This is a genomic window from Chitinophaga sp. W2I13 (genome assembly GCF_050434005.1).
Taxonomy (GTDB): Bacteria; Bacteroidota; Bacteroidia; order Chitinophagales; family Chitinophagaceae; genus Chitinophaga.
On sequence record NZ_JBNPWD010000001.1, the window covers coordinates 2,997,570 to 3,112,912 of the forward strand.

The following is a 115,343-nucleotide window of genomic DNA, read 5'->3' on the forward strand; positions in this document are numbered from 1 at the left end:
ATTGTGAATACTTTAAAGTTAACCGTTATGTCATCCACCGAATTTAATAACTTATTACTCGGAAATGCCGATTTCCTGCGGCCATATGCTGTAACATTGACTAAAGACTCTGAATCCGCAAAAGATCTTTACCAGGAAACCTTATTCAGAGCACTGTCTAATCGTGATAAATATCTCGCCGGCACTAACATCCGCGCCTGGCTATATACGATCATGAGAAATATCTTCATTAATAACTATCGTCGCGGTAACCGCCAATACCGGTTGCTGGATAATGCAGTAGGAGATTACCTGTTGAGCCACCAGCCTTCTGCCATCGGAAACTTTGCAGAATCAGACCTGCGGGTGAAAGACGTGCAGATGGCAGTGTATAATCTGCCGGTTATTTTTAAGCAACCATTCCTGTTGTATTTTGAAGGCTATAAGTATTATGAAATTGCAGCTATACTCAATGAACCATTGGGTACGGTAAAAAGCCGTATCCACTTTGCCCGGAAAATGCTGAAGACGCGTATCACAAGGCATTAGCCGCTCGTTAATCTTACAATAGTATCATCAGACTCTGGATAACAGAAGTCTGCAAACCCTCAGTGTGACCATTGAAGACGCTGCTAATACCTCGTAGCAGGTGTTGTTGTTTGTGTGTTTTATTGTCTGCTCCGGCAGATAACCGGTTATTGCTGTATACCTGTTTGTGAACTTCTGTTATCCCCATTTTTCCTCCGATTGTCATCCCGCTGCTTCTAATCCCCTCTATAAGCACAAATCTTTGTTAAATAACCATTTATTATCGGGGGAAATATATAAAAACCGGTTTAAAAGCCGTTTATTAGCGTAGACTTTTCAATTTTTTTCCGGTTTCTCTACAACTAAACTGTACGCCCGGCAACAACAATGCTTATTTTTTTATGCCTAAAGTAACTTTCAACAACAAGAATGCCTTATTCTTTCCAGCACTCAAATCCGCTGTAGAGGACTATTTTAAATCAAACAACATTCAGAAAACAGGTAACTGGAAACTATATATAAAAACCGCTGTCCTTATTCCGGTGGCGGTGGGGCTGTACCTTTCGGTATTATTTATATCGATGCCGGCCATGCTCTCGGTAACTTTATGCGCTTTGCTGGGGTTTGTACTGGCAAGTATCGGGTTTAATGTAATGCATGACGCATGTCATGGCAGTTATTCTACCAACAGCAAAGTAAACGATACCCTTGGTCTTACCCTTAACGCATTGGGCGGCAACGCTTTCATCTGGAAACAGAAACACAATATCATTCACCATACTTACACCAACGTAGACGGCCTGGATGACGATATCGCCAAAAGCCCGCTCATGAGACAGTGCAGCTCCCAGAAATGGGTGCCCATGCACCGGATCCAGCACATTTACGTAGTACTGGTATACGCTATCTCTTCTTTCGCATGGGTATTTATCATGGATTTTGTGAAATACCTGAGCCGGAAAGTATATACTACCCCGCTGCAACCCATGAAATTAACCGATCACATGGTGTTCTGGGGAAGCAAGGTATTATACCTGGCGTTTTATATCGCTTTACCCATCGTATTGGTAGGCTGGCAGGCCTGGGCCATCGGCTTCGCCGTAATGCACGTGGTAATGGGCTTCACCCTCGCCATCGTATTCCAACTGGCTCACGTAGTAGAAGAAACCGAATTTGAAGCAGTAGGCGAGGATGCCAAACTGATCGAAAACGAATGGGCTATTCACCAGATCAAAACCACCGCCAACTTCGCACCGGGGCATAAAGTCATTTCCTGGTTTGTAGGTGGTCTGAATTACCAGGTAGAACATCACCTGTTCCCAAGGATCAGCCATGTGCATTACCCGGCCCTCAGCAAGATTGTGGCCGCCAAATGCGCAGAACATAACCTTACTTACAATTCCATCCCTACTATGCAGGGAGCAATAGTATCGCACTTCCGCTTCATGAAAGCGCTCGGAGCGAAACCATAGCGCGGATTTTGTCTTTCCCGCTGATTACGCTGATTATACTGATTTTTACTTTCTGATTTTTTTTGATTAATATAATTAAGGGAGATAAAAGCGAATTATCCGCTTCTATCTCCCTTAATCCTTTATAAAATCCAAAAGATAAAATCAAACTAATCAGTATAATCAGCGTAATCAGCGAGAAAGACAAAATACGCATCACCGGAGGCGATTCTATTCTCCGCCTTTTTCGTACTTTTACACCCTTCAGAAATACTATATCTTTTCTACATATAAAATATAAACAGCAGTCGTGATGAAGGCAAATTATTTAGACGAGCTTAACGAACAACAGCGGGAAGCAGTAATACATATCAACGGCCCTTTGATGATTGTAGCGGGCGCCGGTTCGGGAAAAACGAAGGTGCTCACCACCCGTATCGCACACCTGATGCGGAATGGCGTGGATGCGTTTAATATTTTATCCCTCACCTTTACCAATAAGGCTGCCCGGGAAATGAAGGAACGTGTGGAAAAGATCCTCGGCGGCAGCGAAGCCCGTAACCTTTACATCGGTACCTTCCACTCCGTATTTGCCCGCCTCCTGCGTGCAGAAGCACACCGGCTCGGCTATCCCAACGACTTTACCATCTACGATACCGACGACGCCAAAAGCGTTATCAAAACCATTATCAACGAGCTGAATCTCGATGATAAACACTATAAGCCCAACTTCGTTTATAACCGCATCTCAGCTGCCAAAAACAGCCTCATGGGACCGGACGAATACCAGTTGGATAACCTGGTACAACAGGAAGATATGCGCGCCAACAGGCCGCTGATCGGCAAAATTTACGACATGTACGCCAAACGCACGTTTAAAAACGGCGCAATGGACTTCGACGACCTGTTGTTTAAAATGTATATCCTCCTCAAAACATTCCCGGAAGTACTGCATAAATACCAGCACAAGTTCAAATACATCATGATCGATGAGTACCAGGATACCAACCCTGCCCAGTACGAAATCATCAAATTACTCGGCGCTGTTAATGAAAATATTTGCGTAGTGGGAGATGATGCCCAGAGTATCTATTCCTTCCGCGGCGCTACCATCGAAAATATCCTCCAGTTTGAAAAGGATTATGATGATGTGAAAGTGGTAAAACTGGAACAAAACTACCGCAGTACCAAGTCCATCCTCAATGTAGCCAATGAAGTAATTGCACATAACAAAGGACAGATAGAAAAAAACCTCTGGACAGATAACACCGAAGGCGATACCATCAAACTGGTACGCACCATGACCGACAACGAAGAAGGTAAATTTGTTGCGGATACTATTTCGGAACAGAAACTGCGGAATCATTATGATAACCGCGACTTCGTTATCCTGTACCGCACCAACGCCCAGAGCCGCTCCTTTGAAGAAAGCCTTCGCCGTAAAGCCATTCCATACCGCATCTTTGGGGGCCTGTCTTTCTACCAGCGTAAGGAAATCAAAGACTACGTGGCTTACCTGCGCATTACCATGAATACCCGCGATGAAGAAAGCCTGAAAAGGATCATCAATTACCCCGTTCGCGGTATTGGTAAAACCACCATCGAAAAAACCATTGTGCTCAGCAATGAACACAATATCACCATGTGGGAAGTACTGGAAAGGGCCAGGGAGTTCGGCTTTAAAGGCGGTACCGTAGAAGCCATAGAAGCATTTGTGATCATGATCAAAAGCTTCCAGGCAATGCTCACCTCGCACAACGCCTATGATGTGGCTGTTGCGGTGGGTAAATCTACCAACATTGTAAAAGAACTGTTTAACGATAAAACTACGGAGGGGCTTGCCCGTTATGAAAACGTGCAGGAACTCTTAAACTCCATCAAAGAGTTTACAGAAACCCCCGATGAAGAAGGAGAACTGCTTGATAAAAGCATGGGTTCTTATCTTCAGCAAATCACCCTCCTCACAGATGCCGACCAGGGCAGCGATGAAAACAGCGATGTGGTGAAACTGATGACCATCCACGCCGCAAAAGGACTGGAATTCCCGGTGGTATTCACCGTGGGGCTGGAAGAAACATTGTTCCCCAGTGGCATGTCTATCAACACCCGGGAAGAACTGGAAGAGGAAAGAAGACTGTTTTATGTAGCCATTACCCGCGCAAAGGCACGCTTATGGCTCACATACGCCAACAGCCGTTACCGCTTTGGTAACCTGGTGCAGAATGAACCGAGCCGGTTCCTTGAAGAAATGCCGGAGAAATTCATTGACCGCAGCTATGCCGGCGGAGGCAGCGTACGCAACGCTTTCGGCAGTGGCAGCACCTCCGGATGGAGCAACAGCAATAATATGTTCGACCGGAAAAAGGCGCCGTCGCAACCGTCGCAGCCGGTGGCACAGAAGCCCGCTGCCAAACCCACCTTTTCTCCCGCCACTACCCACGTACCTTCCGCTGATTTTGCCCCGGACGATCCGGCCGGCATGGAGCCCGGCATGCAGGTAGAGCATCAGAAATTTGGATTTGGTATCATCGCAGCAATGGAAGGAGCGCCTAACAACAGGATTGCTACCATCAACTTCCCTAAAGGCGGCGGTGAAAAGAAAATTATGCTGAACTACGCCAAGCTGAGAATAGTAAGATAACGGACATGAAAACCGCGATGTTAAAACTCCGGCAGTTTTGTGCCTACCAGGAACGGAGCCACCAGGAAACAAAATACAAATGCCTGGAGCTGGGCCTGAGGGGAGAGGAAGTAGACGAAGCCATTGCTGAGCTCATCGCTGAAAATTTTCTCAACGAGGAAAGGTTTGCCAAAGCCTACGCCGGCGGCAAATTCCGGATCAAGCAATGGGGGCGCAAAAAAATTATGATGGAGCTGAAGCAGAAACAGGTATCTGCCTACTGCATCAAAAAAGGAATGGAGGAAATTGATGACGATGATTACATCGCAGTACTCCACAAGCTGGCAGAGAAAAAATACCAGTCGCTTAAAGGAGAAACAGCCATGAAGCGCAGGTATAAGGCCATGCAATATCTTCTTCAAAGAGGTTTTGAACCAGACCTCATCAACGAAGCACTTGAACAAATTGCAAAGAACGAGGCTTAAGCGGGCAATAATTTGAAAAGTTTCTAACCCGTCAGGCCGTAATTTTGTGATCACAATAACCGATAATGTCAGATCTGATAGTAACACTCATACAAGCCCAATTGCATTGGGAAGACAAGGAAGCCAACCTGCGTATGTTTGATGAGAAAATCAACAGCATAAAGGAGAGGACCGAAGTGGTATTTTTACCCGAAATGTTCAGCACCGGCTTCAGTATGCAGTCAGCGCAGCTGGCTGAAACAATGGATGGAACCGCGGTACAGTGGATGAAGAAGAAGGCGGCGGAGAAGAATATCATCATCACCGGCAGCCTGATTATCGAGGAAAACGGAGAGTATCTGAACCGCCTGGTCTGGATGCTGCCCAATGGCACTTACGGCACTTATGATAAGCGCCACCTGTTTGGTTATGCAGGTGAACACGAACACTACACGCCCGGAGATAAGCGCCTTATTGCGCAGGTGAAGGGCTGGAAAATAAATCTGAACATCTGTTTTGATATGCGTTTCCCGGTATGGTCGCGCAATACCATCCAGCCGGATACTAACGAACCAGCTTACGATCTGCTGGTGTATGTAGCCAACTGGCCGGAAAGACGTAAAACTGCCTGGACTACCCTGTTGCAGGCCCGCGCTATTGAAAACCAGGCTTTTGCCATCGGTGTAAACCGGGTAGGCAACGACGGCAACAATATTTATCACAGCGGGGAAACCAGTTTGATTGATCCAATGGGAGAAATCATTTACCGCAAATCGCACGATGAAGACATATTTACGTATACCCTTAAACGTGAGCGGCTGGAAGAAGTGAGGAAGAACATTCCTTTCCTGAAAGATGCCGACGCATTTACTATTCTCCCAAAAGGATAATAGCAACGTTCTAACTAAAGATATTTTTATATGTTGTTACAGGCAGTCCATCACATCGCGGTTATTTGTGCAGATTACTCCCGGAGTAAAACATTTTATACCGATGTGCTGGGCCTGCAGGTAATACGCGAAGTATACCGGGAAGAACGGGATTCCTGGAAGCTGGACCTGGCACTGGGCAACCAGTACATTATTGAGCTGTTTTCTTTCCCGGACCCGCCGCCACGGCCAAGCCACCCGGAGGCATGCGGGCTTCGCCACCTCGCTTTCGCAGTGGCCGACATCGAAGCCGCCGTTGCACAACTGCAGCAGAAAGGCGTGACTACCGAACCACTACGCATTGATCCGCATACCCAACAACGATTCACCTTTTTTGCAGACCCCGACGGTTTGCCTTTAGAGTTATACGAAGTCATTTAACACCCGTAAAATTTTATTGCTATGTCTGTTGCCTACATCAATGCCCGGATCTTTACCGGGGAAGAGATATTGGATGATCATGCAGTGATTACACAAGGAGGGAAAATTACCAGCATTGTTCCTGCTTCAGAATGGAAAACAACCGGCAGCGAAACAGACCTGAAAGGAGGCCTGCTGGCTCCGGCTTTTATAGATCTGCAGATCTACGGAGGCAACAGCCACGTGTTTTCCATGTATCCTTCGGTTACCTCCCTGGCGGCCACTGTGGCTTACAGCAAAGGTGGCGGCGCCGCCTGGATCATGCCCACCGTGGCAACCATCAGCCCCGAAATTATGCTGGAGGCCATGAATGCAGTGAAGGCGTATTGGGAGCAGGGCGGGCAAGGCGTGCTGGGACTGCACCTGGAAGGGCCTTTTATCAACCCGAAGAAAAAAGGCGCGCACCTCGAACAATATATTCATTCCCCTACCCAGGAAGATATTAACTGGATCCTGGAAAACGGCCGTGATGTGGTGAAGATCATGACCCTGGCGCCGGAATGCTGTGATCCCGAACTGGTAAGGCAGCTGGAGGCAGCCGGTATCGTGATATTTGCCGGGCATAGTAACGCTACTTACGTGCAGGCCTATACGTCGTTTGACAGCGGTATTCATCATGCTACGCATCTTTTTAATGCCATGTCGCCGCTGGAAAGCCGTGCTCCCGGCCTGGTGGGCGCCATTTATGATCACCCGCAGGTATCCGCCAGCATCGTCGCAGACGGTGTGCATGTGGACTTTGCCTCCATCAGGATCAGCAAAAAGATCATGAAAGAACGCCTGTTCCTGATTACAGATGCAGTGGAGGAGAATAAAGAAGGCGGGTATGTATATATTAAGGAGACGGATCGCTATGTAAGCGCCTCGGGTGTTTTGTCCGGCTCACGGCTCACCATGACCAAAGCTGTCCGCAATTGTGTGGAACAGGTGGGCATTCCGCTGGAGGAAGCTTTACGCATGGCATCACTGTATCCGGCCCGCGCAATTGGCCGTGAACAAGCATTGGGCCGTATTGCGGTAGGCTATGACGCGGCATTGGTAGCCATCGACTCTAACTGGGAAACTACAGTATACTGTTAATAGCCCTATCTTCGCAGGATTAATAATACTGTATATCCGCATGAGCGCACTAACTCGCTTTCTGAAAAAAGACCGGTATAAAAATTTGTTCCTGCTCTCCTGGCTGGTACTGGGCCTGTTACAGGCCTGCTTTTCTGAGCTGTGGGATGATGAAGCCTATTACTGGGTGTATTCACGCCACATGGACTGGGGCTACTTTGATCATCCGCCTATGATTGCGCTGCTGATCAAAATCGGGTACGGGATCTTTCATAATGAACTGGGAGTGAGGCTGCTCATTGTTGTGGTAAACACACTCACCCTCTGGATTACCGCCAAACTGATTGCTTCAAAAGACAATAAACTCTTTTACCTGCTCATCGGATCTATGGGCGCCATGCAGATCGGCGGCATACTGGCAGTGCCGGATGTTCCCCTGATCTTTTTTGCCGCAGTATTTTTCTGGGTATACCGCAATTTTGTAAATGAGCAAACCTGGAGAAACACCCTGCTGCTGGGCATTTCCATGACACTGATGTTTTACAGTAAATACCACGGCATCCTGCTGGTGTTCTTCACTGTTTTATCCAACGTAAACCTGTTAAAAGTATTCAAGTTTTATGTGGCCTGCGTGCTCACCACGGTGTTGTTCCTGCCGCATATTTACTGGCAATATACCCACGGTTTCCCTTCGCTGCAATATCACCTGGTAGACAGGAACGCATCTTCCTATGATATTAGTTACTCGCTCGATTATCTCGGCGGGCAACTCTTATTATTCGGTCCTTTACTGGGCTGGCTTATACTGTATTATGCCTTCCGCAGCCCCATCACCAACTCCTTCGAACGCGCCCTGAAATTTTGCGTGATCGGCGTATTGTCCTTTTTCCTGCTCAGCACCTTCAAAGGCAGGGTGGAAGCCAACTGGACGGTGATGCTCTTTACCCCGGTAGTAATACTAGCGCATCAGGCCATTGTACGGAAAGGCTGGTCGCAGAAATGGTTGTTGTATACTTTGCCGGTTACGTTGCTGCTGGTACTCGTGGTGCGGGTATACATGGTCTGGGATTTTATGCCGGGAGTGGAGATAAGACCTGAAATCCATCATAACAAGGAATGGACGGCACAGGTAGCCGCCCGCGCACAAGGTAGACCAGTGGTTTTTGTGAACAGCTACCAGCGCCCGTCGAAGTACATGTTTTATACCGGGCAGCTTTCCTACAGCCTAAACAGCCGCTATGCCCGCAGGAGCCAGTATAATTTCTGGGACACTGAAACACAACTATGGGGTAAGCCCGTAATGGTGGTATCTGATCCCGGCACAGGAATCCCTATCACAGATAGCCTTAAAACTATTCATGGCACCTGGGACTACTACATTCAATCTGATTATTATTCTTACTCACTGATACAGTTGAAACCCGCACTAAAAAGTATCCGGGCAAAACGTGGGGAACATGTAAATGTGATCCTGCAACCTACCAATGGCTACCACCAGCCCATCCGGCTCGACAGGACCAACGAACCGGTACTGGGCTACGGGTTCATGGCCAAAGACGAATCCCTGCCACCGGTGAAATCCTCCATGACCCTGGAACGGGCTGTGCTGCGCCGCCTCATCAACCTGGAAGTGGTGATGCCCGATAAACCGGGCAAATACCAGCTGAAGTTCTCCGTGTTTGCCGGCGACATGCCGCCCACACACAACAGCCCGGTGATACCCGTGATTGTTGAGAAGTAATGCAGCGGAGGGACCGCCTTCGGCGGTTGTAAATTGTCTTGGAGCAGGATTACGCTGATTTTACTGATTAACTTGATTTGATCACTTTTGATTTTAATAGATTAAGGGAGATATAAGCGGATATATTCGCTCGTATCTCCCTTAATTATTTCTAAAATCTAATAAAATCCAAAGAATAAAAATCAAGCTAATCAGTAAAATCAGCGTAATCCTGCTCCAAGACAATTTACAACCGCCGAAGGCGGTCCCTCCGCTTACTGCTGGAACGCGTTCCAGCCCTGTGCCACCAGTTTGTACTTGTTGCCTCCTTTGGTGAGGATGTGCGCTCCTTCGGTGATATCGGTCATGTAGCCGATCACACTGATCTGCTCATTGAGTACAATTTTGTCGTAGTCTGCTTGCTTCATGGTAAAGAGCAGTTCGTAATCTTCGCCACCACTTAGCGCGCAGGCAGTGGGGTCCAGGCCAAATTTCATGGCTATTTCCTTGCTTTCCTGGGCGATAGGGATCTTTTCTTCATACACGATAACGCCAAGGTTACTCTGTTTGGCGATATGCAGTATTTCAGAGCTGAGACCATCGCTTACATCCATCATGGAAGAAGGCTTAATGTCTTCCTGCTGCAGGAATTCGATAATATCCTTACGGGCTTCCGGCTTCAGCTGGCGGCCAATGATGTAGGTCTGGTCTTCCAGGTCGGGCTTTACTTCCGGGCTTTCCAGGTATATCTTCTTCTCTCTTTCCAGGAGTGTAAGACCGAGGTAGGCCGCGCCAAGGTCGCCGGTAACGCAGAGCAGGTCGCCCTTTTCTGCGGTCGACCGTTTTACGAACTGGTCGGGGGTTACTTCGCCGATGGCGGTAACGCTGATAATAAAACCTTTTTGGGAGTTGCTGGTATCGCCGCCAACCAGGTCTACGCCGTATTTTTCGCAGGCAGCATACACGCCTTCGTAGAATTCATTGAGCGCTTCCAGGGAGAAACGGTTGGAGAAAGCAATGCTCACCGTGATCTGCGTAGGCGTGGCGTTCATCGCGTAGATGTCCGACAGGTTCACTACTACCGATTTATACCCGAGATGTTTCAGTGGCGTATACATCAGGTCGAAGTGAATGCCTTCCACCAGCATATCGGTGCTGATTACCGTTTGTTTGCCGAAGTGATCGATCACGGCGGCATCATCGCCCACACCTAATACGGTGCTGGCGTTTTGTATTTCTATGTTCCTGGTGAGATACTCGATTAATCCGAATTCTCCCAGGTCCTGTATTTCAGTTCTTTCCTGTTCCATCTTCCCAATACTTATTTACCGTTAACAAGATCTTGTAATGCGCTATGGATATGACCGTTGGTGGCCAGTATTTCTTTCTGATAGGGGGAGTAACGGTTGCCTGAAAAGTCTGTTACCTTTCCACCCGCTTCTTCTACAATGAGATAGCCGGCGGCAGAATCCCATGCCTGGAGATGGTGTTCATAAAATCCATCAAAGCGGCCGCAGGCCACCCAGCAGAGATCTATGGCTGCAGACCCCAGCCTGCGAACAGGAATGCCCTCCTTAATAACGCGCTCAAGTACCTGTAAGGGATTGTTGGCACTATCCTGCCATTGATAGGCAAAACCTGTTACCAGGCAGGAGGTTGACACATCGGCTTTGGTAGAAACCTGGATCGGTTTACCATTCAGCGTAGCTCCCTGCCCTTTTTCTGCCAGGAAAAACTCGTTCATAAAAGGGTTGTATACCGCTCCCAGTATCATTTCCCCGTCTTTTTCCACGCCTATGGATACACAACAAATGGGAATACCATTGGCGTAGTTAACGGTACCGTCGATCGGGTCAATGATCCATTTCACGGAAGAATCCGTCTTCATCTCGCCCACTTCTTCACTCAGGATAAAATGATCAGGATAAGTTTCCCTGATAATATTGATGATAGCGGTTTCAGACTTTTTATCCACTTCTGTTACCAGGTCGTTAACCGTACTTTTACTGCTCACCTCGAAAGGACCGTTGAAATATTGTTGCAGTATTTTTCCGCTGGCTTCAGTAGCTTTGAGTAAAGTTGTTTTTAACATGCCGCAAAGGTAATTACGAATTACGAATTATGAATTGCGAATTATAACCTACATGTTTTGGATATTTTATATGTATAGATGACTTAATGATACTACATAATCTGTAATTCCGAATTATCAGTCAACTTATATTCAATATTCCACTTATTTTTGTAGTTCAATTAAAGAGAGGGAAAGTTAATGGCCATCATAGGTAATCTTATTTCCAGGTCACTACGCATCAGGAAGAAGTTCACATTTAAATTAGGAACACCGCGCCAATACCAGCTGCAGGTGCTGCATCGTTTGCTGGAAAAGGCCAAGGATACAGAGTTTGGCCGCCACTACCAATTTCAGGAAGTATTGGATAGCGCTAATTTTATTAGTCATTACCGCGATAAAGTCCCCGTGCATAACTACACTAAAATGCATGCGGAGTGGTGGTACCGCTGCCTGGAAGGTGAAGCAAACGTGAGCTGGCCTGAGAAGATCAAGTACTTTGCGCTGAGTTCAGGTACTTCGGAATCTGCGAGCAAACATATACCTGTTACCAAAGCCATGCTGAGAACGGTGAAGAAAGTGGGGGTGAAGCAGCTGTATTCCATGGCTAACTTTAACATCCCGCCACGCTCTTTTGAAAAAGGCATCCTGATGCTGGGCGGCACTACCTCGTTGTATGAAAAAGGCGACTATTATGAAGGTGATATGAGCGGCATTCAAGCCAAAAATATCCCGAAATGGTTCCGCCGTTTTTATAAGCCGGGAGGCAAAATATCCCGCAAACCCAACTGGGAGCAGCGTATCAAGTTAATCGTGCGCAAAGCGAAGGAGTGGGATGTAGGTACTGTTTGCGGTGTACCTGCCTGGGTACAGATCGTACTGGAAGAAATCATCAAATATCACGGCGTTAAAAATATTCATGAAATATGGCCCAACCTGGCGGTATATATTCACGGCGGGGTATCTTTTGAGCCGTACCGCGATAGCTTCCAGAAGCTGCTCGGAAAGCCCATTGCGTTCATTGAAACCTATATGGCTTCTGAAGGTTCTTTTGGCTTCCAGGCCCGTCCGGGTACAAAGGGCATTAAGCTGGTCCTGAATGCAGGGATCTTCTATGAATTCATTCCTTTTAATGAAGAAAACTTTGATGCAGAAGGAGAAGTAAAACCGAATCCTAAATCTTACATGATCCACGAGGTGGTGGAAGATGTGGAATATGCGGTGATGTTGTCGACCTGTGCAGGAGCCTGGCGTTACCTGATCGGCGATGTGGTGAAATTTACTTCAGTAAAAGAACATGAAATAGTGATTGTTGGCCGTACCAAACAGTTCCTCAGCCTCTGCGGGGAGCACATGAGTATCGACAACATGAACAAGGCGATAGATAATGTGCAGAAGAAACTGGGTATTAACGTCCGTGAGTTTACGGTAGCGGGGTTCCCTTATCAGAACCTGTTTGCACACCGCTGGTATGTGGGCACGGATACACCTGGTGTGGATGCGGAAAAAGTGCGCGAAATCATCGATCAAACCCTCGCGGAGGTAAATGATGATTATGCCGTAGAACGCTCTGCAGCACTGAAGGAAGTATTTGTAGAGATATTACCGAATGATGCGTTTATAGATTACCTCCGTTGCAAAGGCAAGGAAGGCGCCATGAATAAATTTCCCCGTGTAATGAAAGGAGAGAAACTGAAAGACTGGGAGAAATTTCTTGCGGGAAAAACCGTTAAGAGTTAAGTTGCACCTGTGACACGGAAATTATACGCATGATAGCATCAATTGTAGCGGGACTGGGACTGGGATTATTTCTTTCTTTATCAGTAGGCCCGGTAATATTCGCAATTATAAAATACAGCATCAATAACGGCTTTAAGGCAGGGATCAGTTTCGCACTGGGCGTGTCTTTCAGCGATATTATTTTTGTGTTGACAGGTAACCTGACTACCTCTTTTATCAGTGGCCTGGAAGAATATAAAAGGTCGATAGGTATTGTAGGAGGAGCGTTACTGATATGCATGGGAGTATACGGACTGTTGTTTAAAAAAGTAAAGATCAGTACGGGAGAAGAAAAACCGGAAATGTTCCGCACCCATGACTATCTTAAAATATGGCTTGCGGGTTTTTTGATGAATACCCTCAATCCCGGTGTTATTATCTTCTGGTTAGGGGTTTGTGTGGCGAACAGCGCCACCACAGCTGGTCACCGGATTATTATGTATACAGTTTGCCTAAGCCTGGTGTTATCGGCGGATATCCTGAAGGTATTTGTATCTGATAAGATCCGTCACAAATTAACGCTTGCCAATGTAGAGTGGCTGAACCGTATTGCCGGTGCCAGCATGATCATTTTTGGCGTGGTGTTGCTTTATAAAGTATTGTTCGACGTAGGCGCCATGGGACATTAAAAATAGTTGGATATAAAAAAGCCTTCCGTCATACACGGAAGGCTTTTTCTTTTATTGGAGGTGTTTATTATCCTTTGATAGTCCAGGTTTCGCTGCCAGCCAGCAATTTATCCAGGTCGCCGGGGCCTTTTTTAGCCAGCGCTTCTGTTAACTGGAAGCCCATGATATCTTCATAAGTAGGGCGGAAAGCCTCGTAGAAGAGGCCGAACGGACGGGGTAAATGCCCTTCAATACGTACATCATCAAACATACGGGTGAGCAGCTGTGCCTTGTAGAAATCATTTTCATCATGGATCCACAGGTCGCTTTCTGCATACTCACTGCCCAGTTCCACTACTACCGGTCTTAAACCATCGAGGCGGATTCCTTTGTTTTTGGTGGCGCCAAATACCAGCGGTTTACCGTGCTCCACAAAAATGGTTTCATCGGCTTTGCTGCTTTTTTCGGTAAAAGCTTCAAAGGCGCCATCATTGAAGATGTTACAGTTCTGGTATATTTCCAGGAAGGAAGCGCCTTTATGTGCATGGCTGCGTTTCAGCATTTCCTGCAGGTGTTTCGGGTCGCGGTCCATACTGCGGGCAATAAAAGTAGCATCAGCGCCCAGGGCCAGGGCCATTGGGTTAAACGGATGGTCAATACTACCCATTGGGGTAGATTTGGTCACTTTATTTTCTTCTGAAGTAGGAGAGTACTGTCCTTTTGTTAAACCGTAGATCTGGTTGTTGAACAACATGATGTTCACATCAAAGTTACGGCGCAGCAGGTGAATAGTATGGTTACCGCCAATGGATAAGCCATCGCCGTCGCCTGTTACGATCCACACGCTCAGCTCCGGGCGGGCTGCTTTCAAACCGGACGCAATCGCCGTAGCACGGCCGTGGATAGAGTGCATACCATAGGTATTCATATAGTATGGAAAGCGCGAAGAACAACCGATACCGGAAACGATCACAATGTTTTCGCGGGGCACGCCCAGCGTAGGCATAATAGTTTGTACCTGCTTAAGTATAGAGTAGTCGCCGCAGCCAGGACACCAGCGGACTTCCTGGTCCGTTGTAAAGTCTTTTGACGTAAGTGGCGCCTGCGGGGCTATAGTTGCTGTTGACATTAGTATGAGTTAAAATAATATATTATAGAGTCCGTAAAGTTACGATAGATAGCTGTAATTCTCAGCTCACTGTGCCTGTAATTCTTCCCAAAATTCTGCCGCCCGGCGGGTATGCGGGATCACAATCGTGCCACCTACTATATTGGCTACCGCAAAAATTTCATACATTTCTTCGGTGGTAACGCCCTGCTGAAACGATTTCTCCAGGTGATATTTGATACAATCGTCGCAACGGAGTACCATTGAAGCCACCAGTCCAAGCATTTCCTTCGTTTTGGTGCTCAGCGCCCCCTCTGCATAGGTATTGGTGTCCAGGTTGAAAAGCCTGTTAATCACTTTGTTCTGCTTTCCAAGTATTACCTCGTTCATCTTAGCCCGGTAGTCGTTAAACTCCTGAATCGCATTGGCCATATAACTGCTGTTTATGTGTTTTGTTTATCGTTTCACCCAATAAAGCTATGAAAGGATTTACAAATATAGATTAATCTACTGGTTAAGTAGACTATTTGGCCTATAACCTATATTTATGGATCATAACCAAAAGTTATTGCATCAAAAACATCCGTTAAATTAGTCTATTGATATAATAGACTATTTGTATATTGAGCAGATAAACCCTCTTTTTCAACAAGATCTGGATCGAAATTATGACAACAACCAACTTCTCCCTGCTCATAGCACTGCTATTGTGCACAGGCGGGGCAGCACGGGCGCAGGATAAAAAGCTCACCGGGTATGCCGGGAACGCCGCCGCCCAGCAGCTGGAACTGGAAAGCCGCTTCGATAAGCAGTTAAGCAGCAGTCACATTGGTGAAACTATCAAAGCACTCTCTTCCCAACCACATCACATTGGCTCCGCCCGCGGCAAAGCAGTAGCGGAAGACATCCTGCAACGCTTCAAAAGTTACGGCTGGGACGCGGAAATAGTGACCTACCAGGTACTTTTTCCCACTCCCAAAGAACGCCTCGTGGAACTTACAGGTCCTACCACCTATAAAGCACTGCTGAAAGAACCTGCCCTGAAGGAAGACGCTACCTCCGGCCAGGAAGGCCAGTTGCCTACTTATAACGCCTGGAGCGCCGATGGCGACGTGGAAGGGGAACTGGTATACGTGAATTACGGTCTCCCGGAAGATTACGAGTACCTCGACCGGGCAGGCATCAACGTAAAAGGTAAAATTGTAATCGCCAAATACGGCCGCTCCTGGCGCGGCAGCAAGCCGAAAGTAGCACAGGAACACGGCGCCGCCGGTTGCATCATCTACTCCGATCCGAAAGATGATGGCTACTACAGCGGCGATGTATACCCTAAAGGAGCGTTCAAAAATGAGTATGGCGTACAGCGCGGCTCCGTGATGGATATCGTCATCTATCCCGGCGACCCGCTTACCCCTAACACCGGCGCTACCGCCAATGCCCAACGGCTCGATCGCCTGCAGGCGCCCAATCTCCTGAAAATACCGGTATTGCCCATCAGCTACCACGATGCCACGCCACTGCTGCAGGCCCTGGAAGGTCCCGTAGCACCGGACGAATGGAAGGGCGCACTACCGTTTACTTATCATATCGGTAGCGGCAAAGCGAGGGTACACCTGAAGCTGTCGTTCGACTGGCAGATACGCCCCTGCTATAACGTGATCGCCAAACTGAAAGGCAGTGAGCAACCCGACCAATGGGTGATCCGCGGCAATCACCACGATGCGTGGGTGAACGGCGCCGCCGATCCCATCAGCGGACTGGCAGCCCTCCTGGAAGAAGCCAAAGCCATCGGCGCGCTGCATAAGCAAGGCTACCAGCCAAAACGCACACTGGTGTACTGCGCCTGGGATGGTGAAGAACCCGGCTTACTCGGTTCTACCGAATGGGTGGAAGATCACGCTGCCGAATTGAAAGAAAAAGCAGTGGTGTATATCAACTCAGATAACAATGGCCGCGGATTCCTCAATGCCAGCGGTTCCCATGCCCTGGAAACCCTCGTGAATGAAGTAGCCCGTGATATTACCGACCCGCAAACGCAGGTCAGCATCCTTGCCCGTAAACAGGCGGCAGAGGTATTGAAGGCAACTACTCCCAAGCTGAAAAAGGAAAAGCTGGCCAAACAAGGCATCGCTATCGGGGCTATGGGTTCCGGTTCCGATTACTCTTCCTTCCTTCAGCACCTGGGCGTGCCCTCTCTTGATTTTGGTTTTGGGGGAGAAGATGCAGGCGGTGAATACCACTCCATCTACGATTCCTACGACGATTATACCCGGTTTAAAGACCCCGGATTTAATTACGGCGTAGCACTTTCTCAAACTGCCGGTCATACCGCTTTGCGTGTAGCCAACACCGTTACACTGCCATTCGATTACCGCAAACTCTATGAAACAGTAAACGGTTATGTGAATGAGTTAACGGAGCTCACCAGCAGCCTGCGCGAGTCTACTGCCATCGACAATCAACTGATCCGCGATCGTAAATACCAGCTCACCACAGATACCGCCAAACATTTGTCGCCTCCACTTCCCAAAACAGAAGTGCCGTATCTCGACTTTTCTCCATTGCAGAACGCCCTCACCGGTTTAGACACCGTTACCGCATCGCTCGCCACCAGGAAACTCTCCTCCACAGCCAACAAAGCGCTGTACCAGGGCGAGCAACAACTGCTGAACGATGCCGGCCTGCCGGCCCGCAACTGGTATAAACATACCCTGTATGCTCCCGGATTTTATACCGGCTATGGCGTTAAAACCATTCCCGGCGTAAGAGAAGCCATCGAGCAACGCCGCTGGAAGGAAGCCCAGGAACAGATAACGGTGGCGGCAGCTGCCATCAACCGGCTGTCTGCTTACTTAGGGAACATTCATTAGTATGGGCCGCCTTTGGCGGCGGAAATTGTCTTGGAGCACTGATTACGCTGATTATACTGATTAGCTTGATTTTTATTCTTTGGATTTTATTAAGATTTTAGAAAAGATGAAGGGAGATACGAGCGAATATATCCGCTTATATCTCCCTTAATCTATTAAAATCAAAAATGATCAAATCAAGCTAATCAGTATAATCAGCGTAATCAGTGCTCCAAGACAATTTCCACCGCCGAAGGCGGTCCTCCACTCACCGCGTCTTCACCGCCTCGCGAAGGTAATCCTTCACGCCTTCCACGATGCCGGTTACCAGTTCCCGCTGAAACGCGGGGTCCAGCACCTTTTCTTCGTCGCCGGGATTGCTTAGGAAAAGTGTTTCCACCAGTGCGTCAGGGAATTCGGTGGGGTTGTTGAGGATGAAGTTGAAGCCGGAGTTATTGCCGAAATCGTAAAGGCCGGTTTGCAGCAAACGTTCATGGATGGCTGCATTGAGCGGTTCGCAGAAAGGCTGTTTGTAATAGGTGGCGGTGCCGTATACATCTACAGGATTGCCGGAAGCATTGAGGTGGATACTCAGCAGCAGATCAGGATCGGCCCTGCGGAAAAAAGACAAACGGTCTTCGTTGGCAACAAATTTCTCGGTTGTGCGCGACATGATCACTGTAGCGCCTTCTTTTTCCAGCAACGCTTTCAGTTGCAGCGAAAGTACCAGGGTCATGTTTTTTTCCACGGCGCCGGTAAGACCGGTAGCGCCCGGGTTACTGCCGCCATGGCCCGGGTCCAGGCCAATCACCATATTTTTCAGCGATAAGTTTTGTGGTACACGTTTAACCTTCACCGTTATACGGTTATTGTCGTAGTACACCTGGTAGCCCCATGGCGCATGTTGCAGGGAAATTACCATGCGGCATACATCGGGCGATGGCTGCCCCCAGGCTACAGACGTGATTTCTTTGGTGTTTTGCAGCAGGGAGTTCAATCCTTTCTCTGCATAGGCGCCATGTATGTCGATGATGATCTTTTTGGAAGAAACCAGTTGCGTGGAAGTGTATGGCATTTTATCCGACAAGGCCACCGACACGTAATCATATTTTTCATCTCCCCATATTTTGGCATCGTCTGCAATGCTTACGGGAAGCTCTTCCTGTGGAATGTCGGTGTCTACCAGCGGCTCCGGAATAAAGGCGGTGGTGCGGGACGACAGCCTTACTTTGTAATAGTCGCCCTGTCTGCCTACAATATGTAAAAGCACATCTTTATCCAGGTAACCGATTTTATCGGGGCCCAGCCGGTCGCCATGCGGACTGGCAGTGAGGTAGGTCATATTATCGATCGTGCGGCCGGTGAATGGTATTTCATTGTGCATCATGCTGTAGCGGTAGGTGCTGCCGAGGATAGCGGTTTCGCCGCTTTGTTTGCGGAGGCGTACCATAATTTTTCCATTCAGCAGGGAGTCGCGTGGTTGTATAATATAGCTGCCGCTGTAAAAGCCAGGTACGCCACCTGTTTGCGAAACAGGCATTTCCTTCAGTGGTACATCATTGAACCAGCTGGCGCTTTGACCGGGATAACCTTTCATCTTTATCCGCAGCGTGTCGCCTTCCGAGAGTTGAACATTCCCCGAGGGGGATATTTCCATATAATCTATCCGGAAAACAGTAGTAGCAACCGGCGCTGGCGGTTGGTTATAGTAGTAGGTGATGTTCTTCGTGTATGTTTCTCCGTTAGGTGTGGTAGCGGTAACGGAAAAGGAATTCCTGCCGGTGGTCAGTTCATATTTTGCAGCAAAAGTGCCGGTGTTATAAACGTGTATAGTATCGTTATTGATCCTTACCGTACAGCCGGTACAGGTGCGGCCGGCGATAAATTGCCGGGAGGTGTTCACATTATTCTGATCCCTTGAAGGCTGACTGATACGCAGTGTTGCCTGACTGATTGCAAAAAAGGGGACACAAATAGTAATAAGAAACGTAGAAAAAAACTTTGCTGTTAGCGTCATACCCTGTCATCAATATCTTTGAAAGATGGTAAAGATAAGCAGGTGAGGGGAATAGGAAAAAAAGCATTTAGAAAAAATGCAGCGGGATAGTGTACCTGCTGTATTTTTTCTAAATGCCAGGCGCTGGTTGTTACCAGCTGTATTTATTATCTGCAATCAGTTTGTCCGCAATTCTTCTGCGGGCATCTTTAGCATTAAATGGTTCTGCTTTGGTAAAGCGTTTGAGGCCTAACAGCATCATACGTTGTTCATCGCCTTCTGCAAAGGCATTGATGGCGTCTTTCCCGGATTTATTGATACGGTCGGCCGCATCATAAATGAAGGTGCGTACAATATCTGCCTGCAGGGAAGCGGCGCTTTCACCTTTGTTGTTGGTGAGTTTAATTAAGCGCAGCAGGGCGCTTTCAGCCACAAAGGTTTCAATGGCCATATCGGCAATATCCATCAGGATTTCCTGTTCGTTTTCCAGCTTCACCATCAGCTTCTGCGCGGCAGCGCCGGCAGCCATCAAGATGGCTTTTTTGAAGTTAACGATCATTTTCCTTTCCTTGCTGAAGGCACTTTCATCATCGTTGCCGAAGTCGGGAATGCTCATCAGCTCCTTCATTACATTCATGGCCGGTGTCATCAGGTCCAGTTTACCTTTCAGGGCACGTTTCAGTGTCATGTCCAGTGTCAGCAACCGGTTGATTTCATTGGTACCTTCAAAGATGCGGTTGATGCGGGAATCGCGGTAAGCTTTTGAAATGATGTATTCATCGCTGAAGCCGTTGCCACCGTGAATTTGTACACCTTCATCCACTACATAGTCCAGTACTTCGGAGCCATTTACTTTCAGGATGGCACATTCCACGGCATATTCTTCCGCGGCGCCCAGTAAGGCTTCGTTGAAAGGCTTGCCTTCTGCCAGCAGTTCTCTTTCCTTGTCATCGATCAGCTGAGCTGTACGGAACAGGGCTGATTCCGATGTCCAGGTGCGGATAGCCATTTCCGCCAGTTTATGTTTGATGGCGCCAAAGTTGGCGATTGGTTGTTTAAACTGTGTGCGGGTATTGGCGTATTGTACGGAGGTATTGATACATTTTTTGGAGGCGCCCAGTGCAGCCGCACAAAGTTTCAAGCGACCTATGTTCAGGATGTTGAAGGCAATGAGGTGGCCTTTGCCAATTACGCCGAGTACATTTTCTGCCGGTACTTTGGCGTCCTGGAAATAGATCTGGCGGGTAGAGGATCCTTTGATTCCCATTTTGTGTTCTTCCGCACCCAGTGTAAATCCGGGTGTGCCTTTGTCCACAATAAAAGCGGTGAATTTATCCCCGTCAATTTTTGCAAATACAGTAAACACATCAGCGAAACCGGAGTTGGTGATCCAGCTTTTTTGCCCGTTTAAGATATAGTACTTACCATCGTCGGTTAATTTGGCGGTGGTTTTAGCGCCCAGTGCATCGGAGCCGGAATCAGGCTCTGTAAGGGCATAAGCGCCTTTCATTTCACCGGTAGCCAGTTTGGGTATATATTTTTGTTTTTGTTCTGCGGTACCAAAATAAAGGATAGGTAAAGAGCCAATGCCCGTATGGGCGGCCATGGCAACGGAGAAAGAGTGACCTGCACCCAGTCCCTCGTTGATGATCGTTGCTGTCACAAAATCTTTACCTAAACCACCATACTCCTCCGGGAAGGAAGCGCCCAGCAGTCCCTGCTCGCCCGCTTTTTCCAGCAATGAGGGCATCAATCCTTCTTCCAGCTTATCTATCCGCTCTACTATCGGTGTTATTTCCTTACTGATGAACTGATCTGCCATGTCTTTAATCATCAGCTGCTCTTCCGAAAAATCTTCGGGAGTAAACACTTCCTCAGGAGCACTCTCCTTAACCAGGAACTCTGCGCCTTTTAACGCAGTCTTATTTTCAACTGTTGCGTCCATGTTACTGTATTTTTGGTAGTTCTGTAATTTACTGAAAAAAGCATTAGGCAAAACCGGTCACCGGGGGGCTAAACTGATTTCCCTGCTACCTGCCATATTAACTTACTGAATGTAAGTTAAATGCGGCACTCCTGTTGAGAGGCCGCTATTTTTAACAAAAAATAAATAGGACTGCCGGAGTAGATTACCTGGTCCTGGTTGAAGATATGCTCCCTTATCCCCAGGTCACCGCCTCCCCAATAATCATATCCATCGTCATTAGGCATTTATTCTGTATCATTGTTGCCCTTTATGCCTGATTTTTATCTGTCATATTTGAAAAGCCGGTTTCATGGCACCGTAGAAGGTGCCGGGGAGGAACTATTGATCTGTTTACACGGGTTTGGCGAAAGTGCGGCTCATTTTCAGCCGTTAACCGCCACATTGGGCGATACTTTCACTTTAGTGGCGCTGGACATGCCCCTGCACGGAGGTACCCAATGGGAGGAAAACCGGGTGCTGGAGAAAGACGACCTGGTAGCGCTGGTGGAACTGATACTACAGCAGCACGGGAAGGAGCGTTTTTCCCTGCTGGGCTACAGCATGGGCGGACGCCTGTCGCTTTGCCTCGTGGAAAAGATGGCCAGCCGGATAAACCACCTGGTCATCGCCGCCGGGGATGGCCTGAGAAATAACCCCTGGCATATGTTTGTAACCCAAACCACTGCCGGAAACAGGCTGTTTAAATATAATACTTACCACCCAAGGCTGTTTTTTACGTTATTGCATACCTGGAGAAGACTAGGACTGCTGAACCAGAGCGTATACAAATTTGCGCTGCACCGTATGAATGAAACGGAGAAAAGGGAACTGGTATACAACGTATGGACCAATTTACGCCGGATGATGCCGGATAAAAAGCGGTGTAAACAATTATTAGGCAGATATAACGTTTTAACACTCCTGATATTCGGGAAATACGACCGTGTAATTCCACCTGTGCTGGGTACCCGCTTTGCAGATGGGTCTTTTCCCTGCAAAATACTGGTAATGGAAAAAGGCCACCAGTTGATTTCCGCCCAACTGGGGCTTATCATCAAAACAAACCTTTAACCCGGATGTATCTTTTTGTAATTATATTATTGGTGCTGGCTTTAGGATATGGTATACTGATGTTATGGTATAGCCTGGGCTGGAAGCGCCTGAAGAGTTTTTCACCGGCAGCGCCATCGGTTGGTCATACTGCGGTTACCGTGATCATTCCTGCCAGGAATGAAGCCGCCAATTTGCCCGCCTTGCTGGAGGCATTGAAGAAGCAAACGTACAACCCGGCCTTACTGGAAGTGATTGTAATAGATGATTTTTCTACAGATGAAACAGCCGCAGTGGTGCGCAATTTCGCAGCAGCAAATATTCACCTGCTGGAGTTAAAGCAGTATCTCAATGAAGAGGAGCGGCTGAATTCTTTCAAGAAGAAAGCAATAGAAATTGCTATTTCAAAAGCTGCGGGCGACCTTATTGTAACCACAGACGCTGATTGCGTAATGGGGCCGCGCTGGATTGAAACGCTGGTGCAGTTTTACGAACATCATCAACCTAAATTTATAGCCGCACCAGTCAGCTTCTATAAAGAACATAATTTTTTTAAGCGGTTACAGTCGCTCGATTTCATGACCATGCAGGGCATTACCGGCGCTGCAGCCCAACTGGCCTCCGGTACCATGTGTAACGGTGCTAACCTGGCCTATGAAAAAAAGGCCTTCCTGGAAGTGGGCGGTTTTAATGGCATCGATAATATCGCCTCCGGCGACGATATGCTGCTGATGTACAAAATTTACAGCGCATACCCGGATAAGGTCAGCTACCTGAAATGTGAAGAAGCCGTAGTGCGTACACTCGCGGTAGATACGCTCAGGGACTTTATGAACCAGCGGATCCGGTGGTCATCGAAAGCAGATAAGTATGAAGATAAACGACTGACCTGGGTATTACTGCTGGTTTACCTGTTCAATGCCGGCTTGCTGGCGCTGGCGGTAATGGCCTTGTTCCTGCCGGTATGGTGGCCCTGGTTCCTCATCATTTTACTGTTTAAAATAACCCTGGAACTTTATTTCCTGCTTCCTGTAGCCAGGTTTTTTAATAAAACAGAACTCTTGCTATGGTTTATTCCGGGACAGATATTTCATATTCCTTATATTGTTGTTGCCGGGTGGCTTGGGAAGTTTGGCAGTTATCAGTGGAAAGGCCGGCAGGTAAATTAAATCCTGGTTCTTTTGTCAGATATGCAGCCTTATTGGAAAAAGTTATACCGGAATAAAGGTGCGGTGGCCGGTTTGCTGGTGATTGCCGTGGCGGTGTTTATCAGCATAACCGCTTATTTTATTGCGCCGGATCATACACCCAACGCCAACAGGATGGTGCTGGAAATAGAGGGGCAGCATCCCGGCTTCCGCATCAATATGCTGGCCATGCGGAAAGAACAGCCCATCCAAAAGGTGTCTGTTTTTCACCGGTTGTTATACGGCCAGGAGTCTGATGTAAACTGGATCCCTGTCCGGTCGTGGCAATTCAGGGACAGCGTGCTGGTGGTACAACGGTACGTGGATGAATCTACCAGCAGGGAGGAAACCTACTCCCTGGAGCAGGTGTGGTACGGCCATCCGCCGGACCGCCCGATGTCATCGAAATCGTTACATGAAAAGATATTGGCAGAACGGATTTTCTCCCGCACTTACTGGCTGGGCACCGACAAATTTGGCAGGGATATCCTGAGCCGGCTGCTGATTGGCACCCGCGTGAGCTTAGGTGTGGGTTGTATTGCCGTAGTTATTTCGCTGAGCATCGGCGTATTGCTGGGCGCCATAGCGGGTTTCTTCAAGGGCCGGACGGATGATTTGGTGATGTGGCTGGTAAACGTGGTATGGTCCATGCCTACGCTGCTGTTGGTGTTTGCGCTTACCCTGGCGCTGGGCAAGGGATTCTGGCAGGTGTTTATTGCCGTGGGGCTCACGATGTGGGTGGGCGTTGCCCGCATTATCCGTGGGCAGGTACTGGGCATCCGGGAGCTGGAATATGTGGAAGCCGCGAGGGCGCTGGGCTACGGGCATGTGCGGATTATAGTAAAACATATTTTGCCCAATATCATGGGACCGGTGATGGTAGTAGCCGCCGGCAATTTTGCCACCGCTATTGTGGTGGAGGCGGGACTCAGCTTCCTGGGCGTGGGGGTACAACCGCCGCAGCCGTCGTGGGGACTGATGATCAAAGAAAACTACAACTTCATCATCACCCATAATCCTTTACTGGCGTTGGCGCCCGGAGTGGCCATCATGCTACTGGTACTGGCTTTCAACCTGTTAGGTAACGGATTACGGGATGCGCTGGATGTAAGAAGTAAAATTTGATTTGCATATTTAAAAAAAGCTAATTTCATGCTCCTATATAACTGGAAATATGTTATTGAAAACCTTTCTCCCTGCCTTCTTAGCTATTGCATTGCTTACTTTTTCTTCCTGTAAAAAGAAGAAGAAAGATAATCCTGCACCCAGTACGCAGGAAGAAACACTGGCTTTCGCGCTGCCTGAAGTACAGGTGGGAAAATATAATATGGCGCAGGACAGCACCTATGCCCTGAAGGTGAACATCACCAGCAAGTTGCCTGATAAAGGCGTGAAAGTTACGCTGAACGTAGCCACAGAAACGGGGCTTATTCCGCTGCCCCAGGACGATATAGCAGATATTAAAGCAAGCCCCTTTACCATTACGCTCCGTCACCTGAAGCCGTTGAAAACATACGAGGTAACTGTCAGGCTGGCGTCCCTTGGCAATACCGGCAATGTAACTCCTCCGCAGGTATTTTTCCTTACCAATAAGTCCGGAGAATAGCCGGGTCATTAAAATCCGGCAGTCCCGAATCTAAAATTGTGTAGGTTTGCAAGCTCGCAGACAAAGGAATCGTTTATGCAAATTGCTGTTAATGCCGCTTGTTTACGACAGGACATGCCTGCCGATACCGGGAATGTGGCAACGGAGATAATACTGGCGATGTGCCGGCAGCAGCCAGGCCATCAGTTCACATTTTTTTTTGACGGAAAGGTACCCGCCGGCCTGAAAGTACCGGCCAATGTGACCAATGTGGTGTTGCCCCTGAAAGGCAATAAACCCTGGCATTTGTACTGGTGGCAGGAGTGGCAGCTGGTACGGGCCATGAAGCCTTTCCGCCCGGACCTGTTCCTGGGGCTGGATGGCACGCTGCCGTTGCGTAGCAAAATTCCTGCGGGACTGTTGCTGAGAGACCTTTCGTTTTTGCGCAATGCCGGCCTGCAGCCAGGTGTGCAACAGCGGTCGCTTAAAAATAACATTACGAAATACCTCGACCGGGCGCGGCGTATAGCCGTGCTGTCTGATGCCGCACAGGAAGAATTGCTGCGTTATGCACCGGGCGTAAAAGATAAGCTGATCCGCCTGGAAACCGGTATCAGTGAGCAGTACAAACCCCTGGAGTGGGAGCAGCGCGAAACGGTGAAGCGGGCTTTTTCCGGTGGGGCGGAGTATTTCCTGGTAACAGGCAGTATGCATCCCCGGAACAATATTATACCGGTGCTGAAAGCTTTTTCAGCATTGAAGAAGCGGCAGCGGAGCAATATCAAGCTGGTGCTGGCTGGGAGTGTAACCCCGGCGGGAGCGGATATTGCCACGGCCCTGCAGAGCTACAAGTTCCGGCAGGATGTGGTGTGTATAGAAGATGCCGATGAAGATACCCTTGCCCGGCTCACCGGGGGCGCTTATGCCCTCGTATATCCGTCGAGGTTGGAAGGGCTTGCATTGCCGGTATACGCGGCGCAGCGGTGTGAGGTGCCGGTGATTGCGCTGGACAGCGCTGCTGCCAGGGAGGCAGGTGGAGACGCGGTATTATATGCTGATCCGGCGAGTTTGGACGATTTATCAGAAAAAATGAGTCTTTTATATAAAGATGAACAATTAAGATCCCGTTTGCTGGCCAAGATCCCTGCGGCAAAGCCTTTCAGCAGCTGGGAGCATGCTGCGGAGCAGCTGTGGAGTCATCTCACCGGGACGGGTTTTTCCAAAATCAGCAAATGATGGCTATTTTTGCGCTTTAATTGAAAATCATGAGTAAAGTATCTACCATAAAGATCCAGGTTGGACTGGATGATCAAAAGGTGCCCGAGTCGATAGAGTGGAGCGCTACAGATAACAAGGAAGAAAGAATGATTAAGGCCAAGGGCATGATCGTATCTTTCTGGGATCCGGCTGAAAAGGTGGCGCTGCGCATCGACCTGTGGACAAAGGACATGATGGTGGATGAAATGGCGGACTTCTTTTTCCAGACCATGATGACCATGGCTGACACTTACGGAAGAGCCACTCCTTATAAAGACCAGGCAGACGACATGCGCGCTTTTGCAAAGGATTTCTTTAAGAAATTCCAGGACAGGCAGGCTGCCGAAGAAGCAGGAAAATAATCCATTAAACCTAACCATATGTCATTAGAACTAAATATCAACGCAGAAATCAAAGCTGCGATGCTGGGTAAAAAGGAAGCTGACCTGCGTGCGCTGCGTGCTATCAAAGCGGCTATCCTGGTGGCCAAAACAGCAGAAGGCGCCAGCGGAGAGCTCACAGAAGCGGATGAGTCCAAATTGTTGCAGAAGCTCGCCAAGCAAAGAAAGGATTCCCTTGAAATTTTCCGCGCCCAGAACCGTGAAGACCTTGCCGTGAAAGAAGAAGAGGAACTGGTGGTGATTGAACGCTTCCTGCCTAAACAAATGGATGAAGCAGAATTACGTACAGCCATTACTGATATCATCGCTTCCACCGGCGCCAGCTCACCCGCTGATATGGGTAAAGTAATGGGCGTTGCCACCAAACAACTGGCCGGTAAAGCTGATGGGAAGGGCAATTTCCGCCCTGGTGAAAGAATTGCTTACTAAATAGTGCTGTCTGGTATTTAACCGGCTGATAAGCGGAAACCGGGCAGATAACATCTCCCGGAAACAAAAAAAATCAGCGAGTTAAATACCGGATTCCCTATATTTCAACCATGCCTATAGACATTATTTTTGCTATCATCATGGTTTTTGCCATCTACCGGGGATACACCCGGGGTCTGATAGTAGCCTTATTTTCTTTGGTAGCCGCCATATTGGGATTAGCGGCAGCCCTGAAATTAACAGCCATTACTGCATTATATGTACAGGAACACTGGGATATGCATTCCCGCTGGGTGCCTGTAATCTGTTTCGTGTGCCTTTTCCTGGGAGTAATATTGCTCGTGAGGTTGGGAGCAGGAGCTTTGCAGAAGTTGGTGGAGCTGGTAATGTTGGGCTGGCTGAATAAACTGGGCGGAATACTGTTGTATAGCGTTATATTTATAATAATTTACAGTGTAGTGCTGTGGATGGCTAACCAGGTATACTGGCTGAGTCCTGAAACAAAGCTGCAATCTGTGGTATATCCTTATATAGAGAATATTGGCCCGTGGGTATTGGATCATATGGGAAGTGTGATCCCGGTTTTTAAGAATATGTTCACCGAGTTACAGTCTTTTTTTGAGCAGGCAGCCCGGCATATTCAACCTGGATAACTCGTTCCAAAGATTATTTAGATTAATAAAAAGAATTATTTTAGCGTAAAATTGACTTTCAAGATTTGGCAATGGATTACGAAATCAAAACACAGGGTAAGTTTAATTTTATAGAAGAAGGAGAAGGAGAACCACTGGTATTATTGCATGGACTTTTTGGTGCTTTGAGCAATTTCTCGCACATGATCGAATATTTCCGGCAGTATAACAAGGTTGTGATCCCGATGTTACCCCTGTACGATTTAAACATCCTGGAAACATCGGTAGGCGGTTTGGCCAAATATGTGCACAAGTTTATTGAAGCCAGGGGGTACAAAAATGTACACCTGCTGGGCAATTCGCTCGGAGGTCACGTAGCCATCGTATACCTGTTAAAACACCCTGAAGCACCCGTAAAATCCCTGATCCTAACCGGCAGCTCCGGCTTGTTTGAGAATGGAATGGGCGAAACCTATCCTAAACGCGGCGACTATGAATACATCCGCAAAAAAGCAGAACTTACTTTCTATGATCCGAAAATAGCTACCAAAGAACTGGTAGATGAAATGTTTGAGATAGTGAACAACCGCCTGAAAGTGATCAAGATCATTACGCTGGCAAAATCAGCCATCCGCCACAACCTGGGAGATGAACTGAAAGATATCCAGCAACCAACCTTACTGATCTGGGGCCAGAACGATACCGTTACTCCTCCTATGGTGGGCGAAGAATTTAAAAAGCTGATACCTAATTCTGAACTGCAGTTTATTGATAAATGCGGACACGCTCCCATGATGGAGGTGCCGGAAGAATTCAACAAAATTCTGCACGCTTTCCTGGAGAAACTGAAGTTTCAACCTGCCACTTAAACCGGCACTTTACCGGCAGCCCGACGACTGTACCAACCGGTGCAGCGATTTCGCGTACATGTAATTTCTTTTTCTGTTGGCATATTCTTTACTATTATTGTATCAGAATACGCTAACATGATCGCCAGAGAACTCATATCTTCAGTACCTGTTCTGCATCCCTCGGATTCAGGAACAAAGGCACTGCGCCTGATGAACGAATATCATCTCACGCAGCTCCCGATGGTAGTAGATAGCAAATACCTGGCCCTGGTGGAAGAAGACGATATCATGGATCTCGAAGATCCGGATGTACCCCTGGAATCTATGGAGTACAGCAGTACCCGCCCGGCTGTCATGGAATACGCTCATCTATTCGAAGCACTCAAACTTTTTTACGACTTTAAATTGTCTGCCCTCCCGGTAGTAACAAAGGAAAATGAATACCTCGGTATCATTACCAAAGATAACCTGCTGGCAGCTTTAGCAAGATATAACGGGGTAAAGGAACCCGGCGGTATCATCGCGTTTGAAGTAGACCCGCGCGATTACGCCCTCAGCGAAATTGCCCGTATCGCTGAATCAAATGATGTTACGCTCCTGAGCGTAAACACCATCACCAACCCCGTTACCGGTAAACTCGAGGTGGTACTCAAAACAAACCGGCAGGAACTGCAAGGTCTGGTAGCTACTTTCGAACGCTTCAATTATGTAATCAAATACATCTTTGCGGAAGAACCGGAAGAAGAGCTGCTGAAGAAAAACTACGACCTGCTGATGAATTATATCGGCATGTAAGCGGATTTTGTCTTTACTCAGGATTACGCTGATTATATTGATTTAAAGGATTTGAACCTTTTTGATTTTTCTGATTTTATCACTCAAAATCAAAAAAACAAAAGGTGAATTGCTTTTATCTTTTAAAATCAAAAAAATCAAAAAGGTTCAAATCCTTTAAATCAATATAATCAGCGTAATCCTGAGTAAAGACAAAATCCGCGCTATTGTCAACTTTTAAAATGTTTTAGGGACCTACATGCTGAGATGCTGTTACTACCTGCTGGCCTTAGTCTGCCTGTTTGGAATGGTGATACCGGAAAATGCGGAAGGACAGTCGGCGCCTGCAACGGATACCAACTACCTGGTAGTGCGCAACATCCTGGTTTCCGGTAACAAGAAAACCCGGACCTCCATCATTCTCCGGGAAATAAGCACTGTACCCGGAGATACCATCTATCTCCGCGATCTCTCCAATACCCTGGAAGAAAGACGAAAACAATTACTCAATACCTCCCTCTTTCTCAACGTTACCGCCAATGTGAAAAACTGGACCGGTAACGAAGCCGACGTGGTATTTGAAGTATGGGAACGCTGGTACACCTTCGCTTATCCCATTTTCAAGCTGGCAGACCGTAACTTTAACCAGTGGTGGGTGGAAAAGAACCATAGCCTTAGCCGTATCAACCTCGGTGTAAGCGGTACCCAGGAAAACCTCACCGGCCGCAATGATGCGCTGAACGCCGCGCTGCAGTTCGGCTATACCCAGCGATTCGCATTACAGTATAATATACCGTATATCGATAAACGTTTCCGTCACGGCCTGGGTATCATCGCTTCCTATAACCGTAACCGTGAGGTGAACGACAGCACCAGCAATAATAAACAGCAGTTTTTCCGGAAAGACGATTTTCTGCGCCAGGTATATATGATCGGGCTTAACTACAGCTACCGTAAGGCCATTAACACCCGGCACCAGGTATTTGTAAATTATAATTATGAAAAAGTGGCGGATTCGGTGGCTATCATCAACCCCAACTACCTGGGGAAAGGCCGCACCAATGTACGTTACATAGATATCACCTACCGTCTCACTTATATTAAGGCAGATAGCTGGGTATATCCTCTCAAAGGATTCCGGTTACTGGCAGAAGTTGGCAAAAAGGGGATAGGTCCTCTCAATGATGTGGATGATGTTCACTTCCGGCTTAACATGGCCAAATACTGGCAGCTACGGCCCAAAACCTATGCTGCATTAGGTATCCGCAGCGCGGCCAAGCTCTCCAATGAACAGCCATATATCAATCAGCAGGCGCTGGGTTACCGGGATGATTACCTGCGCGGACTGGAATATTACGTGATAGATGGCACCAGCTTCGCCATCCTGAAATCAACCCTCCGGCAGGAACTCCTTTCCTTTAAAGTAAAGTTGCCTATTGTTCCAAAGAAATTTAATACCGTTCCGGTGCGCATCTTCGCCAAAGCCTTTGGCGACGCCGGTTACGCCTACAATAAATTCCCCGGCAACAGCTTCCTGAATAACCGTTTCCTGTATACCGGCGGCATAGGACTGGACATCGTTTCCTTCTATGATACCTGCCTCAGGATTGAATACAGCTTTAACCAGTTAGGGCAAAAAGGACTATTTTTACACACGAGCGTGGATATGTAGCACTTCAGAGCCGATCGTTAAAAGCTTAAAAATTATGCAGGTAGCACTTTATAGCAGGGGATTTATTACAGAAGATATTTCAAACATCCGCTTATTGCTGGAGGAATTAAAGCGGGCAGAGATAGAGGCCATCATCTATGAACCTTTTTTTCATACGCTGCAGCAACACATTCCTTTCGATAACGTACCAACGCTGTTTTCCTGTGCGGAAGATCTGCCGGGAAAAATCGACTTCCTGGTAAGTCTTGGTGGAGACGGTACCCTGCTGGATACCGTTTGTTATGTGCGTGATACCAACATCCCGGTAATAGGGATCAATTTTGGCCGCCTCGGGTTCCTGGCCAGCATCGGTAAAAACGAGATTCATGCACTGGTGGAGGCGCTGCTGAACCGCACCTACGTGGTAGACCAGCGGTCGCTGCTTCACCTGGATGCCAACATCCCCTTATTTGGTGATGTTCCATACGCACTCAACGAATTCACCATCCATAAGAAGGATACTTCCGCGATGGTGAAAATACATACTTACCTGAACGGCGAATTCCTGAACACTTACTGGGCCGATGGATTAATTGTAGCCACCCCCACCGGCTCCACCGGTTATTCCCTGAGCTGCGGCGGTCCCATTGTGTTCCCTGACGCCGGCAACTTCGTGATTACGCCTGTGGCGCCGCATAACCTGAACGTACGGCCCATCATTGTGCCCAACAATAATATCATTTCCTTTGAAGTGGAAGGCCGCAGCGACCAGTTCCTTTGTACCCTCGACAGCCGTATGGAAACCATCGATAACCGGGTGCAGCTGGCTATTAAGAAAGAGGAGTTCAAGCTGAGCCTGCTTCGGCTGGACGACAGCAATTTCCTGCATACGCTCCGGAATAAATTGCTCTGGGGAATTGACGCCCGGAATACGATTAAAATATAGAAATGTAAAATATATTGTTACATTTACAAATACATTCCATGCTGATTGTAATAGAAATTATGCCCCGTGAGGAAAGCAAACGCCAAATAAGTAAGCATAATCATCAGCCATACATTAAATAAATCCGGCATTTTAGCGTTTAAGTAGAACTGATTTATGCTGAAACCTTTTCTATATTCCAAATACATCGTTTTTATATGGCTGGTATCGGCCGGTTGTTTGTTCGCGGAACGTGCTTCGGCGCAAAATGAGCTGGAATATGTAGGAGAGTTGGGTTTTTCTGTGGGAGGCGCGCAGTATTTCGGGGATCTGAACACCCGGGGAGCATTAAATACCCTGAAGCCTGCAGTTGGCATTTACTACCGTAAATATATGAACGACTACGTGGGCCTCCGCGCCCATGGCCGGTTTATGCAACTCGGCTATTCGGATACCTACAATAAAAATGAATTCCAGAACCGCCGGAACCTCAGCTTCAATACTAATTTATGGGAGTTGTCCCTCCAGGGGGACTTTAATTTTTTCCGGTTTGAACCGGGCAGCTTATATGAGCGTTTTTCCCCCTATCTGACTGGTGGCGCCAGTATTTTTTATTACAATCCATATGCTTACCTTAACGGCGTCAAATATTTTTTACAACCCCTGGGTACGGAAGGGCAGGGTACCGCCCTTTATCCGGAGCGCAAGCCCTATAGCCTGGTTTCTTATGCCTGGTTGATCGGGGGAGGTTTTAAATATAATATTTCCAAAAAAGTAAATGTGGGCCTGGAAGCGCTATACCGGTTCACTCAAACGGATTACCTGGATGATGTAAGCACTACATATGCCGGCCCTGCCGCATTCCCGGCGCTTCCTGACGGTCAGCCTACGGTGGCGGCCCAGTTGCAGGACAGGTCGGCGGTGAAAGGCAGTCCTATCGGGGTGATAGGGAGGCAAAGAGGAAACAGCAGGGATAAGGATCAGTTCGTAACAATCGAATTAACCATTAGTATTCTTTTCACTTCTTACAATTGTAAATTTTAATTTACAATAAAAAATACTTTCTGCGGGTGGGCTTTCCGTACCTGCCAACCGCCCCGATAAGCCTCCCAATTTGCTAAAATCCCCACTGGTATTGAATTCGCTGTTAAAACTACGTTAAAACACCTTCTTAGGCTTTGCCAAAAAAGTCATTACTCTATTTTTGTATCTTTGCACCCTTTTAGTAAATCTGTTATAATCTGTTATAATACGCCTGACACAAATGAGCTTGAAGGAAAAATTGGACTTACAACGGTTGCCGCGCCATATAGCCATTATTATGGACGGGAACGGCCGTTGGGCAAAGGAGCGGGGACAAGACAGGCTGTACGGGCACCACGAAGGGGTAGAAAGTGTGCGTAATATAGTGACGACCTGTGCAGAACTGGGAATAGGTTATCTGACCCTATACGCGTTTTCTACTGAAAACTGGGACCGCCCGGTTTATGAAGTTAATGGCATTATGGAACTACTCGTAAACACTATCCGCATGGAAGTGAATACGTTATCGAAAAATAATATCCGGCTGAGCGTAATAGGTGACATGGGAATGTTACCTCCCCAATGCCAGCGGGAAATGGAGGAGGCCATTGCCCTCACCAGCCAAAATACCGGCCTCAATCTCATTATGGCTCTTAGCTACAGTGCAAGGTGGGAAATCGTGAATGCAGCCAGGAAAATAGCCCTGGATGTGAAAAGTGGAGCCCTGGACCCGGTAGCTGTGACGCCAGAGGTATGGGAAAAATATCTCTGTACCGCCGGCCTGCCGGACCCTGAATTAATGATTCGTACCAGTGGAGAATGCAGGATCAGTAACTTCCTACTATATCAACTGGCCTATGCGGAACTGTATTTTACAGATACCCGCTGGCCGGACTTCCGCAATGAACATCTTTACCAAGCCATCTTAAATTACCAAACCAGAGAACGGCGCTTTGGCAAAACAAGCGAACAAATTCAGCAGAATGAAGAAATTATTTCCTAAGGGCCTTCTGGCTATAGCATTATGTTGCAGTGCAGGCATTCGTGTATCCGCTCAGCAAAAAGATACCGTGCCTCCTACGCAGCCCCCTGCTAATCCGCCGGCCGTTTCTCCTATCAACACAGGTATTCCGCAACAGTATGAAATTGCCGATATCACCGTTGCCGGTACCCAATACCTGGATAAATCACTGCTGCTGTCGCTTTCCGGCCTCACTGTGGGCGATAAGGTTACTTATCCCGGCGGTGACCAGTTTACAAAAGCAATCCAGAGTCTCTGGTCACAAAGACTGTTTGCCGACGTAACCATTTATGTAACCAAGATAGAAGATAATAAAATCTGGCTGGAAATAGGATTAACGGAAATGCCCCGCATGTCCTCCTTCGTTTTCAGGGGAATCAAAAAAACAGAAGCAGACGATATTACCACCAAAGCCGGTTTACGTAAAGGAAATGTGATCACACAGGCCCTGAAACAAAACGTAATCGGGGTAGTACATAAATTTTATGCAGATAAAGGATTCGGAAATGCTACCGTTAAAATCGAGGAAAGAGGGGATACCGGCCAGGTAAACTCCAAACACCTGATCTTTAATGTTACCAAAGGGGAGTAAGGTACGTATCCAGGATATCAACATCGTAGGTAATGAAAGTATAGCCGACTCCAAGATCAAGAAGAAGATGAAAGGAACCAAAGAGCGTTCCCGCTTCACGCTTCACCCGGATCTGGAACAGGTGTACGTGGATTCCCTGGCCCAACCGGATGATTTCTGGCAAACCTATGGCTTCCTGCAACCCACCCGCGCATTTGAGAAACTAGACCCTTATTTCCGCTTTAAACTGTTCAGCTCTGCTAAATTCAACGAAAACAAATACTTCGAGGATAAAGGTAAAGTGATCGGGCTCTATAACTCCAAAGGTTATCGTGATGCGGTGATTGTAAGAGATACCACCTATAAAACCCACTCACAGAATCTGAATGTGGATATGCAGATCTCTGAGGGTAAAAAATATTATTTCGGGGATATTACCTGGAAAGGAAATACCCGTTATTCCGACTCCGTACTGACCCGTATTCTCGGTATCAAAAAAGGAGATATCTATAACCTGGAACTGCTGGAAAAAAGAATCGGTAAACAAATGTCACAGGAAGGGGGCGATATCAGCGGCTACTACATGGACTATGGCTACCTCTTCTTCCAGATTGACCCGGTGGAAGTTGGTATCCGCGGCGATACTATCGATTACGAAATCCGTTTACGTGAGGGACCGCAGGCAACCATCAAGGAAGTACGTATAGCCGGTAACGAAAAAACCAATGAACACGTTATCCGCCGTGAACTGCGCACGATCCCGGGTGAAAAATTCAGCCGCCAGGATCTGATCCGTTCTAACCGTGAAATCGCCAACCTCGGCTTCTTCAACCCGGAAAAGATCGGCATGAACCCGGTGCCGAACGTACAGGATGGTACCGTGGATATTGATTATACCGTGGAAGAAAAAGCCAATGACCAGCTGGAACTGTCGGCAGGTTGGGGTGGTTATATCGGTTTAACCGGTACCCTCGGCGTTACCTTCAACAACTTCTCCCTGCGTAATATCTTCAAAAAAGAAACCTGGGATCCATTGCCAAGTGGCGACGGACAGAAATTGTCTGTACGTGTATCTTCCAATGGTAAAGCTTACCGTTCCTATAACTTCTCCTTCACGGAGCCGTGGCTGGGAGGTAAAAAAAGGAACCAGTTTTCTGTAAGTCTTTACAGCAGTTACCAGAACCCATACGCATACAACGATTATTATAAGCTGCCGGGTGATACCACTACTTCTACAAATGGTCACTTTAAAGTGTTGGGAGCCTCTGTATCACTGGGTAAACAGCTGAAATGGCCGGATGACTATTTCACCCTGATCTATTCCGTGAACTATCAGCAGTATAAGCTGAAGAACTACAACTACTTTGGTATTCCCGGATTTGAAAGCGGTACGTCCAATAACGTTAACATCAAGCTGACGTTGTCGCGTTCTTCTGTGGATCAGCAGATCTTCCCGCGCAGTGGTTCCAACTTCATGGTATCTGCGCAGTATACGCCGCCATACTCCCTGTTTAATCCCGACAAGGATTACTCCAAAGAGCCGGCTTCTGAACAGTTTAAATTTATTGAGTACCAGAAATACCGCTTTAACGCAGAATGGTACGTGCCTTTGAGCCGTCCGATGGGTAGCGATAACAAAACATTTGTATTGAAGGTAGCCGCGAAATTTGGTTATATCGGCCGTTACAACAACCGTACAACCCTGTCGCCTTTCGGCAGGTTTGAAATGGGGGGTGATGGTTTGAGTAACTTCGCGATCTACGACCGTGATATCATCTCCCAGAGAGGTTACCCGGTGTATTATACTTCCGATCCGAGCATCAATCCTGAAAACGGTCAGCCTGCCAACTATTCCGGCTTCACCGTATTTAATAAGTACGTGATGGAACTGCGGTATCCGTTCAGTTTGAATCCCAGCTCCACCATCTTTGGTTTGGCGTTCCTGGAAGCAGCTAACGGTTATAAAGACCTGAATGAATACAACCCGTTCAGATTACGCCGTTCTGCCGGTATCGGTATGCGTTTCTACCTGCCGATGTTTGGATTGCTTGGATTTGACTATGGTATCGGGTTTGACCGTCTCCAGCCAGGGGGTGGTTTGAAAGACGCTGCTAAGTTTACATTTATGCTCGGCTTCGAACCAGAATAATGTGGAAAATAATTATATATTGCAAGTTTAACCGTCATTTGGTTTTGCGAAAAATTATTGTAGCATGAAAAAATTATTTATTACAGCCGCCATTGTGCTGGCTATGGGCGGTGCAGCAAGTGCACAGCGCTATTGCGTGATAGATACAAAATATATCCTGGAAAGCATTCCGGAATACAAGGAGTCACAGAAAAAGCTGGATGCAGTTGCAGAGCAATGGCAGAAGGAAATTGACGCTAAGTTCCAGGAAGTGGATAAGATGTATAAGTCTTACCAGGCAGAACAGGTAATGCTCACCGAGGAATTGAAACGTAAGCGGGAAGATGAAATCGTAGCCCGGGAAAAAGAGGCAAAGGATTTGCAGAAGAAGCGTTTCGGTTACGAAGGTGATCTTTTCAAAAAAAGGGAAGAACTGGTAAAGCCCATTCAGGATAAGATCTATAATGCAGTGCAGAAGCTTTCTGCCGGCAGGATGTATGATTTTGTACTGGATAAGGCTGCAGGCGCCACCGTTATATTTTCTGATCCAAAGCTGGATAAAAGCGAAGAAATCCTGAAATCTTTGGGAGTCAAGAAATAAACCCGTACCTATTTTTTAACTATAAGTATTTAAATTTTTTTAAACACAGACAACATCATGAAGAAGTACGTAATTATTGCTTTTGTGGCGGTTACCGGTTTGTTCAGCGTGAATGCAATGGCACAATCCAAAGTAGCGCATATCAATGCACAGGCACTGGTAGCAAGCATGCCAGAAGCTAAAAAGGCAGAAACTGATCTGCAAACTTTTGCACAAGGACTGGAAGGTGATGGTAAAGCACTGGTAGATGAGTATACGAAGAAAATGAAGGAATTCGATGATAAAGCGGCCACTATGACCGACAACATGAAAGAAATCAAAGGCCGTGAAATCCAGGACGCACAGAAACGTATCCAGGACTACCGTGAAGGCGCTGAACAGAAAGTACAGGCTAAACAACAGGAGCTGCTGAAACCCATCTACGATAAAGCCCGTAAGGCAATTGAAGATGTAGCAAAGGAAAAAGGTTACAACTACGTAATCGACAGCTCTGCCGGTATGCTGCTGGTTTCTCCTGCTGCAGACGATATCCTGACTGCTGTAAAGACTAAACTGGGAGTTAAATAGTTAATAAGTTTAATACTTAAAGGTGGAATGTGGTGAAAACTGCATTCCACCTTTACATTTAAGAATTCGTATTTTAATTTTACTTTTCAAATATTTTCTGCTACCTTTGCCTTCCGTTTTAAAAACCACAATCCTTTAACACGGGAGTTTTAGTATAGTACAGGTAAAAACAAAAAAAAGAAATGAAACGTACTTTTCAACCGCATAACAGACGCAGAAAGAGCGTTCACGGCTTCAGAAAGAGAATGGAAACTGCTAATGGCCGTAAGGTATTGGCTTCCCGTAGAGCAAAAGGTCGTAAGAAGCTGACTGTTTCTGACGAGCGTAAGCTGAAATAATTATAGTAGCTAAATACTATTTGCCATAAAAACTTATTCTTTTACAAAGGAAGAAAGGTTAAAAAGCAGAAAACTTATTGAAACGCTTTTTCGTGAAGGAAAAGCGTTTTCTGTTTTTCCCTACCGGGTTGTTTACATGCCGTTGAAAGAACCGGGTAAATACCCCGTGCAGGTAGGCTTTAGCGCCGCTACCCGCCGGTTTCCCCATGCGGTGGACCGTAACCGCATCAAACGCCTGGGCCGGGAGGCCTGGCGTCTGCAAAAGCAGGAACTCTACGACCATCTCCGGTCCGAATCAAGGCAGATCGCCGTTTTCCTCATCTACACCGACAAAAAAATCGCCGGTTTTTCTACCCTGAAAGACAAAATTTCGGTAATTTTAAAGAAGCTGCAAACCAGTATTTAGCACTCAATGGTTAGCTTTTAGCTGATTGCAGCAAACCCGGCATTCAACATGCTGTTAAATGCTCTGCTTATTTTTTACTGCTAAAAGCTGCTTATGAATCGTGTTGTGCGCTGGCTTAGTTTTCCTTTTATCTTCCTGATAAAAATTTATCAATGGTTTATCTCGCCCCTCCTGGGCAGTAAATGCCGTTATACCCCCACCTGCTCACAATACGGGCTGGAAGCATTTAAAAAATATGGCCCTTTCAAAGGTGGCTATCTCACCATAAAGCGTATCTTGTCGTGTCACCCCTGGGGCGGACACGGATATGATCCGGTGCCATAAATAGTCACCACCGGTTGCCAACTAATATCTTTCATCTTATACACTCGTTGCATGCGTGCGTTTTTTAATAAAAGAAGGAAACTGACAGCAGCCCTGCTCCTGGTTATTACTACAGCAGGGATCTTCGCTTTCAATGAAAACGATAAATATTTCCAGATTGCCAAAAACCTGGACATATTCGCCGCTTTCTACCGGGAACTGAATACGTATTACGTAGATGACCTTCCTCCTGAAAAGGTGATGCGAAAAGGCATTGAAGCCATGCTGGAGGAAACCGATCCTTTTACTGATTTCGTTTCCGAAGAAAACCTGGACGATCTTAAATTCATGGCTACCGGCAAATACGGCGGGGTAGGCGCCTCCATCAATACCAGCGGCGAATGGACCGCCATCACCGATGTATATGAAGGCAGCCCGATGGACAGGGCCGGCGTGAAACCAGGCGATATCATCGTGAGCATGGATGGCAAGTCCAGTAAAAATGTAGCCCAGGAAGAAATCAGCAGACAGCTTAAAGGCGCTGCCGGTACCCCGTTGGATATGGTGTTCCGCAACCCGGTAACCGGCGTGGAAACTCCGAAAAAAATCATCCGCGAAGAAATTAATGTAAAAGCGGTGAGCTATGCCGGCATCCTGAAAAATGATATCGGCTATATCAAAATGACCCAGTTCACAGAGAACAGCGGCGCCATGGTACGCACGGCAGTACAACAACTGAAACAAACCAACCCCGCGCTGAAAGGATTGATCCTCGACCTGCGCGGCAACCCCGGCGGATTATTGGATGAAGCCGTTGTAGTTGCCAACATTTTTGTAGATAAAAATAAACTCATCGTCAGCACCAAAGGAAAAGTAAAGAACTGGGACCGCAACTACGAAACATCCGAACAGCCGGTAGACCTGCATCTCCCGTTAACCGTGCTCACCAACCACTCCTCCGCTTCTGCTGCTGAAATAGTGGCCGGCAGCATACAGGATCTCGACCGAGGCCTGGTGATAGGACAACGCTCCTACGGCAAAGGCCTGGTGCAAACCACCCGCCAGCTGCCTTATAATACCAAACTGAAAGTAACCACCGCTAAATATTATACGCCAAGTGGCCGCTGTATCCAGGCCATCGACTACTCCCACCGTAACGACGACGGCAGCGTGGATTATGTACCGGATTCCCTGCGTAAATCATTTACCACCACAGGCGGCCGTGCCGTAAAAGATGGCGGCGGTATTGAACCCGATGCAAAGGTCGATCCCACCTATATCAGCCAGGTGGCCATTACCCTTATCCGTAAACAATTTATTTTCGACTACGCTACCAATTATTACTACAGCCATCCTAAAATAGCCGCTGCAGGCTCTTTTGCACTGTCTGAAAGCGACTTCGAAGATTTTGAGCGCTATCTCGATAACAAAGATTACAGCTACAAAACACGCAGTGAAGAAGCCCTGGATTCTTTCAAAAGCACCGCAAGAAAAGAAAAGTACTATGATGCGATCGCTAAAGAACTGGAAACGCTTGAAACGAAAATGAAGCACGATAAAAAGCAGGATCTGCTGAAAAATAAAACAGAAATAAAACGGTTACTGGAAGAAGAAATCGTGAACCGTTATTATTTGCAGAGAGGCCGTATTATCAGGTCGCTCGAGTGGGATAATGATGTAAATGCCGCCATCGATTTATTACATAGCCCATCAAAATATAAGCAGCTGCTTACCGCAGCGAAGTAACCGCTTTTAGCCCTGGTAATAATGAAGCCTGCAAATAAGCCCCGGTTGTCACCGGAGTTTGTTTGCAGGCTTCATTATTCCTCCTTTTCCAATTCTCATATAAATTATGAATTCCGGTAGAATAATTATATTTTGAGAGTCCAGTGAATAATAAACTTATATCATTTCTCAATCTAAAAGGGTTATCATGCCAGTAAATTCCAATGAAGACTCTCGCCGGAGTTTCATCAGTAAATTTGCCAAAGGAGTAGTAGGAGCATCGCTGCTGCCAAGTATCCTGACCGCAGCTGATAAGCAAAGAAACATTCAGTCACTTTCCCGCCTGAAAGAAAAATACAGTGCAAACGACCAGATACAGATAGCGCTGATAGGCGCGGGTGGTATGGGAACAGCAGATGCCAATACGGCAATCACCGTGCCCGGTGTAAAGCTGATAGCCGCCTGTGATTTGTATGATGGCCGTTTGGCAGATGCAAAAAACAAATGGGGGAATGATATTTACACTACCCGCAGTTACCAGGAAATCCTGGAGAGAAAAGACATTGATGCCGTGATCATCGCTGTGCCGGATTTCTGGCATAAAGATATTTCCGTGGCAGCCATGAATAAAGGCAAATCCGTGTATTGCGAAAAACCAATGGTACATGATATCAGCGAAGGACCCGCAGTAGTGGAAGCCCAGCAACGCAACGGAAAAGTAGTATACCAGGTAGGTAGCCAGGGTATGAGTTCCCTGGGTAATGAAAAAGCCAGGCAGCTCCTGAAAGATGGCGCTATCGGTAAACTTAATTATGCCGAAGGCTTCTGGGCACGTATGTCGCCCACCGGCGCATGGCAATACCCTATTCCTGCGGATGCCTCCACTAAAACAGTTGATTGGACCACTTACCTCAAAAACGCGCCCAAGCGCGATTTTGACCCATTGCGTTTCTTCCGCTGGCGTAATTATAAAGATTATGGCACCGGCGTTTCCGGCGACCTGTTCGTTCACCTGTTTTCCAGTCTGCACCTGGTAACCGGTTCACTCGGTCCCAATAAAGTAATGGCCACCGGCGGATTACGTTACTGGAAAGATGGCAGGGAAGTACCCGATATTATGCTGGGCATGTTTGATTATCCTGAAACCGAAATACACCCTGCGTTTAACCTGTCGCTCCGCGTGAACTTCGTGGATGGTACCGGTGGCACCAACTACCTGCGCATGGTGGGCAGTGAGGGCTCTATGACCGTAGAATGGGATAAGGTAACGCTGTTCCGCAATAATGTACAGGTAGATGAAAACGATCCGCTGGCTGCTGCCAATGCTGCTGCATCCAATAACGGAAAATCGTATGCCTATCACCGTGCGAACATGCTGGATCCTGAAAAGATGATCTATGAGGCAGAGAAAGGATACAAAGGAGCGCACTTCGATCACTTCTACAACCTGTTTAACGCCATGCGTACCAACGGTAAAGTAGCGGAAGATCCTACATTCGGTTTCCGTGCAGCGGCGCCGGCGCTGTTGTGCAACGAAAGCTATTTCGATAATAAGATCATCCACTGGGATCCTAAGAATCTGAAAGTAGTGAACAAGTAATTAAACACGTGTACATATGAAGCACCTTTTGGTTCCTGCGTTGTCCGTGATAACTATTGTGGTGGCGTCTTGCGGAGGTAATACGGTAAATAACGAGAACAAGAATGCCATTGCGGTGGCGGATTCTCTTGTAAGCACTGCGCTTGCAGATTCTACGGGAGCTGTGTTAAGTGAAGCGGAAAAGGCAGCAGGCTGGCAACTGTTATTTAACGGCCATACAATGGAGGGCTGGCGGACTTACAAAAATAAACCGGCCGACTCCTGGGTAGCGGAGAAAGGGATCCTGCATTGCCTGGGTAATAAAACAGACAAGTCTGATAAACGGGGGAACCTGATCACAGATAAGCAGTTTGAGAATTTTGAGCTGACGGCCGACTGGAAGCTGTCGCCGCAAGGCAACAGCGGCATCATGTATATGGTATCGGAAGAATTTGAAACGCCTCAGTTGAGTGGGCCGGAATACCAGATCATTGATGATAAAAATTTCCCGGAGAAGCTGGAGCCCTGGCAGAAAACAGGCGCCAATTATGCCATGAATCCTCCTTTGGCAGATGCTGCGAATCCCATCGGCGAATGGAACACTACCAAGATCATTGTAAACAAGGGTCATGTAGAGCATTGGCTGAATGGAAAGAAAACGGCCGATTACGAACTGTGGACGCCTGAATGGAAGAAGCACAAGGAGGACGGCAAATGGAAGGATGCCAAAGGCTACGGGATGTCTAAAAAAGGCCATATTGCATTGCAGGACCATGGCAGTGAAATATGGTTCAAAAATTTAAAGATCAGAGAACTATAAACAATTGGTCAAGCATATAAAAAATCCCGTCAAGGTTTACCTGACGGGATTTTTTTATGCAGTTCCATGAACTGGTGATAGCTTATACAGCTGCTTCGTAGCGTTTGCTGATGGCGTTCCAGTCTACCACATTCCAGAATGCTTTCAGGTATTCCGGACGGCGGTTCTGGTATTTCAGGTAGTAAGCATGTTCCCATACGTCTACACCGAGGATAGGTGTGCCTTTTACTTCAGCAACATCCATCAGTGGATTGTCCTGGTTAGGCGTGGAAGAAACTTCCAGTTTACCATCTTTTACGGTTAACCATGCCCAACCGGAGCCGAAGCGGGTAGCGCCGGCGGTGTTGAATTTTTCCTGGAAGGCTTCAAAAGAACCAAAAGTGCTGTTGATAGCATCTGCCAGTTTACCGGTTGGAGCGCCGCCGGCATTTGGTGCCAGGCTGGTCCAGAAGAAACTGTGATTCCAGTGACCACCGCCATTGTTTCTTACAGCCGGGCTGATTTTACCGGCATTAGCTACCAGTTCTTCCAGCGATTTGTTCTCGTTTTCTGTGCCTGCTACCGCTTTGTTCAGATTGTCTACATAAGCCTGGTGGTGCTTACCATGATGAATTTCCATTGTCAGTTTATCGAAATTCGGCTCTAACGCGTCTGGTGCGTAGGGTAAGCTCGGAAGTGTAAATGCCATAACTCAAAGTTTTATGGGTTTTAAAATATGATTTCTTGATAGTCGCCAAATTTACTGCCAATCCGTTAAAATTTAGACATTTAATTATTAAGTTAATGAGATAACCGGTTTAGTGATCAACGGGCAACCTTGTTAATTAGGTGAAATCAATCAACGCCAGGGCTTGGTCATATGGAAAATTATTTTATATTTACGGATACTCGGTTTAACAGAACATAACGTCAGGCATATTTTTTCAGCTGCGCCTGGCAGTTGGTTACCTATTGTTTGTTTAAAACTTATAGTATGCAGACAGGCTCGGACTCGGGGCTACATTTTTCCCTCAATGCCTTACAGAAGGAAAATGAGCATTTAAAAAATCGTATCCATTGGTTGGAGAGCGTTTTACATCATGTACCCGCCATGATTTACAGTTACGATAACAATAATAAATCTGTGACGTGGTGCAACGACCGTCTCGCAGAAACCGTTGGTTTTTCTGCTGATGAGATGACGGGTATGGGCATTGAATTTTTCCGGCACATCATGCATCCTGACGACTTTAAGCTGGCTGCGGTAGCGCAGCAATCGTTTATTAATAACAAGGCACAATTTGGCGGATTGGCCCGCATCCGTAAAAAAGGAGAAATTGATTACCGGTGGTTGCTTGGGCTGGAAGTGCCGTTTACGCACGATAAAAACGGAAGGGTGGTGGAAATTATCTGTGCCTTCCTGGATCTTACCAATGCTGTTGATACCAATGCCCAACTGTCTGAAGCGCTGGCTGCTATTATGCGCCGGCAAAATGAAACCCTTTTCAACAAACTGACCCCGCGGGAGAAAGATGTGTTGGGGATGGCCGTAAAAGGACTGAACAACAAGGAAATAGCCCAATCGTTGAACCTTAGCCGTTATACAGTGGAAACCCACCGGAAAAATATCCGGCTGAAACTGAAAGTACGTAACACCTCAGAATTGGTGGCCATTGCCCGTAAGATAGGATTTGAATAAAAATACCCAACATTGGGTATTTGCTCGTTTTTCAAACTCGACTAATTTAGTGGATTAAATATTACGTGTGTTTTTTAAACATCCGGGATGATTACTATCTGAAACACCCCTATAACTACTATGATAACCGAGGAAAGAGCATTTGACATCTTACAACTGGAGGAATCTGCCACTGCAGAAGAAATTGTTGCCCGCTACGAAATCCTTAAAGATCAATACAGAAGGATAAAAGATGAAACCGAGGACCTGAGAACACGGTTGGCGTACCAGTTGAAACAAATAGAGCTGGACGACGTATTTATATATTTCAGAAGAAAACAAAGAATATAGAGACTGCGACTAATCGCAGTTTTCGTCCACATCTGCCGTTGGCTTTAATTCATTATATTTACCAGCCTAAACCCTACCTAAACAATCATTCTATGAATGTTATCTTGATCGTTTTGATAGTACTGGCTTTAGTCGTCATACTATCATCGTTTGTAACGGTGCAGCAGGGAAACATTGCTGTTACCACTATATTCGGGAAATACAACCGGGTACTTTTTCCCGGGCTGAACTGGAAAATACCCATCATTGAAAAGGTATTTAAAAGGGTATCCATCCAGAACAGGTCTGTGGAACTGGAATTCCAGGCTATTACCATTGACCAGGCGAATGTGTACTTTAAAGCCATGCTGCTGTATGCCGTATGGAACCAGGAAGAAGAAACGCTTAAGAACGTAGCGTTCAAATTTATGGATGAAAGAAGCTTCATGCAGGCGCTGGTACGCACCATTGAAGGCTCTATCCGTGGATTTGTAGCTACTAAAAGACAGGCGGAGGTATTAGGTCTGCGTAAAGATATTACGGAACACGTAAAAGAACAGATCGACAAAACCCTGGAAGAATGGGGTTTCCACCTGTTGGATCTGCAGATGAATGATATCACTTTTGATGAAGTGATCATGAAGTCTATGGCGCAGGTAGTGGCTTCCAATAACCTGAAAGCGGCTGCTGAAAATGAAGGTCAGGCATTACTGATCACTAAAACCAAAGCGGCGGAAGCAGATGGTAATGCTATTAAAATTGCAGCAGAAGCTGAGCGCCAGGCTGCCCAGCTGCGTGGTATGGGTGTAGCCCTGTTCCGTGAAGAAGTAGCCAAGGGTATGAGTATGGCCGCCAAAGAAATGCAGCAGGCCAACCTGGATACCTCCGTGATCCTCTTCTCCATGTGGACCGAAGCCATTAAGCACTTTGCTGAAAACTCAAAAGGAAACGTCATCTTCCTGGATGGTTCTTCCGAAGGGATGGATCATACCATGAAACAAATGATGGGTATGAATAAGCTGATGGATTCCACCAAAAAATAATTATCTCCTTTGTTCAAAGAAGGTTTTCATCAGCTGTAAACTTTCTTCGCTGCACGGACCGGCCTCCAGTTTTGTTTTGGGATGAAACGGGGACCGGTCACCGGTGGCTCTCCGGTAGCTGTTCTTGTCATCTGCCGCTGCATAAACAATCCTGCCTATCTTACTCCAATACAGTGCTCCCGCACACATCAGGCAAGGTTCTACGGTTACATATAAAGTAGCTTCCATCAGGTACTTACTGCCGAGCGTATTGAACGCAGCTGTTAACGCAATCATTTCTGCGTGCGCGGTACAGTCGTTCAATCTTTCTACATGATTATAGCCACGGCCAATAATGCGGTTGTTTAATACCACTACGGCGCCAATAGGCACTTCTCCGTCTTCAAAGGCTTTGCGTGCTTCCTGCATCGCCTGCCGCATAAAATGTTCGTCTGTCATAACCGCTGTTGGTATTCAGCCTTTAATTGCAAAGCAACCAAAGGCTGATAATTATTTGTTGATCATTGCCAGGAACTCATCTTCCGACAGGATCTTAATCGTATTAATTTTCTTGGCCTTTTCCAGTTTACTGCCGGCATCATCGCCTACTACCAGGTAGTTGAGTTTGCTGCTCACGCCGCTCACTATTTTACCGCCTTCCTGTTCTACCATTTCCTCTGCCTCGGTGCGTTTCAGCTTATGAAGGGTGCCGGTAAACAAAAACGTTTGTCCGTTGAGGTGACCCGGCGCATGCGCTTCCTTTTTCGTATTGGTCATGCTGATACCCAACGCTGCCAGCCTGTTCAGCATTTCGATGTTATCATTGTTGGCGAAGAACAACCGGATGGAGCCCGCTACTTTAGGTCCTATATCTTCCAGCGCCAGGATCTGTTCTTCTGTCCAGTTTTGGAGGTCCATGATATGGTTCACTGCATTGGCCAGTGTTTTAGCGGTTGTTTCTCCAACGTACCGGATGCCGAGCCCGAATATCAGGCGGTGCAGCGGCTGTGTTTTGGATTGCTCAATAGCGGATTGGAGGTTGGTCAGTGACTTTTTACCAAAGCCTTCCAGCGCGCCTATCTTCTCAAAATCCAATTCATAAATACCGGGTATATCTTTCAGGAGTCCTAATAAAAAGAATTTGCGCACATTACTTTCGCCGAAGCTTTTAATATCCATGGCGTCTTTGCTCACAAAGTGGATCATTCTTTCTACCACCTGTGCTTCGCAGTTGATATTGGTGCAGCGCCAAACGGCTTCCCCTTCCGGCTTTACGAGTTTATCATGACATACGGGGCAGCGGGTAGGGAAAATGATTTCCTGTTCGCTGCCGTCGCGCAGGTCGGCTACGGACTTCACGATGTAAGGAATTACGTCTCCGGCTCTTTCTACCAGCACGGTATCCCCGAGTTTGAGATCTTTCTCTTTAATTACTTCCTCATTGAAAAGGGAAATAGATCCAACGGTTACCCCACCAATGGGTACGGGGTCAATTTTTGCCACGGGAGTAACAGAGCCGGTACGGCCTACCTGGAACTCCACGCTGCGGAGCTTACTGGTGGCCTGCCGTGCTTTAAATTTATAGGCGATGGCCCAACGCGGGTGATGGGTGGTCATACCCAGCCTGTCCTGCAGGTCATAGTCATTTACTTTGATCACCATGCCATCTATTTCATAAGGCAGGTTATCCCGTTCGGTTTCAAATTTTAATACGTAGTCGATAACACCTTGTATGCCTTTTATCACTTTCTTTTCTTTGGCAGGACTGCGGAAACCGAGTGTGGATAACAGCTCCAGTGTGCCGCTATGTGTTTTGAGCGCATCCGGTTCTGTTGTCCCGGTATTCATGTTATGATAGCTCATGTGATACAGGAAGGCTTCCAGTCCGCGTTTGGCCACTTCATTGGGATCTACCATCCGCAGTGAGCCGGAGGCCGCATTGCGCGGGTTGGCCAGCGGGGGGAGGTTGTCAGCAATACGTTTATCGTTAAAGGCTTTGAAAGTGTTTTTATTAATGAGTACTTCCCCGCGTATTTCTATCTGGTGAATGCCATATTTTGAGAAGGAGGCAGACAACGGGATGGAGCGGATCTGTTTGATATTGGTGGTGATGTCTTCTCCTGCTACGCCATCGCCGCGGGTGGCGCCACGTGTCAGCCGGTCGTCTTCATAAATGAGTGAAATACTGGCGCCATCGAACTTGGGTTCAACGCAATATTCAATTTCGGTAAGGCGGGCGCTTTCACGAGCTTTACGGTCCCAGTCCAGCAGGTCGTCTGCATTGTAGGAGTTTTCGAGGCTGAGCATGGGTACCAGGTGAGGTACCGTAATGAATTCTTTGGTGAGGCCTTGTGCTACCCGCTGGGTGGGGGAGTCTGATGTAACGAGGTCAGGATTTTCCAGTTCGAGTTTTTTCAGCCAGGCGTACAACTGGTCGTATTCATAGTCGCTGATCACGGGTTCACTTTCCACGTAGTAACGCCAGTCGTTATAACTGATTACACGGCGAAGGGCATCCAGGGTTTCATCAATGGATTGCAGCAGTTGTTCCTGCTTTAAATGGCTGAGCAGTTGTTTGGCCAGCTGCGTCAGGGTTATTTCTATCTCCTTTGTGTACATAATTGATATAACTGAGCCGTAAATTTAAACTTATCTTTCAGGTTAGAGATATCTGTTGAAAAAAATCCGGGCACTTTTGTTTTAAATGTGATATTTTTTTCTTTCATTTGGATATAGTTCCGCGTGTTATTGATAAACTGAGTTTTACTGTAATTCCACGTCTTTATGATGTCTATGTACACCAAGAACATCAACACGCACCTTGTTGAAATAAAGGATTATTTCAAGGTAGCCATTTCTGTCGACTGCGTCATTTTCGGGTTCAACAACGACGAGTTGAAAGTACTGTTGATAGAATCGGATCTCAAAGAGTTTAAGGGTAAGTGGTCGTTGCTGGGCGACATTGTACGGCCGGAGGAAGAGCTGGATGAAGCAGCTTACCGGGTGCTTAAGGCGCGCACCGGGCTGGATAACGTATACATGGAGCAGGTACAAACCTTTGGGGCGGTGGAGCGTCATCCTGCAGGCAGGGTGATTACTGTCGCCTACTATTCACTGGTGAATATTGAGCATGTGGAATTGAAGATGAGTAATAACGAATTGCACTGGCACAGTGTAAAGGAACTGCGTGAAATGGCCTTTGATCATAAGCAGATCCTGGATACCTGCCATGAGCGGCTGAAGCAGCAGGTGCTGGTGCAGCCTATCGGCTTTAACCTGTTGCCCCGCAAGTTTTCCCTCCGCGAATTGCAGAACCTGTACGAGGCGATCCTGGATATGGAACTGGACCGCCGTAATTTCAGAAAGAAATTTTTGTCGATGGACTTACTGATGGATTTGAATGAAGAAGAGGAAGATGTGCCTCATCGTCCGGCAAAGCTCTATAAATTCAATTTCGACAAATATGACCAAAGAAAGAAGCGCTATCTAGGAATAGGCTTCTAATGATGACGATCTGGTATTTTTTTCTCCTTCACTTTTGCATTCTCTTGTATTCCTGTTAATTTGAATGAGGTTGAAATCCTTTGTCACGAAGGATTTGCGATGGCCTGTGTCTGTCAAAAAACAGCCAGGTTAATTTTCTATCTAAATAGAAAAAAAAGTTGGTTTTTAACAAAACTTTAAGTAAGATTGTGTAAGATATACACATCTTAGAAGCAAACAATAATCGTTATAAAACCAAAATTTAACTTGTTCGCCAAAAGCAATTTTTCGTTTGTTTATTTCCGTATGTAGAAGTTCCATTTAATAAGTTTGAAAAGCTATAAATCATTTATCATTAGTTTGATTTTATAGTTCCACGTTATGAAACAGAAGACCGCTAAGCATTAATGCCTTGTGTCTTACTTTATGCTTTCCCTTGTACAGGTAATGTACAGGGGAAAGTTGTTTTAGGGAAATACTAACCCGATCGGGGATCGGTTAAATATTTTGCAATAAGATCCGGTAGCTGTTCAATCAATTCTAATTCTGGGTAAAACCCGCGCTATACCGGCAGTTCAGCTGCTTTTTCCGTAACTTGCATTCTTCGTGGATTTCATGCAGGAAGCATGAAACCCTGGTCAAAAATCCGGTAATTGATATGTCTTATACACCACAACATAAGGTTCGCATTGTAACAGCGGCAGCTTTATTCGACGGGCATGATGCGGCCATTAATATTATGCGGCGCATTATGCAGGCAAAGGGAGCCGAGGTAATTCACCTGGGGCATAACCGTTCTGCAGCTGAAATTGTAGACTGTGCCATCCAGGAAGACGCGCAGGGAATCGCCGTCACCTCCTACCAGGGAGGCCACGTGGAATTTTTTAAATACATGTACGACCTGCTCCAGGAAAAAGGTTGCGGCCATATCAAAATCTTTGGCGGCGGCGGTGGTACCATTCTCCCGGTAGAAATAGCCGAACTGCATGCCTATGGCATTGCACGCCTTTATTCACCGGACGATGGCCGGCAAATGGGATTGGAAGGTATGATTGAGGATCTGATCAGTCAGTGCGATTTCGCTATCAAGCCATTAACTGCCGGCGCCGGTGTGGAAGATATCCCGCAGCTGCAGGCAGATAAAAATCCTAAGATCATCGCCAGGGCCATCAGCCTGGCAGAAAACGATATGCCGGTAGCTATGCTCACCGGGCAAAAAACAAGAACCGCTGTTACTGTAGATGAAACTGCCGGCACACACATTACCCACACAGCGGCAGATCCGGAAAAATCTCCTGTACTCGGTATCACCGGAACAGGTGGCGCCGGGAAAAGTAGCGTAACAGATGAACTGGTGCGCCGCTACCTGAATCACACTACCGATAAAACGGTGGCTGTAATTTCCGTAGACCCTTCCAAGAAGAAGACCGGCGGCGCATTGCTGGGCGACAGGATCCGGATGAATGCCATCCACCATCCGCGTGCCTATATGCGCTCACTGGCAACCCGTGAAAGCGATAAAGCCATCAGCGAACATATCCAGGAAGCCATCGATATCTGCAAACTGGCCGCCTACGATTTTATTATCCTCGAAACATCCGGTATTGGCCAGAGCGATACGGCTATCACCGATTACTGCGATGTATCGCTGTATGTGATGACACCAGAGTACGGCGCCGCTTCCCAGCTGGAGAAGATCAACATGCTGGACTATGCCGACGTGATTGCCATCAACAAATTTGATAAAGCCGGCGCACTGGATGCCCTGCACGATGTGCGTAAACAATATAAGCGTAACCATAACCTCTGGAACGCCAAGGAAGAAGAATTGCCGGTAGTAGGCTCTATTGCTTCCCAGTTCAACGACGCAGGCATCAACCTGCTGTTTGAAAAAGTAATGGAAAAAGTGGAAGAGAAAACCGGGGCCAGCTTTGGCCCTATGGCGCATGAAAGCATTAAATCCACTTCTACCAAATCACAGATCATCCCCCCGGCCAGGGTACGCTACCTGGCAGAGATTTCAGAAGCCATCGGCGATTACAGCAAATGGGTGGATGAACAATGTACACTCGCTACACAACTATACCAGGTACAAGGCGTGATGGCGCTGCAGCCGGCATCAGCCGCTGCACTGGCCGACATTAAAGCCCACCTGGAAAAATCATTACATCCCGGGTGTAAAAAACTCGTGGAGGAATGGCCTGCGCTGGTAGAGAAATATACCGCCGATTTTTACGAATTCCAGGTAAGGGACAAAGTAATCAAACTGCCGCTGTACAGCGAAAGCCTCAGCCACAGCCGTATTCCGAAGGTGTCGCTGCCTAAATATAAAGACTGGGGCGATATTCTCCGCTGGCAGCTCACAGAAAACCTGCCTGGTGAATTTCCATACGCAGCGGGTGTGTTCCCGCTGAAACGCGAAGGAGAGGATCCTACGCGCATGTTTGCCGGGGAAGGCGGTCCGGAAAGGACGAATAAACGATTCCATTACGTATCACTCGACCAGCCGGCAAAGCGGCTGTCTACTGCATTCGACAGCGTTACCCTTTACGGTGAAGATCCGGCAATACGCCCCGATATTTATGGTAAAGTGGGTAACTCCGGTGTGAGCATTGCCACAGTAGACGACGCTAAAAAATTATACAGCGGTTTCGATCTCTGCGATCCGAAAACGTCGGTATCCATGACCATCAACGGCCCGGCACCCATACTGCTGGCGTTTTTCATGAATGCCGCCATTGATCAGCAATGTGAAAAATATATCAAGGAGCAGGGGCTTACAGAAAAAGTAAAGGCCCTCATTAAAACTAAATTCAAAGATCATCCGCTGCCGCATTACAGCGGCGACCTGCCCGCCGGTAACGATGGTTTGGGTTTGCAGCTGTTGGGAATTTCGGGAGAAGAGGTACTGGATAAAGACGTGTATGAAAAGATCAGGGCACATGCCCTCAGCACTGTTCGTGGCACCGTGCAGGCGGATATCCTGAAGGAAGACCAGGCACAAAACACCTGTATCTTCTCTACAGAATTTGCATTAAAACTGATGGGCGATGTACAGGAATATTTTATTACCCAAAAGGTACGCAACTTCTATTCCGTCAGCATTTCCGGCTACCACATTGCAGAAGCCGGCGCCAATCCTATCACCCAGCTGGCGTTTACCCTGGCAAACGGTTTTACCTATGTGGAGTATTACCTGAGCCGCGGCATGAACATCGATGACTTCGCGCCTAATCTGTCGTTCTTCTTCAGCAATGGGATGGACCCCGAGTATGCGGTGATTGGCCGTGTGGCCCGCCGTATCTGGGCTAAGGCTATCAAGTATAAATACAAAGGAAACGACCGCTCCCAGAAACTGAAGTATCACATTCAAACTTCCGGTCGCAGTTTACACGCGCAGGAAATTGATTTTAACGATATCCGTACCACCTTGCAGGCGCTGTACGCGATTTACGATAACTGTAATTCCCTGCATACCAACGCCTATGATGAAGCCATCACCACACCTACAGAAGAAAGTGTGAGAAGGGCAATGGCTATACAGCTCATCATTAACCGTGAACTAGGTACTGCTAAAAACGAAAACCCCGTACAGGGAGCATTTTTTATTGAGGAACTCACCGATCTGGTGGAAGAAGCCGTGCTAACGGAATTCAACCGCATCACCGAACGTGGCGGCGTATTAGGCGCCATGGAAAGAATGTACCAGCGCAACAAAATACAGGAAGAAAGCCTGTACTATGAATCGCTGAAGCATACCGGCGAATTCCCGATCGTCGGCGTAAATACCTTCCTGAATAAAAACGGCTCCCCTACCATTATTCCGGCAGAAGTGATCCGCTCTACTACAGAAGAAAAGGAATTCCAGATCCATACCCTCGAAGCTTTCCAGCAAAGGCACCAGCATAAGAGCGCTGCTGCACTTAAGCAATTGCAGCAGGTAGCGGTCAGCAATGGCAACCTCTTTGCAGAGCTGATGGAAACAGTGAAGCATTGCTCATTGGGGCAAATCACGCATGCACTGTATGAAGTAGGAGGGCAGTACAGAAGAAATATGTAATACGGATGCCGGCGCCGGGAAGAGCGCTTTTTTGAGTTGCCGGCTGCCGAAGATGAGGACGATTGATAAATCGATTAAGCAAATCCGCAAAACTTTTCTATTTTAGGGTTTCCTAAATTCAAAAACGTTATGGTTGCAAGGAGAGATTTTCTTAAGAACGGCGCCCTGGTAGCAGGCGTTGTTGGGCTTGGATTGCCCAAAACCGTATTTGGCTGGAATGGGTATACCTCCCAACGTCCGCCCCTGGCAAAGCGGAAATTCACCAGCGAAGCGGTGGAAAAGACAATTATCAAGGTAAAGTCCCAGATTGCGGATACCAAATTGGGATGGCTGTTCGAAAACTGTTTCCCTAACACGCTCGATACAACGGTTAACTTTAAGAAAGAAAACGGCCGGCCCGATACTTTCGTGATCACCGGTGATATCAACGCCATGTGGCTGCGCGACTCTTCTGCCCAGGTATGGCCTTACCTGCCACTGGTAAAGGATGATGCGAAACTGAAAGAAATGGTGGTGGGCGTTATCAACCGTCAAACGAAATGTATCCTCATTGATCCGTATGCCAACGCCTTTAATGAAGGCCCTACCGGCAGCGAATGGGATAAAGATCTGACCACCATGAAGCCGGAGCTGCATGAACGCAAATGGGAGATTGATTCCCTGTGTTACCCGGTGCGATTGTCTTATAATTACTGGAAAATCAGCGGGGATAATACCCCCTTCGATGATAAATACAAACAGGCGGCGCAGCTCATCGTGAAAACATTTAAGGAGCAGCAGCGTAAAGACGGCCACGGTCCTTACAAATTTCAGCGTAATTCACCTGTACAATCAGATACTGTTGCCAACGGAGGCTGGGGGAATCCTATTTCTCCGGTGGGACTGATCGTTTCTATATTCCGTCCTTCAGACGATGCTACAGTATTTCCTTTCCTGATTCCGTCCAACATGTTTGCCGTGGTATCCCTGCGTCAGCTGGCGGAAATCAGTGAAACAATATATAAAGATGCGGCCTTTGCGCACGAATGTACGGCGCTGGCTGATGAGGTAGACCGTGCTATTAAGGCGCATGCCATTGTGGAGCATCCTAAGTTAGGTATGATGTATGGTTTTGAGGTAGATGGTTTCGGAAACCGTTTATTCCTCGATGATACCAATGTGCCCAGTCTCCTGTCTATTCCTTACCTGGGATATACCGGCATTGACGATCCGTTGTACCAGGCATCCCGGCACTTTGTATGGAGTAATTTCCAGCCCTGGTTTTACAGGGGTAAATATGGCGATGGGGTAGGCAGCCCGCATACCGGCAACGACTATATCTGGCCAATGAGTATTATCATGCGGGCGTTGACCAGTCATGATAAGGAGGAAATAGCTTCCTGTATTAAAACCTTGCGCAATACCGACGGTGAAACCGGCTTTATTCATGAATCTTATCACAAGGATGATCCCTCTAAATTTACCCGTCCGTGGTTTGCCTGGGTGAATACACTCTTTGGTGAACTGATCCTGAAGGTAAGCCAGGAGTATCCTGATCTGCTGAAGAGACAATACGCATAAATAATCCAGTTATTTCTACCAGGGATTTTGTGGTTTATGTTCAATATATTGCGAACATACATCATGAAATCCCTGATTTTTTTAGTTATTAATACCAGATAAATGACGCCAGCAGATATTTACCAGCAAAGGATTCACCAGTTCCGGGAAGCGATAAAAAAAGAGAAGCGATCAACCGCCAGCCTTTCATGGGCCCGGCTGGCCAGTTTCCTGGTGATGGTAGCCGGCATCGTGTTTTTTATCCGGAGCGGCTGGGAAGCGCCATGGCTGCTGGTAACAGCTGCCGGTATGCTTGCGTTTATAGTGTTGCTGATATGGTATTCCAAAGCGCAGCAGAAGCTGCAGCTTTTTAAATCCCTGCTGGAGTTGAATGAGAAGGAGTGGCAGTTGGTCACTACCGGGCAATCGGCTTTTGACGACGGGAATGAGTTCGTGGACGACAGCCATGATTTCAGCAGCGACCTCGATGTTTTTGGGCCATCTTCTGTTTTTCAGCATATTAACCGCACGGGTACATTGTCCGGCAGACGCCAGCTGGCGGCTGCGCTGCGTGACCCGCTTGAAGATGCCCCGGCTATTCTGGCCACACAGGAGGCTTTGCAGGTACTTACACCGGAACTGGAGTTCCGGCAGCTGCTTACTGCCAATGCCATGCTGGCGAAAGAAGAGGAAAGCGATCGTCGCGAGATCCGCGCATGGCTGGAAATGCCTTTCCACTTTCTGCACAACAAATTTATAAATGTGGTTATCTGGCTGAGTCCTTTGCTGGTAACCGGCTCCATTGTGTATTATGCTATCACCGGGAAATATTACCTGTTGTTGATACTGATCATGTTAAACTGGTTGCTGCTGGGCGCTAGTCAGAAAAAGATCATGACGCAATATGTATTGATTTCGCATAAGGAAAGGATACTGGATAAGTTTTCTGTCTTATTACATCTTATAAAAAACGGCAGTTTCAGGAAATCCGCTTTACTGCAGCAACAGCAGGATAAGGCGAAAGAGGCCGATGTAGCATTGCGGCAGCTATCCAAAATATGTAATGCCTTTGATCAGCGGCTGAACCTTTTGGTTGCGCTGGGGCTTAACTCCCTGATGCTGTACGACCTCCATTGCATCCTGCGTTTGGAACGGTGGAAGAAACAGCATAAGCAGCACATTACCGGGTGGTTTGATGTGATTACCCAGCTGGAAGTGTGGAACAGCCTGGCTACCTACGCCTTTAATCATCCGGAGTTTTCGTGGCCGGCGCCGCAGGCGGAAGGTCGTGTCCTGGAGGCTACGGCACTGGGGCATCCGTTGATCCCGGCCAATGAATGCGTAAAGAATGACGGCGCCACTGGCCGTAAAGATCATTTCCTGATCATTACCGGGTCCAATATGTCCGGTAAAAGTACCTTCCTGCGGAGCGTAGGCTCCAACCTGTTGCTGGCTATGTGCGGCGCTCCAGTGTGTGCGGACCGTTTTGTATTCAGCCCTATGCGTATTATGACTTCCATGCGAATCAAGGATTCGATTGCCAGTCATACTTCCTATTTCCAGGCAGAGTTGCTGCGGTTACAGCATATTATCCATCACCTGAAAACCGGTGCGCGGGTTTTTATTTTGTTAGATGAAATTCTCAAAGGCACCAATTCTGAAGATAAATTATCGGGCTCGCGCAGCCTGATTGAGCATTTCCTGCAATATAACTGCCTGGGCATGATTGCTACGCACGACCTGGAACTGGGGCAGCTGGAATCGGCTTATCCGCACCAGATCAGGAATTATTGTTTTGAAAGCACTATACAGGACAACCGTTTGTTTTTCGACTACCGCATCCGGGAGGGTATTGCAAGGAATAAAAATGCCACTTTCCTGATGAAGCAAATGGAAATTATTTAAATCCTAAATATTTTAGTATTTTTACTAAAATATTTAGTCTATGACTTTGCCATTCCAGGAGGGCGCACCGGAAAATCCATACTATAAAGGGCGCGGAGCACAGATTAATCCCAAGAATAAATACCTGGCAGATGAATATGCGCAGGAGCATGCCGAAGGCATTGATGAATGGTGGCAGGCAGATGTACCTACCCAGGTGTTCGAGGAACATGCGAAAAATCTCGTGAATAAGGTGGACAGTCCGGATGTGGGGATGTGGTATTCCATGAACCCCTACCAGGGCTGCGAACATGGCTGCATTTACTGTTATGCCCGTAACTCCCACCAGTATTGGGGTTTGAGCGCGGGTTTGGATTTTGAAAGAAAGATTATTGTAAAACATAACGCCCCGGAACTGCTGCGCAGGTTCCTGGATAATAAAAAGTGGGACCCCAAGCCGATTTCCCTTTCGGGGAATACGGACTGCTATCAGCCGGTAGAACGCAAGATGTGGCTTACCCGGCAGTTGCTGGAGGTGGCGCTGGAATACAAACAGCCCATAGGGATCATTACTAAAAACTCGCTGGTATTACGGGATCGTTACCTGTTACAGCAGCTGGCACAGGATAACCTGGTATGCGTGTACCTGTCTATCACCACGTTGCAGGAAGACCTGCGGCAGAAAATGGAGCCCCGTACCGCTACGGCGGCGCAACGGCTAAAGGTGGTGAAGGAGCTGAGTGATCTTGGGATACCCGTTGGCGTTATGACGGCCCCGCTCATCCCGGGACTCAATGACCATGAAATTCCCCGCCTGCTGGAAGCTGCAGCAGCCAATGGCGCTAAATATGCAGGGTATACGGTAGTGCGGCTCAACGATGCGGTGAAGATCATTTTCAACGACTGGCTCTATAAAAACTTCCCCGACCGGGCAGATAAAGTATGGCACCATATAGAAAGTATGCACGGGGGAAAGGTGAATGACAGCGACTTTGGACGGAGAATGAGGGGAGAAGGCAACATTGCGGACCTCATAAAGCAGCAGTTTAAAATTCATACAAAGAAGAATGGCTTGAACCAGGAACGCTTCGAATTCAATACAGCAGCCTTCCGCCGGCCGAATTCACAATTAAGCCTGTTCTGATTATCAATGATATGTAGTTGCACTTTAAACTAATTGTTAAGTCTGGGAAAAAAGTAGGGTGTTTTTTTGTGTAATAAAAAAAATAAAAATTACCTTTGCTTCAAGAACAAAAATAACTGTGCAACTTATATCAACATACGAGATTTCAGCGATGGCCTGCCAACACAAGCAGGTCAAGGCCAGAATGCGGGCATGTTGCACCGATTGTTAACGAACGAAAAGTTATCAAACGATATAAACAAGAGTCCCGCACTAGAGAAAAGTGTGGGACTTTTTGCTTTTGAAGCAGTAATGAAATGACGACATTGAAAGAATTTCAAGCGATAACTGTAATGCAAGAAAAATGCGCCTCATGGCGTAAACGGAATGGCTTTGCCTTAAAAAAGCCATACGGACAAGGTATGCGATAATGTGAGATAACCCCTCTACATTATTTATCCCGGTCCGTAAATACGGCCGGGTTTTTTTGTGGCCAAATCCGGCATAAAAATGGCAAACAAAATATTTATTCAAAGATGTTATGCGCTAACCCGTTTGATTAGCAAAGAAGTAAAGTGCATAATCCCAAAAACGTTAGATGATGAGAAACGTTATTCAAGTTGTAAGAGAGGCCTTACTCACCAATTTCAGGGAGTTGGATCAGTGGTTTGAGAAAGAACCGGCATTACTGGATTTCAAACCAGACCGTGATCAATGGAGCATACGGGAAGTACTGGAGCATATTACGCTCACCAATTACTTTTTGCTGCTGATCATCAATAAGAGTACCCGCCGGGCGCTGGAACGTAAGAAAACCGGCCACTCCGTGATACTCCCGGCAGATTATGCCAATAAATTAGAACAAATAGATGTCATCGGCAGCAAATCCTTTGGTTGGGTAAGACCTGAACATATGGAACCTACCGGACTTAAAAATATGCAGGAAGTAAAAGCCCTCCTGAAGCAACAGTATGCACAGTGCATGTACAACCTGTCTTTACTGAAAAACGGTGAAGGAGTGCTGGTGTTCACTAACATGTCTGTAAATCAACTGGGCAAGCTGGACATCTATCAGTATATCTATTTCCTCACCAAGCATATCGAACGGCATATCCGTCAGATGCAGCGCCTTCAGAAGGAATTCGAAGAAAGCGCGGTGTTAATATAACTTAGGTCGACCACCACCATCTGTTTTTGTTAATCCTGATCATAACTACAGCCGGAAGTTTATCACTTCCGGCTTTTTAGTGCTTATTTATTAAAAATATATTTTACATTTATATATTACTGCTAACCAGTAACCTTTTATGACCCGGAATCCCCGATACCTATGCCTGCTGATAGCATTGCTATGCACTGCATACACGTCTTATGCATTCTCTGAAGAAGATAAGAACGTTACCATCACCAGCCAGAAAGAACGCTATGAATTTGAAACAGGAGATAAAGAGAATCCTGTTAACATCCGGCAAACGGCTGCTATCACCTGGCGCTGCAATCAGTTCCGTACCACCGTTCCATTTGTGGAGTTTTACGACGACCGAAGCCGGATCGACGAAGTACGCGCCTTTGTAAATGGTAAACGCGCCAAGCTGCTCAAACCCACCTTTCAGAACTATACCATCGATGATATATTTTATTCTGACGCAAAGGTGTGTACAATGGTGGTGCCGTTGGAAAAAAGCAACGCAGAAAGCAGCGTGGAACTGGAAAAAACAATCCTCGACCCCCGCTATTTCTCTGCTATCTATTTCTCCAATTCATATCCAACAGACTTCAAAGAGATAGAAGTGGTGATTCCCCGCTGGATGAAGGCTGAAATCAGGGAAATGAACTTTGATCACTTCACGATAAAAAAAGAGGTGACATACGACGCCAAACGGGATGCGGATGTATACAGTTATACCGCACTGCATCTGCCGGCAAGGGTGGGCGAGAAAAACGCCCCTGGCCCTTCCTACGTATATCCACACCTGTTGGTACTCAGCAAATATGCCGACCTGAAAACGGGCAGGGTGAATTATTTTAATAAAACCGCAGACCTCTATGCCTGGTACCGCAGTTTGGTGAAAGAGATTGGGGATGATGAAACCATATTGAAAGCCAAAGCACTGGAAATTACGCAAGGTATTTCAACAGACACCGGCAAAATAAATGCTGTTTATTACTGGGTGCAGGATAATATCCGGTATATCGCTTTTGAAGATGGTATTGCCGGCTTCAAACCTGAAAAGGCCCAGAACGTGCTGCAGCATAAATACGGCGATTGTAAAGGAATGGCCAACCTTACCCGCGGGTTATTAAAATCACTTGGTTTCGATGCCCGCCTGTGCTGGATCGGTACAGATCATATTGCCTACGACTACGCTATCCCTTCTCTCGCGGTAGATAATCACATGATTTGCGCACTGAACTATAAAGGGAAACGGTACTTCCTGGATGCCACCGAAACTTATATTGGAGTGGACCAGTATGCACAACGCATTCAGGGCCGGGAAGTGATGATTGAAGATGGGGACGCGTATATCATTGACCGTGTGCCGCAACGTACCTGGCAGCAAAATTCTGCCGTGGAAAAACGGTTACTGCATATCGATGGTACCGCCTTAGCAGGTAAAGTACAGCAGCAGTGGGATGGCGAAAGTAAAGAGTTCCTGCTTTCCCAGGTGCATGGCATTAAGAAAGAAAAATTGCAGAATGCCCTGGTAATGTATCTCGCCGAAGATAACGGCAAATATCAGATCAATCATCTCAAAACATCAGATATCCGGAGTTGGGATAAACAAATGGATATTCAGTATGAACTGCAATACAAGGAAGCCATTACAGGCTTTGGGGACGATTTATACGCAGAACTGGATTTCAGGAAGGAGTTTTCCGGGTATACCATCGATACCGCCAAAAGGCAACAGGACATGCTGTTTCCATTCAAACAGCATGTAGTCAATGAAACCATCCTGGACGTGCCGGCCGGCTACAAAGTGGGCGATCTTCCCGGAGATCTGAAAATAGACCGCGAGGGATATTCCTTTGATATTTCTTACAAACTGGCGGGAGGGAAAATCACTTACCATAAAGAATTAATTATCAAAAATACCTGGTTGCCCAAATCAGGGTTCCGTCAGTGGAACGTGGATATAAAGGCGCTTGATAAAGCCTATCTCCAACAAATCACCTTCAATAAAAAGTAACATTCATTCCTTATACCATGAGAGTAAAATTTTTATTTTATACACTAATTGCCTTCTTATTTCATCCATGTGTTTTTGCCCAGAAGGCCAAAGATATACGCGAGTATAAAGAACGTGCGGACGCAGTAAGGCAGGAAGTATGGAACTGGGATATTCCCGCTTTTAAAAAAGTGCCGGCTTTACCGGCAGATGATAAATCATCTGCCGTTGTAATTGCGCGCCACATGGACCTGAAAGCCTCCAGCAGCAGGAAAATTAAATATATTGGTATTGGATTCAAAGTACAGAAAGATATTTTTTATAGCAGTACCGCGCGTGAAATGGTAAAGCTGAATGATAAAGCAGCGCTGGACGAATATTCGCAGTTTAGCTTTTCAAAGTTCCGCAGCCTTAATTCGTATTTCCATAAAGGATTAGCCACTACCATTGTTGGGGTGCGTATTATAAAACCGGATGGCGCCATCAAAGAAGTGAACGTGGATGAAGAGCAGGTAAATGAAGAGGAAGGCAAACAACAGAAAAGCAAATTGGCGATCCCTGATCTTCAGGTAGGTGATGTGATTGATTATTTTGTAAGAGTGGAAGAACTGAAAGACATCAATAGCCCCGTAGATGCACAAACATTCGTACTGGGAGATGATAAGCCCATTATGCAGTATTCTGTACACTGTGAGATCAGCGATAAGTACTTTGTGAGATACCGCACGGCCAATGGCGCACCTGATTTTAAAGTAAAGAAAGATGACGATGGAGCCGTGTTCGATCTCCTGGTAAAAAATATTCCAAGTTTGCCGGTAGATCTCTGGATGTCGCCTTACCGCCAGATTCCTATGATCCGTATGGATATCCTGTTTGGCACCCGTTTGGAAGAAGGACAAAAAGCAGGTGAAATAAGACATAATCCTGTTCCCGCGGAAGCGAAAGATGTGGCCATAAAAAAACTGGTAGCGGATGTTATGCCGTTCTGGATGGCCAGCGGCGGTTTGAAGAATGGGGTGAAAGATCTGATGAAGCAATACAAGAGTGAAAATGGGAAGAAGGTACCGGAAGACAGTCTTGCCAGTTATATATATTATGCCTTCCGTTATCTCGCCTTCTATAAAGTGGAAGAGAAGGATAAAATTGTAGTCGGACAGGACCGGAACAATGCAATACCCGATAATAAAAAATTTCTGCAATTTCTGCATGAAGTATTCCGTGGTCTGGATGTTCGTGCTGAATTTGTATTGGTAACCTCCCGTTATGGTCCGGGGCAGGCAGAGTTGCTTAATTCGGAGGATTATGAATATATGCTGAGAACACAATCCGCTAAACCATTGTTTATGAGTGCCGACGGCGTATTTACGAACTGTAATTATGTGCCGGCGGAATATGAAGGACAGGACGCGCCGATCGTTGATCTGAAAAACTATGGTCAGTTTAAAGGTAAAAGGGACGTGCCTCCCGGCGTTGAAGTAAAGCTGAAAGAAACTACAGCAGATGAAAATACGCAGATAGAGCAGATGAAGATTTCCCTGAATGAAGATATGCAGCTCGTAAATATTAACCGGCACACGGTACTGAAAGGCAACCTGCGCCAGGGCGAGCAGAAGCGCTTATTGCTGTTTGAAGATTATTATGAAGAAGAGAGAAAAGCGCTGGGCGTTCGTAAATCTATTTTTGAGCAGTTTAGCGATACCCGTGGTAAAAATACATTACCCAATGAATATAAGAATGCTTTTGCTAAAGCCCGTGAAGAGCAGAAGGATCATTTTAATGAAGAGATCAAAGACCAGTTTGATGTTGCCGCTAAAGAACTGCAGTTTTACAATATTGAGAAGATGGGCTTGCACCACACCGACCCCGACTTCGTGTATAACACGAAGTTTACGCTGGAAGGCCTGGTGAAGCGGGCGGGTAACAACTACATCCTGGAGGCCGGCAAGCTGATTGGCAGCCAATTGAAAGTGAAGCCTGAACAGCGCGACAGAAAAGTGGACATCTACCAGCCGTTTGCACGCAGCTTTGAATATGATATAGAGCTGGCTATTCCGGAAGGATACAGCCTGGAAGGTGCAGATAAACTGAACAGGAAGGTTGATAACGAATGTGGTTCTTTTACCGTGAAGGCCGCGGTGGAAGCAGATAAATTGAAGTTGCATATCAGGAAAGTGTACAAGAATAGTTTTGTACCAGTGGCCAAATGGGGAAACCTGCTCCAGGTCATTGATGCAGCCTCAGATTTTGAAAATCAGAAAGTGCTGTTTAAGAAAGCATAAATAAAATAGTTGAAAATATTTTGTTAAAAATTTGCAAATTCAAAATATATCCTGTTATCTTTGCGTCATTAAAATTGATAATAAAAGAAACTTATAAACATGAAACGCATTAATCTATATATGGACAACGCAACACCTTGCTCAGAGCAAGATGGCAGCGGATTCCGGGCGTTTTATGATTACAGGTAGATAAAAAATATTTGTAAGTATAACAGCATCCCGGGTCCTTGGATCCGGGCTTTTTTGTTATCGATTTATTGGAATGATGAATTTACCGGGAATGACAGAACGGATTCAAATCCGCCGCAGTAAATGGTTTAGAGATAGCATTAATTCAATTAATGCTAAACGGACGAGGTATGTCTTGACGTAGTGTATACGTTAACGTTATATGACCCGGTCCGTTCTAAACAGACCGGGTTTTTTTATGCGGCAGTATAAAGATTATTTGAGGAGGTACATAAAAAACAGGCAGGCGGAGTAATCCTGCTCCGCTTTCATCTCCTTTTTAAGATATTTTTTTTCGTCTCTGTTTGCATTTTTAACCCCTTATCATCAGGTTATCAGAAGGATAACCTGTAATTTACCCCATGATAAATACGATTTACCCGGGCCCGGCCTGGTCCCGGGAAATCTTTATCATCAGGACAACATCACATTAAAGAGAACAAGCAGCTATGAAGCAGATAGTTAATAATAATATAGATATCACAGATGGTGAACATTTTGATCCGAAGGGAGTGTATACCGTTCATTTTAGTGCTATCCCCGATATCAATAACATTTACGAAGTAGATGGTGATAAAGCCGCCGCAGCCTTTGCCAAGAAATATGAAAGTATTATTGTTCATACGCACCGCTATACCGATTATGACAACAAGAAGAAAAAGTATAAGCATAATCAAACGCTGTTTGTATTAAGTAATAACAGCGTGGTAGCGTTCTGGCAATCGTGGTGCGAGATATTGCATAATGGTACTATCCCAGCCTTTGTATCGGAAGTAACGGAAACGGTTACACGATATAAAGAAAAGCAACGCAGGGAACCGCATGAAATTAACCTGATCACCAGCGGACGTAAAGGACTGGAGCTGAAAAGCCTGGAAATAAAACGTACCAAGCTGGATATAGGTATGTTTTATGAAGATGATTTTAAAGAGATAGATAAGGTAATCCAGCAGCGGCTGAAGAAGGATAAAGACAAGGGGATCGTATTGCTGCATGGCTTGCCGGGAACAGGTAAAACTACTTATCTGCGTTACCTGATTGGCCGGATAAAGAAGCGGGTGCTTTTTGTTTCGCCGGACCTGGCAAACAACATTATGAATCCTGAGTTCATGGAACTGCTGATCGATAATCCTAATTGTGTAGTGATCATTGAAGATGCTGAAAATGTAATTATGGATCGTAAGTTTTCCGGTAACTCATCTGTTTCAAATTTGTTGAACCTGTCGGATGGATTATTGGCAGATTGTTTGAATATACAGCTGGTTTGTTCTTTCAACAGCGACTTATCCGCTATCGACAATGCGTTGCTGCGTAAAGGCAGACTGATTGCAAAGTACGAGTTCAAACGGCTGCCGGTGGCTAAGGCACAGGCATTATCAAAGCACATGGGTTTTGATACGGTGATCAATAAGGCAATGACTATTGCAGAAATTGCCAATCAGCATGAACCCTCTTTTGAAACAAAACAACATGTGATCGGGTTCAGGCGGGAAATGCTGGAAGAGATCGCGTAAATAGTATTTATTCATCTTGAAAAATTAATAAAAATGAAAAAAAATCAATTGTCCATATATATCAGCGGAGTAAACAATATTGAACATTTAATGACTGATGATGGACAATCAGGAAATCGAAAATTATATGGCAGCCTCACGGATAAGAACGTGCAGGCGCAGGAAGCGCGATGCGCTTAAACAATACGACAAGCAGTTATTGCAATACAGCAGAAGGCGGAAGGAATTGCGGCAGGCATGGAATCAACGTGGTTATACGGAGCTGGATCCGCCGGTAATGAAAGGTTACAAGCGGTACTTTGTTTTACGGGAAGATGTGGCCAGGAGCCGCGATGGTGAGTTTTTCCAGGAGCTGTTGAAAAAGATCAATACGTATGATTATAGTCACCGGAAAGATTTTAAAGTAAAGAAGCGACAGAGAGGAAGGAAGATACATGTGCTGAGGGAGCAACATTTACTGCAACCGGTGGCTTATCATTTTAAGAAGATGAAACTCTCCCCAAAAGAGATCAACTGTTTTGAAGAACGGGTCCGTTATTGTAAGAACGGTATTGATCAGATAAAGTATTTTGTTGTAAAAGAACCCTGGCGATTTGTGTTGCAGGTACGCCCCAATATGATCACCAAACAGCGGGTAGCAGCGCCCGAACTGCAATCAGAGATGGACCGGTTGGATGACTTTCTGAAGCAGCATCAATTGGAACACAGGATATGGAGCCTTACGAGGAGCCAGCAATCCAGCCGGAGAAAATGGTTACCGGAGTATAAGAAGAAATATCAATTTAAGCAATTTACCCTGCAGCAGCTGTTACAGGAAGAATGGTACGAATAAATTAACCCTTTATGTCAAGTTTAAAAATCAATGGTAAAAAATTACTGGAGATAGGTTACCCCCAAACTCCTGTTTTCCGTATAGCCATGAATGTTATAGAACAACATTATGGACACTTAACGGAAGAAGCAGCAATTGAATTATTAACCAAGGTATTGGCGGATCCTGCTGCCTATGCAGAGGATGCGGCACTGGGCGAAATAGCCCGTGAACTACTGGTGCCAGCAGCGCCGGCGGTGATTGCCTTGCGTGAAACGCCGGTACCTTATTCCGTTTACGGGGAGTCCTATATAGAGGAGGGCGCGGTGAAGCAATTAAATAACGCGGTTCGTTTGCCCGTTGCCGTTGCCGGTTCGTTGATGCCTGATGCCCACCAGGGATACGGGTTACCGATAGGTGGTGTGTTGGCGGCGGATAATGCAGTGATACCGTATGGAGTGGGCGTGGATATTGGTTGCCGTATGTGTTTGAGTGTATTGGATTTGCCGGTGCAAACGTTGTTAATGAATGAAACATCGTATGCTAAGCAGCTGATGACTTTCACAAAATTCGGAGCCGGTGCAGAGTGGAAAAAGCGGGAGGCGGACCCGGTGCTGGAGAGAAGTGAATTTAAGGAGATAAAGTTTGTCAGAAACCTGTTTGATAAAGCGGCGGGGCAGCTTGGAACCTCCGGATCCGGTAACCATTTCGTGGAATGGGGAATTGCCACAATTACGGATCCGGAGAATGAATGGCAGCTGGCGCCTGGTGAGTATGTGGCATTGCTGTCGCACTCCGGTTCACGTGGAATGGGTGCGCAGATAGCGGGGCACTACACCCAGCTTGCCAAAGAGATCTGCCCGTTGCCCGAACATGCAAAGCACCTGGCTTACCTGGACCTGGATACAGCGGAAGGGCAGGAGTATTGGCTGGCGATGAACCTGGCGGGTGACTATGCGTCTGCCTGTCACCACCTAATTCATAAGCGGTTGATTGCCGCTACGGGCGCCACTTTGCTGGCGAGGGTGGAGAATCATCATAATTTTGCCTGGAAAGAAATATACCGGGGAAAAGAGGTGATTGTGCACCGGAAAGGGGCTACGCCGGCAGGTAAAGGAGTACTGGGTGTAATCCCGGGATCCATGACAGCGCCCGGATTTATTGTGCGTGGAAAGGGTGAAGAGGAAAGTTTACAATCTGCATCGCATGGCGCCGGAAGGCTCATGTCGCGTACACGGGCAAAGTCATCTATCACTGAACAGGTGTTAAGGCAACAATTGCAGGAACATGGTGTAACACTGATTGGAGGTGGTTTGGATGAGGCGCCGGGTGCGTATAAGAATATTGATACGGTGATGGCGGCGCAAACAGCGCTGGTGGAAGTAATTGGCCGGTTTGTACCGAAGGTGGTAAGGATGGCTGATGGCGGACCTCCGGAGGACTGATAAAAATATATGCAATGAAGCGAAGGCGGATAACGACGAAAGTTGTTTCCGCCTTTCGTTTTTATTAGTCTATTAAAATAGTAGGATAATTAAATTTTATTCCTTATCATTGTGGTAATTTACCACCACCAGTTTTACCAGTTAAACCTATGCATGGGCTGGCACCGTGTATTAGCCTATGTCTTACTATTTGGATTTCCGGATTTAAAATTATATCAAGTGCATTTAAACTACCTGGCATTGGCAGTTCCTTTTTTCCTGACTTTTATTGGGTTAGAATACCTGGTGGCGCGAAAAAACGGAAAGACTTATTTCAAGTTTAATGATTCTATTACCAACTTGAGTGTGGGTATTGCGGAGCGCTTACTGGATACTTTTACAGTAGGGCTTTTTTATTTTGTATACGACTACTTGTATCGTCATTTTGCCATTTTTGATATTAAATCCAGTGTGTTGTTATGGGTGGCGTTGTTGATCTGTACAGATTTTATCTGGTACTGGTATCACCGGTTGGCGCATGAAGTTACCGTGTTCTGGTGCGCGCATGTGGTGCATCACCAGAGTGAAGAGTTTAATTATACGGTATCTGCGCGGATTACAGTGTTCCAGGCGTTCATACGTACGGGTTTCTGGGCTATACTTCCTGTAATCGGTTTTCCTCCGGCTATGATTACCAGTATGCTCCTGGTGCATGGACTGTATCCATTTTTTATTCACACGCGTACCATTGGGAAGTTGGGGATACTGGAATATATATTGGTAACGCCTTCGCATCACCGGGTGCATCACGCGAGTAACCCCCAGTATCTTGATAAAAATTATGGTGATGTATTTATAATATGGGATAAGTTATTTGGCACTTTTGTAAAAGAAGAAGAAGAGCCGGTGTATGGTTTAACCAAGCCACTGGAAAGCAATAGTTTTTTGTGGCAGCATTTCCATTTTATCCTGGAGATGTTGTATTCTGCCCGGGAGGCCAAGGGCTGGCGGAATAAGCTGCGCGTGGTTTTTGGTAAACCGGACAATGTAGATCCGGGGGCGCGGAAGATCCTGGAGGAAAAGTTCCTGCTGCGTAATCCCCATATCACGGAGGCGCCTAAACTGTTTAATTATGTTTTGTGGCAAATTGTGGCCACATTGGTTGTATTGTTTTCCTTTCTGTTGCTGGAGCACTATGTGCCGGTATTTATACAGGTATGTGTAGCGCTGCTCATCCTGCTTACGCTGATTAACTGCGGCGCTATTATGGAGCAGAAGAAATGGGTGTTTTACCTGGAGTATGCGCGTTACCTGGTATTGTGCCTGGCAGGTTATTATTGCTGGCCTCATCCTGCATTTCTCTGTGCAGCTGCTATTATTATGATTACTGCTTTTTATTTCCAGTCGCACCTCAAGGAGCATTACCTGCGCCTGGTGTACGGTTATCCCCGTTCATAGCAATGCTTATCCGGCGTTTGGGCCGGACGGATGCGTGTGGGATTTTCGGTAAGGGTAAGGGATTATTGTCTTGGAACCTGTGATTTGAGAATTTTGCGGGCGAAATGTATTCTGCTTTTAATGGTGCCCAATGGTTCTTGCAGCATATTTGCAATCTCGAAATATTTGTAACCCTCGTAGTAAAGCATAAAGGGTTTTTTGAAGATGCCCGGCAGATGGTAAACTGCCACATGGATATCTTTCATCTGTAAGTTAGAGGCCGCTTTATTGCTGACGATGTTCTCATGATGGTTTATAAAGAATTCACTGGCACTTGGTTCTGCGACGGTGCGATGTTTTAATTTTTTCCGGTAATGATTTATAAAGATATTCCGCATGATGGTGAATAGCCAGGCGCGGATGTTTGTGCCTTCCAGGTATTTTTCCCGGTTGGACAGGGCTCTGAAAAGCGTTTCCTGGTAAAGATCTTTTGCCTGTTCGGCATCTTTGGTGAGGGTAAAAGCAAAGGGTTTCAGGAAATCAGCGTTTCCGACAAGCAAGGTGTTAAATTCAACAGACGACATAATGTTTAAGTTTTGCCTTAACTAATTTAAACAAGAAAACAGGGTAAATAGTTTTCAAAGGATACCGCGGGGCGGTTAATACATGATTTTTCCGTTATATTTTATTGATTATCAAGCAATTTGTCTTATGCCTAATATTTAGATCGGTAAAACAGCTGGTAGTTTAAGTAGTGATCCAAATTTTCTCAAACAGGTAAATACAGGTGACTCTCTATATGCATTAACGTAAAAGAGAGGGAAAAGGATTTGATTTATTGTATTAACAATATTTACATATTATAAATAACTTAAAATTAATAGATAGGTGATATTTGGATGCATATTTGCAGCGGGGTGTGCCCAACACCCGGGAAGATGTTTAAACGTATATCAGACAGCACATAAGGTTTTCAGGTTAAAAGTGTTAGGAACTAACATTTATATGTTATTTTTAATAGATTTGCACCTTATTTGGCCGGCGCCGGATAAGATTGTTTCCAAAAAAGGTATTCGAGAAAGTTTTAGATCCTATTATACATGTTAAGAAAAATACTGTTGGTCCAACTGTTCCTGTTTGTAGGGTTTTGTGTAATGGCACAGGTACCGTCCCCAGCTCAGATAAAACAAGTAAACGTAGATAATTTATCAGATGATCAGATCAGGCGTATCGTTGCTGAGATGAAACAGAATAATATGTCTATGGATGATATTGACTCGTATGCGGAGCAGAAAGGGGTGCCTCCGGCCGAGGCGGCGAAATTGAAAACGAGGATACAGGCAATGGGACTGGATAAATCACTGGAAAAAAAGAAAAGCGGTGAGATTTTTCAGCAGGACACGCAATATTCAGGAAGGTCATTCAATGATTCGGATACCACTCAGGTTGATTTATTCAGGCAAAATGCGAGTCCGTCGGAAATTAAACGAAAGAAGATATTTGGCGCTGAATTGTTTACAAATAAGAATCTGACTTTTGAACCTAACCTGAGAATACCAACTCCCTCTAATTACAGACTAGCTGCAGATGATCAGGTAATGATAGATGTGTATGGCTACTCTGAGGTGCAGTATAAATTGACGGTCACTTCGGAGGGGTATATCCGTGTTCCTAATCTGGGACCGGTATATGTGAATGGCCTGACAATGGATGAGGCTAAGAACAGAATAACAAAGCAGTTGTCTACAATATACTCTACTATTTCCAGTGGTAAAACCTTTGTACAGGTATCACTGGGTAACATTCGTAGTATAAGGGTGTTGCTTATAGGTGAGATTCAGCGGCCGGGAACGTACACCTTGCCGTCATTGGCTACTGTAGCCAATGCCTTGTATGTGTCGGGAGGTCCGGATGAAAATGGTTCCTTTCGAAGTATTCAGGTGATCCGTAATGGTCATGTAGCTGCAACATTTGATTTGTATGATTTTCTTACGCAAGGTGATCTCACCAATAACATTGTGTTACAGGATCAGGATATTGTGAAAGTGAATCCGTATAAGACCCGTGTTGAATTAGTCGGGGAAGTTAAGCGGCCCGCAATTTTTGAGGCAAAGGAAAATGAGACATTGCAGAATATACTGGATTATGCGGGCGGATATACAGATGGTTCATTTAAGGAGAACATAACAGGGTATCGCATTAATAATAAGGAAAGAGAGGTCATCAATGTCCCTGCTGATCAGATTGCCACGTTTAAGCTCAAGTCGGGAGATCAGTTTTTTGTAGATTCTATTTTGAACCGGTTTAGTAACCGCGTGACTATCAGCGGTGCTGTTTTTCATCCGGGAAATTATGGTTTGGAGCCAGGAATGACGGTGGCCGATTTGATTAAAAAAGCAGATGGCATAAGAGAAGAGGCTTCTTTGAACAGAGGTATTATACGGCGTTTGCAGGATGACTTTACGCCAGCTATCATTAGCTTTAATGTACAGGATATTGTCAGTGGCAAATCCAGCATTCCTATTAAGAAAGAAGACAGTGTAATTGTATTCTCTAAGCTAGATCTGAGACAGCAATATTTTGTATCAATAGGAGGTGAGGTTAACAAACCAGGGGCGTTTCCTTATGCTGATAGTATGCGGCTGGAAGATCTGATTTTGTTATCCGGAGGGCTCAGGGATGCAGCATCATTGAAACGTGTAGAAATATCAAGGAGAATCAGGAAGGGCGATTACAATGGCAAGGACAGTGCAAAGGCTATCATTAAACAATTTGATATCAATGCAGATTTGAATGCTATTGCGGGTGAACAAGTATTACTGGAGCCGTTTGACGAGGTTAGTATTCGTAAATCTCCGGTTTACAGTGAGCAGGCTAATATTTTAATTGATGGAGAAGTAGTTTATCCAGGACAATATTCCATTGTTAATAAAGGAGAACATATTTCTAATCTTATTGAGAGATCTGGAGGCCTTAAGCCGGAAGCTTTTCCTGAAGGAGCGGTATTGTTGCGTAAAACCTACATAAATGGTTCAGATTCGGCTCTGCTTACGAACAAGCTTGCTTTATTCTACAATAAGCTGGAAGACAGCTCAAGTATTAATAGCGTTAAGAGTATGATGGAGCGGAAGTATCAACTATTAGGGATTAATCTGGCAGATATCATAAAGAAGCCGGGATCGAAATATGATATTCTGTTAGAAGAGGGGGATGTATTAAAAATTCCTAAAAAATTACAAACTGTTCAATTATTTGGAGAGATTTATTTTCCGAAGAAAATTCGTTTCGATAAAGCTTATGCATTTAGGGATTATATAAGAGGAGCAGGTGGGTATACATCGGCGGCTTTGAAAAGAAGAAGTTACGTTGTATACGCAAATGGGGAAGTAAAAAGTACCAGGAAGATATTCTTCTTTAATAAGTATCCCAAAGTAAAGCCAGGTGCAGAAGTATATGTTCCGAGCAAGAGAGAGAGGAAAGGTTTATCAGGACAGGAAGTAGTTGGACTAAGTAGTGGTATTGCGTCTATTGCATTAATAATTGTTACAATCCTGACAAGAGTTAAATAAACACCGTATAAAAAACAGGAATTGCAATTAAATATAACCAAATGGAGATTTCTAATATAAATACGAATGTTAGTGATAAAAATAATGATGAAATTTCTGTCAGAGAACTTGTTATAAAATTGGGCATTTGGTGGAAATACTTCCTTAAGAACTGGTATATTATTTTGCTGTTTGGTATTTTAGGTGGAGCTACGGGATTAATATTATCGTTTATTTTAAAAACCAAATACGTCGCTGAACTTACCTTCGTTGTGGAGGACAATAGCGGCAGTCCGTTAGGAGCTTATGCCGGACTTGCCAGCCAGTTTGGGATTGATCTTGGTGGTTCGGGGAGTAATGGTGTTTTTCAGGGTGATAATATCATGACTTTTCTTAAGTCAAGGTTAATGATTGAAAAGGCTTTGCTTTCTACTGTGATGATAAATGGTAAAAAGCAAACGCTCGCTGAGAGATATATAGATTTTAATGAGCTTCGTTTAGGGTGGGCCGCCAAACCTTCGTTGAAAGGCATTTCTTTCCCACCGGGTGGCGATAGAAGACGATTTTCCCTGCTTCAGGACAGTATTCTGCAAACATTGCAGGAGTCAATTGGAAAGTCGGTATTGAAAGTAGAAAAGGTTGACAAGAAACTTAACTTTATTGTAGTCAGGAGTACAACCAGAGATGAGCTTTTCGCGAAAGCATTCACAGAGCGTTTAATGACTGAGGCAACCAATTTTTATATTGACACAAGGACACAGCGGTCCAAAACGAATGTTGACCGTTTACAGGCAGAAGCGGATTCGTTGGAAAAAATGTTGAATCGGAAAACGTATTCCGTAGCACTTGCCCAGGATATTAATATGAATCCGGCCCGTCAGGTAGCGAGTATAAATACACAACTGGCGAGTAGAGATAAAATGGTACTTGAAACAATGTATGGTGAAGTTGTCAAAAATCTTGAGTTAGGTAAAATTGCTATGGCGCAGGAAACTCCGATCATCCAGGTTATTGATACGCCCATTCTGCCGTTGAAAAAAGAAAAACTGGGAAAAACGAAGGGTGTGATTATTGGAGGTTTGATGGGTGGTTTCTTCATTGTTATTTTTCTTACGCTGAGGAAGGTACTCAAAGATATACTGGCATAATTATACTATTCAGAGTGGATTGAAATCAGGAAATAATTTAGAATAATCATGGAACTAAAGAATAAAAGGGTTTTAATAACAGGTGCAGATGGCTTTATAGGAAGTCATTTGACAGAACGTTTACTAGAAGAGGGTTGTAAAGTGAAGGCTTTTGTATATTATAACTCTTTTAATAGTTGGGGTTGGCTCGATACATTATCGCAGGATCAGCTGTCCCAACTCGAAATATTTTCAGGAGATATCCGGGATCCTAACGGTGTAAGAACCGCCATGAAAGACATTGATGTGGTGTTTCACCTGGCGGCATTAATTGCAATTCCCTTTAGTTATCATTCTCCTGACTCTTATATTGACACGAACATCAAAGGAACATTAAATATTATACAGGCGGCTAAAGATCTCAATATAGAGAGGGTACTTGTCACCTCTACCTCGGAGGTGTATGGTACTGCCCAATATATTCCTATTGATGAAAAGCATCCGAGGCAGCCGCAATCACCGTATTCCGCCTCAAAGATTGGTGCTGACTGTATTGCAGAATCGTTTTACAGGAGCTTTAATTTACCGGTAACAATTGTAAGACCCTTCAATACTTTTGGGCCGCGGCAATCGGCAAGAGCAGTAATACCAACTATTATTTCACAATTACTAAATGGTAAAACTGAAATAAGTCTGGGAGACCTTACGCCTACCAGGGATCTTTTATACGTGAAAGATACCGCAAATGGATTTATTGAGATTGCTAAAGCGGATTCCCTGATCGGACAGGATTGTAATATTGCAACTCAATCTGAAGTGAGCATCGGTGATCTTGCTGCCAATCTGGTGAAACTCCTGAATCCAGCTGCAAGAATCGTTCAGGATGAAAACAGATTGAGACCTGAAAAAAGTGAAGTGTTTCGCTTGTATGGATCCAGAGAGAAGATTAGTCAGCATACAGCCTGGAAGCAAAAGTATACATTGGAAGAAGGGCTAAAAGAAACGATCGAATGGTTTTCTATCCCTGGTAACCTCAGTAGCTATAAGGCAAACATATACAACATTTAAAGAATGGTTATGGATTTTGAGCCCATTATAAATTTCATCAGGACAGTTTTTAACCAGCAAGATACTTTTATACCATTACATGCTCCCCGTTTTACAGGTAACGAGAAAAAGTATGTTTTAGATACAATAGATTCCACTTTTGTTTCCTCTGTAGGTGCTTATGTTACGCAGTTTGAGAAGATGATGACTGAGATTACAGGCGCAAAATATGCTGTTGCTACCGTAAATGGCACAACAGCCCTGCATCTGGCACTTTTGCTGGCTGGTGTGAAAAATGGAGATGAGGTGATTACGCAGCCGCTTACATTTGTAGCTACGGCCAATGCCATTGTTCACGCAGGTGGAATACCTGTATTTGTAGATGTGGACAGGGATACAATGGGGATGTCGCCAATAAGCCTGGAACAGTTTTTACACGATCACACTTATATTGATAGTAGCGGAAATTGCATCAACAAAGTATCCGGGAAGCGGATCGCAGCGTGCGTGCCGATGCACACTTTTGGGTTTCCATTGAGGATCCAGGATATTTCAAATATTTGCAGGAAATACAATATTGCTTTGGTTGAAGATGCTGCGGAGTCACTCGGTAGCTATTATAATGGCAAGCATACAGGTACAATCGGAAAAATAGGCACCTTCAGTTTTAATGGCAATAAAACCGTAACCTGTGGTGCGGGAGGAGCAATTGTTACTGATGATGAATCCATAGCATTGCATGCGAAGCATTTATCCACAACAGCAAAGCAGCCCCATGCCTGGGAGTTTGTACACGATGAGGTAGGCTATAACTACCGAATGTCGAATCTTAATGCAGCTTTGGCCTGTGCACAGCTGGAACAACTGGAAATGATGTTGCAGAACAAACGGGAACTCGCTGATTTATATGCTGAATTCTTTACGGGAACGGACATAAAGTTTGTAAGGGAAATTGAGAACACAAAGGCTAATTACTGGTTAAATGCAATCATTTTGCCGGATCATACGGCCCAGCATTTGTTTCTTAAAGAAACGAACGAGCAGAAGGTAATGACAAGGCCAATCTGGAGATTGATGAATAAATTGCAGATGTATGCTGCATGCCAATCTACAGATCTCACAAATGCTTTATGGCTGGAAGAAAGAGTCGTTAATCTGCCAAGCAGTGTTAGATAATTATATTAAATACTAATAAATGGGAATACAAGAGTTTATTACAAAATTTGAGCAGCAGCTTGAAGATGTTGAGCCAGGCACAATCACAGCCGCCACTAACTATCGTGAATTAGAGGAGTGGGATTCAATGACCAGTCTCGTTATAATTGCTATGGTCGACAGGGAATATAATAAACAGATCTCGGGAAATGATATTATGAATGCTGCTACTGTTGAGGAGTTGTATAATATCATTGCGAAATAGAAGATAGTTTTCAACTATATAGTAATTGCATAATAATAGTTTGATTGATGCCAGAATCCCCGTTTAATCTTCAAGAGAAAACAATACTTATTACCGGAGCATCGTCCGGTATCGGTAAGCAAATTGCGATCTCGATTGCGTCGATGGGCGCGAAAGTTATTTTAGCGGCAAGAAACGCTGAGAAACTAACGAACGTTAAGGAGCTGCTTGATGGGTCCGGCCATATTGTGTTATCATTAGATATTACAGATGAAATTGCAATTGCTGCGGCTGTTGATAAGATACCTCCTCTAGATGGAATTGTTCATGCAGCTGGTATATTGAAGCTTGCTCCAATAAAAATACTGGACTTCGATCAGTTAAAGCAGATTACTGAAACCAATTACCTGGCTCCTGTTAATCTTACACGCCTTTTGTTGAATAAAAAAAAGATTCAATCAGCCGCCTCGGTGGTTTTTCTGACTTCTGTGAATGGAGTCTATACTGCAGTTAAAGGTTTTGGAGCCTATGCCGGTTCAAAAAGTGCACTTAACAGCATAAGTAAAGTAATGGCGCTGGAATATGCCTCCCGGAAGATCAGGTTTAATACCATCGCTCCTGGCATGATAAAAACAGAGATGTATCATGAGATGATAAAACAAGTGTCTGACGAGAGCGTGAAAGAAGATAAATTGAAGTATCCTTTAGGCGATTATGGTGAGCCGGAAGATGTTGCGAATGCAGCTATCTTTCTGCTTTCAGCTGCCAGCAAATGGATTACCGGAACAACTTTGGTTGTGGATGGAGGTTTAACAATTATATGAGGTTAAAGATGATAACACTTGATGCAATTTCATATTATTTACCGGAGGAAACATTGACCAATGATGACCTTCATGAATTATTTCCTGATTGGTCAGTAAATAAAATAGCTGCCAAAACCGGTGTGATAGAGCGTCGGATTGCAGCAAAAGATGAGTTTGCTTCGTCGATGGCTATCAAGGCAGCAAGCAAGTTGTTTGAGGAACATAAAATAACTCCTTCGGAGATACAATTTATTTTACTGTGCACGCAAAGCCCGGATTATTTTTTACCTACAACGGCTTGTATTGTGCAGCACGCTTTAGGTATTCCAACCACGGCAGGTGCCCTCGATTTTAATCTTGGTTGTTCCGGCTACGTATATGGCTTGAGCCTCGCTAAAGGATTAATTTGTTCCGGAGACGTGGAGAACGTTTTATTGATAACTTCAGAAACATACAGTAAGCATATTCATGATCACGATAAAAGTGTAAGAACTATTTTTGGAGATGCTGCCAGTGCAACTTTCATTAAAAGAAACGGTCACGGGGCAGACATACGGGCTATTACTTTTGGTACTGACGGTAGCGGTGCGGAAAACCTCATAGTGAAAGGAGGTGGTATGCGCTATCCCCGTGTCTCAGATTCTGAAGGTACCATTCCCAGTCCTAATGGCTTATCTGGTACCACCTTATTCATGAATGGCGCCGAGATATTTTCGTTTACCCTCAGATCTGTGCCGGTGATGGTGAAACAGGTATTACAAAAGAATAGTCTGGAACAAGAGGATATTGATCTGTTTGTTTTTCACCAGGCCAACAAGTATATGCTTGATCATTTACGACTTAAACTTGGAATCCCGGAAGAGAAGTTTTTTGTTAGCATGGCCAATTGTGGAAATACGGTCTCATCTACCATTCCCATAGCCCTTAAACAGGCGGAGGAGCAGAAGAAGATTAAATCAGGTATGAAGGTATTGGTGGCTGGTTTCGGTGTGGGATATTCCTGGGGCGCAGGAATTATACAGTATTAACAGCTTAAATAGTCCTTTGTCGGAAAAAATAATGATATGGGGAAACCACTGATTTTAATAGGAGGAGGAGGACATGCAAAATCATGTATCGATGTAATTGAGGAATCAGGGAACTTTACAATTGAAGGAATTATTGATGTTCCGGATAAATTGGATTCGCAGGTATTGGGTTACAGGGTTATTGGAAATGACAATGATATTGCCGGACTGATAAAGCAGGGCTACTGGTTTCTCATAACCATTGGCCAGATTAAATCAGCACTGCCACGAACAAAGACGTGGCAATTATTGTCATCAAATAATGCAAATATAGCTACTGTGATTTCTCCATTGTCGCATGTTTCAAAATATGCTATTGTAAACAAAGGCAGTATCATCATGCATGGAGCTTATATCAATGCGGGAGCAGTAATCGGATGCAATGCTATCATCAATACAAGGGCTGTGATTGAGCATGACTCCACCATCGGTGATCATTGTCATATTTCTACCGGTGTATTGGTGAATGGGAGTTGTAAAATCGGCGAAGAAGTATTTGTGGGAAGTGGTGCAACAATTAACCATGGTGTAAATATTGTCAATGATGTCAGGATAGGTTCCGGCTCATTAGTCCATAAAAATATTAAAGAACCGGGCACTTACATAGGTGTTCCATTTACAAGAATTGCATGAGCATGAATAGTACGATTATAATTGCAGAAGCAGGTGTTAATCACAATGGCAGCATTGAACTGGCAAAGGCGCTCATCGATGCGGCTTCCGATGCAGGAGTTGATTACGTGAAGTTTCAAACATTTAAAGCGGAAAATATAGCCAGTAAGCATGCACGTAAAGCGGATTACCAACTGAGAAATACCGGAATACAGGCCGAAGATCAGGTGAGTATGTTAAAGAAGCTTGAACTGACCCCCGAAGCCCATGACGAGCTTATTTTATACTGCAACGAAAAGAATATCAGTTTCCTTTCTACCCCATTTGATCTCGAAAGCATTGATTTACTCAAGTCAATGGGAATTAAGTTAGGAAAGATCCCATCAGGAGAAATTACCAATTTGCCATATCTGAGAAAAATGGCGCAAAGTTTTAAGGAGCTTATTCTCTCTACGGGTATGGCCACGATAGAGGAAGTAGCAGCGGCATTGGATGTTATATTTGCCGAAGGTAAAACCGCGAAAGAAGTTACTGTACTGCATTGTACCAGCGAATATCCGGCACCGGTTGAAGATATCAATCTTAAAGCTATGCTTCAAATGAAAGAGAAATTTGATATTGCTGTTGGATATTCTGATCATACCCTGGGAATAGAAGTGCCTGTTGCTGCTGTTGCATTAGGTGCCACTCTTGTGGAAAAACACTTCACGTTGGATAAGACTATGGAGGGACCAGATCATGCAGCCTCGCTCGATCCTACTGAGTTGAAGCAGATGGTAGCTGCCATCCGGAATATTGAAAAAGCACTTGGTACAGGAAATAAGGCTCCTACTGCTATCGAAGAGAAGAACAAATTGGTGGCAAGAAAAAGTATTGTGGCCGCTGCTGATATAAAGAAAGGGGAACTGTTTTCCGAAAAAAACCTCACTGTTAAACGACCGGGGAATGGTATCAGCCCCATGGAATGGGATCATGTTATTGGCAAAATAGCCGTGAAGGATTTTGAAGCAGATGAACTGATCACACTTTAAATAAGATAACTATGGAAATCCGTGATTATACAGGTGGAGATGAGAATGAGATAATAAAACTGTTCGAACTGGTTTTTGGGAAACCAATGCCTATAGCATACTGGCGCTGGCGGTTTAAAGATAATCCATGTAATAAGTACGCAATAAAATTGATGTGGAATGAACAGAAACTGATTGGTCATTATGCTGTTTCCCCCGTGTTATTGGATGTCGCAGGAAAACAACAGCTAACAGGTCTTTCCATGACCACCATGACACATCCGGAGTACACAGGATTAGGAATATTCCAGCAATTATCTGAGGCACTATACAAGGATATGATGCAGATTCACGGGATGACGGCAGTATGGGGATTTCCTAACAATAATTCCCATAGAGGATTTATTAAAAATCTGGACTGGAAAGATATAACAACCATACCAATGATGTCTTGCGATGTAGCCGTTATAACAGCTAAAAAGTCGGCATCGCTTAGTATCGTTACTAAGTTTACAACTCAGCATGAAGATTTGCACACAGGAATATTTAATAACTACAGTGTAAAAGTGAAGAGAAGCACGGAATATTTGAACTGGAGATATATTAATAATCCCTCCAATAAATATGTGATTCTGGAAAACACTTCCGGGGATGAAGGATTTGTGGTGCTAAAAGAATTCCAGCTTTCCGGTAAGAAAAAGCAATTAGATATTGTCGAATGGTGCTTCGCAGATAATGAGAGAATTACAAAAGTAGTACTTCAGCATCTTGCAGCATTATTTCCTGCGGAAGAGTATGAAAAATTTAATATTTGGATACCGCTGAAAGATGGCAGGCATTTATCTTTTGAGAAGCTAGGATTTAGCAACGGTCTGCCGGTAACTTATTTCGGAATCCGGAGCTTTGCTTCCCAGACGGTGGAATCCGCAGATAATTGGTGGTTCCAGCTTGGAGATTCAGATGTTTATTAATAACCCCCACTGCAAATGATTCAAAAACGTAAAATATTATTTGTCACAGGCGCAAGATCGGAGTATGATATTATGCAGCCGGTACTTGAACAGTTAAATAACTGTAATGATATTGAACTGAAGTTAATAGTAACGGGAGCTCATCTTTCCGAGACATTTGGCAAAACAGTTAAGAATATAGAAAACGATGGATATGAAATTGCTGACAGGATCTATAATCTAGTTAGTAGTGAAGATAAAGTAGGAAGAGTGGTAGGAATAGGTACCCAGATTACGGGCCTGGCTCATGCTTTTGCACGGGAGCAACCGGACATTATTGTGGTGGTTGGTGACCGTGAGGAGGCTATTACCGTGTCTATGACAGCTGCGTATTTAAGTATTCCGGTAGCTCACCTGGCTGGTGGCGATATTGCTAATGATGGCAATATCGATAACGCTGTCCGATATGCAACTTCCAAGTTTGCGCACATCCATTTTACTTTTCTTGAACAGCATGCCCAGGTATTAAGATTGCTGGGAGAAGATGACTTCAGGATTTTTAATACAGGGAATCCTGCATTGGATAAATTTGTTCATTGCCCGGTGATTCCAAAAAATGAAATTGCGCCGCTAAAGGTATTGAAAACAGGCGACGAGCCATATTTGGTTTTAATACAGCACCCAATTATAACCGAAGCCACTGATGCGGGTAAGCAGATAGTGGAAACATTGGAGGCAGTCGTTGATCTGGGCATAAAGTGTTTTATTAATTATCCCAATTCTGATGCAGGGAACTTCGCCATCATAGAGATGATAGGTAAATATGCCGGTGAGTATCCTGAAATTTTTTACCTGTTTAAAAATCTGGACCGGGTCAATTATATTAACTTACTCAGAAATGCCGCTGTGCTGATTGGAAATTCAAGTTCCGGTATATTGGAAGCGCCTTCCATTGGCCTGCCGGTTGTAAATATTGGTAGCCGTCAACGCGAACGGTTTAGTGCCGGAAATGTAATTTATGTTGACTATAACAGAGTGGAAATTGCAACAGCCATCCGGGAATCGATTTATAACCCTGTTTACCGTGCTGCCGTAAAAGGCATAGTGAATCCTTACGGAGATGGCAATAGTGCAAAGAAAATAAGTGATGTGCTGAGAAGTATTTCTATAAATGATAAGTTGATATATAAAAATATCACTTATAAGGTTTAGTGATTTTATCTGATATAGCCAATTGGTTATATTTTAATATCTATAGTATTATGGCAAATATTATTATTATATCTGCACATCCTGATGACGAGGTAATAGGTGCTGGAGGTACATTACTGAAGCATACGAAGAATGGCGATAACATTTTTTGGCTGATTGTTACCAAACTGTTTGAAGAGTATGGATTCAGTCAGGAAAGAATTCATAGCCGTCAACAGGAGATTGAAAAAGTTGCCAGCTTATTGGGGATAAAGGAGACCTTTCAACTCGACTATCCTACAATGCATTTACATGGCGCCTCGCTAATAGAAATGGTTCCGAAGATCTCAGATATTTTTAAACAGGTGGACCCGGAATATGTATATGTTATGAATCGGTCGGATGCACATAGTGATCACAGGGTTGTTTTTGACGCGGTTGTGGCATGTACTAAATCATTCCGGTATCCCGGAATCAAAAGAGTGCTAATGTATGAGTGTCTCTCGGAAACAGAGTTTGCACCTGCCTTGCCAGAGAAAGTATTTATGCCTAATTATTATGTGGATATTTCTGCATTTATAGAAGATAAACTCTCCATAATGGAAATATATGAATCAGAATTAGGAGAACATCCGTTTCCCAGAAGTCTGGAAAATATCAGAGCACTAGCGCATTTTCGGGGTGCGAGTGTGGGTGTAAGATACGCGGAAGCTTTTCAATTGATCAAATTTATTGATAAGGTCTAATGGAATTTACTAAACATCTTATATCAGGGAATGCCAGTATTAAAGATGCGCTTAATAAACTGAATTTATTGGCGATTGATGCTGTACTGTTTGTCGTAGATGATAGCAATAGACTGATCGGATCACTTACTGATGGTGACATCAGGAGAGGATTTATCAAGGGCCTTACATTTGATACTCCCATAATGGAGTATATCCAACCAGATCCTATATTCATTTATAAGGATAACTATTCTATTGATCAACTGGAAATATTCGCAAAAAAGAATTTAAAAATAATCCCGATAATAGATAACAGCCGTAGGATTATTGACATTCTGAACCTGCGTATTAAGTCATCGTTGTTGCCGCTGGATACTGTATTGATGGCAGGGGGAAGAGGAGAACGTTTGATCCCGCTGACAGACAAATGTCCCAAGCCGTTGTTGAAAGTTGGGAATAAACCTATTATTGAACACAATATAGACAGATTAGCCAGTTACGGAATAAACCGTATCATCATAAGTATCAGGTATCTGGGTGATCAGATAAAAGAGTATTTCAATGATGGCTCTTCCAAAGATGTGAATATTCAATATGTTGAGGAAGATGTTCCTTTAGGCACCTTTGGGGCGCTAAGCCTGGTCGAGTCGTTCAATACAGAGAATATTTTATTAATGAACTCTGACATTCTGACCAACATTGATTTTGCTGATTTTTACAAATCGTTTATTGATGCCGACGCAGATTTAATGGTGGCGAGCATTCCATACCAGGTGAAAGTTCCTTATGCCGTATTAGAAATAGATAATGGCCAGGTAATTTCATTTGATGAAAAGCCTACCTACAGCTATTACTCGAATGGGGGAATCTATCTATTTAAAAGAAGCCTGCTTGAGTTCCTGCCAGTAGGTTCTTTCTATAATGCTACCGATTTTATGGAAATGCTGATTTCAAAAAAACGGAAAGTGGTTCATTATCCAATTCTTGGCTATTGGTTGGATATAGGAAGACATGAGGATTTTGAGAAGGCCCAGAATGACATTAAACATATCAAATTCTAAAATGAGTATATTAATTACCATATGTGCCAGGGGAGGGTCCAAAGGAATACCAGGAAAGAATATACGTTCCATGGCAGGTAAACCCTTGATCGGTTATACCATTGAGATGGCGAAGAATTTTGCATCAACAAAGAACTGTGTAATAGCTCTTTCTACGGACTCGGAGGAGATTATTAGTACCGCGGCGGGTTTCGGACTGGCTACCGATTATAAAAGGAGCGCTGAACTTGCAACAGATACTATTGGTAAAATGCCGGTGATTATCGATTTGATGCATTTTGAGGAGAAGAAAAGGGGAGTAACATTTGACTATCTGATTGATCTTGATATAACTTCTCCTTTCAGAACAGCCAACGATCTCGACATAGCGCTGCGGATGCTGACGGCTGATGAGGAAGCAGTGAATATTTTTTCTGTTAGTCCAGCTAAACGGAATCCGTATTTCAACATGGTAGAAGCGAATAAAAACGGGTATTTTGAACTGGCAAAAAAGGGAGAATTTGTAACGAGGCAGTCAGCACCCAAGGTTTACGACATGAACGCTTCATTCTATATCTATAAGAGAAGATTTTTTGATGGCGGGTTTCATACGGCTGTTACGAATAGATCGCTTGTATATGAAATTCCTCATATGTGCTTTGATCTTGATGATGAGGTTGACTTTGACTTTATGGAATACTTGTTGGTCAATAATAAACTGGATTTCATATTATGAAAGTACTGATCATTGGCCTCGGATCAATTGCTCAAAAGCATATTCAGGCATTAACAAACATCAGTAGCGGTGAAATTTCGTTATATGCCCTTCGTAGTAGCGCGTTACCCAATCAAGTTCCTAACATTACCAATATTTCTTCTATCGGGGAGGCGGGAGTCTCTTTCGATTTTGTTATAGTTTCCAATCCTACTTTTTCTCATTACGATACGCTCCGCAAATTACTGGATTACAACATTCCGCTTTTTATTGAAAAACCACTTTTTCATACACTTGAGGGTGGGCAGCAGTTGGTTGACCAGATCATTAGTAGTAAAGTAAAAAACTTATATAGCCTGCAATCTGCGATTCCATCCATGTATTGTATTTATTAAAGATCTGCTCCGCCAAAAGAGTCAACGGATAAACGAAGTGAACATCTATGCTGGTTCGTATTTACCAGACTGGAGGCCGGGAATTGATTACAGACAGGTTTACAGCGCAAATGAAAAAATGGGAGGCGGAGTACATCTTGACCTGATCCATGAACTCGACTATGTGACCTGGCTTTGGGGAACACCTAATTCATCAGCCGCTACCCTTAGAAGCACTTCTTCATTGAATATCGATGCCGTTGATTACGCTAATTATCTCCTTCAGTATGAGCAATTCACCGTTAATATTGTACTGAATTATTATAGAAGAGATACAAAAAGGACCTGTGAAATATTATTTGAAGACAATACTGTTTCTATAGATTTGATAAAGCAAAAGGTCTGGTGTAATGAGGAATTGATATTTTCATCAGACATAGATCCACTATATACATATAAAGAACAGATGAAGTATTTCATTTCAGCTATAAAAGAGGATAACGGTTATATAATGAATGATATCCAATCTGCTTTTAATGTTTTAAAAATTTGTTTGAATGATGAGCAAGTTAAAAGATAAGGTGATTGCTGTTACAGGAGGAAACGGGCAATTGGGCAGCAATTTTGTTACATATCTGCGTGGCCATGGTGCAAAGGTAATTGCTATTGATAAGGTAATTACCACTGAAGATGACTTTAACCTGTGCGCTGACGTGACAGATGAGCAATCCATCAAACAGGCTTTGCAGATAATTCTGGACAGGTTTGGCGCTATTGATGGATGGGTGAATAATGCTTATCCAAGAACCGACGATTGGGGTAGACTTCCTTTTAACGAGGAATCAATGGAATCGTTTGAGAAGAATGTTAACTGGCATTTAGTCGGCTACGTAAAATGCTGCCAGATTGTACTGAATCAGATGATGAAGCAAAAAAAGGGCTCCCTGGTAAATGTTGCATCTATTTATGGTATTACCGGACCGGATTTTACCATATATGAAGGAACACCAATAATAAACCCTTCTGCATATGCAGCTATAAAAGGTGGGGTCATTAATTTTACCAGATATCTTGCAGCCTTTTATGGTCCTCATAATGTTAGGGTAAACTGTATTTCCCCGGGCGGCATATTTAATCATCAGCCAGAGAAATTCATTGAACAATATGAACATAAAGTTCCTCTAAGAAGACTTGGCACACCTGCAGATATTTCGCCTTCTGTTGGATTTTTGCTAAGTGATGATGCCGTATATATCACGGGGCATAATCTGGTTGTTGATGGCGGGTGGACTGTCATTTAATGACCTAATACTAAAAACGTAATTCAAACGATCCGCGTAATGTTGGGTAAGTACATCAAAATATATTTGTGGCAGTTTATTTCTATCCTGCTGAATTTCGGAACTTTATTCGTAGTAACACCTTTTTTGTCTTCAAATAAATCGTTATTTGGTATCTATACCATTATAGTTTCATTGAACATTTTCCTGTCTTACGCGGATTTTGGCTTCATTTCCGCCGGGTTAAAATATGCAAGTGAATCATACGCCAGAAACGACAGGAAAGGAGAAATAAAGATTGTGGGATTTGTTGCATTTATCTTCACCGTATTTGTGGGATTATTCCTGGTTATTATGCTGGGCATTTCTTTTCGTCCTGATTTAATTGTTAATGGTCTGAAACCTGACGAAACAAAAACTGCCAGTACCTTACTGGTTTTATTGGCTTTGTTTTCTCCAACCTTTATCCTGCAGCGTATGTTGCAGGTCATTTTTTCGGTAAGGATGGAGGATTATCATTTTCAGCGCCTGCTGATAGTATCCAATTTGTGCAAAATATTGTCTACTTTTTATTTCTTTGGAAGAGGAGAATATTCGCTGGTGGGGTATTTTCTATTTACCCAAATATGTAATGCGGTAGCAATGATAGCCGGATTGTGGCAGGTGAAAAAGCGACTGAATTATGATCTGTTTTTTTTACTTCGCTCGTTTAAATATTCCAGGGAGTTATTTGATAAAACAAAGAAGCTAGCCTTTAGCTCCGTTTTTCTCACAGTCTGCTGGATACTTTATTATCAGCTTGATCCTTTTGTAATTGGGAAAATGATAGGCGCGGATGCGGTAGCGGTGTATGCAATTGGTCTTACTATGCTGACCTATATCAGGTCGTTGTATGGGATCTTGTTTTCGCCATTTACAGCAAGATTTAATCACTATCTCGGAGCCAATGATATTGAGGGGCTGAAGCGGGTTTTTGTGAATGTCCTGGTAATAACCCTACCATTAACGCTTTTTCCCGTTATTTGCCTTTCCATCACTTCTGAGGCGTTAGTTATTAACTGGGTAGGACATGGCTATGCTTCCTCTGTATTTATCACACAATTGCTGATACTTTGTTATAGTTTAAGTTTTATCTCGTCTCCGGCGGGTATCCTCATTATGGCGTATGAAAAGGTGAAGATGATATATGTTACAAGTGCTATGTTGCCAGTTATTTTCTGGGTTGGTATCGCCGTTACCTATTCATTCTGGGGACTTACTTCCTTTGCGATATTCAAGTTGTTGTCGTTTGTTTTGTCGGCACTGGCGTATTTTTTTATGAGTTGTAAATTATTACAATTCAATGTGAAGGATACAATAAGAACCGTATTATTACCGGCAGTTTTACCAGCTCTGGCGGTAATAATATCATGTATATTTGTTAAATCGTACATACCGATAGGACATAACAGGTTAAACCTGTTCTGGTATTTACTTATCATTGGTACTATTTGTCTGATGGGATTATTTTTATATTACATCTGTTCCCGTATTTTCAGAAAGTATGTATTAGAGATGATAAGCCAGCTAAAACCAAAACTTTTTTTTAAATAGGACTAAATGGAACGTGCATTTGTTGGTATTCCTGAAAGGGATTTTAACAGGGTCTTTATTGTGGAAGACAGGAACCACTGGAATTCTTGTAAACCATTGTTTAATGAAGAAACAGATCTCGTGTTGGTAATAGATCTGGGCTTGATGAAAATGCTGGAAAAGGAAAAAATAGAAGTTTTTTATTTAGATAATATACTTGACAGAAATTACCTTGAAGAGAGAAACTATGAATTGCATCATTTTCTGAATAAGTGGTATCTCGACAAAGATGGAAATGACATTATTGTTTATAAAGGAGTGCCGGTTGGAAGCGCTTATCTTTTAAACATACTTAATGATGTGACCTATAACTTTCACTTCTTTATTTATTTGAGTGCAGTCAAGGTTGTATCATGCAGGGAAATCATTTGTGCGGTAACGGATGAAGTAATCAAAAAGTGGGTGAAGATACTTCTCCCCGCGGCAAGATTTATAGAAGAAGTGGATGGCAGCGAAGTGCCAGCTTATTATTTCCCGATATCTGCCTGGATGGAGGAGAAAATGAAAACGGACACATTTGTAAAAAAAATAAAGCGTTGGGGGGTAGGCCTATTCGAGTATATAGGCAGGGTAAGAGAAACCTTAATGAGAAACGACGCTCCCGCCATTTACCTGCAAAATTATCATCCAACTTTTCCTATCATTGATGAATTAAAAAAGAATCGTGATGTCAAAGTCATCATGGCAAATTATTCGAGCCCGGTTAACGCGTTGAAAGAACGGAGGGTATTTTACCGTAACAGAACGATACCCGCTGATATAATAGAATCCAGCCTGACCGCTTTCAAAAACAGGTCATTTTACGACTGGAAAATTGATGGCTTTGATATAGGCGCCAATTTGCTGGAATTGATTGTTCCCAAATTGCCCAAACTTCTGCAAAGTGCTTTTTCGCGGATTGAGGATATTGAGAATTATTTTGGTCCGCAAGATGTGCGGCTAATGGTACCTGTAACAGAGCTGTGGCTTGAGAATAACCTCATTATCAATTATTGTAAGTTAAAAGGTATCCCGGTTTATATGATCATCAATGGCTTATTGGTGAATAACTTTTCCTATGATGCGAGAAGAGTCGATTGGGTAAATAGTTATAGTGAGGCGATTAAGGAAGATTACTTTGGAGGAATGGATAATGCAATCTGTCTTGGCGACCCGAGAATGGACCATTATAGCAATCAGCAGCCTAAGGTTATTGACAGGGAGAATCCTGTTATTATTATTGGTGCGGGAGGTTATAATCTTATTGATATGAACTCCTATTTAGCCTACGAATTTGACTTCCTATATGATTTACTGGAGGTTTTATCGGATCTTGAAGGGGAGGGCTACAAACATAGTATTGTGTTGAAAGTCAGGGAGAATGGCTATGTTTCACAGTATAGTCGTTTTTTGGATGAGTACTTCCCACATATGAAAGTGCGGATTGAACAGCAAAAACCATTTAAAGAGGTAATAGCAGAAGCTGACTTTTATCTTTCTTTTTATTCACAAACATTGTTTGAGGCATCTATCCTTGGAATACCAGCATTGTACTATAAGAAAGACCAGCATATCATCAACAAACCATTTGATGGTAAATCAGAACTTGTAACGGCGTTTGATAAAACGTCCCTTAAAGAGAAGATCATTGCGTTCTATAAAAAAGACCCGATTTATGATGTTTTTCTTAAGAAATCAGTTCTTGAGAAATATATTGGTAAGCTTGATGGAAAAAACCTTGACAGAAATCTTCAGTTTATCAACAGATTTTTGAGTAAGAACAGAAAGGAAAATAACTAATCTGTTCACCTGACTATTTAACACAGAAGAAGTATTCCAATGAGAAAAGTTCTGATTTACAGTGATTGTTTTGTTTATAGTGGAAGTGAAAATGTCATTGAAAACATTTTGCGCTCAGAAGAAATCCAGGAGGAGTTCTTGTTGAATTTCTATTATGCCTATAATAAGGAATACGAGAAGGGGATCAAAAGAAAGTTTGGCGGAGCCGAAAATGTAAAGTCAGTAAAAAAACTTATCAATCCGTATCCGCAATGGGGACATCCATTGCAATCCGGAGAAATAAAAGGAAAGGCAAAGCGCGTTTATACGAGGGTGTTATATACATTAGGACTGGTTTTTAATAAGATAGGGCTTCTTCAGTTGCATAACGGCCTAGTGTTATTCAGGCTTTTCAAAAGGGAACGGCCTGATATATTATTGATCAATAATGGGGGGTATCCCGCAGCTGAAACATGCAGGATAGCTGCAATTGCCGCCAGGATGGCAGGGATCAGAAGTGTGCTTTTTGTAGTCAATAATATGGCATATCCGCAAAAGAATATTTGGGATAAATGGAAGGACAGATATATTAACAAGTATGTCAGTTACTTTATAACAGCTTCAAAAGCTGCGAGTGACCGGCTGGCTGAGGCCAGGAATTTTGATCAGCAAAAGTGCTTCAATATTCCCAATACTTTATTAACCCAGACAGAAGAAACGAGTATTGCCGGATCAGGGATTTTAAGGCGTGAGTTTGGTGTTGATGATGATAGTATCGTAATGGGGGCCGTGGGGCTGTTGACCCGTAGAAAAGGCTATCACGTTTTAATTACAGCAGTGGCCATGTTAAGACAAAAACAACCATTGGCCAGGTATAAGCTGGTAATATTTGGTGAAGGAGAGGAAAGGTCAGCACTCGAGAAGCTCATAAAGGATTATAATCTGGATGATGTCGTTATTTTGCCGGGCTTCAGGCCAAATGTGATGGAGTATGTGAGGGATATGGATATATTCATAACGCCTTCAATTGCCAATGAGGACTTCCCGTATGTCATCATAGAAGCAATGATGATGGGTAAACCAGTAGTTGGCTCAAGGGTAGCCGGTATCCCGGAGCAGATTGATAACGGGGTGACTGGCTATGTTGTTGCTCCCGATGCTCCGGACGAATTGGTAAATGCTATTCAAAAGATGTTGGACAAAGAAAAAATAGCAACCATGGGGCGTAGCAGTCGGGAGCGATATTTCGAAAAATTCAGCAATCGTCTGATAATGAAACGTTATCTGGAAGTTTTTCGATCAATTTAAACTTTACTGGCGGTTAGCCGTTTTTTTCGCATAAAACAATGTTGTTCAGATATAGGGTTTTCCGCTTAGGCAGGATCTTACTGAGCAGCAGGGCAGAAAGATTCATCCAGATAACCACCACCCTCCAGTAGATACCATTGATGATTCTTATCCTGGATTTGTAGGAAACCATATGGATAATCTGAAGTTGCATGATGGCCTGAATACTGTCACCGGTTTTCTCAATAGATAACACATTAAAACCATGTTTACCCAGCAGCTCCTTTAGTGCGAAAACAGTGTAACGGGCATAGTCATAAGGCTCTTCGTGTTCGGGGAAGGCAAAAGGACAGGTGATCAGCATTTTTCCACCTTTTTTCATCACCCGGTTAATCTCTTTAAGTATATCATCCAGGTTGAAAACATGTTCAAAAACCTCACTACTGAACACTGCATCAAAATGCTCATCAGGAAAAGGAATGGTTTTCCCGTCATAGAATACGTCTACCGGCTCGTCATCATGCAAGTGTGCGGGGTTGTACAGGTCAACACCAACATATTCTTTTACATCGAATAAGCTTCGATATGGTTTGGATCCGCAACCAAAATCCATTAAGGTGCCTTTCAATTGCGGGCAGTATTTCTTTACAGCCTTTAGGATGCCATTACGGACAAGATAAATAGGGTAACGGATATCCGGATTAAAATTATACGGTACTTTATCAGCAGACATAATATAGCGAAGTTATTATTGCTTAATGGCGATTCTTCCGGTATCATCAATACGACTCAGGAAAACAGGAAATTGATATTCATCGAAATACTCGTCTACAGCTTTTCTGGCGCCCTTCCAAAAGCCGTAGTCGTCAATAATAAGAATTCCCCCTCTTTGAAGAAGAGGGAAAAGGTGAATTAATTCATGCTTGGTTGATTCATACCAATCTGTATCCAACCGGAGTAAGGCAATTTTTTGAGGCATCCTGGCAGGAATAGTGTCTTCTACCTTTCCGGCTATATAGTTTATTTTTTCAGGGTTGTATTGGCTCAGGGCCATAGTTTGCTTTACGGTGTCCAATGCAGAGTAAGCCCATATAAGTCCTTTTTTCGCCTGATCCTGTTGCAAAAGGTCAGAGGCATCTTCTCCATTAAAGGTTTCGTCTTCGGCTGAGGGGGCAGACATTCCTTCAAACGTATCGTACAGAAACAATTCCCTGTCGGTATCATTTACGGCCTTCAGTGTCTCAGCAATAGCCAACATACTGCCACCTTTCCAGACACCACACTCCACAATATCCCCCTGAATTTTATATTTATGTATATACTTTACTGCTTCAATAAGACTAAAAACCCTTTCCTGGCTGGTCATTGTAAATGGGGCAACCTTGGCGCAGATACGTTGGTGCTCAGCTTCAAAATCTGCTGGAAACTTCGGTGAAGAATCAAGACGGTTAATAATTTTTCGATAGATTTTCTTTATCATAGTCGTAAACAAATATTATATGCTGAAATAATGAAACATAAATTGGCTTTAAGCCGGTTTTATGTACTATATGCTTATTAAAATAGTTGTATAAATGCAATGGCCTATATTTGTCAGCACATCTCGATTTCCGGGCATCTAATTATCTTTGGCAGACGTTGCTCATCCTTTCGACGGGAACCTCAACGATATAATATACAGAGATATCGTTTTCATAAGATTTAAAGATATTGAAAAAAAATGATCTCTTCTTGTTTATCCCTGTTTTTTGCTGTAAACTTGCGCTAGCAAGGTATTTTGTCTCTGCTGAGAGCGTTTTATTAATTGTAAACAATTTCACCCTGACTTGTTTCCTTTTAAGGAACGGAATCCGGAATTCTCAGTATAGTTGCCGGACTAGTTGCACAAGGTATGGGAAGGACGTCAAGCTTTAAAATCATCAAAACAAGCACGCTTAGATATTTATCATGTTCATCAAAGAATTGAGCGATAAACTGAAATTTTGGAGGCTAGCCGACAGGATAGGGCCTGACATACCTTCTACACATTGGAAGCTACATTTTCAGTCGACCATGTTGAAACTTTGCCAGAAAAAGTTTTATCATTTTGATAAAACCGCCCAGTTCCGGGCCGGAGCATATGCTGTGGGTTGTTCACAGATATCGATAGGGAAGCGGGTGGTTATCCGGCCATGTTCACACTTACATGGGGCGTCTGCCAATCTTGACGTTAGTATCACTATTGAAGATGATGTGCTGATAGGGAGTGGTGTTCATATTTATGTAACAAATCATAATTTTGACAATCCTGAAATACCAATTTATTACCAGGGACATTATCCGTCCAGGCCTGTAGTGCTGAAAAAAGGATGTTGGATAGGAGCTAATGCAATTATTCTTCCCGGGGTAACTGTCGGGGAAAACAGCGTGATTGGGGCCGGATCAGTTGTAACCAGATCTGTACCCGATAGAGTGGTTGCCGGGGGAATTCCTGCCAAAGTAATAAAATCGCTGGAAGATGCAGCTAAGAAAAGCTGAGGTACGGAACGGTTTTCAAGGCCTTTTGCCATTATCGATTGGATATCAGCAGTTTGTGCCAGGGGCACAGGGCTTTCCGACCTTTTATAATTGGTTAATCCAAATATTTTTATGAACCGTCAGCAGGCGAATATATCAGTAGTATCGGCTAATTACAATAATGGAAAATATCTCCGTCAGTTTATTGACTCATTGATGAACTCCTCGTTGCTACCGAGGGAGATCATAGTAGTTGACGATGGATCTAAAGATGATTCTGTAAGGATCCTGACAGAAATTGCAGAAGAAACTGAGATACTAAAACCGGTATTCCTGAACAAAAACCAGGGTTTTGCCAATGCACTTAATGCAGGATTAAAAATAGCCTCTGGTGATTATATATTAAGGCTTGATCCGGATGATTTCGTACACGAAGATCGCATCAGGTTACAATATGAGTTGTTGGAGCGTAACCGGGAACTGGATGTGGTGGGTAGCAATGCTGCTTATTTTGATAGTGATACAGGTAAAATTATTTTCAAAACCAACTTTCCAGCTACTTACGAAGAAATAAAAAAACGCTACCATACTGCTATGCATGGAGTATTGCATGGAACCGTAATGGGTAAAACGGCGCTTTTCCAAAAATATGGTTATCAACAGGAATATGTCCCTGCCGAGGATTATGCTATCTTTGCCAGGATGATTGCAGATGGTGCTGTTATGCAAAACCTGACAGCACCACTTACATTTGTTCGCATACACGCAGGAAGCGTTTCAAACGACCTTAAATACAAAGCAATCCGCGAACCTTATGCTATTTGTAATGAATTGTTTCACACCAGCTATGGGCCGTTGAGATCAAAGCTTACATATTATCATCTGAAATTTTATCGCAGGTTTCTCTTTCAGAAAAATCTTTTGAAACGGATGTGGTATCTTTTCCTGGCAATTAGCCTTAATCCGGCTAAATTAGTGGCTAGAATAAAACGCCAGTAACAAGTAAGTTAAAAGTATGCAGCATCTAATTTCAGTCATAATACCTGTTTATAACGCGGAGGCATATATTGCTGATACTATTGATTCAGTATTGCAACAAACATATACTAACTGGGAATTGTTATTAGTGGATGATTGTTCTACTGATTATAGCGCATCAATTATCAGGGCATACGTGGAAAAGGATAACAGGATTAAGTACTTTAAACCTGCACAGAACTTTGGAGGCCCCGCCGGACCGCGTAACATGGGAATCAGAGCGTCAGCCGGCACTTATCTGGCTTTTTTAGATGCAGACGACATTTGGCTTAGCGATAAACTGGAACGCCAGTATCAGGTAATTACTACAGAGAATGTGGACCTGGTGTCTACTAACATTTTCTTTTTCGGAGATCGTGTTAAAACCTGGTCTCCAAAGTTGCCGGCATTACCTACACTTGAGGAGATGTTGCTGCATAATAAAATCTGTACCTCATCGGTAATGGTACGAAAAACGCCGGATGTTGTATTTGAAGAAGAGAAAAGGCTTATCAGTGTAGAAGATTATTATCTCTGGCTAACTTTGTTTTTTAAAGGATATAAAGTCAGGATCATTACGGAGCCATTAGTCAAATACAGGGTAACAGCCAACTCGCTGATACATAAAAATGAATTTATTTCAATTCTGAAGGCCAATTATGTCGTATCCAGACTGGTAGTTGATTTCAAGTATACCAACTGGATATTGATGAGGGTGTTTTTTAGAGCAGTTAAGGATCTTGCAAAGTTGCGGGTAAAAAAAGTAATCGGTAAATGAATACAATACAGATCAATAAGGAGCTCTCTGGCGGAATAGTGTGGTCGAAGCAAAAGCTCCGGGAAAAGATCCTGCTCTCTTTATTGACTTTTCAATTATTACTGCCGGTCATCTGTCTTTTAGTATTTATTTATCTGGGCAAATTTTTAAACCCGTTCGGGGCATATTTTCTTATTTCGGTATCCGTTCTTGTATTTACATTTATTTGCATTTCAAGAGCGGCGAGTCCCGCAATTTATACTCATTTCATTGGCTTTTTGTTGTTGCAGGCGGTTACAGTGCTCGGTCATATTGCAGCTTTAGGAGTTGCCGATGGTGCACTGGAAGGCCTGAGAACAATTTCTAATTTTTATTTTTACTGGTATCTCGGTTATGCCTGCTATTTCACGTTTTACAGAACCGGTAGAATGGAAGTTTTGCTCAGGTGGATTATCAGTGCAGGACTTTTTATAGCAGCAGTAAATATTATTCACTTTTTCTTCAATACGATATTGGGTAATTATGCGGCTGTAAAATCATACCTGGAAATACTGAACCAGAATCTCGCTGATTACCTGGATATGGAAGGAACTAATGGTTTTTTGAGGCATGCAGGGTATTTTCTGGATACGCACAGCCAGTTTTATATCCCTCTTGCCACACTTATTATCCTGCAGATAGAGAAATTCCCCGTTAAAATGAAGGGATGGAAGATTGCCCTGATCGTTGTGTCTATCTTACTGTCGGGAGTAAAAACTGCCTATCTTATCATGCTGCTGATGTGGCTTATTATATTGATGAGAACCAATGTTAAAGCCGCTATTAATTTTTTTCTGGCATTGATTGTGCTCAGTATTGCGGTCATGTTGTTTTTTAATGAAATGATAGTGAATATGGTTGTAATGATCTTCACGCATGATATGGATATTTTGGTGGAGCATATTTATCACAACCCTATCCGTTTGTTTAATGACTATCCGCTGGTTTTTTTTCTGGGGGGAAACCCGGGACTTGTTGAAAAAATCTATTCAGAAGTATATCTGATCACTACTATGTACTTCATTGGATTGGCGGGACTTCTTTTATATTTGTCACCTTTAATTGTGTTGCTTTTTAATAGGAATAAAAAATATTTTCTGGGTTTAATCATTTTTGTTTATTTCATTTTTACGTTGTCGCATTACCCTGTCTTTAAGGTAGGGATTAACAATATTGTGAGTGCACTGCCAGTGGTGTATTTATTAGCCGCGATTAATGATTTTAAAATTAAGAAATGATAAATAGTAGAGTAAGATGAAAATAGCCATATTAGGCACAAGGGGGATTCCCAATAATTACGGAGGATTTGAACAGTTTGCCGAGTATATTTCTGTGGGCCTTGTTGAGTTAGGACACGATGTAACTGTATATAATCCGCATTTTCACGGTTATCAGGAAGATACTTTTAAAGGGGTAAAGATTGAGAAAGTGAAAAGCCCCGAGCAGAGTATCGGAGCTGTTGGGAACTTTATTTATGATTACAGATCCCTTAAGCATGCGCTGACAAAAGACTTTGATCTCATTTATGAGGCAGGATATGGTACGGCATCTCCATCTTACTTTCTACTGAAGAACAGTAAAATTCCGGTGTTAACCAATATGGATGGACTGGAATGGAAGCGTTCTAAATGGAATTTTATTACCCGCCGGCTGATGCGGTATTTTGAGACGTTGGCTATAAAAAAATCTCATTACCTGATTTCCGATAATCTGGGAATTCAGCAATATTATAAGGAGTTTCATAATACGGATACGATTTATTTGCCATACGGTGCAGATGCAGTTTATGATTTTGAGGAGAAACTGTTGACAGAGTATGATCTCAAGGCTAATGAATACTTCCTTCTGGTTGCCAGGCTCGAGCCTGAAAACAGTATTGCTATGATATTGGATGGATACCTTGAATCAGGGCATTCTTCTCCATTTATTGTTATCGGAAACCATCAGAACAAATATGGAAATTATCTGAAAGAAAAATATAAAAATAAGAATATAAGATTTCTCGGAGGGGTATATGATAAACAAAAGCTGGATTCGCTCAGGTGTTATTGTAAGGCCTATCTGCATGGGCATACCGTGGGAGGAACCAATCCTTCATTATTAGAAGCAATGGCTTCAAATGCTTTTATTTTTGCGCATGGTAATAACTTTAACAGAGGGGTATTGGGCGCAAACGCGCTTTATTTTACTAATAGCCGCGAGCTTGCAGTATGTATTTCAGAAGTAGATATGCTCGCTGCAAAAAATAAAGATGGTTTTCTGTCGGGTAATAATAGCAAGATTAACAACTATTATAATTGGAAACGTGTTATTAAGCTTCATGAAGAAGTTTTTGCTGATGTAATAGCGGGAAATAGAAAAACTTTTTCCCGGCGTAAAAGTTAGAAAAATGAATCATATGAAAATTAGATCTTTTCAGCTGCTCCTGCTTTTGATGAGTGCGATAGTCGCCATTCCTGTTTCAGGCCAAAGAACAAAAAAGAAAAAGAAAATAACCCAAACTACTAAGTCTGCGGCTACTGCCCCGTTTAGAATCATTGGGTATTTCTCAAATTGGGGACCGGTAACAAAAATTAAATATGATAACATTACCTGCGTAAATTTTGCTTTCCTAAAGCCAATGCCAGATGGTACAATTGCCAATGATAAGACCTATGACAAGCTATATGATATTGTAGCCAATGCAAGGCCTAAAAAAGTGAAAGTAATTGCGGCGCTTGGCGGACAATACACAGATAAGACATTCTCAAAGATTGCCGAAAGTGACGCGCTGATGGATAAGTTTGTTGATAATGTAATGGCTATCGTGGACAAATATCAACTGGATGGTATCGATTTAGACTGGGAATATCCAAAATTTAATTCAGATGAGCCTCAGAAGTTGGTACAGTTAGCTAAAAAGTTTTCTGTGAGGCTTCACCAGAAGGGGAAATTATTAACCATGGCTGTATCAGGTAAGCCTAAGTGGGGCGCTTTAGCGCCAGATGAACTATATCCGGTGGTAGACTATTTTAATATTATGGCTTACGATGATATGGAACAAGCTTCGCACTCAAGCTATGATTTCGCTGTAAATTGCCTGAACTATTGGATTATTGACCGCAAGCTTCCCCGGGAGAAGGCGAATCTAGGTTTACCTACTTACGGCCGTAACCCTAAGGTAGTGCCGCCGTATTACAAAGACCTGATAAGTAAAGGTGCTGATCCCAACGCAGATTCTTTTAATGGAGTCTATTATAATGGCATAAACACCATCAAGAAGAAAGTTGATCTTGCCATGAGAAATGTGGGTGGGATTATGATATGGGAGATAAATGGTGACACCGACGATGACAAAACTTCACTCATCAGGGCCATGAAAGAGGAGACCAAAAGTAAACCAAGCTCACAAATTAATAAAAGTAAAAATATGAAGGTTATTCAATAACAATAACCATATCTTGTGAGTATTTTTGCGGAGAATTAATATCAATAATGAAAAAAGCTATTATAACTGGAATTACTGGCCAGGATGGAGCCTACCTGGCACAGTTACTTTTGGATAAGGGATATGAGGTTCATGGTATTAAAAGAAGGAGTTCCCTTTTTAATACAGACAGGATCGACCATATCTATCAGGACCCACATGAAAGAGGGGTCAGGCTTAAACTGCATTATGGGGATCTTACCGATTCCACCAATCTTATCCGTATCATCCAGGAAGTACAACCTGATGAAATTTACAACCTCGGCGCCATGAGCCATGTACAGGTTAGTTTTGAATCACCCGAATATACGGCAGATGCAGATGGGATTGGTACACTGCGGGTACTTGAGGCTGTTCGTTTGCTCGGCCTTACTAAAAAGACAAGGGTATACCAGGCATCCACCTCAGAATTATACGGGCTGGTTCAGGAAGTACCGCAATCTGAGAGAACACCCTTCTATCCCCGTTCTCCCTACGCCGTAGCTAAAATGTATGCATATTGGATTACTGTCAATTACCGCGAGGCTTATGATATGTTTGCCTGTAACGGTATATTGTTTAATCATGAAAGCCCTTTGAGAGGGGAAACTTTTGTGACCAGGAAAATAACCAGAGGCGTTGCCAAAATATCTCTCGGTATGCAGGAGAAGTTGTATATGGGAAATCTGGATGCTAAAAGAGATTGGGGACACGCTAAGGATTATGTGGAAGCGATGTACTTAATCCTTCAGCAAGACAGACCGGAAGATTTTGTGATAGCTACAGGAGTTACTAATACAGTGCGTGATTTTATTAAAATGGCCTTTTTAGAAGTAGGGATAGAAGTGGAATTTAAAGGTGCAGGTGTTGATGAGAAGGGAATAGTGAAACATGTTAACTCATCCGGTTCACTGCTTAAACCTGGCCAGGAAGTTATTGCCATTGACGAGCGCTATTTCAGACCCACAGAAGTGGAGCTGTTAATAGGAGATCCGGCAAAAGCGAAAAGACAGCTTAATTGGGAGCCCAAATATAACCTGGCTGCACTGGTAAAAGAAATGGTGGAAGCGGATGTTGAGCTGTTCAAACGTGAGAAATTATTAAAAGATTCGGGTTATAAAGTATTAAACCAGTTTGAGTAAGAAGATGCAAAAGGATAGTAAAATATATGTTGCAGGACATCGTGGTATGGTAGGCTCAGCAATCATGAGAAGATTGGCAGCTGCCGGATTTCACCATTTTATTACACGAACGTCTTCTGAATTGGATCTTCGTAATCAGCAGGCTGTAGCCACATTTTTTGAAAACGAGAAGCCCGAATACGTATTTCTTGCAGCAGCAAAGGTCGGTGGTATCGTAGCTAATAACACCTACCGGGGAGATTTTATTTATGAAAATCTGATGATCCAGAACAACGTGATCCATCATTCTTTTAAGGCAGGGGTAAAGAAGCTGATGTTCCTGGGATCTTCCTGTATTTACCCAAAAATGGCACCGCAGCCATTAAAGGAAGAATATTTGCTAACCGGTCCGTTGGAACCAACCAACGAGCCTTATGCCATAGCCAAGATTGCAGGCATTGAGATGTGTGACGCATACAGGGCGCAATATGGATGCAATTTTATCTCGGTAATGCCGACCAACCTATACGGCCCCAATGATAATTACGATTTGAATAATTCACATGTTTTACCTGCGCTGCTTCGAAAAATTCATGAAGCACACGTTAAGAGCGTACCGGAAGTAGTTATATGGGGAACCGGAACACCGAGACGGGAGTTTCTTCACGCGGATGATATGGCGGATGCTTGTTTCTACCTTATGGAGAACTATGATGAAAAAGGATTGGTTAATATTGGTGTTGGAGAAGATATCAGTATTGTAGATCTGGCAAAGCTGATTTGCGGGATTGTTGGCTACGAAGGTCAACTGAAATTTGACCATACCAAACCTGACGGCACTCCACGTAAATTGATGGATGTAAGTAAACTTCATTCTTATGGCTGGAAGGCAAATATAGAGCTGGAAACAGGTATAAAGAATGTTTACAGACAATTATTAGAAACCGGCTGGTCCTGACCGGCGGCTTTAACGGGATTTTTTTTGCTTAAAAAGTATTCCCTGTTAAATTTTGACAACAGTTTATGACCACCATCTTCCTTCCCGCTAAAATATGTTACCTATACCTGTAACTTTTCCTTTCCCAGGGCGTTTTAAATTTTAGCTGAGACGCTATGCCGTGAAAAAAGCGGGGTCTGGTTTAATATATCCTTTATCCTGAGGGTTGTATTGTTATTTCAGGAATCCAATATTTATGAATTTATCCCTAAAAGTAAGCTGCCTGTTGCTGTTTTCTTTTTTGCAGGCGTGTAACTGCGGTACCGGCACCATTGTAAAAACTGAAGAGGTACAATATTATTACCTCGAACACCTTAAGGGTACAGATGCAAAAGTAAAGGAATTGGATAGAGCAGTCAGAAATAAGGCTTCCCTTCCTCAGATCCGGGAACTATTCAGACAAGCCAGGCTGCACTATAAAAAGGTGGAGTTTCTAACAGCGTACTTAAATCCTGAATTGGCCAAAGTAATTAATGGCGCTCCAGTTCCTGAAGTGGAAGAAGAAGATAATGCCAATACCATTCAGCCCCCTGAGGGTTTTCAGGTGATAGAAGCATTATTGTACCCTGAATATAACAGTAAGGATAGCACTGAATTGTCGGGGCTGACAAAAGAACTTATTATAAGCTTACGACAAGCTATTTATATTTCTGAAAAAAAGCAACTCACAGACACTATAGTTTTTAAGGCACTTAGAAAGGAATTATTCCGGTCTTCTGTACTTGGACTTGCTGGATATGACACTCCGTTGAGCGGAAATGCTATACAGGAAGTTGCTTCGGTTTGGTCGTCATTCCATGATATTATTGCTATTTACAACGACGAGTTAGGTAAATCTGATCCTGCGGCGTGTAAGAAGATGAATAATCTTGTAGACAGTGGCATTGCTTATTTACAGCATAACCAGGATTTTGATTCATTCGATCGGCTGCATTTTTTTACGACGTATGCAAACCCTCTGGGGACAATGCTTGTAGGTGTGTTAAAGCAGGCAGGGATAGTGATAAGCGGTTCAAAAGAACTTGTGAGTACCTCAGCAGGGAGTCTCTTTGATAAGAATGCTTTCTCTTTTGATTTTTATATCAGTGATGAAGAAGAATATCCCGGTGAAGAAAAAGAGGCGCTTGGGCGCTATCTGTTTTTTGACCCGGCTCTTTCCGGAAATGGCAAACGTTCATGCGCCACCTGCCATCAGCCGGGGAAAGCATTTACAGATGGCTTTGCAAAAAGCCCGGCTATCAGTGGCCAGGTTTTCATAAACAGAAACACCATTACCTTGTTGAATGCAGGTATACAACCGGCACTATTCTATGATGCACGGGTAACTTACCTGGAGGACCAGATCTCCGACGTGTTGTCCAACCCCAACGAAATGCACGGTTCTATTGCAAAAACAATGGATGTAATACGTGGAAGTAAGGCATATACCGCACTTTTTAAGAAAGCTTTTCCCCGGTCGGCAGAGGCACTTACGCCATATCATCTGCAAAATGTAATTGCCACTTATATTAGATCCCTGACCAGCTTTAATTCGCCATTTGACAAATATATGCGCGGTGATCATTCGCAGTTAAACCCTGAGGAAATACATGGTTTTAATCTCTTTATGGGGAAAGCTAAATGTGGCACATGCCATTTTGCACCTTTATTTAATGGCTCGCTTCCTCCTGATTTTGCCAAGGCAGAGGTGGAAGTCATAGGTGTTCCCCGGTTTCCGGGATCAAGAGAGGTTGACGAAGACCGGGGACGCTACAACCTTTACCCGGCGGCCCCATACCTATATGCCTTCCGTACACCAACACTTAGAAATATTGCGCTTACTGCACCATACATGCATAACGGAATCTATTATACTTTGAAAGAAGTACTGGATTTTTATAATGATGGTGGAGGGATTGGACAGGGTATTGCGTTAGTAAATCAGACGCTCCCTCCGGAAAAGTTAAATCTTACAGAGGAAGAAAAACAAAGTATAATCTCTTTTCTAAAGAAATTAACAGATACCACTGCAGCCCATAAGTTACCAGTCGCGTTGCCTCCCCTGGATAGTGAACAGGCTGTATTCAGAAAAGTAAATCTGTATAATTGATATCCTTTGATGTCCGATTTTAAGTTTAGCTATTAGTAATCAAATTTCCTAACCCAAGCAATTGTTGCTTCATGTATCATCTGAAAATTAAGCAGGTAGCCGTGCTGGCTCTACTTACTGTTACTGCTGTTATTTATTCCTGTAAAAAGTCTTCCAACAACGAATCAGTAGCGCCACCAATACAACCCGGCGCAGATTCAGTTATTAGTGACGGTGCTATACTAAATGGTTATCCCGATAAGATGTCTTATTTCCCCGGAGATAGCGCTGCGCTCTTTATATCCACAGATAGTGTACATAAAAAGAAATCAGTTAACGTATATGACATGGCTGGTGACGTGAGTTTTGTTGTAAAAGTTGAGCAGTCATATCACCAAAGTCCTAAGGGAGAACTCCCATCAGAAGATGGTTTCCAATATGAACATCCCATTCGCTTCAGGATTCCAGCCAACGCGAAGACGGGCGTCTACCTGGTTGGTAAGAAAATTCCCTTTGTAATTAAATCAAAAGATGCTGCGGACTTTACAGTAGTATACCCATCCAACACCGAGAACGCCTACTCGGAATCCGGCAGGAGAAGTCTTTACACGCTTCCTGTAGCAAAGAAAGTTTCCTTTCTTCGACCTATCCGTTTTTCCGAATATGGTGGCCCCGGCTTCCTTAAATGGATGTTAACGCAAAACTATAAATACACGGTTATCTGCGACCAGGATCTGGAAAACTTCGATAACATAAAAGGCAAAATCCTGATCATTATTGGGCACAGTGAATACTGGTCAAGGCCAGCCAGACGGAACTTTGACAGGTTTGTAGCCGAAGGGAAGCATGCGTTGGTACTTTCCGGTAATGTAATGTGGTGGCAGGTTAGAGTGGACAGCCTGCAACATCAGCTTGTTTGTTATAAAGGATTGGGTGAACCCCCTATTGCCGATAGTCTGAAGACAATTTACTGGAAAGAATCAAAATTAAAATATCCTATTATCGCAAGTATTGGATGCGATTTTGACGGAGGTGGCTATGGCACTATTGCTAAGAATGATGGTTGGGAAGGATTTAAGGTAACCAGTCCCAATTCCCCTCTTTTTGCCGGTTTGGGTCTTAAAAAGGGGGATATTATCAGATGTCCCAGCAGAGAGTATGATGGCGCCCCTCTGACTGGTTTCGAGGCGGATGGCACACCGATTCTTAATACTAAACTGCTCAAATTTGAAAAAGTAGAATTATTGGGATATGATTTTGCTTTCAGAACAATAAAAACGGTGCCTACGGCTATTGTGTTTAAAAAAACGCCCGCATCCGGAACGGTTATCAATATACCGACCACCGACTGGTGTACCATGTATTCCTTTACACTGCCACGGATACCGCAAATCACTACCAATGCCATAAATGGGTTACTAAAAGACCAAAACATGTTTTCAAGGTAGTTTTCCTGTATCGGATTTATGAACAAAGACAGCCGGGTCCATTAGCGCTTCCGGCTGTCTTTGCTTTTCAGAAAGGTGGCTGCTAACTTAATTCTCATTTATAGTAGTGATACTAATGTGCTTAAAAGCATATATTTGCGTCTTGCAAGCACACATTAATACATGTTACATACAAAGATTGTTAAAGCCCTTTTCACTTTAAGTTGTCTCGCTATTAGTTTTGGATCATTTGCGCAGAGTGCCGGCAGACAGTTTTCCTTAGGCTTTTATAAAGCCACCGCTGATACCAATAGTTTCAGCTATCATTCTTCCCAACGGGACTACATGATACAACCAGAGTTTCAACTCCCCCAGGAAGATTCCACCAAGAAGAGAAGCTGGTTTCACCGTAAGCTCTTCAACGAACACCTGCTCCAGTATAGTACGGCAGACTATGATTTTTATGCCAGTTTTTTACCTGATCTGCTTATTGGGAATAGTTCTGATAATGGCACTACGTGGTTGAATACACGAGGTGTGATTGCCGGAGGACGTTTGGGGAAAAACTTTACATTTCGTACAGAGTTTTACGAGAACCAGGGCAAGTTTCCAGAGTACATTGATCGCTACGGTCGTCAAACGATGATTGTTCCGGGGCAGGGGCAATGGAAAGACTATAGCAATGGGAAAGCTTTTGACTTTGCGTATTCATCTGCCTTACTCAGTTATAAGGCGGGGAAATTTCTCGATTTCCAATTGGGATATGACAAAAATTTCATAGGCGACGGATACAGGTCCATGCTCCTTTCTGATAATTCGTTTAACTATCCCTTCCTTAAGGTAATAGCTAATGTAGGAAGAGTACAGTATACCACAATGTGGGCACAGTTTATTGATATGAAATATCCGAGGGCCTCATACGACAATGGCTATCGGAAAAAGTGGGGGGTGTTTAACTACCTCGACTGGAATGTATCAAAGAAAGTTACGATTGGCTTTTTCGAGGCTGTTATTTGGCAGGACTCCGATTCAACAGGAAAAAGAGGGTTTGATATGAGTTATCTCAATCCTATTGTTTTTCTGCGCCCGGTGGAATTCTCAGTAGGCTCTCCGGATAATGCACTCATGGGGCTGAATGTAAAATATGCACCTTCGGTTAATTCTACCATATATGGGCAGTTTTTGCTTGATGAATTTAAATTCAGTGAAATGACCAGTGGAAAAGGCTGGTGGGCAAATAAATTTGGAGGACAAATAGGGTTCCGTTCAAACAATATCTTTAAGGTGCCCAGGCTGAATGTTCTGACTGAAGTAAATGCAGCACGACCATATACTTACTCACAGCGGTCTACGTTAAACAACTACGGACATTATAATCAACCACTGGCACACCCAATGGGCGCTAATTTCATCGAGTGGGTTAATATCGCAGACTATCAATACCGTAGATGGTTCTTTAAAGGCGAATTAATGGTGGCAAAATATGGCCTGGATACTGCGGGTATAAATTATGGGAAAGATATTTTTAAGTCTTATAATACACGTAACGAAGATTACGGAAACCATATTGGTCAGGGCTTGAAAACTAATTTAACGTATGTTCAGGGCTCAGTAGCCTTTTTGCTCAATCCAAAATATAACTTGCGTTTGGAACTGTCTGTAACAGGTCGAAGAGAAAAAAATAGCCTGTACGACAACAAAGAGCTGATATTTCAGTTTGGCCTACGCAGTAGCTTCAGACAACTTTATTACGACTTCTGATGAAATTATATACAGACACAAGCCCTTCCGCACCAGCGCAAGGGCTTTTTTTATTTTTCATCGCAAAGAGGGGAGGATAATAATGGACAAAGGCCGAAATAACAATTTGTCGAAAAAAATGTCAGGTACAGGAAACCCTGATTATCCTGTAATGAATATACGAAAAAAATCATAATATCAAATACATAATCCCTGTTCCCTTCCAGTGTTGCCGATAATTTATAACTTCGCACCATGCATTACGTTACAGTAGAAGGGCTTACCAAATCTTTTGGAACCAAACCATTATTCAGGGATATTTCTTTTCATATCGAAGAAGGAGATAAAATAGCGCTGGTGGCGCTTAACGGAACAGGAAAATCCACCTTGCTCCGCATTTTATGCGGAAAGGATGTGCCCGACAGTGGGAAAGTCTGGATTCATAAAGACGTAACCGTTGTAATGTTGGAGCAACAATCCGACTTTGATCTCTCCAAAACCGTAATCGAAAACATCTTCAATCATAATAACCCGGTACTAAACGCTATCAAAGAGTATGAACTGCTTACAGAGGAAGGACACGAGCCTGATCTGGATAAGTTGACCGACTCCATTGCTAAAATGGACGAGTTGAACGCCTGGCATTTCGATACCAAAGTGAAACAGATATTAGGAAAACTTAATATCCATAACCTGGATCAACCAGTCGGCTCCCTTTCAGGCGGCCAGCAAAAAAGGGTAGCACTGGCTAAGGTGTTGATCGAGATTGGCTTCGAGCATAAACACGTATTGCTTATCATGGATGAGCCCACCAACCACCTGGACGTATCTATGATTGAGTGGCTGGAGAATTACCTGGATCAGGAAAAGGTAACGCTGCTGCTTGTTACGCACGACCGGTACTTCCTGGATAGCGTTTGTAACGAAGTCATGGAACTGGACCAGGAACAGCTTTTTATCTACAAAGGAGATTATGAAAATTATCTCGAAAAGAAGGCTGCCAGGGAAGAAAGCGAAAAATCAAGTGTGGACAAAGCCCGTAACCTTTACCGTAAGGAACTGGAATGGATGCGTAAACAGCCTAAAGCCCGTACCACCAAATCCAAATCCCGCCAGGATGCTTTTTATGAGGTAAAGGAAAAAGCCAGCACCAAAGTAGCTGACCAGCAACTGGAACTAAATGTGAAGATGACCCGCCTGGGCGGAAAAATCCTGGAGCTAAAGAAAGTCTATAAATCTTTTGGAGATCTGAAGATCCTGAAAGGGATGGATTATACCTTCAAAAAAGGAGAACGGGTAGGCATTGTTGGTAAAAACGGAGTTGGTAAATCTACCTTCCTGAATATGTTGTTGGGTACAGAACAGCCCGATTCCGGGAAGATCAATATCGGGGAAACCATTGTGTTTGGTAATTATTCCCAAACGGGTCTGGTGGTAAAAGAAGATATGCGGGTGATAGAGTTCGTAAAGAATATTGCCGAGAACTTCCCATTAGCAGATGGCACTAAAGTAAGCGCCGCACAATTCCTGGAGCTATTTCTGTTCCCGGCGGAAAAGCAATACACCTACATCTCAAAACTGAGCGGTGGTGAGAAAAGAAGGTTGCACCTGTTATCGATCTTATTCCGCAATCCAAACTTCCTGGTATTGGATGAACCTACCAATGATCTCGATTTACCAACCCTTAGCATCCTGGAAAGTTTCTTACAGGAATTTCAGGGTTGTGTAATCATTGTGAGCCACGACCGGTATTTTATGGATAAACTGGTGGAGCACTTGTTTGTTTTTGAAGGAGATGGCGAAATCCGCGATTATCCTGGCAACTATACTCAGTACCGTGAATGGCAGAAGGAAGAAGACAAGAAAAAGACCATTGTACCTAAAAAAGAAGCGGTACCAGAACCCATGGTAACAGTGACTCCTGTTGTAGAGAACAAAGGCCGCAAGATGTCTTTTAAGGAGAGACGGGAACTGGAGCTGCTGGAGAAAGAGATGGAGCAACTGGAAACAGAAAAGAAAAGAATTGAAGCCTCTTTGTCAAGTGGAGAATTGCCCTTTGATAAGATGGAACCCCTGACCCACCGGATTGGTGAAATTATTCAATTACTGGATGAGAAGGGAATGCGTTGGCTGGAGCTGAGTGAAATAAATGGATAATAGCGCCATTATCTATAGAGGAGGACTGATATCTTCCTCTATAGATAAAATAAAGGTCATCAGATCGAATCAATAAGTGCTGAAAGAACATCTCCCAATATGCTTATCCTTTGTGCTGTTTCTTCTTCCAGTTTATTAACGTCTAATTTCCAATGGCTGCTTTTATGTTGTTCAAGCACCGTTTTCATTTTATCTGCGAGGTCAGCATGATTATTTACCTGGAAAAAAGTTACCAGCGGATCATTGATTTCTTTATTAATATCTATATCAGAGATGATGGCTGGCTTTGAAAAGGCAATAGCGTCATAGGTAGCTCCGCCACCGGGTCCACCTTCGAAAAGAGTGGGCTGTATCAGCGCTACTGAATGCAATAACAGCTGGATCTGATCGGGCTTTGAAATGTACCCCAGGAAAAATACGTTGTCTTCAATTCCTAAATCCCGGATTTCTTTTTTCAGCGAGTCAAAATAATCAGCGCGCCTGGAATCACCGGTATCACCTGTGCAGACAATAGCAATCCGGTCATTCGATATGGAATGTAAAATGTGCAGGGCACGGAAAGCTGTAATATGTGATTTGTGTATCCAGAACTGGTTGGAGATGATGAAATACTTATCAGGTAAGGCATACCGTTGCTTTATCTCCGTAAAATCACTGCTAAGTAATTGCCTGTTGAACAAAGGCGTAAAAGGAAGATTGGTGACTTTGGCAGTACTGTCCGGATAAAACTTTTCAATATCTTTTTTTACTGCGTATGAGTTTACAATTACATTTTTGGCGGTGTGTACAGTGTTGCCAAATTGTACTTGCCGGTGTTTAATTTCTTCAGGGGTGAAAAACTGTGTAAGATATTCATGCTGGAAATCGTAGATGTAGCCCACCCAGGGAATATCAATATCCGGGTTTACAGCCTCTATGCAGGGAATGAGCAGGTCAATACGGTGTTGCTTTACGGCTTTCTTTAAGCTTTTCTTATAGGTAACACTTTTCGCTTCCTGGCTAAACTCCTTAAATAAATTCCGGTGATCGCTGAATTGCCTGGGGGCATTATTTTTTTTATTTGCGGTTAAACTGAAATGTGACAAACTTCTTCTTACTCTATCCCTGAAGCTTAAATGATCAGGTAGTAATATGACTACCTCATATTTCTTTGTAGCAAGAATACTTCGAATGATCATCCTGAGAAAATCAATTCCACCTCCCCATCCGATAAAGCCTGCAGCATGTATGCCTATTTTCCTTTTCTGCATAACCTCAAACGGTTTCCCTGTTTTTATAATAGTCAAGAATGAGATTAGAGATGTAGGTGATCTCTTCAAAAGTCAGTTCAGGGAAGCTTGGAAGATTGATACCTCTCCAGCCTAAGTCTTCGGCTATGATATGTCGTTCATATTTACCGGAGTACATCGGCATGGTGTGGGCGGGATAAAAGAGTGGTCTTGTTTCAACGCCGGCCTTTTTAAGGACGTCCCGCAATTCGTCCCGTTCATCGGCATTTTTTACCAGGATGGAGCACATCCAATAGGAATGAAAAGCATTTTCAGCTTCGGCATGAAAAGTAACACTGCTGCCGTTAAAGACATTTTGGTATGCTTTTGCAATTTCTCTTTTTCGGGTGATGATTTCTTCCACCCTTGATAGCTGTGCCACTCCGATAGCCGCACAGATGTTTGTCATGCGGTAATTATAGCCGATCACATCGTGCCAATACTCCCGGTGCTTAGCCAGCCCTTGCCCTTTGAAATGCACCATGCGGTCGTAAAGGGTCTGGTCGTTTGTTACTACCATGCCACCTTCGCCTGTCGTGATTGTTTTATTACCGAAGAAACTGAAGGTAGAAATATCGCCAAAGGTGCCGGCATACTTGTTTTTGTATTTACTGCCAATGGCTTCTGCGCAGTCTTCTATGAGAAAAAGGTCATGCGCTTTACATATAGCAGCCAGTGTATCCATTTCACAGGGATGTCCGTACAAATGAACCGCAATCACTGCTTTGGTTTTGCTGGTGATCTTTTTCTTCACGTCTGCCGGGCTGATCTGCCAGGTTTCCGCTACTGAATCAACGAAAACGGGTGTGGCGCCGGTATAGGCGATGGCGTTTACAGATGCGATGTAGGTTAAAGTAGGTACTATCACTTCATCTCCGCTGCCAATACCCAATGCTACCAATGCCAGGTGCAGCGCAACGGTGCCGTTACAAACAGCTGCTGCATGATCCATACCTAAATAGTCAGCAAACCCCTTTTCAAATTCGGTGATGAATTTTCCTTTTGATGAAATCCAGGTAGAGTCCAAACACTCGAGCACATTTTTCTTTTCCAGTTCTCCTAAAGAAGGTCGGTAAACAGGTATTTTATAATTATTCATGGATAATTATTATCAGGATGAATGATTTTAACCGGCATTCAGCGCCCAATTAGCGCTTTATGGATTTCCGCGGCTTAATGAAATTCAGGATATACATTTACTTCTAAAAATCCCCTGAAAATCGCTTGCAAAGCTAAACATTAACATACAAATAAACGCTTTCCTGCTGTAAAAATCGCTTTGTTGAATATGTTTTTTATTATATGCAATGCTTCACGAATGCAGTGGCAAGTCTCGATTTTCAGCACCGGGCATAGAGAGGTAAGACTTTCCGTTATGGAAGGGTTATAAAAATAAACTACCGGCAATCCTGGAAGTTGCCGGTAGCTTACAGATTAATAGTATGTCCTGGTAATTATGGATGAACAGGGAGTTTTTCCTGCTGCTTCTTCCATTCTTCCAACGCCGTGATCTTCTTATTCTGTTCTATCAGGTACAACGTTAATTCCTCTACTTTCGCCAGTAACTTCTTATTCATCTCTCCTACATCTATACCTTCTTTTTCTACTTCGGCTGCAGAAGGAATGCCTTCCAGGTGCTGGTTAGAGCGCACATAGCGTTCTACTTCCGCTAAAGAAGGAAGCTGATAACTTTGATGGAATACATAATCTGCCCAACCAGCCTGGGTTACTTTTACCCGCTGGGCGGTAATGGTGCCTTTAACGGAAAGCTCCGACTGTGGAGTATATGTTCCGATGCCAACGCCAACATCGGTAATAATGAGCGTTTTTTGATTATTTGCTGTGGTACCTCCAACAAGCAGCACGGGTAGATATTTCGTGGCTCCGGGTGTCCGGTCAAATCCAATGAAGGATGCCCGTCCGCCAGACATCCCTATTTCTGCAGCAGGGCCGGTTCCGTTGGCGGTATACCAACCTTTAAACCTGCCTTGTCCTTCCCAATCGGTTGCTCCCATGCCATCAATTCTGCCAATCTGCGTAATACCTCCATAAAATTTAAAGCCCTGGGTGTTTAAAGCTGCAGGGATGCCAAACCACATATGACTATTTTCCATCCCGATGTCCCAGCCGGAAGTAGTAGCATTCAATGGGGAATTCCACAAAATAACTTTACTGCCAATGCTCCTCGTGGTAAAAGAGGGTCCGGCCAAGCCCACTGCATTGAAGCTTATATTATTGGAAGTTGCATTATTCAACAACAAGCCGTATCCCATCGTAACTAATCCATTGGCATTAATACGCATTCTCTCCGGCTGTGATGTACCACCACCGCCTATCCCTGTATGGAATGACATTTCACCGGGAGTGGTGCTGTATCCGCCACCACGAAGATCTATTTCTGCGCCGCGAAGGCTGTTAACGCTGGCCGCGCCGGCGAAAATGCTTAACGCCCCGGCACTATTATTCGTATTAATAATGTTGGTGGCGAGAAAACCAGGGATGGTTACATTTCCGGTTGCCCTTTCTATAGCCAATCCGGTTCCCAGGAAAGCACCGGTGTTTGAATACCGGAATATTCTGAAGTCGGCCCCCGCATCAGAAGCTCCCTCAGCCCCAATAAAGGCTTGGGTCCATCTGAGATTAGCAGGCGTATTGCCGTCGCCGGTGAACATATGGAAGTGGGCCGTTCCTGTGGCACTTGTACCCGCCGTTGTTTTCAAGGTGTTAGATTGCGCTGTTCCGGAAATGTAAAAATTTGACGAAGGCTGCAGCGTAGTCTGATTGTTAATATAGGTTTGCGCGTGACCTATAGACACGATACCTGTTAGCAATAACAGCGATGATAATGTTTTCATAGATTAAATCAGGGATGGGTTAATCGTTAAATCCGGTACTTTAATTTTTCAGGTGACCGGTGTCGTCCGAAGTTAATAAATGATTCAGATATTGCAAACTTCAAAAAGCTGCTGGGATCAAATGAAAAACGCCCAATTCCAGTTATACTGCAATTGGGCGTTGATGTGGTAGCCTCGTCAAGAATCGAACTTGAATCTGGAGCTTCGGAAACTCTTATACTATCCATTGTACTACGAGGCCATAAAACTCGCGCAAATCTACATTTTCTAATGTAGAATCCCAAATTGCATTAAAGATTGATATTACTTTTAAAGATTTTTACGGCAATAGCCAGCAGGATCACCCCGAAAAATTTACGGAGGACCATCAGCCCGGCCTTGCCCAGCAAGCGTTCTATATAGTTCAGGCTACGGAGCACGAGGTATATGATCACCAGGTTGAGGCAGATGCCTGCCAGGATATTATATTGTCCGAAGTTGGCCTTGAGCGACATAATCGTGGTCAGGGTACCGGATCCGGCGATCAGCGGAAAGGCTATAGGTACCACGCTGCCGGCTTTGGCATCAGGGTCTGTTTTAAAAAACTCCAGCCCCAGGATCATTTCCAGCCCGATTACAAATATTACGATAGAACCCGCTACAGCAAAGGAGTGTACGTCTACGCTCAAAAGTTTAAGGAAAGGTTCCCCTACCAGCAGGAATAGAATCATCAGGAAACCCGATGCCAGCGTGGCTTTGCCGGCATCTATATGTCCGAGCTTTTCCTTCAGGGACACCAGTACCGGGATAGAGCCAACAATATCAATCACTGCAAATAACGTAAAGGTAATGGCCAGAATTTGGTCGATGCTGAACATGAATGCTATTTTGTGTAAATATAGGGAGATTGATGAACGTTTTTATCCTGGCCGCTTTCTGCTTATATTTGTTTTAATTACGTTTAGTATGACAGAGGATATCATCATTCAGATCAGTAATAAGATCAAAGAAAAGAGAAAGGCAAAAGGAATTACCATCCAGGAGCTGGCCGACAGGGCCGAGGTGAGTAAAGGGCTGATATCCCAGATAGAGAATAACAGAACAGTACCCTCCCTGCTGGTACTCATTAATATTATCAAGGCCCTCCGGCTGGATATGAACGAGTTCTTCAACGAAATCGATCAGCAAACCCAAAGCGCAAAAGTCATCATCAAACAAAAAGCCGCCTACCAGGAGTTTGAAAAAGAACCCGCCAAAGGATTTGTTTATAAAAGGGTGCTCACCAAAAATGTAAAGAATTTCCCGGTAGATATCGTGCTGCTGGAACTGAAAAAAGGCGCCCACCGCTCACAGACAGTAAAAACTGATGCCTATGAGTATAAATATATTATCAAAGGCACCGTTGAATACCTCATCGATAACGAAAAATACGTGCTGGAAGAAGGCGACTCCCTCTTCTTCGACGGCCGCCTCGGACACAAACCCCGCAACATAGGCCAGGACAATGCACAGATCCTGGTCGTATATTTCTTCCTCGACAACGACAAATAAGGATTACAAATACTTAACATTAAATTTAGTATAGGTTAACATTCCGGTCACATAGGATTTTGAGCTTTGCATGTAAAATAAAATTATCCAAACCTACATTTACATGCAATCAAATCTACATCGGGCGCTCAAAAGGCAGCTATGCGCCATGTTATTGCTGCTGTTTATCACCCTATCTGTACATGCCCAGCAGGCAGTTACAGGAAAAGTTATTGCAGGCGACGACCGCCAGCCGGTAATAGGAGCTACCGTTAAAGTAAAAGGCGCCAACCGCGGCGCTGTTACCGACGCCTCCGGCAGCTTCACTATCTCCGCCACCAGCACCGATGTACTCCAGGTCAGCTTTATTGGCTTCCTCCCTGAACAGTACGCACTGAAAGGCGCTTCAGATGTAACTATCATCCTTCAGCCGGATAAAAAGGCCCTCGACGAAGTGGTGGTAACGGCCCTGGGTATACGAAAAGAAGTAAAACGGGTAGGTTATGCTGTACAGGAAGTAAAAGGAGCGGACCTGATCAAAGCCAGAGAACCCAACCCGGTAAATGGTTTGGCTGGTAAGGTAGCCGGTCTCACCGTAGGCGCTTCTGCTGAATTGCTGTCGGCCCCGCTGGTATTGCTCCGCGGTAATAATATAGGTTTGTATGTAGTAGATGGCGTACCCATTAATTCTGATACCTGGAATATTTCTCCCGATGATATTGAAAGCTATACCGTACTGAAAGGGGTAACTGCTTCCGCATTATATGGCTCCCGTGGCCTCAATGGCGCCATCATGATCACCACCAAAAAAGGAACAAAAGATAAGCGCGGCCTTTCTATTGATTTTAACTCCAGTACCATGTTCGAAAAAGGATTCAATGCCATCCCAAAAGTACAGGATGAATACGGTCCCGGCGATCATGGTAAATATGCTTTTGTAGATGGTAAAGGTGGTGGAACCAACGATGGCGACTACGACGTATGGGGCCCTAAATTCGAAGGGCAGCTCATCCCTCAGTACGATAGCCCGGTAGACCCGGCAACAGGTAAACGTACCGGCACACCATGGATTGCCCGCGGTAAAAACAACCTGCAACGCTTCCTGCAAACAGGTATGCTGAGCACCAACAACATCGCGGTATCTTCCCACACAGAAAAAGCCGATCTGCGCTTCTCCCTGTCGCATTCCTATCAGAAAGGAATTGTTCCCAACACCTCATTGAACATTACCAATTTCAATATCTCCGCAGGTTATAACTTCAACCCCCGGTTACGACTGGATGCCTACATGAACTATAACCGCCAGTATTCCAACAATTTCCCGGATGTAACCTATGGCCCCAACAGTATCATCTATAACACCCTGATATGGGCGGGCGCCGACTGGAGCATGGACGATATGCGCAACTACTGGCAGCCAGGCAAAGAAGGTATCCAATCTATTTACGCGGAATATCAACGTTATCATAACCCCTGGTTCATGACCTACGAATGGTTACGCGGCCACTATAAAACAGACGTAAACGGGTATGCAAAACTGAACT

The 115,343-nt window shown here is 44.4% G+C and carries 101 protein-coding genes and 1 tRNA gene (1 of these 102 only partly in view); 84 read left to right on the forward strand and 18 right to left on the reverse strand.

Translation table 11 applies throughout. From position 1 onward, the window contains the following. The first annotated feature begins 27 nt into the window (after positions 1 to 27). The 8 genes from QFZ48_RS12310 (at position 28) to QFZ48_RS12345 (ending at position 9,191) form a co-directional block, all read left to right on the forward strand. Positions 28 to 528 (forward strand): RNA polymerase sigma factor, encoded by a 501-nt coding sequence (locus QFZ48_RS12310; protein ID WP_079471211.1) that lies wholly within the window; start codon positions 28 to 30, stop codon positions 526 to 528. A gap of 380 nt (positions 529 to 908) precedes the next feature. Then, the gene (locus QFZ48_RS12315) at positions 909 to 1,979 is read left to right on the forward strand and encodes a fatty acid desaturase family protein (protein WP_429062456.1); all 1,071 of its coding nucleotides are present in this window, start codon (positions 909 to 911) and stop codon (positions 1,977 to 1,979) included. A 292-nt stretch (positions 1,980 to 2,271) separates the two neighbouring features. Then, positions 2,272 to 4,599 (forward strand): ATP-dependent helicase, encoded by a 2,328-nt coding sequence (locus QFZ48_RS12320; RefSeq protein ID WP_429062459.1) that lies wholly within the window; start codon positions 2,272 to 2,274, stop codon positions 4,597 to 4,599. 5 nt (positions 4,600 to 4,604) lie between these two features. Next, positions 4,605 to 5,063, forward strand: a complete 459-nt coding sequence (locus QFZ48_RS12325; RefSeq protein WP_429042615.1) for a regulatory protein RecX — start codon at positions 4,605 to 4,607, stop codon at positions 5,061 to 5,063. Positions 5,064 to 5,128: 65 nt separating this feature from the next. Continuing rightward, positions 5,129 to 5,932, forward strand: coding sequence for an amidohydrolase (locus QFZ48_RS12330; protein ID WP_429042613.1), 804 nt, complete (start codon positions 5,129 to 5,131; stop codon positions 5,930 to 5,932). A gap of 30 nt (positions 5,933 to 5,962) precedes the next feature. Beyond that, positions 5,963 to 6,352, forward strand: coding sequence for a VOC family protein (locus QFZ48_RS12335; RefSeq protein ID WP_370908612.1), 390 nt, complete (start codon positions 5,963 to 5,965; stop codon positions 6,350 to 6,352). Between the two features lie 21 nt (positions 6,353 to 6,373). Beyond that, positions 6,374 to 7,471 (forward strand): N-acetylglucosamine-6-phosphate deacetylase, encoded by a 1,098-nt coding sequence (gene nagA / locus QFZ48_RS12340; RefSeq protein ID WP_429042611.1) that lies wholly within the window; start codon positions 6,374 to 6,376, stop codon positions 7,469 to 7,471. A 40-nt stretch (positions 7,472 to 7,511) separates the two neighbouring features. Then, complete coding sequence (locus QFZ48_RS12345) at positions 7,512 to 9,191, forward strand: ArnT family glycosyltransferase (protein WP_429042608.1); 1,680 nt, start codon at positions 7,512 to 7,514, stop codon at positions 9,189 to 9,191. 254 nt (positions 9,192 to 9,445) lie between these two features. Here QFZ48_RS12345 and thiL read toward each other — a convergent pair whose 3' ends face one another. Together thiL and QFZ48_RS12355 are read right to left on the reverse strand one after the other, a co-directional pair. Next, positions 9,446 to 10,480: a thiamine-phosphate kinase gene (thiL, locus tag QFZ48_RS12350; protein ID WP_370908609.1), complete on the reverse strand. Its 1,035-nt coding sequence runs from the start codon at positions 10,478 to 10,480 to the stop codon at positions 9,446 to 9,448. A gap of 11 nt (positions 10,481 to 10,491) precedes the next feature. Next, positions 10,492 to 11,262: an inositol monophosphatase family protein gene (locus QFZ48_RS12355; RefSeq protein WP_429042606.1), complete on the reverse strand. Its 771-nt coding sequence runs from the start codon at positions 11,260 to 11,262 to the stop codon at positions 10,492 to 10,494. Positions 11,263 to 11,442: 180 nt separating this feature from the next. Between QFZ48_RS12355 and QFZ48_RS12360 the strand changes: the two genes are divergently transcribed. Then, positions 11,443 to 12,981 (forward strand): GH3 family domain-containing protein, encoded by a 1,539-nt coding sequence (locus tag QFZ48_RS12360; RefSeq protein ID WP_370908607.1) that lies wholly within the window; start codon positions 11,443 to 11,445, stop codon positions 12,979 to 12,981. Positions 12,982 to 13,010: 29 nt separating this feature from the next. Further along, on the forward strand, positions 13,011 to 13,649 hold the full coding sequence (locus QFZ48_RS12365; RefSeq protein ID WP_429042604.1) for a LysE family translocator: 639 nt from the start codon (positions 13,011 to 13,013) through the stop codon (positions 13,647 to 13,649). A 67-nt stretch (positions 13,650 to 13,716) separates the two neighbouring features. On the opposite strand, the gene QFZ48_RS12370 is transcribed toward QFZ48_RS12365, so the two are convergent. Beyond that, entirely contained in the window at positions 13,717 to 14,757 is a 1,041-nt protein-coding gene (locus tag QFZ48_RS12370) for a 2-oxoacid:ferredoxin oxidoreductase subunit beta (RefSeq protein ID WP_429042602.1), read from the reverse strand. Between the two features lie 66 nt (positions 14,758 to 14,823). Further along, positions 14,824 to 15,168 carry a carboxymuconolactone decarboxylase family protein gene (locus QFZ48_RS12375; RefSeq protein WP_370908604.1) on the reverse strand — a complete coding sequence of 115 codons (345 nt, stop codon included), beginning with the start codon at positions 15,166 to 15,168 and terminating at the stop codon, positions 14,824 to 14,826. A gap of 236 nt (positions 15,169 to 15,404) precedes the next feature. Between QFZ48_RS12375 and QFZ48_RS12380 the strand changes: the two genes are divergently transcribed. Further along, positions 15,405 to 17,606 (forward strand): transferrin receptor-like dimerization domain-containing protein, encoded by a 2,202-nt coding sequence (locus QFZ48_RS12380; protein WP_429062462.1) that lies wholly within the window; start codon positions 15,405 to 15,407, stop codon positions 17,604 to 17,606. A 247-nt stretch (positions 17,607 to 17,853) separates the two neighbouring features. Here QFZ48_RS12380 and QFZ48_RS12385 read toward each other — a convergent pair whose 3' ends face one another. The 3 genes from QFZ48_RS12385 to QFZ48_RS12395 form a co-directional block, all read right to left on the reverse strand. Then, entirely contained in the window at positions 17,854 to 19,602 is a 1,749-nt protein-coding gene (locus tag QFZ48_RS12385; RefSeq protein WP_429062464.1) for an N-acetylmuramoyl-L-alanine amidase, read from the reverse strand. 130 nt (positions 19,603 to 19,732) lie between these two features. Continuing rightward, positions 19,733 to 21,526, reverse strand: a complete 1,794-nt coding sequence (locus QFZ48_RS12390) for an acyl-CoA dehydrogenase family protein (RefSeq protein WP_429042594.1) — start codon at positions 21,524 to 21,526, stop codon at positions 19,733 to 19,735. Positions 21,527 to 21,642: 116 nt separating this feature from the next. Then, positions 21,643 to 21,792 carry a hypothetical protein gene (locus tag QFZ48_RS12395; protein ID WP_429062467.1) on the reverse strand — a complete coding sequence of 50 codons (150 nt, stop codon included), beginning with the start codon at positions 21,790 to 21,792 and terminating at the stop codon, positions 21,643 to 21,645. Between the two features lie 49 nt (positions 21,793 to 21,841). Between QFZ48_RS12395 and QFZ48_RS12400 the strand changes: the two genes are divergently transcribed. From QFZ48_RS12400 to QFZ48_RS12515, 24 genes are all read left to right on the forward strand, one after another. Beyond that, on the forward strand, positions 21,842 to 22,618 hold the full coding sequence (locus tag QFZ48_RS12400; RefSeq protein ID WP_429042593.1) for an alpha/beta fold hydrolase: 777 nt from the start codon (positions 21,842 to 21,844) through the stop codon (positions 22,616 to 22,618). 5 nt (positions 22,619 to 22,623) lie between these two features. Beyond that, complete coding sequence (locus QFZ48_RS12405; RefSeq protein WP_429042591.1) at positions 22,624 to 23,766, forward strand: glycosyltransferase; 1,143 nt, start codon at positions 22,624 to 22,626, stop codon at positions 23,764 to 23,766. A 21-nt stretch (positions 23,767 to 23,787) separates the two neighbouring features. Continuing rightward, on the forward strand, positions 23,788 to 24,909 hold the full coding sequence (locus QFZ48_RS12410; RefSeq protein WP_429065492.1) for an ABC transporter permease: 1,122 nt from the start codon (positions 23,788 to 23,790) through the stop codon (positions 24,907 to 24,909). A gap of 49 nt (positions 24,910 to 24,958) precedes the next feature. Beyond that, complete coding sequence (locus QFZ48_RS12415) at positions 24,959 to 25,390, forward strand: hypothetical protein (RefSeq protein ID WP_429042590.1); 432 nt, start codon at positions 24,959 to 24,961, stop codon at positions 25,388 to 25,390. Between the two features lie 75 nt (positions 25,391 to 25,465). Further along, complete coding sequence (locus QFZ48_RS12420; protein WP_429062470.1) at positions 25,466 to 26,605, forward strand: glycosyltransferase family 4 protein; 1,140 nt, start codon at positions 25,466 to 25,468, stop codon at positions 26,603 to 26,605. Between the two features lie 29 nt (positions 26,606 to 26,634). Further along, a complete protein-coding gene (gldC, locus tag QFZ48_RS12425) occupies positions 26,635 to 26,988 on the forward strand; it encodes a gliding motility protein GldC (RefSeq protein ID WP_370908596.1) in 354 nt (117 codons plus the stop codon). Between the two features lie 18 nt (positions 26,989 to 27,006). Next, positions 27,007 to 27,456 (forward strand): GatB/YqeY domain-containing protein, encoded by a 450-nt coding sequence (locus QFZ48_RS12430; RefSeq protein ID WP_429062472.1) that lies wholly within the window; start codon positions 27,007 to 27,009, stop codon positions 27,454 to 27,456. Positions 27,457 to 27,566: 110 nt separating this feature from the next. Continuing rightward, positions 27,567 to 28,109 (forward strand): CvpA family protein, encoded by a 543-nt coding sequence (locus QFZ48_RS12435; RefSeq protein WP_370908594.1) that lies wholly within the window; start codon positions 27,567 to 27,569, stop codon positions 28,107 to 28,109. A 71-nt stretch (positions 28,110 to 28,180) separates the two neighbouring features. Then, complete coding sequence (locus QFZ48_RS12440; RefSeq protein ID WP_370908593.1) at positions 28,181 to 28,957, forward strand: alpha/beta fold hydrolase; 777 nt, start codon at positions 28,181 to 28,183, stop codon at positions 28,955 to 28,957. A gap of 117 nt (positions 28,958 to 29,074) precedes the next feature. Further along, positions 29,075 to 29,734, forward strand: a complete 660-nt coding sequence (locus tag QFZ48_RS12445; protein ID WP_079471185.1) for a CBS domain-containing protein — start codon at positions 29,075 to 29,077, stop codon at positions 29,732 to 29,734. A 238-nt stretch (positions 29,735 to 29,972) separates the two neighbouring features. Further along, entirely contained in the window at positions 29,973 to 31,385 is a 1,413-nt protein-coding gene (locus QFZ48_RS12450) for a POTRA domain-containing protein (RefSeq protein WP_429042584.1), read from the forward strand. Between the two features lie 34 nt (positions 31,386 to 31,419). Beyond that, positions 31,420 to 32,310 (forward strand): NAD kinase, encoded by an 891-nt coding sequence (locus QFZ48_RS12455; protein ID WP_429042582.1) that lies wholly within the window; start codon positions 31,420 to 31,422, stop codon positions 32,308 to 32,310. 156 nt (positions 32,311 to 32,466) lie between these two features. Then, entirely contained in the window at positions 32,467 to 33,333 is an 867-nt protein-coding gene (locus QFZ48_RS12460; RefSeq protein ID WP_370908590.1) for a DUF6089 family protein, read from the forward strand. A gap of 220 nt (positions 33,334 to 33,553) precedes the next feature. Then, on the forward strand, positions 33,554 to 34,315 hold the full coding sequence (locus QFZ48_RS12465) for an isoprenyl transferase (RefSeq protein ID WP_429042581.1): 762 nt from the start codon (positions 33,554 to 33,556) through the stop codon (positions 34,313 to 34,315). Beyond that, positions 34,296 to 34,925, forward strand: a complete 630-nt coding sequence (locus tag QFZ48_RS12470) for a POTRA domain-containing protein (RefSeq protein ID WP_429062475.1) — start codon at positions 34,296 to 34,298, stop codon at positions 34,923 to 34,925. The genes QFZ48_RS12465 and QFZ48_RS12470 overlap by 20 nt, the downstream gene beginning before the upstream one ends. Next, complete coding sequence (locus QFZ48_RS12475) at positions 34,906 to 37,053, forward strand: BamA/OMP85 family outer membrane protein (protein ID WP_429062478.1); 2,148 nt, start codon at positions 34,906 to 34,908, stop codon at positions 37,051 to 37,053. Before QFZ48_RS12470 ends, QFZ48_RS12475 begins: the two co-directional genes overlap by 20 nt. Positions 37,054 to 37,117: 64 nt before the next feature. Continuing rightward, positions 37,118 to 37,633, forward strand: a complete 516-nt coding sequence (locus tag QFZ48_RS12480; RefSeq protein WP_079471180.1) for an OmpH family outer membrane protein — start codon at positions 37,118 to 37,120, stop codon at positions 37,631 to 37,633. Positions 37,634 to 37,690: 57 nt separating this feature from the next. Continuing rightward, positions 37,691 to 38,200, forward strand: a complete 510-nt coding sequence (locus QFZ48_RS12485) for an OmpH family outer membrane protein (protein ID WP_429042578.1) — start codon at positions 37,691 to 37,693, stop codon at positions 38,198 to 38,200. A gap of 182 nt (positions 38,201 to 38,382) precedes the next feature. Continuing rightward, positions 38,383 to 38,538: a 50S ribosomal protein L34 gene (gene rpmH / locus QFZ48_RS12490; protein ID WP_012788729.1), complete on the forward strand. Its 156-nt coding sequence runs from the start codon at positions 38,383 to 38,385 to the stop codon at positions 38,536 to 38,538. A gap of 25 nt (positions 38,539 to 38,563) precedes the next feature. Beyond that, a complete protein-coding gene (locus QFZ48_RS12495; protein ID WP_429065494.1) occupies positions 38,564 to 38,944 on the forward strand; it encodes a ribonuclease P protein component in 381 nt (126 codons plus the stop codon). Positions 38,945 to 39,037: 93 nt separating this feature from the next. Then, positions 39,038 to 39,268, forward strand: coding sequence for a membrane protein insertion efficiency factor YidD (gene yidD / locus QFZ48_RS12500; RefSeq protein WP_079471177.1), 231 nt, complete (start codon positions 39,038 to 39,040; stop codon positions 39,266 to 39,268). A 51-nt stretch (positions 39,269 to 39,319) separates the two neighbouring features. Then, the gene (locus QFZ48_RS12505; protein WP_429042572.1) at positions 39,320 to 40,993 is read left to right on the forward strand and encodes a S41 family peptidase; all 1,674 of its coding nucleotides are present in this window, start codon (positions 39,320 to 39,322) and stop codon (positions 40,991 to 40,993) included. 187 nt (positions 40,994 to 41,180) lie between these two features. Beyond that, positions 41,181 to 42,572: a Gfo/Idh/MocA family protein gene (locus QFZ48_RS12510; RefSeq protein ID WP_429062481.1), complete on the forward strand. Its 1,392-nt coding sequence runs from the start codon at positions 41,181 to 41,183 to the stop codon at positions 42,570 to 42,572. Positions 42,573 to 42,588: 16 nt separating this feature from the next. Continuing rightward, entirely contained in the window at positions 42,589 to 43,371 is a 783-nt protein-coding gene (locus QFZ48_RS12515) for a 3-keto-disaccharide hydrolase (RefSeq protein ID WP_429042566.1), read from the forward strand. Between the two features lie 82 nt (positions 43,372 to 43,453). Here QFZ48_RS12515 and QFZ48_RS12520 read toward each other — a convergent pair whose 3' ends face one another. Beyond that, complete coding sequence (locus QFZ48_RS12520) at positions 43,454 to 44,059, reverse strand: superoxide dismutase (protein ID WP_370908584.1); 606 nt, start codon at positions 44,057 to 44,059, stop codon at positions 43,454 to 43,456. Between the two features lie 285 nt (positions 44,060 to 44,344). Between QFZ48_RS12520 and QFZ48_RS12525 the strand changes: the two genes are divergently transcribed. From QFZ48_RS12525 to QFZ48_RS12535, 3 genes are all read left to right on the forward strand, one after another. Next, positions 44,345 to 45,049 carry a LuxR C-terminal-related transcriptional regulator gene (locus QFZ48_RS12525; RefSeq protein WP_370908583.1) on the forward strand — a complete coding sequence of 235 codons (705 nt, stop codon included), beginning with the start codon at positions 44,345 to 44,347 and terminating at the stop codon, positions 45,047 to 45,049. A gap of 120 nt (positions 45,050 to 45,169) precedes the next feature. Then, positions 45,170 to 45,379 carry a hypothetical protein gene (locus QFZ48_RS12530; protein ID WP_370908582.1) on the forward strand — a complete coding sequence of 70 codons (210 nt, stop codon included), beginning with the start codon at positions 45,170 to 45,172 and terminating at the stop codon, positions 45,377 to 45,379. 92 nt (positions 45,380 to 45,471) lie between these two features. After that, the gene (locus QFZ48_RS12535) at positions 45,472 to 46,401 is read left to right on the forward strand and encodes an SPFH domain-containing protein (protein WP_142684834.1); all 930 of its coding nucleotides are present in this window, start codon (positions 45,472 to 45,474) and stop codon (positions 46,399 to 46,401) included. On the opposite strand, the gene QFZ48_RS12540 is transcribed toward QFZ48_RS12535, so the two are convergent. Both QFZ48_RS12540 and ligA read right to left on the reverse strand, forming a co-directional pair. Beyond that, positions 46,402 to 46,839, reverse strand: coding sequence for a nucleoside deaminase (locus QFZ48_RS12540; protein WP_079471170.1), 438 nt, complete (start codon positions 46,837 to 46,839; stop codon positions 46,402 to 46,404). A gap of 51 nt (positions 46,840 to 46,890) precedes the next feature. Continuing rightward, entirely contained in the window at positions 46,891 to 48,999 is a 2,109-nt protein-coding gene (ligA, locus tag QFZ48_RS12545) for an NAD-dependent DNA ligase LigA (RefSeq protein ID WP_429042561.1), read from the reverse strand. Between the two features lie 165 nt (positions 49,000 to 49,164). Here ligA and QFZ48_RS12550 point away from each other — a divergent pair, with 165 nt between their 5' ends. From QFZ48_RS12550 to QFZ48_RS12605, 12 genes are all read left to right on the forward strand, one after another. Continuing rightward, positions 49,165 to 49,884 (forward strand): NUDIX hydrolase, encoded by a 720-nt coding sequence (locus tag QFZ48_RS12550; RefSeq protein ID WP_370908580.1) that lies wholly within the window; start codon positions 49,165 to 49,167, stop codon positions 49,882 to 49,884. 637 nt (positions 49,885 to 50,521) lie between these two features. Beyond that, positions 50,522 to 53,923, forward strand: coding sequence for a methylmalonyl-CoA mutase family protein (locus QFZ48_RS12555; protein WP_429062483.1), 3,402 nt, complete (start codon positions 50,522 to 50,524; stop codon positions 53,921 to 53,923). A gap of 129 nt (positions 53,924 to 54,052) precedes the next feature. Continuing rightward, positions 54,053 to 55,483, forward strand: a complete 1,431-nt coding sequence (locus QFZ48_RS12560) for a glycoside hydrolase family 125 protein (RefSeq protein ID WP_370908577.1) — start codon at positions 54,053 to 54,055, stop codon at positions 55,481 to 55,483. A gap of 102 nt (positions 55,484 to 55,585) precedes the next feature. After that, complete coding sequence (locus QFZ48_RS12565) at positions 55,586 to 57,367, forward strand: MutS-related protein (protein WP_429062485.1); 1,782 nt, start codon at positions 55,586 to 55,588, stop codon at positions 57,365 to 57,367. A 40-nt stretch (positions 57,368 to 57,407) separates the two neighbouring features. Continuing rightward, positions 57,408 to 58,490, forward strand: coding sequence for a PA0069 family radical SAM protein (locus QFZ48_RS12570; protein WP_429042553.1), 1,083 nt, complete (start codon positions 57,408 to 57,410; stop codon positions 58,488 to 58,490). A 580-nt stretch (positions 58,491 to 59,070) separates the two neighbouring features. Beyond that, positions 59,071 to 59,637, forward strand: a complete 567-nt coding sequence (locus tag QFZ48_RS12575; RefSeq protein WP_200817306.1) for a DinB family protein — start codon at positions 59,071 to 59,073, stop codon at positions 59,635 to 59,637. A gap of 139 nt (positions 59,638 to 59,776) precedes the next feature. Continuing rightward, complete coding sequence (locus tag QFZ48_RS12580; RefSeq protein ID WP_429062487.1) at positions 59,777 to 61,660, forward strand: transglutaminase domain-containing protein; 1,884 nt, start codon at positions 59,777 to 59,779, stop codon at positions 61,658 to 61,660. Between the two features lie 17 nt (positions 61,661 to 61,677). Then, positions 61,678 to 63,918: a DUF3857 domain-containing protein gene (locus QFZ48_RS12585; RefSeq protein WP_429062490.1), complete on the forward strand. Its 2,241-nt coding sequence runs from the start codon at positions 61,678 to 61,680 to the stop codon at positions 63,916 to 63,918. Positions 63,919 to 64,595: 677 nt separating this feature from the next. Further along, on the forward strand, positions 64,596 to 65,660 hold the full coding sequence (locus QFZ48_RS12590) for an AAA family ATPase (RefSeq protein WP_370908574.1): 1,065 nt from the start codon (positions 64,596 to 64,598) through the stop codon (positions 65,658 to 65,660). Positions 65,661 to 65,787: 127 nt separating this feature from the next. Further along, a complete protein-coding gene (locus QFZ48_RS12595; RefSeq protein ID WP_429042547.1) occupies positions 65,788 to 66,492 on the forward strand; it encodes a hypothetical protein in 705 nt (234 codons plus the stop codon). Positions 66,493 to 66,503: 11 nt separating this feature from the next. Beyond that, the gene (locus QFZ48_RS12600; protein ID WP_429062493.1) at positions 66,504 to 67,916 is read left to right on the forward strand and encodes an RtcB family protein; all 1,413 of its coding nucleotides are present in this window, start codon (positions 66,504 to 66,506) and stop codon (positions 67,914 to 67,916) included. Positions 67,917 to 68,135: 219 nt separating this feature from the next. Next, the gene (locus QFZ48_RS12605; RefSeq protein ID WP_429042543.1) at positions 68,136 to 69,353 is read left to right on the forward strand and encodes a sterol desaturase family protein; all 1,218 of its coding nucleotides are present in this window, start codon (positions 68,136 to 68,138) and stop codon (positions 69,351 to 69,353) included. 62 nt (positions 69,354 to 69,415) lie between these two features. On the opposite strand, the gene QFZ48_RS12610 is transcribed toward QFZ48_RS12605, so the two are convergent. Next, positions 69,416 to 69,916, reverse strand: coding sequence for an RNA polymerase sigma factor (locus QFZ48_RS12610; protein WP_370908570.1), 501 nt, complete (start codon positions 69,914 to 69,916; stop codon positions 69,416 to 69,418). A 516-nt stretch (positions 69,917 to 70,432) separates the two neighbouring features. Here QFZ48_RS12610 and QFZ48_RS12615 point away from each other — a divergent pair. From QFZ48_RS12615 to QFZ48_RS12710, 20 genes are all read left to right on the forward strand, one after another. Beyond that, entirely contained in the window at positions 70,433 to 72,901 is a 2,469-nt protein-coding gene (locus QFZ48_RS12615; RefSeq protein ID WP_429042540.1) for an SLBB domain-containing protein, read from the forward strand. Positions 72,902 to 72,942: 41 nt separating this feature from the next. Beyond that, positions 72,943 to 74,028, forward strand: a complete 1,086-nt coding sequence (locus QFZ48_RS12620; protein ID WP_370908568.1) for a lipopolysaccharide biosynthesis protein — start codon at positions 72,943 to 72,945, stop codon at positions 74,026 to 74,028. 48 nt (positions 74,029 to 74,076) lie between these two features. Further along, the gene (locus QFZ48_RS12625; protein WP_429042536.1) at positions 74,077 to 75,075 is read left to right on the forward strand and encodes an NAD-dependent 4,6-dehydratase LegB; all 999 of its coding nucleotides are present in this window, start codon (positions 74,077 to 74,079) and stop codon (positions 75,073 to 75,075) included. 9 nt (positions 75,076 to 75,084) lie between these two features. After that, on the forward strand, positions 75,085 to 76,230 hold the full coding sequence (locus QFZ48_RS12630; protein WP_429042534.1) for a LegC family aminotransferase: 1,146 nt from the start codon (positions 75,085 to 75,087) through the stop codon (positions 76,228 to 76,230). Positions 76,231 to 76,249: 19 nt separating this feature from the next. Next, on the forward strand, positions 76,250 to 76,474 hold the full coding sequence (locus QFZ48_RS12635) for an acyl carrier protein (RefSeq protein ID WP_370908565.1): 225 nt from the start codon (positions 76,250 to 76,252) through the stop codon (positions 76,472 to 76,474). Between the two features lie 47 nt (positions 76,475 to 76,521). After that, on the forward strand, positions 76,522 to 77,277 hold the full coding sequence (locus QFZ48_RS12640; protein WP_429062495.1) for an SDR family NAD(P)-dependent oxidoreductase: 756 nt from the start codon (positions 76,522 to 76,524) through the stop codon (positions 77,275 to 77,277). Positions 77,278 to 77,285: 8 nt separating this feature from the next. Further along, the gene (locus QFZ48_RS12645; RefSeq protein WP_429062497.1) at positions 77,286 to 78,287 is read left to right on the forward strand and encodes a 3-oxoacyl-ACP synthase III family protein; all 1,002 of its coding nucleotides are present in this window, start codon (positions 77,286 to 77,288) and stop codon (positions 78,285 to 78,287) included. 36 nt (positions 78,288 to 78,323) lie between these two features. After that, positions 78,324 to 78,959 carry an acetyltransferase gene (locus tag QFZ48_RS12650; protein ID WP_429042526.1) on the forward strand — a complete coding sequence of 212 codons (636 nt, stop codon included), beginning with the start codon at positions 78,324 to 78,326 and terminating at the stop codon, positions 78,957 to 78,959. A gap of 2 nt (positions 78,960 to 78,961) precedes the next feature. Further along, positions 78,962 to 79,969 carry an N-acetylneuraminate synthase gene (neuB, locus tag QFZ48_RS12655; protein ID WP_429062499.1) on the forward strand — a complete coding sequence of 336 codons (1,008 nt, stop codon included), beginning with the start codon at positions 78,962 to 78,964 and terminating at the stop codon, positions 79,967 to 79,969. A gap of 11 nt (positions 79,970 to 79,980) precedes the next feature. Next, positions 79,981 to 80,919, forward strand: a complete 939-nt coding sequence (locus tag QFZ48_RS12660; protein ID WP_429062501.1) for a GNAT family N-acetyltransferase — start codon at positions 79,981 to 79,983, stop codon at positions 80,917 to 80,919. A 15-nt stretch (positions 80,920 to 80,934) separates the two neighbouring features. After that, positions 80,935 to 82,110 (forward strand): UDP-N-acetylglucosamine 2-epimerase, encoded by a 1,176-nt coding sequence (gene neuC / locus QFZ48_RS12665; RefSeq protein WP_429042517.1) that lies wholly within the window; start codon positions 80,935 to 80,937, stop codon positions 82,108 to 82,110. 50 nt (positions 82,111 to 82,160) lie between these two features. Beyond that, positions 82,161 to 82,835, forward strand: coding sequence for a PIG-L deacetylase family protein (locus tag QFZ48_RS12670; protein WP_370908558.1), 675 nt, complete (start codon positions 82,161 to 82,163; stop codon positions 82,833 to 82,835). Continuing rightward, entirely contained in the window at positions 82,835 to 83,878 is a 1,044-nt protein-coding gene (locus tag QFZ48_RS12675; protein WP_429042513.1) for a nucleotidyltransferase family protein, read from the forward strand. Before QFZ48_RS12670 ends, QFZ48_RS12675 begins: the two co-directional genes overlap by 1 nt. 1 nt (position 83,879) lies before the next feature. Continuing rightward, positions 83,880 to 84,593, forward strand: coding sequence for a cytidylyltransferase domain-containing protein (locus tag QFZ48_RS12680; protein WP_429062503.1), 714 nt, complete (start codon positions 83,880 to 83,882; stop codon positions 84,591 to 84,593). Then, positions 84,590 to 84,967 carry a Gfo/Idh/MocA family oxidoreductase gene (locus tag QFZ48_RS12685; RefSeq protein ID WP_429062505.1) on the forward strand — a complete coding sequence of 126 codons (378 nt, stop codon included), beginning with the start codon at positions 84,590 to 84,592 and terminating at the stop codon, positions 84,965 to 84,967. The genes QFZ48_RS12680 and QFZ48_RS12685 overlap by 4 nt, the downstream gene beginning before the upstream one ends. A 28-nt stretch (positions 84,968 to 84,995) precedes the next feature. Beyond that, entirely contained in the window at positions 84,996 to 85,526 is a 531-nt protein-coding gene (locus QFZ48_RS12690; protein WP_429065497.1) for a Gfo/Idh/MocA family protein, read from the forward strand. Then, complete coding sequence (locus QFZ48_RS12695; protein WP_429042505.1) at positions 85,504 to 86,247, forward strand: SDR family oxidoreductase; 744 nt, start codon at positions 85,504 to 85,506, stop codon at positions 86,245 to 86,247. The genes QFZ48_RS12690 and QFZ48_RS12695 overlap by 23 nt, the downstream gene beginning before the upstream one ends. Before the next feature lie 279 nt (positions 86,248 to 86,526). Next, the gene (locus QFZ48_RS12700) at positions 86,527 to 87,819 is read left to right on the forward strand and encodes a hypothetical protein (RefSeq protein ID WP_429062507.1); all 1,293 of its coding nucleotides are present in this window, start codon (positions 86,527 to 86,529) and stop codon (positions 87,817 to 87,819) included. A gap of 6 nt (positions 87,820 to 87,825) precedes the next feature. Further along, complete coding sequence (locus QFZ48_RS12705; RefSeq protein WP_429062509.1) at positions 87,826 to 89,637, forward strand: hypothetical protein; 1,812 nt, start codon at positions 87,826 to 87,828, stop codon at positions 89,635 to 89,637. A 39-nt stretch (positions 89,638 to 89,676) separates the two neighbouring features. Then, positions 89,677 to 90,924, forward strand: a complete 1,248-nt coding sequence (locus QFZ48_RS12710) for a glycosyltransferase family 4 protein (RefSeq protein WP_429042496.1) — start codon at positions 89,677 to 89,679, stop codon at positions 90,922 to 90,924. Positions 90,925 to 90,937: 13 nt separating this feature from the next. On the opposite strand, the gene QFZ48_RS12715 is transcribed toward QFZ48_RS12710, so the two are convergent. Continuing rightward, entirely contained in the window at positions 90,938 to 91,636 is a 699-nt protein-coding gene (locus QFZ48_RS12715) for a class I SAM-dependent methyltransferase (protein WP_370908550.1), read from the reverse strand. 15 nt (positions 91,637 to 91,651) lie between these two features. After that, a complete protein-coding gene (locus QFZ48_RS12720) occupies positions 91,652 to 92,383 on the reverse strand; it encodes a TylF/MycF/NovP-related O-methyltransferase (RefSeq protein ID WP_429042493.1) in 732 nt (243 codons plus the stop codon). A gap of 467 nt (positions 92,384 to 92,850) precedes the next feature. On the opposite strand from QFZ48_RS12720, the gene QFZ48_RS12725 reads away from it, so the two are divergent. From QFZ48_RS12725 to QFZ48_RS12780, 12 genes are all read left to right on the forward strand, one after another. Further along, positions 92,851 to 93,420 (forward strand): acyltransferase, encoded by a 570-nt coding sequence (locus QFZ48_RS12725; protein WP_429042490.1) that lies wholly within the window; start codon positions 92,851 to 92,853, stop codon positions 93,418 to 93,420. Between the two features lie 111 nt (positions 93,421 to 93,531). Continuing rightward, a complete protein-coding gene (locus tag QFZ48_RS12730) occupies positions 93,532 to 94,398 on the forward strand; it encodes a glycosyltransferase family 2 protein (protein ID WP_429042488.1) in 867 nt (288 codons plus the stop codon). Between the two features lie 16 nt (positions 94,399 to 94,414). Further along, positions 94,415 to 95,194 carry a glycosyltransferase family 2 protein gene (locus QFZ48_RS12735; protein ID WP_429062511.1) on the forward strand — a complete coding sequence of 260 codons (780 nt, stop codon included), beginning with the start codon at positions 94,415 to 94,417 and terminating at the stop codon, positions 95,192 to 95,194. Between the two features lie 560 nt (positions 95,195 to 95,754). Beyond that, entirely contained in the window at positions 95,755 to 96,450 is a 696-nt protein-coding gene (locus QFZ48_RS12740) for a hypothetical protein (RefSeq protein ID WP_429062513.1), read from the forward strand. A 16-nt stretch (positions 96,451 to 96,466) separates the two neighbouring features. After that, positions 96,467 to 97,597 (forward strand): DUF1972 domain-containing protein, encoded by a 1,131-nt coding sequence (locus tag QFZ48_RS12745; protein ID WP_429042480.1) that lies wholly within the window; start codon positions 96,467 to 96,469, stop codon positions 97,595 to 97,597. A gap of 13 nt (positions 97,598 to 97,610) precedes the next feature. Further along, complete coding sequence (locus QFZ48_RS12750; RefSeq protein WP_429042478.1) at positions 97,611 to 98,639, forward strand: glycosyl hydrolase family 18 protein; 1,029 nt, start codon at positions 97,611 to 97,613, stop codon at positions 98,637 to 98,639. A 47-nt stretch (positions 98,640 to 98,686) separates the two neighbouring features. Beyond that, complete coding sequence (gmd, locus tag QFZ48_RS12755) at positions 98,687 to 99,799, forward strand: GDP-mannose 4,6-dehydratase (protein WP_429042476.1); 1,113 nt, start codon at positions 98,687 to 98,689, stop codon at positions 99,797 to 99,799. Beyond that, positions 99,792 to 100,736, forward strand: coding sequence for a GDP-L-fucose synthase (gene fcl, locus QFZ48_RS12760; RefSeq protein WP_429042474.1), 945 nt, complete (start codon positions 99,792 to 99,794; stop codon positions 100,734 to 100,736). The genes gmd and fcl overlap by 8 nt, the downstream gene beginning before the upstream one ends. A gap of 235 nt (positions 100,737 to 100,971) precedes the next feature. Further along, the gene (locus QFZ48_RS12765; protein WP_429042471.1) at positions 100,972 to 102,864 is read left to right on the forward strand and encodes a cytochrome-c peroxidase; all 1,893 of its coding nucleotides are present in this window, start codon (positions 100,972 to 100,974) and stop codon (positions 102,862 to 102,864) included. Positions 102,865 to 102,935: 71 nt separating this feature from the next. Continuing rightward, positions 102,936 to 104,291, forward strand: a complete 1,356-nt coding sequence (locus QFZ48_RS12770; RefSeq protein WP_370908540.1) for a N,N-dimethylformamidase beta subunit family domain-containing protein — start codon at positions 102,936 to 102,938, stop codon at positions 104,289 to 104,291. Between the two features lie 162 nt (positions 104,292 to 104,453). Beyond that, complete coding sequence (locus tag QFZ48_RS12775; RefSeq protein WP_370908539.1) at positions 104,454 to 106,031, forward strand: hypothetical protein; 1,578 nt, start codon at positions 104,454 to 104,456, stop codon at positions 106,029 to 106,031. 234 nt (positions 106,032 to 106,265) lie between these two features. Beyond that, positions 106,266 to 108,167 carry an ABC-F family ATP-binding cassette domain-containing protein gene (locus tag QFZ48_RS12780; RefSeq protein WP_429042468.1) on the forward strand — a complete coding sequence of 634 codons (1,902 nt, stop codon included), beginning with the start codon at positions 106,266 to 106,268 and terminating at the stop codon, positions 108,165 to 108,167. Between the two features lie 59 nt (positions 108,168 to 108,226). Here QFZ48_RS12780 and QFZ48_RS12785 read toward each other — a convergent pair whose 3' ends face one another. The 5 genes from QFZ48_RS12785 to QFZ48_RS12805 all read right to left on the reverse strand — a co-directional run bounded on the left by QFZ48_RS12785 (position 108,227) and on the right by QFZ48_RS12805 (position 113,147). Continuing rightward, entirely contained in the window at positions 108,227 to 109,417 is a 1,191-nt protein-coding gene (locus tag QFZ48_RS12785; RefSeq protein WP_429042466.1) for a glycosyltransferase, read from the reverse strand. A 4-nt stretch (positions 109,418 to 109,421) separates the two neighbouring features. Then, entirely contained in the window at positions 109,422 to 110,534 is a 1,113-nt protein-coding gene (locus QFZ48_RS12790; RefSeq protein WP_429042464.1) for a DegT/DnrJ/EryC1/StrS family aminotransferase, read from the reverse strand. Between the two features lie 355 nt (positions 110,535 to 110,889). After that, positions 110,890 to 112,290 (reverse strand): hypothetical protein, encoded by a 1,401-nt coding sequence (locus QFZ48_RS12795; RefSeq protein WP_429042461.1) that lies wholly within the window; start codon positions 112,288 to 112,290, stop codon positions 110,890 to 110,892. Positions 112,291 to 112,456: 166 nt separating this feature from the next. Further along, positions 112,457 to 112,531, reverse strand: a tRNA-Arg gene (locus tag QFZ48_RS12800). A gap of 49 nt (positions 112,532 to 112,580) precedes the next feature. Further along, complete coding sequence (locus QFZ48_RS12805) at positions 112,581 to 113,147, reverse strand: MarC family protein (RefSeq protein WP_111579865.1); 567 nt, start codon at positions 113,145 to 113,147, stop codon at positions 112,581 to 112,583. A gap of 88 nt (positions 113,148 to 113,235) precedes the next feature. On the opposite strand from QFZ48_RS12805, the gene QFZ48_RS12810 reads away from it, so the two are divergent. After that, a complete protein-coding gene (locus tag QFZ48_RS12810; RefSeq protein WP_429042459.1) occupies positions 113,236 to 113,820 on the forward strand; it encodes a helix-turn-helix domain-containing protein in 585 nt (194 codons plus the stop codon). A gap of 103 nt (positions 113,821 to 113,923) precedes the next feature. Next, a protein-coding gene (locus QFZ48_RS12815; protein ID WP_429062515.1) for a SusC/RagA family TonB-linked outer membrane protein crosses the window boundary here: on the forward strand, positions 113,924 to 115,343 show its start. 1,793 nt of this gene lie beyond the right edge of the window; the window shows 1,420 of its 3,213 coding nt (coding positions 1-1,420); the start codon lies at positions 113,924 to 113,926; its stop codon lies off the right edge, out of view.

Bases quoted from the DNA above. Each gene is read 5' to 3' on its own strand.
- QFZ48_RS12310 (WP_079471211.1), top strand. From the start codon at position 28: ATGTCATCCACCGAATTTAATAACTTATTACTCGGAAATGCCGATTTC.
- QFZ48_RS12315 (WP_429062456.1), top strand. From the start codon at position 909: ATGCCTAAAGTAACTTTCAACAACAAGAATGCCTTATTCTTTCCAGCA.
- QFZ48_RS12320 (WP_429062459.1), top strand. From the start codon at position 2,272: ATGAAGGCAAATTATTTAGACGAGCTTAACGAACAACAGCGGGAAGCA.
- QFZ48_RS12325 (WP_429042615.1), top strand. From the start codon at position 4,605: ATGAAAACCGCGATGTTAAAACTCCGGCAGTTTTGTGCCTACCAGGAA.
- QFZ48_RS12330 (WP_429042613.1), top strand. From the start codon at position 5,129: ATGTCAGATCTGATAGTAACACTCATACAAGCCCAATTGCATTGGGAA.
- QFZ48_RS12335 (WP_370908612.1), top strand. From the start codon at position 5,963: ATGTTGTTACAGGCAGTCCATCACATCGCGGTTATTTGTGCAGATTAC.
- nagA (WP_429042611.1), top strand. From the start codon at position 6,374: ATGTCTGTTGCCTACATCAATGCCCGGATCTTTACCGGGGAAGAGATA.
- QFZ48_RS12345 (WP_429042608.1), top strand. From the start codon at position 7,512: ATGAGCGCACTAACTCGCTTTCTGAAAAAAGACCGGTATAAAAATTTG.
- thiL (WP_370908609.1), bottom strand. From the start codon at position 10,480: ATGGAACAGGAAAGAACTGAAATACAGGACCTGGGAGAATTCGGATTA.
- QFZ48_RS12355 (WP_429042606.1), bottom strand. From the start codon at position 11,262: ATGTTAAAAACAACTTTACTCAAAGCTACTGAAGCCAGCGGAAAAATA.
- QFZ48_RS12360 (WP_370908607.1), top strand. From the start codon at position 11,443: ATGGCCATCATAGGTAATCTTATTTCCAGGTCACTACGCATCAGGAAG.
- QFZ48_RS12365 (WP_429042604.1), top strand. From the start codon at position 13,011: ATGATAGCATCAATTGTAGCGGGACTGGGACTGGGATTATTTCTTTCT.
- QFZ48_RS12370 (WP_429042602.1), bottom strand. From the start codon at position 14,757: ATGTCAACAGCAACTATAGCCCCGCAGGCGCCACTTACGTCAAAAGAC.
- QFZ48_RS12375 (WP_370908604.1), bottom strand. From the start codon at position 15,168: ATGGCCAATGCGATTCAGGAGTTTAACGACTACCGGGCTAAGATGAAC.
- QFZ48_RS12380 (WP_429062462.1), top strand. From the start codon at position 15,405: ATGACAACAACCAACTTCTCCCTGCTCATAGCACTGCTATTGTGCACA.
- QFZ48_RS12385 (WP_429062464.1), bottom strand. From the start codon at position 19,602: ATGACGCTAACAGCAAAGTTTTTTTCTACGTTTCTTATTACTATTTGT.
- QFZ48_RS12390 (WP_429042594.1), bottom strand. From the start codon at position 21,526: ATGGACGCAACAGTTGAAAATAAGACTGCGTTAAAAGGCGCAGAGTTC.
- QFZ48_RS12395 (WP_429062467.1), bottom strand. From the start codon at position 21,792: ATGCCTAATGACGATGGATATGATTATTGGGGAGGCGGTGACCTGGGG.
- QFZ48_RS12405 (WP_429042591.1), top strand. From the start codon at position 22,624: ATGTATCTTTTTGTAATTATATTATTGGTGCTGGCTTTAGGATATGGT.
- QFZ48_RS12410 (WP_429065492.1), top strand. From the start codon at position 23,788: ATGCAGCCTTATTGGAAAAAGTTATACCGGAATAAAGGTGCGGTGGCC.
- QFZ48_RS12415 (WP_429042590.1), top strand. From the start codon at position 24,959: ATGTTATTGAAAACCTTTCTCCCTGCCTTCTTAGCTATTGCATTGCTT.
- QFZ48_RS12420 (WP_429062470.1), top strand. From the start codon at position 25,466: ATGCAAATTGCTGTTAATGCCGCTTGTTTACGACAGGACATGCCTGCC.
- gldC (WP_370908596.1), top strand. From the start codon at position 26,635: ATGAGTAAAGTATCTACCATAAAGATCCAGGTTGGACTGGATGATCAA.
- QFZ48_RS12430 (WP_429062472.1), top strand. From the start codon at position 27,007: ATGTCATTAGAACTAAATATCAACGCAGAAATCAAAGCTGCGATGCTG.
- QFZ48_RS12435 (WP_370908594.1), top strand. From the start codon at position 27,567: ATGCCTATAGACATTATTTTTGCTATCATCATGGTTTTTGCCATCTAC.
- QFZ48_RS12440 (WP_370908593.1), top strand. From the start codon at position 28,181: ATGGATTACGAAATCAAAACACAGGGTAAGTTTAATTTTATAGAAGAA.
- QFZ48_RS12445 (WP_079471185.1), top strand. From the start codon at position 29,075: ATGATCGCCAGAGAACTCATATCTTCAGTACCTGTTCTGCATCCCTCG.
- QFZ48_RS12450 (WP_429042584.1), top strand. From the start codon at position 29,973: ATGCTGAGATGCTGTTACTACCTGCTGGCCTTAGTCTGCCTGTTTGGA.
- QFZ48_RS12455 (WP_429042582.1), top strand. From the start codon at position 31,420: ATGCAGGTAGCACTTTATAGCAGGGGATTTATTACAGAAGATATTTCA.
- QFZ48_RS12460 (WP_370908590.1), top strand. From the start codon at position 32,467: ATGCTGAAACCTTTTCTATATTCCAAATACATCGTTTTTATATGGCTG.
- QFZ48_RS12465 (WP_429042581.1), top strand. From the start codon at position 33,554: ATGAGCTTGAAGGAAAAATTGGACTTACAACGGTTGCCGCGCCATATA.
- QFZ48_RS12470 (WP_429062475.1), top strand. From the start codon at position 34,296: ATGAAGAAATTATTTCCTAAGGGCCTTCTGGCTATAGCATTATGTTGC.
- QFZ48_RS12475 (WP_429062478.1), top strand. From the start codon at position 34,906: ATGTTACCAAAGGGGAGTAAGGTACGTATCCAGGATATCAACATCGTA.
- QFZ48_RS12480 (WP_079471180.1), top strand. From the start codon at position 37,118: ATGAAAAAATTATTTATTACAGCCGCCATTGTGCTGGCTATGGGCGGT.
- QFZ48_RS12485 (WP_429042578.1), top strand. From the start codon at position 37,691: ATGAAGAAGTACGTAATTATTGCTTTTGTGGCGGTTACCGGTTTGTTC.
- rpmH (WP_012788729.1), top strand. From the start codon at position 38,383: ATGAAACGTACTTTTCAACCGCATAACAGACGCAGAAAGAGCGTTCAC.
- yidD (WP_079471177.1), top strand. From the start codon at position 39,038: ATGAATCGTGTTGTGCGCTGGCTTAGTTTTCCTTTTATCTTCCTGATA.
- QFZ48_RS12505 (WP_429042572.1), top strand. From the start codon at position 39,320: ATGCGTGCGTTTTTTAATAAAAGAAGGAAACTGACAGCAGCCCTGCTC.
- QFZ48_RS12510 (WP_429062481.1), top strand. From the start codon at position 41,181: ATGCCAGTAAATTCCAATGAAGACTCTCGCCGGAGTTTCATCAGTAAA.
- QFZ48_RS12515 (WP_429042566.1), top strand. From the start codon at position 42,589: ATGAAGCACCTTTTGGTTCCTGCGTTGTCCGTGATAACTATTGTGGTG.
- QFZ48_RS12520 (WP_370908584.1), bottom strand. From the start codon at position 44,059: ATGGCATTTACACTTCCGAGCTTACCCTACGCACCAGACGCGTTAGAG.
- QFZ48_RS12525 (WP_370908583.1), top strand. From the start codon at position 44,345: ATGCAGACAGGCTCGGACTCGGGGCTACATTTTTCCCTCAATGCCTTA.
- QFZ48_RS12530 (WP_370908582.1), top strand. From the start codon at position 45,170: ATGATAACCGAGGAAAGAGCATTTGACATCTTACAACTGGAGGAATCT.
- QFZ48_RS12535 (WP_142684834.1), top strand. From the start codon at position 45,472: ATGAATGTTATCTTGATCGTTTTGATAGTACTGGCTTTAGTCGTCATA.
- QFZ48_RS12540 (WP_079471170.1), bottom strand. From the start codon at position 46,839: ATGACAGACGAACATTTTATGCGGCAGGCGATGCAGGAAGCACGCAAA.
- ligA (WP_429042561.1), bottom strand. From the start codon at position 48,999: ATGTACACAAAGGAGATAGAAATAACCCTGACGCAGCTGGCCAAACAA.
- QFZ48_RS12550 (WP_370908580.1), top strand. From the start codon at position 49,165: ATGATGTCTATGTACACCAAGAACATCAACACGCACCTTGTTGAAATA.
- QFZ48_RS12555 (WP_429062483.1), top strand. From the start codon at position 50,522: ATGTCTTATACACCACAACATAAGGTTCGCATTGTAACAGCGGCAGCT.
- QFZ48_RS12560 (WP_370908577.1), top strand. From the start codon at position 54,053: ATGGTTGCAAGGAGAGATTTTCTTAAGAACGGCGCCCTGGTAGCAGGC.
- QFZ48_RS12565 (WP_429062485.1), top strand. From the start codon at position 55,586: ATGACGCCAGCAGATATTTACCAGCAAAGGATTCACCAGTTCCGGGAA.
- QFZ48_RS12570 (WP_429042553.1), top strand. From the start codon at position 57,408: ATGACTTTGCCATTCCAGGAGGGCGCACCGGAAAATCCATACTATAAA.
- QFZ48_RS12575 (WP_200817306.1), top strand. From the start codon at position 59,071: ATGAGAAACGTTATTCAAGTTGTAAGAGAGGCCTTACTCACCAATTTC.
- QFZ48_RS12580 (WP_429062487.1), top strand. From the start codon at position 59,777: ATGACCCGGAATCCCCGATACCTATGCCTGCTGATAGCATTGCTATGC.
- QFZ48_RS12585 (WP_429062490.1), top strand. From the start codon at position 61,678: ATGAGAGTAAAATTTTTATTTTATACACTAATTGCCTTCTTATTTCAT.
- QFZ48_RS12590 (WP_370908574.1), top strand. From the start codon at position 64,596: ATGAAGCAGATAGTTAATAATAATATAGATATCACAGATGGTGAACAT.
- QFZ48_RS12595 (WP_429042547.1), top strand. From the start codon at position 65,788: ATGGCAGCCTCACGGATAAGAACGTGCAGGCGCAGGAAGCGCGATGCG.
- QFZ48_RS12600 (WP_429062493.1), top strand. From the start codon at position 66,504: ATGTCAAGTTTAAAAATCAATGGTAAAAAATTACTGGAGATAGGTTAC.
- QFZ48_RS12610 (WP_370908570.1), bottom strand. From the start codon at position 69,916: ATGTCGTCTGTTGAATTTAACACCTTGCTTGTCGGAAACGCTGATTTC.
- QFZ48_RS12615 (WP_429042540.1), top strand. From the start codon at position 70,433: ATGTTAAGAAAAATACTGTTGGTCCAACTGTTCCTGTTTGTAGGGTTT.
- QFZ48_RS12620 (WP_370908568.1), top strand. From the start codon at position 72,943: ATGGAGATTTCTAATATAAATACGAATGTTAGTGATAAAAATAATGAT.
- QFZ48_RS12625 (WP_429042536.1), top strand. From the start codon at position 74,077: ATGGAACTAAAGAATAAAAGGGTTTTAATAACAGGTGCAGATGGCTTT.
- QFZ48_RS12630 (WP_429042534.1), top strand. From the start codon at position 75,085: ATGGATTTTGAGCCCATTATAAATTTCATCAGGACAGTTTTTAACCAG.
- QFZ48_RS12635 (WP_370908565.1), top strand. From the start codon at position 76,250: ATGGGAATACAAGAGTTTATTACAAAATTTGAGCAGCAGCTTGAAGAT.
- QFZ48_RS12640 (WP_429062495.1), top strand. From the start codon at position 76,522: ATGCCAGAATCCCCGTTTAATCTTCAAGAGAAAACAATACTTATTACC.
- QFZ48_RS12645 (WP_429062497.1), top strand. From the start codon at position 77,286: ATGATAACACTTGATGCAATTTCATATTATTTACCGGAGGAAACATTG.
- QFZ48_RS12650 (WP_429042526.1), top strand. From the start codon at position 78,324: ATGGGGAAACCACTGATTTTAATAGGAGGAGGAGGACATGCAAAATCA.
- neuB (WP_429062499.1), top strand. From the start codon at position 78,962: ATGAATAGTACGATTATAATTGCAGAAGCAGGTGTTAATCACAATGGC.
- QFZ48_RS12660 (WP_429062501.1), top strand. From the start codon at position 79,981: ATGGAAATCCGTGATTATACAGGTGGAGATGAGAATGAGATAATAAAA.
- neuC (WP_429042517.1), top strand. From the start codon at position 80,935: ATGATTCAAAAACGTAAAATATTATTTGTCACAGGCGCAAGATCGGAG.
- QFZ48_RS12670 (WP_370908558.1), top strand. From the start codon at position 82,161: ATGGCAAATATTATTATTATATCTGCACATCCTGATGACGAGGTAATA.
- QFZ48_RS12675 (WP_429042513.1), top strand. From the start codon at position 82,835: ATGGAATTTACTAAACATCTTATATCAGGGAATGCCAGTATTAAAGAT.
- QFZ48_RS12680 (WP_429062503.1), top strand. From the start codon at position 83,880: ATGAGTATATTAATTACCATATGTGCCAGGGGAGGGTCCAAAGGAATA.
- QFZ48_RS12685 (WP_429062505.1), top strand. From the start codon at position 84,590: ATGAAAGTACTGATCATTGGCCTCGGATCAATTGCTCAAAAGCATATT.
- QFZ48_RS12695 (WP_429042505.1), top strand. From the start codon at position 85,504: ATGATGAGCAAGTTAAAAGATAAGGTGATTGCTGTTACAGGAGGAAAC.
- QFZ48_RS12705 (WP_429062509.1), top strand. From the start codon at position 87,826: ATGGAACGTGCATTTGTTGGTATTCCTGAAAGGGATTTTAACAGGGTC.
- QFZ48_RS12710 (WP_429042496.1), top strand. From the start codon at position 89,677: ATGAGAAAAGTTCTGATTTACAGTGATTGTTTTGTTTATAGTGGAAGT.
- QFZ48_RS12715 (WP_370908550.1), bottom strand. From the start codon at position 91,636: ATGTCTGCTGATAAAGTACCGTATAATTTTAATCCGGATATCCGTTAC.
- QFZ48_RS12720 (WP_429042493.1), bottom strand. From the start codon at position 92,383: ATGATAAAGAAAATCTATCGAAAAATTATTAACCGTCTTGATTCTTCA.
- QFZ48_RS12725 (WP_429042490.1), top strand. From the start codon at position 92,851: ATGTTCATCAAAGAATTGAGCGATAAACTGAAATTTTGGAGGCTAGCC.
- QFZ48_RS12730 (WP_429042488.1), top strand. From the start codon at position 93,532: ATGAACCGTCAGCAGGCGAATATATCAGTAGTATCGGCTAATTACAAT.
- QFZ48_RS12735 (WP_429062511.1), top strand. From the start codon at position 94,415: ATGCAGCATCTAATTTCAGTCATAATACCTGTTTATAACGCGGAGGCA.
- QFZ48_RS12740 (WP_429062513.1), top strand. From the start codon at position 95,755: ATGGAAGGAACTAATGGTTTTTTGAGGCATGCAGGGTATTTTCTGGAT.
- QFZ48_RS12745 (WP_429042480.1), top strand. From the start codon at position 96,467: ATGAAAATAGCCATATTAGGCACAAGGGGGATTCCCAATAATTACGGA.
- QFZ48_RS12750 (WP_429042478.1), top strand. From the start codon at position 97,611: ATGAAAATTAGATCTTTTCAGCTGCTCCTGCTTTTGATGAGTGCGATA.
- gmd (WP_429042476.1), top strand. From the start codon at position 98,687: ATGAAAAAAGCTATTATAACTGGAATTACTGGCCAGGATGGAGCCTAC.
- QFZ48_RS12765 (WP_429042471.1), top strand. From the start codon at position 100,972: ATGAATTTATCCCTAAAAGTAAGCTGCCTGTTGCTGTTTTCTTTTTTG.
- QFZ48_RS12770 (WP_370908540.1), top strand. From the start codon at position 102,936: ATGTATCATCTGAAAATTAAGCAGGTAGCCGTGCTGGCTCTACTTACT.
- QFZ48_RS12775 (WP_370908539.1), top strand. From the start codon at position 104,454: ATGTTACATACAAAGATTGTTAAAGCCCTTTTCACTTTAAGTTGTCTC.
- QFZ48_RS12780 (WP_429042468.1), top strand. From the start codon at position 106,266: ATGCATTACGTTACAGTAGAAGGGCTTACCAAATCTTTTGGAACCAAA.
- QFZ48_RS12785 (WP_429042466.1), bottom strand. From the start codon at position 109,417: ATGCAGAAAAGGAAAATAGGCATACATGCTGCAGGCTTTATCGGATGG.
- QFZ48_RS12790 (WP_429042464.1), bottom strand. From the start codon at position 110,534: ATGAATAATTATAAAATACCTGTTTACCGACCTTCTTTAGGAGAACTG.
- QFZ48_RS12795 (WP_429042461.1), bottom strand. From the start codon at position 112,290: ATGAAAACATTATCATCGCTGTTATTGCTAACAGGTATCGTGTCTATA.
- QFZ48_RS12805 (WP_111579865.1), bottom strand. From the start codon at position 113,147: ATGTTCAGCATCGACCAAATTCTGGCCATTACCTTTACGTTATTTGCA.
- QFZ48_RS12810 (WP_429042459.1), top strand. From the start codon at position 113,236: ATGACAGAGGATATCATCATTCAGATCAGTAATAAGATCAAAGAAAAG.